The organism is Pseudomonas sp. LjRoot277 (genome assembly GCF_964253845.1).
GTDB lineage: Bacteria > Pseudomonadota > Gammaproteobacteria > Pseudomonadales > Pseudomonadaceae > Aquipseudomonas.
The window spans coordinates 2489328-2602835 of sequence record NZ_CAXURI020000001.1 but is presented as its reverse complement, the minus strand read 5'-3'; the positions used below and the strand labels follow the sequence as shown (position 1 = coordinate 2602835).

Annotated in this window: 107 protein-coding genes and 1 pseudogene (1 of these 108 cut by a window edge); 49 read left to right on the top strand and 59 right to left on the bottom strand. The window is 59.9% G+C overall.

Annotated elements, in window-relative coordinates; all coding sequences use genetic code 11:
* Positions 1 to 60 precede the first annotated feature (60 nt).
* From ACSQ87_RS12320 to ACSQ87_RS12290, 7 genes are all read right to left on the bottom strand, one after another.
* The gene (locus tag ACSQ87_RS12320; protein ID WP_223431512.1) at positions 61 to 1473 is read right to left on the bottom strand and encodes an aldehyde dehydrogenase family protein; all 1413 of its coding nucleotides are present in this window, start codon (positions 1471 to 1473) and stop codon (positions 61 to 63) included.
* A 4-nt stretch (positions 1474 to 1477) separates the two neighbouring features.
* Positions 1478 to 2527, bottom strand: coding sequence for a homoserine dehydrogenase (locus ACSQ87_RS12315; protein ID WP_223431511.1), 1050 nt, complete (start codon positions 2525 to 2527; stop codon positions 1478 to 1480).
* 176 nt (positions 2528 to 2703) lie between these two features.
* Entirely contained in the window at positions 2704 to 3141 is a 438-nt protein-coding gene (locus tag ACSQ87_RS12310; RefSeq protein ID WP_223431510.1) for an Lrp/AsnC family transcriptional regulator, read from the bottom strand.
* 22 nt (positions 3142 to 3163) lie between these two features.
* Complete coding sequence (gene thrC, locus ACSQ87_RS12305; RefSeq protein ID WP_223431509.1) at positions 3164 to 4543, bottom strand: threonine synthase; 1380 nt, start codon at positions 4541 to 4543, stop codon at positions 3164 to 3166.
* A gap of 16 nt (positions 4544 to 4559) precedes the next feature.
* The gene (locus ACSQ87_RS12300) at positions 4560 to 5450 is read right to left on the bottom strand and encodes a LysR substrate-binding domain-containing protein (protein ID WP_223431508.1); all 891 of its coding nucleotides are present in this window, start codon (positions 5448 to 5450) and stop codon (positions 4560 to 4562) included.
* A gap of 60 nt (positions 5451 to 5510) precedes the next feature.
* Positions 5511 to 6941, bottom strand: coding sequence for an amino acid permease (locus tag ACSQ87_RS12295; RefSeq protein ID WP_223431507.1), 1431 nt, complete (start codon positions 6939 to 6941; stop codon positions 5511 to 5513).
* A 150-nt stretch (positions 6942 to 7091) separates the two neighbouring features.
* Entirely contained in the window at positions 7092 to 8369 is a 1278-nt protein-coding gene (locus ACSQ87_RS12290) for a cystathionine gamma-synthase family protein (protein ID WP_223431506.1), read from the bottom strand.
* Positions 8370 to 8684: 315 nt separating this feature from the next.
* Here ACSQ87_RS12290 and gabP point away from each other — a divergent pair, with 315 nt between their 5' ends.
* The 5 genes from gabP to ACSQ87_RS12265 all read left to right on the top strand — a co-directional run bounded on the left by gabP (position 8685) and on the right by ACSQ87_RS12265 (position 14319).
* Positions 8685 to 10085: a GABA permease gene (gabP, locus tag ACSQ87_RS12285; RefSeq protein ID WP_223431505.1), complete on the top strand. Its 1401-nt coding sequence runs from the start codon at positions 8685 to 8687 to the stop codon at positions 10083 to 10085.
* Between the two features lie 110 nt (positions 10086 to 10195).
* Positions 10196 to 11308, top strand: coding sequence for a GlxA family transcriptional regulator (locus ACSQ87_RS12280; RefSeq protein WP_411741498.1), 1113 nt, complete (start codon positions 10196 to 10198; stop codon positions 11306 to 11308).
* 72 nt (positions 11309 to 11380) lie between these two features.
* Positions 11381 to 12502, top strand: a complete 1122-nt coding sequence (locus ACSQ87_RS12275) for a Re/Si-specific NAD(P)(+) transhydrogenase subunit alpha (RefSeq protein WP_223431503.1) — start codon at positions 11381 to 11383, stop codon at positions 12500 to 12502.
* 15 nt (positions 12503 to 12517) lie between these two features.
* Positions 12518 to 12871 (top strand): NAD(P) transhydrogenase subunit alpha, encoded by a 354-nt coding sequence (locus ACSQ87_RS12270; protein ID WP_223431502.1) that lies wholly within the window; start codon positions 12518 to 12520, stop codon positions 12869 to 12871.
* On the top strand, positions 12868 to 14319 hold the full coding sequence (locus ACSQ87_RS12265; protein ID WP_223431501.1) for an NAD(P)(+) transhydrogenase (Re/Si-specific) subunit beta: 1452 nt from the start codon (positions 12868 to 12870) through the stop codon (positions 14317 to 14319). Before ACSQ87_RS12270 ends, ACSQ87_RS12265 begins: the two co-directional genes overlap by 4 nt.
* A 96-nt stretch (positions 14320 to 14415) precedes the next feature.
* Here ACSQ87_RS12265 and ACSQ87_RS12260 read toward each other — a convergent pair whose 3' ends face one another.
* The 7 genes from ACSQ87_RS12260 to ACSQ87_RS12230 all read right to left on the bottom strand — a co-directional run bounded on the left by ACSQ87_RS12260 (position 14416) and on the right by ACSQ87_RS12230 (position 25721).
* Positions 14416 to 16059: a fatty acid--CoA ligase gene (locus tag ACSQ87_RS12260; protein WP_223431500.1), complete on the bottom strand. Its 1644-nt coding sequence runs from the start codon at positions 16057 to 16059 to the stop codon at positions 14416 to 14418.
* Positions 16060 to 16083: 24 nt separating this feature from the next.
* On the bottom strand, positions 16084 to 17862 hold the full coding sequence (locus tag ACSQ87_RS12255; protein ID WP_223431499.1) for an acyl-CoA dehydrogenase C-terminal domain-containing protein: 1779 nt from the start codon (positions 17860 to 17862) through the stop codon (positions 16084 to 16086).
* A 7-nt stretch (positions 17863 to 17869) separates the two neighbouring features.
* The gene (locus tag ACSQ87_RS12250) at positions 17870 to 20386 is read right to left on the bottom strand and encodes an efflux RND transporter permease subunit (protein WP_223431498.1); all 2517 of its coding nucleotides are present in this window, start codon (positions 20384 to 20386) and stop codon (positions 17870 to 17872) included.
* A 31-nt stretch (positions 20387 to 20417) separates the two neighbouring features.
* On the bottom strand, positions 20418 to 21491 hold the full coding sequence (locus tag ACSQ87_RS12245; RefSeq protein WP_223431497.1) for a WD40/YVTN/BNR-like repeat-containing protein: 1074 nt from the start codon (positions 21489 to 21491) through the stop codon (positions 20418 to 20420).
* A gap of 123 nt (positions 21492 to 21614) precedes the next feature.
* Complete coding sequence (locus ACSQ87_RS12240; protein ID WP_223431496.1) at positions 21615 to 22973, bottom strand: DUF1329 domain-containing protein; 1359 nt, start codon at positions 22971 to 22973, stop codon at positions 21615 to 21617.
* Between the two features lie 41 nt (positions 22974 to 23014).
* A complete protein-coding gene (locus tag ACSQ87_RS12235) occupies positions 23015 to 25027 on the bottom strand; it encodes a DUF1302 domain-containing protein (protein WP_223431495.1) in 2013 nt (670 codons plus the stop codon).
* Positions 25028 to 25154: 127 nt separating this feature from the next.
* Positions 25155 to 25721 (bottom strand): RBBP9/YdeN family alpha/beta hydrolase, encoded by a 567-nt coding sequence (locus ACSQ87_RS12230; RefSeq protein WP_223431494.1) that lies wholly within the window; start codon positions 25719 to 25721, stop codon positions 25155 to 25157.
* Between the two features lie 355 nt (positions 25722 to 26076).
* On the opposite strand from ACSQ87_RS12230, the gene ACSQ87_RS12225 reads away from it, so the two are divergent.
* A complete protein-coding gene (locus tag ACSQ87_RS12225) occupies positions 26077 to 27126 on the top strand; it encodes an AraC family transcriptional regulator (protein ID WP_223431493.1) in 1050 nt (349 codons plus the stop codon).
* A 278-nt stretch (positions 27127 to 27404) separates the two neighbouring features.
* On the opposite strand, the gene ACSQ87_RS12220 is transcribed toward ACSQ87_RS12225, so the two are convergent.
* The 8 genes from ACSQ87_RS12220 to ACSQ87_RS12185 all read right to left on the bottom strand — a co-directional run bounded on the left by ACSQ87_RS12220 (position 27405) and on the right by ACSQ87_RS12185 (position 35083).
* On the bottom strand, positions 27405 to 28415 hold the full coding sequence (locus ACSQ87_RS12220) for a YeiH family protein (RefSeq protein ID WP_436273606.1): 1011 nt from the start codon (positions 28413 to 28415) through the stop codon (positions 27405 to 27407).
* Positions 28412 to 28738: a Rieske (2Fe-2S) protein gene (locus ACSQ87_RS12215; RefSeq protein ID WP_150655558.1), complete on the bottom strand. Its 327-nt coding sequence runs from the start codon at positions 28736 to 28738 to the stop codon at positions 28412 to 28414. Before ACSQ87_RS12215 ends, ACSQ87_RS12220 begins: the two co-directional genes overlap by 4 nt.
* Positions 28735 to 29397, bottom strand: coding sequence for a DsbA family oxidoreductase (locus ACSQ87_RS12210; RefSeq protein ID WP_223431491.1), 663 nt, complete (start codon positions 29395 to 29397; stop codon positions 28735 to 28737). Before ACSQ87_RS12210 ends, ACSQ87_RS12215 begins: the two co-directional genes overlap by 4 nt.
* A complete protein-coding gene (locus ACSQ87_RS12205) occupies positions 29394 to 30722 on the bottom strand; it encodes an MFS transporter (protein WP_223431490.1) in 1329 nt (442 codons plus the stop codon). The genes ACSQ87_RS12210 and ACSQ87_RS12205 overlap by 4 nt, the downstream gene beginning before the upstream one ends.
* Positions 30723 to 30814: 92 nt before the next feature.
* Positions 30815 to 31867 (bottom strand): 3-keto-5-aminohexanoate cleavage protein, encoded by a 1053-nt coding sequence (locus ACSQ87_RS12200; protein WP_095129703.1) that lies wholly within the window; start codon positions 31865 to 31867, stop codon positions 30815 to 30817.
* Positions 31868 to 31954: 87 nt separating this feature from the next.
* Entirely contained in the window at positions 31955 to 32803 is an 849-nt protein-coding gene (locus ACSQ87_RS12195) for a TauD/TfdA dioxygenase family protein (RefSeq protein ID WP_223431489.1), read from the bottom strand.
* A gap of 14 nt (positions 32804 to 32817) precedes the next feature.
* On the bottom strand, positions 32818 to 33798 hold the full coding sequence (locus ACSQ87_RS12190; protein WP_223431488.1) for a quinone oxidoreductase family protein: 981 nt from the start codon (positions 33796 to 33798) through the stop codon (positions 32818 to 32820).
* Between the two features lie 883 nt (positions 33799 to 34681).
* Entirely contained in the window at positions 34682 to 35083 is a 402-nt protein-coding gene (locus tag ACSQ87_RS12185; protein ID WP_223431568.1) for a DUF5329 domain-containing protein, read from the bottom strand.
* Between the two features lie 519 nt (positions 35084 to 35602).
* On the opposite strand from ACSQ87_RS12185, the gene ACSQ87_RS12180 reads away from it, so the two are divergent.
* Positions 35603 to 35806, top strand: a complete 204-nt coding sequence (locus ACSQ87_RS12180) for a hypothetical protein (RefSeq protein WP_140682326.1) — start codon at positions 35603 to 35605, stop codon at positions 35804 to 35806.
* A gap of 130 nt (positions 35807 to 35936) precedes the next feature.
* Entirely contained in the window at positions 35937 to 36650 is a 714-nt protein-coding gene (locus ACSQ87_RS12175) for a metallophosphoesterase (protein WP_223431487.1), read from the top strand.
* 100 nt (positions 36651 to 36750) lie between these two features.
* Here the strand turns inward: ACSQ87_RS12175 and ACSQ87_RS12170 are convergent, their stop codons facing one another.
* On the bottom strand, positions 36751 to 36948 hold the full coding sequence (locus ACSQ87_RS12170) for a YbdD/YjiX family protein (RefSeq protein ID WP_007900300.1): 198 nt from the start codon (positions 36946 to 36948) through the stop codon (positions 36751 to 36753).
* 14 nt (positions 36949 to 36962) lie between these two features.
* Positions 36963 to 39020, bottom strand: coding sequence for a carbon starvation CstA family protein (locus tag ACSQ87_RS12165; protein WP_134418055.1), 2058 nt, complete (start codon positions 39018 to 39020; stop codon positions 36963 to 36965).
* A gap of 626 nt (positions 39021 to 39646) precedes the next feature.
* On the opposite strand from ACSQ87_RS12165, the gene ACSQ87_RS12160 reads away from it, so the two are divergent.
* The 9 genes from ACSQ87_RS12160 (at position 39647) to ACSQ87_RS12120 (ending at position 47242) form a co-directional block, all read left to right on the top strand.
* Complete coding sequence (locus ACSQ87_RS12160; RefSeq protein ID WP_223431486.1) at positions 39647 to 41014, top strand: cache domain-containing protein; 1368 nt, start codon at positions 39647 to 39649, stop codon at positions 41012 to 41014.
* Between the two features lie 33 nt (positions 41015 to 41047).
* Complete coding sequence (locus ACSQ87_RS12155; protein ID WP_033057767.1) at positions 41048 to 41680, top strand: response regulator; 633 nt, start codon at positions 41048 to 41050, stop codon at positions 41678 to 41680.
* A 189-nt stretch (positions 41681 to 41869) separates the two neighbouring features.
* Positions 41870 to 42460, top strand: a complete 591-nt coding sequence (locus ACSQ87_RS12150; RefSeq protein ID WP_223431485.1) for an amino acid synthesis family protein — start codon at positions 41870 to 41872, stop codon at positions 42458 to 42460.
* Between the two features lie 43 nt (positions 42461 to 42503).
* The gene (locus ACSQ87_RS12145) at positions 42504 to 43337 is read left to right on the top strand and encodes an alpha/beta fold hydrolase (protein ID WP_046049786.1); all 834 of its coding nucleotides are present in this window, start codon (positions 42504 to 42506) and stop codon (positions 43335 to 43337) included.
* Entirely contained in the window at positions 43334 to 44815 is a 1482-nt protein-coding gene (locus tag ACSQ87_RS12140; RefSeq protein ID WP_033057762.1) for an aldehyde dehydrogenase, read from the top strand. The genes ACSQ87_RS12145 and ACSQ87_RS12140 overlap by 4 nt, the downstream gene beginning before the upstream one ends.
* Before the next feature lie 12 nt (positions 44816 to 44827).
* Positions 44828 to 45313, top strand: a complete 486-nt coding sequence (locus ACSQ87_RS12135; protein WP_033057760.1) for a flavin reductase family protein — start codon at positions 44828 to 44830, stop codon at positions 45311 to 45313.
* 132 nt (positions 45314 to 45445) lie between these two features.
* A complete protein-coding gene (locus ACSQ87_RS12130; protein WP_134417102.1) occupies positions 45446 to 45835 on the top strand; it encodes a carboxymuconolactone decarboxylase family protein in 390 nt (129 codons plus the stop codon).
* 88 nt (positions 45836 to 45923) lie between these two features.
* Positions 45924 to 46676, top strand: a complete 753-nt coding sequence (locus ACSQ87_RS12125) for a GntR family transcriptional regulator (RefSeq protein ID WP_046049782.1) — start codon at positions 45924 to 45926, stop codon at positions 46674 to 46676.
* A gap of 2 nt (positions 46677 to 46678) precedes the next feature.
* A complete protein-coding gene (locus ACSQ87_RS12120; protein ID WP_223431484.1) occupies positions 46679 to 47242 on the top strand; it encodes an NUDIX hydrolase in 564 nt (187 codons plus the stop codon).
* Positions 47243 to 47248: 6 nt separating this feature from the next.
* Here ACSQ87_RS12120 and ACSQ87_RS12115 read toward each other — a convergent pair whose 3' ends face one another.
* On the bottom strand, positions 47249 to 47542 hold the full coding sequence (locus ACSQ87_RS12115) for a DUF1330 domain-containing protein (RefSeq protein ID WP_046049780.1): 294 nt from the start codon (positions 47540 to 47542) through the stop codon (positions 47249 to 47251).
* 71 nt (positions 47543 to 47613) lie between these two features.
* Between ACSQ87_RS12115 and ribBA the strand changes: the two genes are divergently transcribed.
* The 5 genes from ribBA (at position 47614) to ACSQ87_RS12090 (ending at position 52901) form a co-directional block, all read left to right on the top strand.
* Complete coding sequence (gene ribBA / locus ACSQ87_RS12110; protein ID WP_223431483.1) at positions 47614 to 48723, top strand: bifunctional 3,4-dihydroxy-2-butanone-4-phosphate synthase/GTP cyclohydrolase II; 1110 nt, start codon at positions 47614 to 47616, stop codon at positions 48721 to 48723.
* A 226-nt stretch (positions 48724 to 48949) separates the two neighbouring features.
* Positions 48950 to 49975 carry an ABC transporter substrate-binding protein gene (locus ACSQ87_RS12105; protein WP_046049778.1) on the top strand — a complete coding sequence of 342 codons (1026 nt, stop codon included), beginning with the start codon at positions 48950 to 48952 and terminating at the stop codon, positions 49973 to 49975.
* Positions 49972 to 50916, top strand: a complete 945-nt coding sequence (locus ACSQ87_RS12100) for an ABC transporter permease (RefSeq protein ID WP_223431482.1) — start codon at positions 49972 to 49974, stop codon at positions 50914 to 50916. The genes ACSQ87_RS12105 and ACSQ87_RS12100 overlap by 4 nt, the downstream gene beginning before the upstream one ends.
* 6 nt (positions 50917 to 50922) lie before the next feature.
* Positions 50923 to 51732, top strand: coding sequence for an ABC transporter permease (locus ACSQ87_RS12095; protein WP_056740508.1), 810 nt, complete (start codon positions 50923 to 50925; stop codon positions 51730 to 51732).
* Positions 51733 to 51749: 17 nt separating this feature from the next.
* On the top strand, positions 51750 to 52901 hold the full coding sequence (locus ACSQ87_RS12090) for an ABC transporter ATP-binding protein (RefSeq protein WP_223431481.1): 1152 nt from the start codon (positions 51750 to 51752) through the stop codon (positions 52899 to 52901).
* Positions 52902 to 53726: 825 nt separating this feature from the next.
* Here ACSQ87_RS12090 and ACSQ87_RS12085 read toward each other — a convergent pair.
* On the bottom strand, positions 53727 to 55133 hold the full coding sequence (locus ACSQ87_RS12085) for a purine-cytosine permease family protein (RefSeq protein WP_223432214.1): 1407 nt from the start codon (positions 55131 to 55133) through the stop codon (positions 53727 to 53729).
* Between the two features lie 325 nt (positions 55134 to 55458).
* On the opposite strand from ACSQ87_RS12085, the gene ACSQ87_RS12080 reads away from it, so the two are divergent.
* The 5 genes from ACSQ87_RS12080 (at position 55459) to ACSQ87_RS12060 (ending at position 59446) form a co-directional block, all read left to right on the top strand.
* A complete protein-coding gene (locus ACSQ87_RS12080) occupies positions 55459 to 55944 on the top strand; it encodes a flavin reductase family protein (protein ID WP_056740501.1) in 486 nt (161 codons plus the stop codon).
* 102 nt (positions 55945 to 56046) lie between these two features.
* Complete coding sequence (locus ACSQ87_RS12075; RefSeq protein WP_123722584.1) at positions 56047 to 57090, top strand: LLM class flavin-dependent oxidoreductase; 1044 nt, start codon at positions 56047 to 56049, stop codon at positions 57088 to 57090.
* Positions 57091 to 57153: 63 nt separating this feature from the next.
* Complete coding sequence (locus ACSQ87_RS12070; RefSeq protein WP_177338838.1) at positions 57154 to 57306, top strand: hypothetical protein; 153 nt, start codon at positions 57154 to 57156, stop codon at positions 57304 to 57306.
* Positions 57307 to 57398: 92 nt separating this feature from the next.
* A complete protein-coding gene (locus ACSQ87_RS12065) occupies positions 57399 to 58076 on the top strand; it encodes a cysteine hydrolase family protein (RefSeq protein ID WP_223432213.1) in 678 nt (225 codons plus the stop codon).
* 5 nt (positions 58077 to 58081) lie between these two features.
* Positions 58082 to 59446 (top strand): purine-cytosine permease family protein, encoded by a 1365-nt coding sequence (locus tag ACSQ87_RS12060; protein ID WP_223432212.1) that lies wholly within the window; start codon positions 58082 to 58084, stop codon positions 59444 to 59446.
* 259 nt (positions 59447 to 59705) lie between these two features.
* On the opposite strand, the gene ACSQ87_RS12055 is transcribed toward ACSQ87_RS12060, so the two are convergent.
* From ACSQ87_RS12055 to ACSQ87_RS12040, 4 genes are all read right to left on the bottom strand, one after another.
* The gene (locus tag ACSQ87_RS12055; RefSeq protein ID WP_223432211.1) at positions 59706 to 61052 is read right to left on the bottom strand and encodes a glutamine synthetase family protein; all 1347 of its coding nucleotides are present in this window, start codon (positions 61050 to 61052) and stop codon (positions 59706 to 59708) included.
* A 24-nt stretch (positions 61053 to 61076) separates the two neighbouring features.
* Entirely contained in the window at positions 61077 to 61631 is a 555-nt protein-coding gene (locus ACSQ87_RS12050; RefSeq protein ID WP_008154577.1) for a helix-turn-helix domain-containing protein, read from the bottom strand.
* Between the two features lie 25 nt (positions 61632 to 61656).
* On the bottom strand, positions 61657 to 62946 hold the full coding sequence (locus ACSQ87_RS12045) for an NAD(P)/FAD-dependent oxidoreductase (RefSeq protein WP_223432210.1): 1290 nt from the start codon (positions 62944 to 62946) through the stop codon (positions 61657 to 61659).
* Positions 62947 to 63105: 159 nt separating this feature from the next.
* Positions 63106 to 64308 (bottom strand): NAD(P)/FAD-dependent oxidoreductase, encoded by a 1203-nt coding sequence (locus tag ACSQ87_RS12040; protein ID WP_223432209.1) that lies wholly within the window; start codon positions 64306 to 64308, stop codon positions 63106 to 63108.
* A gap of 282 nt (positions 64309 to 64590) precedes the next feature.
* Between ACSQ87_RS12040 and ACSQ87_RS12035 the strand changes: the two genes are divergently transcribed.
* Positions 64591 to 65160 carry an RrF2 family transcriptional regulator gene (locus tag ACSQ87_RS12035; protein ID WP_223432208.1) on the top strand — a complete coding sequence of 190 codons (570 nt, stop codon included), beginning with the start codon at positions 64591 to 64593 and terminating at the stop codon, positions 65158 to 65160.
* Between the two features lie 3 nt (positions 65161 to 65163).
* Here ACSQ87_RS12035 and ACSQ87_RS12030 read toward each other — a convergent pair whose 3' ends face one another.
* The gene (locus ACSQ87_RS12030) at positions 65164 to 65499 is read right to left on the bottom strand and encodes a hypothetical protein (protein ID WP_223432207.1); all 336 of its coding nucleotides are present in this window, start codon (positions 65497 to 65499) and stop codon (positions 65164 to 65166) included.
* Between the two features lie 70 nt (positions 65500 to 65569).
* Positions 65570 to 65788: a hypothetical protein gene (locus ACSQ87_RS12025; RefSeq protein WP_223432206.1), complete on the bottom strand. Its 219-nt coding sequence runs from the start codon at positions 65786 to 65788 to the stop codon at positions 65570 to 65572.
* 170 nt (positions 65789 to 65958) lie between these two features.
* On the opposite strand from ACSQ87_RS12025, the gene ACSQ87_RS12020 reads away from it, so the two are divergent.
* Positions 65959 to 66198, top strand: a complete 240-nt coding sequence (locus ACSQ87_RS12020) for a hypothetical protein (protein ID WP_223432205.1) — start codon at positions 65959 to 65961, stop codon at positions 66196 to 66198.
* Between the two features lie 13 nt (positions 66199 to 66211).
* Positions 66212 to 66565, top strand: a complete 354-nt coding sequence (gene osmE / locus ACSQ87_RS12015) for an osmotically-inducible lipoprotein OsmE (RefSeq protein WP_223432204.1) — start codon at positions 66212 to 66214, stop codon at positions 66563 to 66565.
* Positions 66566 to 66622: 57 nt separating this feature from the next.
* On the opposite strand, the gene ACSQ87_RS12010 is transcribed toward osmE, so the two are convergent.
* A complete protein-coding gene (locus ACSQ87_RS12010) occupies positions 66623 to 66826 on the bottom strand; it encodes a hypothetical protein (RefSeq protein ID WP_056740478.1) in 204 nt (67 codons plus the stop codon).
* Positions 66827 to 67037: 211 nt separating this feature from the next.
* Here ACSQ87_RS12010 and ACSQ87_RS12005 point away from each other — a divergent pair, with 211 nt between their 5' ends.
* Positions 67038 to 67400: an NUDIX hydrolase gene (locus ACSQ87_RS12005; RefSeq protein WP_223432203.1), complete on the top strand. Its 363-nt coding sequence runs from the start codon at positions 67038 to 67040 to the stop codon at positions 67398 to 67400.
* Positions 67401 to 67406: 6 nt separating this feature from the next.
* On the opposite strand, the gene ACSQ87_RS12000 is transcribed toward ACSQ87_RS12005, so the two are convergent.
* The 9 genes from ACSQ87_RS12000 to ACSQ87_RS11960 all read right to left on the bottom strand — a co-directional run bounded on the left by ACSQ87_RS12000 (position 67407) and on the right by ACSQ87_RS11960 (position 75791).
* Entirely contained in the window at positions 67407 to 68105 is a 699-nt protein-coding gene (locus ACSQ87_RS12000) for an alpha/beta hydrolase (RefSeq protein ID WP_223432202.1), read from the bottom strand.
* A 42-nt stretch (positions 68106 to 68147) separates the two neighbouring features.
* Positions 68148 to 68921, bottom strand: coding sequence for a 1,6-dihydroxycyclohexa-2,4-diene-1-carboxylate dehydrogenase (locus ACSQ87_RS11995; RefSeq protein ID WP_008154556.1), 774 nt, complete (start codon positions 68919 to 68921; stop codon positions 68148 to 68150).
* A gap of 213 nt (positions 68922 to 69134) precedes the next feature.
* Positions 69135 to 70148 carry a benzoate 1,2-dioxygenase electron transfer component BenC gene (benC, locus tag ACSQ87_RS11990; protein WP_223432201.1) on the bottom strand — a complete coding sequence of 338 codons (1014 nt, stop codon included), beginning with the start codon at positions 70146 to 70148 and terminating at the stop codon, positions 69135 to 69137.
* 10 nt (positions 70149 to 70158) lie between these two features.
* A complete protein-coding gene (gene benB, locus ACSQ87_RS11985; protein ID WP_095129739.1) occupies positions 70159 to 70647 on the bottom strand; it encodes a benzoate 1,2-dioxygenase small subunit in 489 nt (162 codons plus the stop codon).
* Entirely contained in the window at positions 70644 to 72008 is a 1365-nt protein-coding gene (gene benA, locus ACSQ87_RS11980) for a benzoate 1,2-dioxygenase large subunit (protein WP_095129741.1), read from the bottom strand. Before benA ends, benB begins: the two co-directional genes overlap by 4 nt.
* 273 nt (positions 72009 to 72281) lie before the next feature.
* Positions 72282 to 73241, bottom strand: coding sequence for an AraC family transcriptional regulator (locus tag ACSQ87_RS11975; RefSeq protein WP_317851624.1), 960 nt, complete (start codon positions 73239 to 73241; stop codon positions 72282 to 72284).
* A 115-nt stretch (positions 73242 to 73356) separates the two neighbouring features.
* Positions 73357 to 74286: a catechol 1,2-dioxygenase gene (catA, locus tag ACSQ87_RS11970; RefSeq protein ID WP_223432200.1), complete on the bottom strand. Its 930-nt coding sequence runs from the start codon at positions 74284 to 74286 to the stop codon at positions 73357 to 73359.
* Positions 74287 to 74341: 55 nt separating this feature from the next.
* Positions 74342 to 74632: a muconolactone Delta-isomerase gene (gene catC, locus ACSQ87_RS11965; RefSeq protein WP_046047438.1), complete on the bottom strand. Its 291-nt coding sequence runs from the start codon at positions 74630 to 74632 to the stop codon at positions 74342 to 74344.
* A gap of 10 nt (positions 74633 to 74642) precedes the next feature.
* Entirely contained in the window at positions 74643 to 75791 is a 1149-nt protein-coding gene (locus ACSQ87_RS11960; RefSeq protein WP_223432199.1) for a muconate cycloisomerase family protein, read from the bottom strand.
* 127 nt (positions 75792 to 75918) lie between these two features.
* Here ACSQ87_RS11960 and ACSQ87_RS11955 point away from each other — a divergent pair, with 127 nt between their 5' ends.
* On the top strand, positions 75919 to 76803 hold the full coding sequence (locus tag ACSQ87_RS11955) for a LysR family transcriptional regulator (RefSeq protein WP_223432198.1): 885 nt from the start codon (positions 75919 to 75921) through the stop codon (positions 76801 to 76803).
* Positions 76804 to 76971: 168 nt separating this feature from the next.
* On the opposite strand, the gene ACSQ87_RS11950 is transcribed toward ACSQ87_RS11955, so the two are convergent.
* From ACSQ87_RS11950 to ACSQ87_RS11930, 5 genes and pseudogenes are all read right to left on the bottom strand, one after another.
* Positions 76972 to 77214: a DUF1652 domain-containing protein gene (locus ACSQ87_RS11950; protein ID WP_046047441.1), complete on the bottom strand. Its 243-nt coding sequence runs from the start codon at positions 77212 to 77214 to the stop codon at positions 76972 to 76974.
* Between the two features lie 119 nt (positions 77215 to 77333).
* A pseudogene (locus tag ACSQ87_RS11945) lies at positions 77334 to 77460 on the bottom strand (polysaccharide deacetylase family protein); the annotation flags it as partial.
* A 53-nt stretch (positions 77461 to 77513) separates the two neighbouring features.
* A complete protein-coding gene (locus ACSQ87_RS11940; RefSeq protein WP_436273605.1) occupies positions 77514 to 83351 on the bottom strand; it encodes a calcium-binding protein in 5838 nt (1945 codons plus the stop codon).
* A gap of 260 nt (positions 83352 to 83611) precedes the next feature.
* Positions 83612 to 84511: a polysaccharide deacetylase family protein gene (locus ACSQ87_RS11935; RefSeq protein ID WP_223432196.1), complete on the bottom strand. Its 900-nt coding sequence runs from the start codon at positions 84509 to 84511 to the stop codon at positions 83612 to 83614.
* Positions 84512 to 84611: 100 nt separating this feature from the next.
* Positions 84612 to 85559, bottom strand: a complete 948-nt coding sequence (locus ACSQ87_RS11930; protein WP_008157325.1) for an ABC transporter substrate-binding protein — start codon at positions 85557 to 85559, stop codon at positions 84612 to 84614.
* 296 nt (positions 85560 to 85855) lie between these two features.
* On the opposite strand from ACSQ87_RS11930, the gene ACSQ87_RS11925 reads away from it, so the two are divergent.
* The 4 genes from ACSQ87_RS11925 to ACSQ87_RS11910 are packed head-to-tail and all read left to right on the top strand — an operon-like array spanning position 85856 to position 89189.
* Entirely contained in the window at positions 85856 to 86854 is a 999-nt protein-coding gene (locus ACSQ87_RS11925) for an aliphatic sulfonate ABC transporter substrate-binding protein (protein WP_223432195.1), read from the top strand.
* A 49-nt stretch (positions 86855 to 86903) separates the two neighbouring features.
* Positions 86904 to 87740 (top strand): ABC transporter permease, encoded by an 837-nt coding sequence (locus ACSQ87_RS11920; protein ID WP_223432194.1) that lies wholly within the window; start codon positions 86904 to 86906, stop codon positions 87738 to 87740.
* 3 nt (positions 87741 to 87743) lie between these two features.
* The gene (locus tag ACSQ87_RS11915) at positions 87744 to 88457 is read left to right on the top strand and encodes an ABC transporter ATP-binding protein (protein WP_223432193.1); all 714 of its coding nucleotides are present in this window, start codon (positions 87744 to 87746) and stop codon (positions 88455 to 88457) included.
* A 51-nt stretch (positions 88458 to 88508) separates the two neighbouring features.
* Positions 88509 to 89189, top strand: coding sequence for an SOS response-associated peptidase (locus ACSQ87_RS11910; protein ID WP_436273604.1), 681 nt, complete (start codon positions 88509 to 88511; stop codon positions 89187 to 89189).
* 59 nt (positions 89190 to 89248) lie between these two features.
* Here the strand turns inward: ACSQ87_RS11910 and ACSQ87_RS11905 are convergent, their stop codons facing one another.
* Genes ACSQ87_RS11905 through ACSQ87_RS11895 form a run of 3 tightly spaced genes read right to left on the bottom strand, consistent with a single transcriptional unit; the run spans position 89249 to position 90480 of the window.
* Positions 89249 to 89410, bottom strand: coding sequence for a hypothetical protein (locus tag ACSQ87_RS11905; protein ID WP_223432191.1), 162 nt, complete (start codon positions 89408 to 89410; stop codon positions 89249 to 89251).
* A gap of 60 nt (positions 89411 to 89470) precedes the next feature.
* On the bottom strand, positions 89471 to 89782 hold the full coding sequence (locus tag ACSQ87_RS11900; protein ID WP_165353329.1) for an AzlD domain-containing protein: 312 nt from the start codon (positions 89780 to 89782) through the stop codon (positions 89471 to 89473).
* Positions 89782 to 90480: an AzlC family ABC transporter permease gene (locus ACSQ87_RS11895; RefSeq protein ID WP_008157336.1), complete on the bottom strand. Its 699-nt coding sequence runs from the start codon at positions 90478 to 90480 to the stop codon at positions 89782 to 89784. Before ACSQ87_RS11895 ends, ACSQ87_RS11900 begins: the two co-directional genes overlap by 1 nt.
* A gap of 417 nt (positions 90481 to 90897) precedes the next feature.
* Here ACSQ87_RS11895 and dapA point away from each other — a divergent pair, with 417 nt between their 5' ends.
* From dapA to ACSQ87_RS11880, 3 genes are read left to right on the top strand one after another with little or no spacing between them, the layout of a single operon-like run.
* The gene (gene dapA, locus ACSQ87_RS11890; protein ID WP_223432190.1) at positions 90898 to 91773 is read left to right on the top strand and encodes a 4-hydroxy-tetrahydrodipicolinate synthase; all 876 of its coding nucleotides are present in this window, start codon (positions 90898 to 90900) and stop codon (positions 91771 to 91773) included.
* Between the two features lie 60 nt (positions 91774 to 91833).
* On the top strand, positions 91834 to 92208 hold the full coding sequence (locus tag ACSQ87_RS11885; protein WP_223432189.1) for a DUF2784 domain-containing protein: 375 nt from the start codon (positions 91834 to 91836) through the stop codon (positions 92206 to 92208).
* 23 nt (positions 92209 to 92231) lie between these two features.
* Positions 92232 to 93149 carry a LysR family transcriptional regulator gene (locus ACSQ87_RS11880; RefSeq protein WP_223432188.1) on the top strand — a complete coding sequence of 306 codons (918 nt, stop codon included), beginning with the start codon at positions 92232 to 92234 and terminating at the stop codon, positions 93147 to 93149.
* A 2-nt stretch (positions 93150 to 93151) separates the two neighbouring features.
* Here the strand turns inward: ACSQ87_RS11880 and ACSQ87_RS11875 are convergent, their stop codons facing one another.
* Both ACSQ87_RS11875 and ACSQ87_RS11870 read right to left on the bottom strand, forming a co-directional pair.
* Positions 93152 to 94729 carry a sensor domain-containing diguanylate cyclase gene (locus tag ACSQ87_RS11875; protein WP_223432187.1) on the bottom strand — a complete coding sequence of 526 codons (1578 nt, stop codon included), beginning with the start codon at positions 94727 to 94729 and terminating at the stop codon, positions 93152 to 93154.
* A gap of 325 nt (positions 94730 to 95054) precedes the next feature.
* Positions 95055 to 95582 (bottom strand): DUF3087 domain-containing protein, encoded by a 528-nt coding sequence (locus ACSQ87_RS11870; protein WP_223432186.1) that lies wholly within the window; start codon positions 95580 to 95582, stop codon positions 95055 to 95057.
* 212 nt (positions 95583 to 95794) lie between these two features.
* Between ACSQ87_RS11870 and ppnN the strand changes: the two genes are divergently transcribed.
* Entirely contained in the window at positions 95795 to 97168 is a 1374-nt protein-coding gene (gene ppnN, locus ACSQ87_RS11865) for a nucleotide 5'-monophosphate nucleosidase PpnN (protein WP_134099533.1), read from the top strand.
* A 116-nt stretch (positions 97169 to 97284) separates the two neighbouring features.
* On the opposite strand, the gene ACSQ87_RS11860 is transcribed toward ppnN, so the two are convergent.
* Both ACSQ87_RS11860 and ACSQ87_RS11855 read right to left on the bottom strand, forming a co-directional pair.
* Entirely contained in the window at positions 97285 to 98346 is a 1062-nt protein-coding gene (locus ACSQ87_RS11860; protein ID WP_223432185.1) for an alpha/beta fold hydrolase, read from the bottom strand.
* Positions 98347 to 98463: 117 nt separating this feature from the next.
* A complete protein-coding gene (locus tag ACSQ87_RS11855) occupies positions 98464 to 98727 on the bottom strand; it encodes a DUF2790 domain-containing protein (protein WP_223432184.1) in 264 nt (87 codons plus the stop codon).
* Between the two features lie 184 nt (positions 98728 to 98911).
* Here ACSQ87_RS11855 and ACSQ87_RS11850 point away from each other — a divergent pair, with 184 nt between their 5' ends.
* From ACSQ87_RS11850 to ACSQ87_RS11835, 4 genes are all read left to right on the top strand, one after another.
* Positions 98912 to 99652 (top strand): response regulator, encoded by a 741-nt coding sequence (locus ACSQ87_RS11850; protein WP_008151724.1) that lies wholly within the window; start codon positions 98912 to 98914, stop codon positions 99650 to 99652.
* Between the two features lie 197 nt (positions 99653 to 99849).
* On the top strand, positions 99850 to 100152 hold the full coding sequence (locus ACSQ87_RS11845; RefSeq protein WP_223432183.1) for a phage infection protein: 303 nt from the start codon (positions 99850 to 99852) through the stop codon (positions 100150 to 100152).
* A gap of 132 nt (positions 100153 to 100284) precedes the next feature.
* A complete protein-coding gene (locus tag ACSQ87_RS11840) occupies positions 100285 to 101016 on the top strand; it encodes a substrate-binding periplasmic protein (RefSeq protein WP_223432182.1) in 732 nt (243 codons plus the stop codon).
* A 107-nt stretch (positions 101017 to 101123) separates the two neighbouring features.
* The gene (locus tag ACSQ87_RS11835) at positions 101124 to 101348 is read left to right on the top strand and encodes a hypothetical protein (protein ID WP_223432181.1); all 225 of its coding nucleotides are present in this window, start codon (positions 101124 to 101126) and stop codon (positions 101346 to 101348) included.
* Positions 101349 to 101524: 176 nt separating this feature from the next.
* Here the strand turns inward: ACSQ87_RS11835 and ACSQ87_RS11830 are convergent, their stop codons facing one another.
* The 5 genes from ACSQ87_RS11830 to ACSQ87_RS11810 all read right to left on the bottom strand — a co-directional run bounded on the left by ACSQ87_RS11830 (position 101525) and on the right by ACSQ87_RS11810 (position 106852).
* Positions 101525 to 102952, bottom strand: coding sequence for an FAD/NAD(P)-binding protein (locus tag ACSQ87_RS11830; protein ID WP_223432180.1), 1428 nt, complete (start codon positions 102950 to 102952; stop codon positions 101525 to 101527).
* A 124-nt stretch (positions 102953 to 103076) separates the two neighbouring features.
* Entirely contained in the window at positions 103077 to 104483 is a 1407-nt protein-coding gene (locus ACSQ87_RS11825) for an LLM class flavin-dependent oxidoreductase (protein WP_436273603.1), read from the bottom strand.
* On the bottom strand, positions 104483 to 104920 hold the full coding sequence (locus ACSQ87_RS11820) for an acyl-CoA dehydrogenase (protein ID WP_223432178.1): 438 nt from the start codon (positions 104918 to 104920) through the stop codon (positions 104483 to 104485). The genes ACSQ87_RS11825 and ACSQ87_RS11820 overlap by 1 nt, the downstream gene beginning before the upstream one ends.
* A gap of 10 nt (positions 104921 to 104930) precedes the next feature.
* Positions 104931 to 106133, bottom strand: coding sequence for an SfnB family sulfur acquisition oxidoreductase (locus ACSQ87_RS11815; protein WP_223432177.1), 1203 nt, complete (start codon positions 106131 to 106133; stop codon positions 104931 to 104933).
* Positions 106134 to 106288: 155 nt separating this feature from the next.
* Positions 106289 to 106852 (bottom strand): helix-turn-helix domain-containing protein, encoded by a 564-nt coding sequence (locus tag ACSQ87_RS11810; RefSeq protein WP_223432176.1) that lies wholly within the window; start codon positions 106850 to 106852, stop codon positions 106289 to 106291.
* Here ACSQ87_RS11810 and ACSQ87_RS11805 point away from each other — a divergent pair.
* The 5 genes from ACSQ87_RS11805 to ACSQ87_RS11785 form a co-directional block, all read left to right on the top strand.
* On the top strand, positions 106847 to 107872 hold the full coding sequence (locus ACSQ87_RS11805) for a DMT family transporter (RefSeq protein WP_223432175.1): 1026 nt from the start codon (positions 106847 to 106849) through the stop codon (positions 107870 to 107872). The two genes, ACSQ87_RS11810 and ACSQ87_RS11805, sit on opposite strands and share 6 nt — an antisense overlap.
* Before the next feature lie 273 nt (positions 107873 to 108145).
* Positions 108146 to 111064 (top strand): monovalent cation/H+ antiporter subunit A, encoded by a 2919-nt coding sequence (locus tag ACSQ87_RS11800; protein ID WP_223432174.1) that lies wholly within the window; start codon positions 108146 to 108148, stop codon positions 111062 to 111064.
* Positions 111064 to 111408 carry a Na+/H+ antiporter subunit C gene (locus ACSQ87_RS11795; RefSeq protein WP_007986256.1) on the top strand — a complete coding sequence of 115 codons (345 nt, stop codon included), beginning with the start codon at positions 111064 to 111066 and terminating at the stop codon, positions 111406 to 111408. Before ACSQ87_RS11800 ends, ACSQ87_RS11795 begins: the two co-directional genes overlap by 1 nt.
* On the top strand, positions 111405 to 113087 hold the full coding sequence (locus tag ACSQ87_RS11790) for a monovalent cation/H+ antiporter subunit D (protein ID WP_223432173.1): 1683 nt from the start codon (positions 111405 to 111407) through the stop codon (positions 113085 to 113087). The genes ACSQ87_RS11795 and ACSQ87_RS11790 overlap by 4 nt, the downstream gene beginning before the upstream one ends.
* A protein-coding gene (locus ACSQ87_RS11785; protein ID WP_223432172.1) for a Na+/H+ antiporter subunit E crosses the window boundary here: on the top strand, positions 113084 to 113508 show its 5' portion. Its footprint extends 64 nt past the window's final position; the window shows 425 of its 489 coding nt (coding positions 1–425); its start codon is at positions 113084 to 113086; its stop codon lies off the right edge, out of view. Before ACSQ87_RS11790 ends, ACSQ87_RS11785 begins: the two co-directional genes overlap by 4 nt.

Genomic DNA, 113508 nt, shown 5'->3' with positions numbered 1-113508 from the left:
GCAAAACGCATTGGGCCGGTGACCAAACCGACCCAATGCCATCCATTTACCGCGAATCGACTAACCCAACGTGTTAAGGCACACCACCTTGGGCTGGGTCATTTCCTCGTAGGCAAAACGCACTCCTTCCCGACCCAGGCTACCGTACTTGGAACCGCCAAACGGCATCGCATCGAAGCGGTAGTCGGAAGAGTCGTTGATCATCACTCCCCCGGCTTCGATCCTCCGTGCCGCGCTCATCGCGGTTGCCAGATCATTGGTGAAAATCCCTGCATGCAGGCTGTATTCGGGCTCATTGGCCAACGCGATGGCTTCATCGAAACTCTCGAAGCATTGCAGTACCACCACCGGAGCGAAGACTTCATTGCGCCAGAGTCGACTGGCGTGATCGACGCTTTCCAACACGGTGGCGGCATAGCACGATCCTTCACGCCGATGGCCGCAGAGCAACGTGGCGCCCTCTTGCAAGGCCTCGTTCACCACTTGCTCGGCATTCTGCGCGGCTTGCGCAGTAATCATGGGGCCGATATCGGTAACGGCCAGTAATGGATCGCCGACCACAAGCGCACGGGCCTGACTGACAAAACGCTCTCGGAACGCTTCATAAATCGACGCCTGAATCAGCAAGCGCTGAGTGCCTACGCAGTTCTGCCCCGCTGCCCAAAAGGCTCCGGATACGCAACTCTCGACAGCGGCCTCAAGGCGGCAGTCGCCCATGACGATTACCGGCGCATTGCCGCCCAGGTCCATGGCCAGTTTCTTCAACCCGGCCGTGCGGGCAATCTGCTCTGCGGTGACGAAACCGCCGGTGAAGGAAATCATCCGCACATCACGGGCGGCGACCAACGCCTTGCCCAGTTCCGCGCCGCCGGTGGCGACTGTGACCACTGATTCAGGCAAGCCTGCAGCGACCAGATAAGACACCAGTTTAATGGCCGACAATGGCGCGAGCTCGGAGGGTTTGAGAATCACCGCGTTACCGCCCGCAATGGCCGGACCGAGCTTGTGCGCCACCAGGTTCAACGGATCGTTGTACGGCGTGATCGCAACGATCAGGCCCAGCGGTTCACGGGAAAACCAGCCCTGACGCGATTCGGAGCCTTCATAAGCGTCAAAAGGCACCACCTCCCCGGCATTGCGCCTGGCCTCCTCGGCCGATAGCTTGAGGGTGTTGACGCAGCGTTTGACCTCCTTTTCCGCCTGTTTGAGGGTCTTCCCGGCCTCGTCGACGATCAGCCTGGCAAACACACCGGCATCACGTTCGATGTTGATTGCGGCTTGCTCAAGAATGCGAGCCCGACGATGACGCGCCAACGCGGCGCACGCCAGTGCACCACTGCGTCCCGTCTCCAACAACTTCGGAACTTGCGACGCACAGACATTCGTTACGCTGCCAATGACGGAACCATCATAGGCGTTAAAGACTTCAATGGGCGGCTCCACGACATCCAGAACCAGGCGCGATAATTTCACAGGCTTACTCCTGGTTACGTGCAATGGATTGATGGATGCTGATGATGTCCGAGAGCAGCGCAAACGCTGTTTCCGTGCGCCCGGCTCCCGGCCCCGAAACTGTTACCGCACCGAGCAGTTGCGAGGTAAACGACACCGCATTGGTCGCGCCGCCAACACTGGCTAGCGGATGGTCGTTGTTCAACAGCCGCGGTTCGACACTGGCACTGATCGAGCCGTCGGCATGGCGCATCGCCGACCCGATCAGCTTCCAGCGAGCGCCGCTCTGCCGGGCTTTTTCGATGTCGCCAAGGCTGAGGGACGAAATGCCGCTGCACGTGACGTCGCTGACCGTAAGCTTCGCGTCCAGCAGTTCATTCGCCAGGATCACCACCTTCAGGCGTACGTCATGACCCTCGACATCTGCCGTCGGGTCGGCTTCGGCGTAACCCAGCTCCTGAGCCTTGCTGACAGCCTCGGCAAACCCCAGGCCGCCTTCCATGCTGGTCAGCACGAAGTTGGACGTGCCGTTGAGAATTCCTTCAAAGCCGACAATGGAGCTGCCCGCCAGCGCCTGCCTGGCCAGGCGAATCACCGGCGTGCCGCTCATGACCGAGCCTTCATATTCAAAGGCGACATGCTTGCGTCGAGCCAGTGCCTTGAGCTCGGCGCCGTGCAAGGCGATGGGGCCTTTGTTGGTGGTGACGACATGCTTGCCGCCCTCCAGCGCCCAACGGCAGAACGAAGTCGCCGGTTCACCGTCCACCGGGTTGGTAAACGTGGCTTCAACAATAATGTCCGCGCCAGAACCCTTGATCACCGCTTCATTGAGGGCTGTGACGTCGCCACCCGACAGTTGCGCCAAAGCACCTTTGACGGCCGGCAATTGGGCGAGAACATTGGCGTCCAGCCCTTCGCGGCCAATCACCGAACCGAGAAACAAGTCAGTCACGCCGACGATTTTCAGGGTGAAACCCAGCTCTGTTTTCCACTGTTCGTTACGTTCGGCAATCAGCTGAGCCAATGCCCGGTTAACGCCACCAAAGCCAACCAGCGCCAATTTGTATTCAGTCATTTTGTTATGCCCTCGATCCGGGTGATGGGTTGTTGGGCACTAGGTTAGGGCTGGGCCCAGGGCAGTGAAATAGGCCAATTTGCTCTATTTTATGGGCGTTTTGACCAGTGTCAGGACAAAGCTTCAGGCATAAAAAAAGCCAACACACGTTGGCTTTTAGCGGTACGGAAAATGGGCTATACGACAGACGACAGCACGAAGGAGGTCACGGTGTTTTCCACCCCGGGCAACGCGGCAATTTCAGTCCAGACCTTATGCACCCGCTGTGGGCTCGCAGCACCCACGCGCAGCATCAGGTCGAACTCGCCGCTCATGACATCGCACTGGATGACTTCCGGAATTGCCCGCAGCGCTTGCAACACTTCCGCTCCCCGCATCCGGTCGTAGCGGTAAACGAAAATCACCGCGTTGATGTTCGACGTGGCTTGTCGCCCCTCCCCCGTGCGTACCGTATATCCCTGTATTACCCCGTCGCGTTCAAGTCTTTCTATCCGCTGGCGCACCGCATTGCGTGACAGATTGACCTTGGCCGCCAGCTCGGCGTGTGCAGCCCTGCCATTGAGCTGTAATTCCGCGATGATGTGTTCATCGAGAGGGTCCAGAATTCGCTTCACGTGGCCTCCTGTTGGCGTGCCTTTACAGCGCGCCGAGCAGCTCATGGATGGTGTCGAGATCGTCCGGTTGAATCCGGTAAACCTGCGCCTGTCCTTGCGTCGCGACCGCAGGTTGCAGCCCCGCCACACTGATGCCCAACTCGCCAAGCAGTGCCGCCGACTTGACCGGTGAGATTTCCCCCAGGGTCACCATTGGCGCCACCAGGCTTCGCCGATACAACCTGGCGGCCAGCACGCCAGTGGCCGTGTGCGGATCGATGACGTAACCGGTGTCGTGATACAACGAGGTGATTTCCGTCAGCGTCTGCTCATCACTGACTGCGTAGGAGTCGATGATCATCCGCGCCTGCAACCAGAACTCGTTGGCGATGACCATCTCGCCGCTGGACTCGAACCCCTCCATCAGGGCACACACCGCTTGGGCGTCACGCCCGTAGAGCTCCCAAAGGAACCGTTCCAGATTGGAAAAGATCGACAGGTCCATGGCAGGCGAAAGCGTCTTGTTGGCTCGTGACCTGCTGTAGTGGTTCTTCTGAAACAACTGATGCAAGGCGTCATTCTGGTTGGTTGCAACAATCATCTGGGTAATCGGCAGGCCCATTTTTTGCGCGATGTAGCCTGCATACACTTCGGCAAAACTCGCCGCCGGTACGCTGAAACCAATCGGTCGCTGGCCGCCTCCCAGTTGCAACACGGCGTGGAAGTAAAACACCAGTTGCGCCAACACACTGACCCAGTTACTGGAGTTGAAACTGATCACCTCGTAATGCGCATACGGCCATTGTCGGAACAGCCGGGTGACGATGGTCTGGCACTCGTCGAAGCTGCCGTTGACCGCGAACTGATGAACCCTTGGGTGCGCCGCTGCTTGCAGATGCTGGAGTTGGTCCTGAGGCACGCCCGCCTCCGGGTAAAACACCACCACGAGCGTTTCCTCGCAGTGCTTGAACGCCTCGACGGCCGCCAGCCCGGTATCGCCGTTGGTGGCGCCGATCACCACCCCGCGACGCCCGCGCTTGCGCAGAAAATACGGCACCAGCCGTGCCTGCAATTGCGCGGCAAAATCCTTCGAGGAGCGAGTCGGCCCGTGGAACAGCTCCAGCACCCACTCGTTACGATCGACCTGATGCAAGGGCGCCAGGGAACGATGGCTGAATTGACTGCCGGCCTCTTTAAGCATGCGCTTGAGGTCTGTCTCGGGGATCGCCTCTCCCACAAACGGACTGATCACCCTGTAGGCCAGTTCGTCATAGGGCAAGGTCGACCAGTTGGCGATGTCCTGCGATTCGAACAGCGGCAGTTCGAGCGGTACGAACAGCCCACCGTCCTCGGCAATGCCTGACAATACGACCTGTTCGAAGTCGACCTGCACGGCCGAATTTCGGGTACTCACATAACGCATGGTTGGCTCCGGCCATTCATTTGAAACGATGTGCCTGCTCGACCAGCCAGGTGGAAAACATCACTGCGTCGGGGTGTTGCTCGGCCCCGGAACCGCGCACAAGGTAAAAAGACTCGCTGGCTTCGATACGCTGGGTAAAGGGTTCGACCAGCCGTCCATCCTGAAGCATCTCCTCCACCATCGAGGACCGCGCCAAGGCGATCCCCTGCCCTAACTCGGCCATGCGCAAAGTCGAGATCAATGTGTCGAACTGCATGCCGGTCGAGAAGTCGACGGTGTCCGCACCGACCATGTTCAACCAGTAACCCCAACCCTCTTCGTAGCCCAGAACATGCAACAGCGGATGGTGCGACACGTCCGCGGGGACCGTCAGCGGCGACCTTGCCATCAGGTCCGGCGAGCAGACCGGGAACAGCGTGTCCCAGGTCAGGCGCTGCGACACCAGTCCAGGCCATTGACCGTGGCCCCAGCGAATCTCCATGTCATCCTCACCGTCCAGCTCCTTTACCCAGATATTGCTGATGTAGCGGATATCGACATGCGGATGCGCCTGGCTAAACCCCGCCAGTTTGGGCGCCAGCCAATGCACGAAGAACGCCAGGCTGCCACGCACCTTGATCGGCCGACGTTTGTGCTGACCAAAAATCTCGTTGGTCCCCACGGCCAGTCGCGTGATCGCATCCTGCACCACCGGCAGATATGCCTGGCCTTCCTCGGTCAGTCCCAGGCCACGGGGCAAACGCTTGAACAGTGCCACCCCAAGATGGCTTTCCAGTTGGCGGATCTGCTGACTGACTGCCCCCTGGGTCAAAAACAGTTCTTCGGCAGCATGGGTGAAGTTCAAACAGCGGGCAGACACCTCGAATGCCCGCAGCCAGTTCAATGGGGGTAGCGTCTTTTGCTTCATGGCTTGAACCTCTTGGACGCCCCCTCCACCGAGCACACTTGCCCATCCCGTCGACGCTGACTAGAACGCGTCGGACGGTTGTGCCAAGGGGGCAACCGACAAGCGTCGCTCGCGGCTTTTGCGGGTAATGTAATACACGAAATAGCACCAGGCGATGAAAGGCAAACCGAAGTACAACGCCACCCGCTGCTCCGGATCGAATGCAATCCCGACACACGCCAGACTGCAGCAGACCAGCGCTCCCAACGGCACCCATGGATAACCCCGGACACGGAATTTCAAGTCACGGATGTCACCGCCGTTGGCCACATAGTGACGGCGGAAAGCAATCTGGCTTGCGGCGATGCTCATCCATACCACCACGACCGCCAATCCGGAGATCGACACCAGCGCCAGATAGATGGTGTCGGCGGCAAACACGCTGCTGAGCAACGAGGCAGCCCCACCCGCCATGCTGATGATAATCGCGTTGAGCGGCGTGCCCATACGCGTCAGTGCCGAGAATCGCTTGGGCAGGTGACCCTGGTCACTGAGTGTCCAGATCATCCGTGACGCGGCATACAAACCGGAGTTGGCGGCCGACAGCAAGGCACTGATGATCACGAAGTTCATGATGTCCGCGGAGTACGGAATCCCGATGTAGGTGAACACGGTGACGAATGGACTCTCTACGAGCCCGGCCTGTTCACGGGGTAACAAGGTAGCCAGGACGAAAATGGTCCCTACGAAAAAGACCGCCAGGCGCAGCACCGTCGTGCGAATGGCACGCGGCACGTTGCTTTGCGGGTCCTTGGTTTCACCTGCGGCGATTCCGATCAGTTCAGTACCGGAGAACGCAAAGGAGACCGCCAGTAACGTCATGGCAATCGGCATAAAACCGGTAGGAAAAAGCCCCTCGCGAGTGAAGTTGCTCAGCCCGATACTGTGAGCCTGATCAATATGCAGCAGGCCGAGAATCGCGCCACCGCCAATCATCAAAAACACTATGACGGTCACCACTTTAACCAGAGACAACCAGAACTCGGTCTCAGCGAACAAGCGCACCGAAATCACATTGGTCAGAAACACCAGACCTGCAAATAACGCACTCCAGATCCATACCGGTGTATCCGGGAACCAACGCGCCATCAGAATCCCGGCGGCGGTAAATTCAGAACCGATGGCCACCGTCCAGGTCAGCCAATACAGCCAAGCGACGGTATACCCGGTACCAGGCCCCAGAAAGCGGGTGGCATAAGTGCTGAATGAACCGGTTTCCGGCATCTGTACCGCCAGTTCTCCCAAGCACATCATCACCATGTAAACCATGAGTGCGCCGATGATGTAAGCGATCACCGCCCCCATGGGACCGGCCTGGTTAACCGTGTACCCGGACGTGAGAAACAGTCCGGTACCGATGACGCCGCCTAATGCCAACATGACGATATGCCGTGTTTGCATTTCCTGTTTAAAACCGGAACGCGAATGAAGTTGTTCTTCTTTTATGGACATGGTTGTTCTCATGAAAGTTATTAGGGCACGAATTAACGTCTGCGATGATTGACCGGGCAGAGAAAAAACAGATCGCCACTAAGTTTTATTATTATTCCACTTCATGAACGCCCCACTCACATCCTTGCAGTGAGGTTTAACGCTAACGCCTCAGTTTGCAACTTCGGCGCACTTTTCATTGATTGAAAGCTGCGTGTTTGATTGTGCGGGATCGTTGTCCGCCCCCCTGACAAATGCGAACGCCTGCTTCAAATCGTCGAGCAGATCGTCAGTGTCTTCAATGCCGACCGAGACCCGCACCAGTCCTTCGGAGATACCCAGAGCCAGGCGTTCCTCCAGCGTGTTCTCGACATGGCTGGTGGTTCGCGCCGGACCGTAGATGGTTTCCACCGCACCCAGATTACCCGCGCAGTGGGCGAATCGCAGTCGTGGCAAGAGCACCTTGACCGTGTCCATGCCGCCCGCCACGACAAAGCTGACGATTGCACCGAAGCCGGACATTTGCGCGCACGCCACCGCATGATTCGGATGGCTGGGCAGACCGGGATAATTGACCGACTCAACCAACGGTTCGACACAGAGGTACTCGGCCAGTGCGCGGGCACTGCGTTGCTGCTGGCGCATGCGCAGCACCAACGTTTTCATGCCGCGAATGATCATGTAGGCGGAGAACGGGTCGAGCGTCGCACCGTTGATTTCCCGGTAATGACGCACCTTGGCCATCAGTGATTCACTACCGCACACCAGGCCGCCAAGCACGTCGCCGTGGCCGCTGAGAAATTTGGTGGCACTGTGAATGACCACGTCCACACCCAACGCCAGCGGGTTCTGATTCAATGGCGTGGCGAAGGTGTTATCTGCCACCACAATGGCACCGACACGCTTGGCCGCAGCCACCAGACGCTCGATATCGAGTATTTTCAGCGTCGGGTTGGTCGGCGTTTCCAGATACACCAACTGGCAACCTTTGGCGATTTCGCGTTCGATTTCTTCGTGATCGAACGTCTCGCACAACGTCACGTTCACACCGGTGCGCGGCAGGAACTCTTCGAAAATCTTGTTGGTGCCGCCATAGCTGTCCTTGGTCGACACCACCCGATCACCATGGGCCAGGAAGGTGTAAAGCACGCTGCTGATCGCCGCCATCCCGCTGCTGAACGCCACGGCGGATTCGGCCAGCTCCAACTCGCAAATTTTTGCCTCGAGGATCTCGACTGTCGGGTTGCTCATGCGGCTGTAAATAAAGCCTGGCGCCTTGCCCAACGCTACGTCGTACCAGACGTCGATATCGTCGTAACCATAGGCGGCACTGACCACGATGGGCGTTTGAGTGGCATTGTAGGGATGCCTGACTTGCTCCCCGCCCCACACTGCCCGGGTCCCCGAACCCGCATTAACAAACCCTGCGCTGCCTGGTTTTTTATTCATAAAGACTACTCGCACTGAGGGTGGCGAATGTTGAGTCACTCACCGGATCTGGCGGCCAATATAGTGAAAAGCAGCACCGCCGAGAAACGATGTTATCGGTGCCAAAGGGCCGCTTTTTTTAATGGCTGTGATTGCTTGGAGATACACCGATAACGTGAGTTTTTCCTTGATCGCGCGCGACGGCCAAAACCCCGGCATCAACGGCGAGCGCAAAGTTTTCCCTTGTCGATATCGGGCACGGAGGTGGCGCGATCAGGCTACTGGATTGTCGGACAATCCGGGTAAGGTGGCGCAACTTTTCACTGCGGTGGCCACATGATTAGCCCGAGCTCCAAGGATTCGAATGGCCAATTGGCCCAGGGCTTCAAGCCTCGTCACGTCACAATGCTTTCCATTGCCGGCATCATCGGCGCGGGATTGTTCGTCGGGTCAGGGCATGCCATCGCGGCTGCGGGCCCAGCCGTCCTGCTGGCCTATCTCTTCTCCGGCCTGCTGGTCGTTCTGGTCATGCGCATGCTCGGTGAAATGGCGGTGGCCAACCCGGACACCGGCTCGTTCTCCACCTATGCCGACCAGGCCATCGGACGTTGGGCGGGCTTTACCATCGGCTGGCTCTACTGGTGGTTCTGGGTGCTGGTGATTCCCATCGAGGCACTGGCGGCCGGCCATGTGTTGAACCAGTGGTTTCCCCAGATCGATGCCTGGCTGTTCGCCTTGGTGTCGATCATTGCACTGGTGGTGACCAATCTGTTCAGCGTGTCCAAGTACGGCGAATTCGAGTTCTGGTTCGCCATGGCCAAGGTCGTGGCGATCATCGGTTTCATCGGCGTGGGTTTTGCCGTGTTGATGGGCTGGGTGCCCGAACGGGAGGTCAGCGGATTGAGCGGCCTGATGGCTGAGCACGGCGGATTTGCTCCCAACGGTTTGTCAGCAGTAGTCGGCGCCTTCATCACCATCATGTTCAGCTTCATCGGCACCGAGGCAGTGACCATCGCCGCCGCCGAATCCGACAACCCGTCGCAGAATATTGCCAAGGCCACGCGTTCGGTGATCTGGCGCATCGGCGTGTTCTACCTGCTGTCTATTTTCGTGGTCATCTCCGTGGTGCCCTGGAATGATCCGCTGTTGGCCTCGGTAGGCTCTTACCAGCGGGCATTGGAAATCATGAACATTCCCCACGCCAAGTTCATGGTGGACGTGGTGGTGCTGATCGCCGTGGCCAGCTGCATGAACTCCTCGATCTACATTGCCTCGCGCATGCTGTACTCGCTGGGCCGTCGTGGCGATGCGCCGAAGGCGCTGAAGGTGACCTCCTCCGAAGGCGTGCCGCGGGCAGCAGTGATCGCCAGCACCGTGTTGGGCGCAGCGATCACCGTGTGGAGCTACTTCATGCCCGCCGGGCTGTTTGACTTCCTGCTCGCCAGCTCCGGTGCGATTGCCTTGCTGGTGTACCTGGCCATTGCGGTGTCGCAGCTGCGTATGCGCCGGATGCTACGTCGGCAGAATGTCGAACTGGCCTTTCGTATGTGGCTATTCCCGTGGCTCACATGGCTGGTGATCGCGTTCATTTGCGCAGCGTTGGCAGTCATGATGATCACCCCAGAGCACCGTAGCGAAGTGAGCTCGACCATTGGCCTGGCGCTGGCGATTTCCTTTATCGGTCTTGTGACATCGCGTCAGCCTGCGCGGGATGCAAGGGCGACGTCGGTGGGATAAAACCAGGGAGGTATTTGCGCCAAACCTGATACTCCCTACGCCAAGGCTGGGGGGTATTACAAGCTCCTGTGTCTCAGGCCGTAATCGCTCTTTGTGAGGACATGACCACGATGTCATCGAACTCCACCGTGTCCGACGGTACGACTCAATCCGTTGGTTTTCTGCTGTTGGATAAATTCACACTCATTTCCCTGGCGTCCGCCGTAGAGCCACTGCGCATGGCCAATCAGTTGTCGGGGCGAGAGCTGTATCGCTGGCATACGTTCAGCCCCGGTGGAGAGCCTGTCTGGGCCAGTGACGGCGTGCCGATCACTCCGGATGCTTCGTGGAACAATCCATTAGTGGCGGACACTGTAATCGTGTGCGGTGGTGTTGGAATCCAGAGCGTGATTACCCGCGAGCACATTACCTGGCTGCAAGCCTTGGCGCGTCAATCCAGACGGTTGGGAGGTGTGTGCACCGGTAGCTGGGCGCTCGCAAAAGCCGGGCTGCTCGACGGCTACGAGTGCAGCGTGCATTGGGAATTTTTGGCCGCCATGCAGGAGGCTTTCCCACGAGTCAGCATCAGCGCGAGCCTCTTCACCCTGGACCGAAACCGCTTCACAAGCTCCGGGGGAACAGCGCCGCTGGACATGATGCTGCACCTGATTGGTCGCGATCATGGTCGTGAATTATCCGCAGCCATCTCTGAGATGTTTGTTTACGAGCGCATACGCAACGAACAGGACCATCAGCGCGTTCCGCTCAGGCATGTGTTGGGAACTCATCAGCCCAAGTTGCAGGAGATCGTTGCGTTGATGGAAGCCAATCTCGAGGAACCGATCGACCTGGATAGCCTTGCAGAATACGTTGATCTGTCACGTCGACAGCTAGAACGGCTATTTCAGAAATACCTTCACTGTACGCCGTCACGCTACTACTTAAGGTTACGTCTTATTCGAGCGCGACAACTGCTTAAGCAAACATCATTGTCGATCATTGAGTTGGCGTATGTATGCGGTTTCGTGTCCACACCACACTTTTCCAAATGCTATCGCGAGTACTTTGGTGTTCCACCCAGCGACGAGCGTTCCGGCTCTGAAATGAGTCGCAAACCGGCAACGCTTGCGACTACCCAGCACTCATCGACCAGACCGCTGACAGCGCTCGACCAGGCACGAAACGAATCGACTTTTGCCAGTGTTCGAATGATTGATCGTTCCGATTTGGCGCAATCGTGCTGATCGGCCGTCCCTGCCGCCCCATTCATCCGTAATGCCTGGGTTTACTCAATAAGATCACGCAGGAGATTTGACGTGCACATTGGTGTTCCTCTCGAAACCCAGACCGGTGAAACACGGGTTGCTGCAACCCCGGAAACCATCAAGAAGCTGATCGGCCAGGGGCATAAGGTCACTGTGCAAAGCGGCGCCGGCATTAACGCCAGCGTTGTCGACAGTGCCTATGAAGCGGCAGGCGCAATTATTGGCAGCGCCAACGATGCGTTGGGTGCCGAGCTGATTCTCAAGGTGGTCGCTCCCAGCGACAGCGAACTGACGCTGATTAAAAGCGGCACCGTTGTGGTGGGCATGCTCAACCCGTTCAGCAATGAAACCATTGCCAAGCTGGCTGAGTGCGGCATTACCGCTTTCGCATTGGAGGCCGCGCCGCGCACCTCCCGCGCTCAGAGCCTGGATGTGCTGTCTTCTCAAGCCAACATCGCCGGTTATAAAGCCGTGTTGCTGGCCGCTCACCACTATCCACGCTTCATGCCGATGCTGATGACCGCTGCGGGTACCGTGAAAGCGGCGCGCGTGCTGATTCTCGGTGCTGGCGTGGCTGGTTTGCAGGCGATCGCTACGGCGAAACGTCTGGGTGCAGTGATCGAAGCGTCTGACGTGCGTCCTGCGGTCAAAGAGCAGATCGAATCCCTCGGCGCCAAGTTCGTCGACGTGCCTTACGAAACTGATGAAGAGCGCGAATGCGCCGTGGGTGTCGGCGGTTACGCGCGCCCAATGCCCGCCAGCTGGATGCAACGTCAGGCCCTGGCCGTGCACGAACGCGCCAAGCAGGCTGACATTGTCATCACCACCGCCCTGATTCCCGGCCGCAAGGCACCGACGCTGTTGAGTGCGGAAACCGTGGCGCAGATGAAGCCGGGCTCGGTGGTCATCGACCTCGCGGCAGCCCAGGGCGGCAACTGCCCACTGACCGTGGCCGATCAGGTCGTCGTCGAGAATGGCGTGATCATTTGCGGCCCGACCAACCTGGCCGGCGCCGTCGCGGCAGACGCTTCGGCACTGTACGCGCGCAACCTGCTGGACTTCCTGAAGCTGGTCTTCAACAAAGAAGGCCAGTTCGAGATCAACCTCGAAGACGACATTGTCGCCGCGTGCCTGATGTGCCGCGACGGCCAAGTCATCCGCAAAAACGCCTAAGCAGGGATTCAGACGATGGAAGAGCTTATCTCCCCCGGTATCTACAACCTGATCATCTTCGTGCTGGCGATTTATGTCGGTTATCACGTGGTCTGGAACGTTACACCTGCACTGCACACGCCTTTGATGGCGGTGACCAACGCCATTTCGGCGATCGTGATCGTCGGCGCCATGCTGGCGGCGGCGTTGACCGTCACACCTCTGGGCAAAACCATGGGCACCCTGGCCGTGGCGCTGGCGGCGGTGAACGTATTTGGTGGCTTCCTGGTGACCCGGCGCATGCTGGAAATGTTCAAGAAAAAAGCGGCTCCGGCAAAAGCTTCGGCAGCCAAAGCCGCAGCAGCCAAGGCTGAGGTGCAGCAAGCATGAGCATGAACCTGGTTACTTCTCTGTATTTGATCGCCTCGGTCTGCTTCATCCAGGCGCTCAAGGGCCTGTCGCACCCGACCACGTCGCGCCGCGGCAACCTGTTCGGCATGCTCGGCATGGGCTTGGCGATCCTCACCACGGTCGGCCTGATCTACAAGTTGGGCACGCTCTCTTTTGCACAAGGCGGGGCCCAGGTCGGTATCGTCTACGTAATCGTCGGCCTGCTGATCGGCGGCACGGCCGGGTCGATCATGGCCAAACGCGTTGAAATGACCAAGATGCCGGAACTGGTCGCCTTCATGCACAGCATGATCGGTCTGGCCGCAGTGTTCATTGCCATCGCTGCTGTCGTCGAACCGCAATCGCTGGGCATCGTCAAGCAACTGGGTGATTCCATTCCTGCCGGTAACCGCCTGGAGCTGTTCCTCGGCGCGGCCATCGGTGCAATCACCTTCTCTGGTTCGGTGATCGCGTTCGGCAAGCTGTCGGGCAAGTACAAGTTCCGTCTGTTCCAGGGTGCACCCGTGCAGTTCGGCGGCCAGCACAAGCTGAACCTGCTGCTGGGCCTGGCGACACTGGGCCTCGGCGTGACCTTCATGCTGACCGGTAACCTGAATGCCTTCGCCCTGATGCTGGCCTTGGCCTTCGTGCTGGGCGTGCTGATCATCATCCCGATCGGCGGTGCCGATATGCCGGTGGTGGTGTCGATGCTCAACAGCTATTCCGGTTGGGCGGCGGCGGGTATCGGCTTCTCGCTGAACAACTCGATGCTGATCATCGCCGGGTCGCTGGTGGGTTCGTCCGGTGCAATCCTCTCGTACATCATGTGCAAAGCGATGAACCGCTCGTTCTTCAACGTACTGCTCGGTGGTTTCGGCAACACCGCGGATGCAGCCGGCCCTGCTGGCTCGAAAGAAGCCCGCCCGGTGAAATCCGGTTCGGCTGACGACGCGACCTTCCTGCTGACCAACGCCGACACCGTGATCATCGTGCCGGGCTACGGCCTGGCGGTAGCGCGGGCACAGCATGCGCTGAAGGAACTGACCGAGAAGCTGACTCACCGTGGCGTGACCGTGAAGTACGCGATCCACCCGGTCGCCGGTCGTATGCCTGGCCACATGAACGTCTTGCTGGCCGAGGCCGAAGTGCCTTACGACCAGGTGTTCGAGATGGAAGACATCAACTCCGAGTTTGGCCAAGCCGACGTGGTGCTGGTGCTGGGCGCCAACGACGTGGTCAACCCGGCCGCGAAGAACGATCCGAAATCGCCAATTGCCGGCATGCCGATTCTCGAAGCGTTCAAGGCCAAGACCATCATCGTCAACAAGCGCTCGATGGCCAGCGGCTATGCCGGCCTGGACAACGAGCTGTTCTACCTGGACAAGACCATGATGGTCTTCGGCGACGCGAAGAAGGTCATCGAAGACATGGTCAAAGCCGTCGAGTAAGCATCAAACCAAAGTGACGGCGCCGCAGACTAAAGGGACTCTGCGGTTTTCAATCACTCCATCAACCAGAGTTGACGTAGCCCCCCCGCACCATTTTCAGCCCAATTCACTTTCCCGGATGAGCTTCTTGTTAATCTTCCCAACGCTGGTTTTAGGAATCTCGGCGACGAACTTGAACTGCTTGGGAATCGCCCATTTATTGATCCGGCCATGCTCGACAAACCCTTGAAGGTGCGTCTCCAGGATCTTGCGGTCGAGATACTGCCCAGGCTCGCACACCACCAGCGCCATCGGCCGTTCGCCCCATTGCTCATCGGCGATACCCACCACCGCGACCGACATCACGGCTGGGTGTTCGCTGATCAGGCTCTCCAGTTCCAGGGAGCTGATCCACTCCCCGCCCGTCTTGATCACATCCTTGATGCGATCCTTGATTTCCACTCCACCCAACGCGTCGATAGAGGCCATGTCGCCGGTGTGCAGCCAGCCGTTGTGCCACAACTCGGCGCCCTTTTCGGGCTCCTTCAAATAGCCTTGGGTCAGCCAGGGTGCGCGCACCACAATCTCGCCCATGGACTCGCCGTCATGAGCAACGTCATTGCCATTGGCATCGATGATTTTCAGGTCGACCATCGGCACAGGCGTGCCCGTCTTGATGCGGGTGGCCAGTTGGGTTTGCGTGGATTGATCGAGGTCTTCGTCGCGCAGGTAAGTCAGGCACAGCAACGGGCAGGTTTCCGACATGCCGTAACCGCTGTGCACCTGAATCCCTTTGGCGCTCGCTTCGCTGGCAATACCTAATGTCAGCGAGCTGCCGCCCAGGAGCATTTTCCAGCCATCGAAACGAGTCCGTTGCGCTTCCTCGCAGTTCAGGATCATTTGCAGAATGGTCGGCACACAATGGGAGAACGTAACTTTCTCCTCTCGATACAACCTGACCAGGCTGTTGGATTCGTAGCGTCCGGGGTACACCTGCTTGATCCCCATCAGGGTGGCGACGTAGGGCACACCCCAGGCATGCACGTGAAACATCGGTGTGATCGGCATGTAGACATCATCGGAGCGCAGCAGCGGCAACCCCTGATAGACGCCCAACGTGCCGACGGCATTCAAGGTGTGCAAGACCAATTGGCGGTGGGTGAAATACACGCCTTTAGGGGCGCCAGTGGTACCCGTGGTGTAGAAAAGGGTCGCGACGGAGTTTTCATCGAAATCGGGAAAGTCGTACTGGTCGGCCGACCCCACCAACAGGTTTTCATATTCCCCCAGCACCGGTAGCGACGTGTGAGTGGCTGTGTCGTCCGTAAGCTGCAGGTAACCTTTGACGGTTTTGAGCTGCCCCTGAATCTGTTCAACCAGAGGCAGAAAATCGTCATGCACCAGCACCAGGTCGTCCTCGGCGTGGTTCATGGTGTAGAGCACCTGATCCGGCGAAAGACGGATGTTCACGGTGTGCAGCACCGCGCCGATCATCGGTACGGCAAAGAAGCATTCCAGGTAGCGATGGCTGTCCCAGTCGAGCAGGGCCACCGTATCCCCGGCCTTGACGCCGGCAGCGGTCAAGGCGTTGGCCAGCCGGCGGATCCGCTGGTTGAGCGTCTGGTAGCTGTAGCGCAGTTTGTCGGCATACACGATTTCCCGGCCCGGCTCGTAGCGCACGCCGGACAGCAACAATTGCTTGATCAGCAAGGGATAGGCGTAGGCGCCGTCAGCGGGCGGAATTATTTTTGTCGCCATCATGGTTGGGAGTCCTTGTTCTTTCGATCAGAAGTGCGCTGCGTCCAGTTCGTAGAGGCATTCGCTGCCAGCCTTGGCCGACGCGCTTAACGAATGGATACGCGGCAGCAGACGGGCGAAGTAGAAGCGCGCGGTGGCCAGTTTGCTGGCGTAGAAATCGTCTTTTGAATGCGTGCTCATGGCGGCCTTGGCCATTCGCGCCCACATGTAGGCGTACGCGGTGTAGCCGAACACGTGCAGGTACTCGACCGAAGCCGCGCCGATTTCATTCGGGTTGTTCTGGGCTCGGTCCATCAGCCATGCGGTCAGTTCGTCGAGGGTGTCGACGGCGGCGTTCAACGGTTTGGTGAACTCGCCGAGGTCAGCGCAGGCATTGGCGGTAAAGTTGCGGATTTCCGAAGCGAACAGCCGGAACAGCGCCCCGCCGCTGCCGACGATTTTGCGCCCGGCCAGGTCCAGTGACTGGATGCCGTTGGTGCCTTCGTAGATCTGGGTGATGCGCACGTCGCGAACCAATTGCTCCTGGCCCCATTCGCGGATATAACCATGGCCGCCGAAGATCTGCTGGCCATGCACCGTGGTTTCCAGCCCCATGTCGGTGAGGAACGCCTTGGCCACCGGGGTCAGCAGCGACACCAGCTCCTGGGCGCGGGTGCGGGTTGCCGCGTCATCGCTGTACTTGGCGGTATCCAGTTGCAGGGCGACGTAGCTGGAGAACGCCCGCCCGCCTTCGTTCAAGGCCTTCATGGTCAACAGCATCCGCCGTACATCCGGGTGAACGATGATCGGATCGGCTGCTTTTTCCTTGTTCTGTGCGCCCGTCGGCGAACGGCTTTGCAGGCGATCACGGGCATATTCGACGGCGTTCTGGTACGAACGCTCACCCAGCGCCAGGCCCTGGATACCCACGCCCAGACGTTCGTAGTTCATCATGGTGAACATCGCCGCCAGCCCCTTGTTCGGCGCATCGATGATCCAGCCGGTCGCCCCGTCAAAGTTCATCACGCACGTGGCGGAGGCCTTGATGCCCATCTTGTGCTCGATGGAACCGCAGGACAGCGCGTTGTGCTCACCCAGCGAGCCATCGTCATTGACCAGCACCTTGGGCACCAGAAACAACGAAATCCCCTTGGGTCCGGCGGGTGCATCCGGTAACCGCGCCAGTACCAGATGGATAATGTTTTCAGTCAGGTCGTGCTCGCCGCCGGTGATGAAAATCTTGCTGCCGCTGATCTTGAAACTGCCGTCGGCCTGAGGTTCGGCTCGGGTGCGAATCAGGCCCAGGTCCGTGCCGGCATGCGCCTCGGTCAGGCACATTGAGCCGGTCCAGGCGCCAGCGTACATGTTCGGCAGATAGCGTTCCTTGAGTTCCTGACTGGCGTGGGCATTGATCGACAGGCACGCACCGGCGGTCAGCATCGGGTACAGGCCGAACGATAGACTGGCCGAGTTGACCATCTCCTCGACCTGAGCCGAAATGGCCTTGGGCATGCCCATGCCACCGAACTGCGGATCACCGCCAACACCCACCCAACCACCTTCGGCGAAGGCCTGATAAGCCGCGACAAAACCGTCCGGTGCCTGGACCGCGCCGTTGCTCCAGGTGCAGCCTTGTTCATCACTGCTGCGGTTCAGCGTTGCGATAACTTCGCCACTGATTTTGCCAGCCTCTTCAAGGATCGCGGCGGCCGTTTCTTCATCGATCACTTCGGCCAGGCCAGGCAATTGGGCCCATAGCCGGGACACCTGGAAGACTTCGTTGAGTACGAAGCGCATATCGCGCAAAGGAGCTTTGTAATCAGACATCGTTGGCTTACTCGGAAGTGGTCAGGGCATGCGGCATGCCCTGGCGTTGGGATGTGCCGGTTGCACCGGCTTGTGCCACGTGGGCTTGCGAAACGGGGTGACGCAGCAGGAAGTAAGACAGGGCAGGAATCAGCACCAGCGCGCCGAGCATGTTCCACAGGAACATGAAGGTCAGCAGGATGCCCATGTCAGCCTGGAACTTGATCGGCGACCAGACCCAGCACACCACGCCGGCCGCCAGGGTGATGCCCACCAGGCCCACGACCCGGCCGGTAAACGACACGGCGTTGCGGTAAGCCTGAGACAGCGGCAGGCCCTGGCGCTGGTAATGCAACTGCACGCTGAGCAGGTACAACGCGTAATCCACGCCGATGCCCACGCCCAATGCGATCACCGGCAGGGTCGCGACTTTCACGCCAATACCCATGACCACCATCAACGCTTCGCAGAGGATCGACGTCAGCACCAGTGGCAGCAGGGCGACCAGCGTCGCGCGCCAACTGCGGAAGGTGATCAGGCAGAACAACGTCACCGCCGCATAGACGTACAACAGCATCGTGCGATTGGCCTCGCGCACCACAATGTTGGTCGCCGCCTCAATCCCGGCCGACCCGGCCGCCAGCAGAAACTGTCGATCTTCGCTGTTGTTCTCCCGGGCGAATTTTTCGGCGATGCCCACCACGGCATCCAGCGTCTCGGCCTTGTGGTCCTTGAGAAAAGTGATCACCGGCATCAGCGAACAATCGGTGTTGAACAACTCCGGGGAGTTGACCGAGGCTTGCTGCGCGGCATAGTTCAGCACGTCCTGATTGCGCTGGATGCTGTTGAGCTTGGGGTTGCCTTCATAGGTGCCGGCGGTGATTTGGCGCACCGCGTTGACCAACGAAGCCGTCGCCTGTACGCCCGGATACTGCTGCAGCTCCCAGGCCAAACGGTCGGCGAGGACCAGCGTCTTGTAGTTCAAGCAGCCTTCCGGTGCGGTCTTGATCATCACCGCGAACAGGTCGCTGGACAGCGCGTAGTGGCTGGTGATGTAGGCGTTGTCACGGTTATAGCGAGAGTCGGCACGCAACTCCGGCGCGCCACTTTCCAGGTCGCCGATCTTCAGTTGCAGGCTGACCATGAAGCCGCCGATGCCCATCAATACCGCGACCAATACCGCCCCCATGGCCCATTTGGCCGTGGTGAAGCGGTCGAGCAAGTCCCACAGTTTGCCGAAGCCTTTGTGCCCTTCTGCGCGCGTGTCGATTTTCAGCGCACGCTCGGCAGCCTTGGCCCCGACGCCGACATAGGACAGCGCCACCGGCATCAGTAATAGCGAGGTAAAAATCAGCACCGCCACACCGATGCTGGCGGTGATCGCCAGGTCTCGAATCACCGGAATATCGATCAGCATCAGCACCGCGAATCCGACGGCGTCGGCCAGCAGCGCGGTGACACCGGCAATGAACAGACGGCGGAAGGTGTAGCGTGCGGCGATGAGTTTGTGGGTGCCGCGGGCGATGTCTTGCATGATCCCGTTCATCTTCTGCGCCGCATGGGACACACCGATGGCGAAAATCAGAAAAGGCACCAGCACCGAGTACGGGTCGATTGCATAGCCGAGCCAGGCGACGATGCCGAGTTGCCAGACCACCGCGATCAACGAGCAACCGACTACCAGCAAGGTGCTGCGAACGCATCGGGTGTAGGCGTAAATGATGATCAGCGAAGTGACCACCGCCAGGCCGAAGAACATCATCACCTGAATCAGCCCGTCGATCAGGTCGCCCATCAGCTTGGCGAAACCAATCACCCGGACTTTGTACTGGCCCTTGCCCTCCTCCCCGGCCTTGCGTGCAGCGCTGTCGTCGGCGAATTCGATCTTGTCGCGCAACTGCTCTTCGAGCATCTGCGAAAAGGCGTGGTAGTCGATGCGCTGACCGCTGGCCGTGGCCTTGTCCAGCAGCGGCACGATCAGCATGCTCGATTTGTAGTCGCTGGCCACCAGACTGCCGACGATACCAGCGCGGGAAATGTTCTGGCGCAGCTGTTCTATTTGCTCAGGCTTGCCCTCATAGGTATCGGGCATCACCGGGCCACCCTGGAAACCTTCCTCGGTGACTTCGGTCCAGCGCACCGCCGGGCTCCACAACGACTTCATCCAGGCGCGGTCGACGCCTTCGGTGAGGAACAATTTGTCATTGACCTGCTTGAGCACGTCCAGGTAGCTGGGGTCGAAAATATCGCCCTGAGTGTTCTCCACCACCACCCGCACCGAGTTGCCCAAACCGCGCAACGACTGGCGGTTTTCCAGGAAGTTCTGGATGTACGGCTGACTCTGCGGAATCATTTTCTCGAAGCTGGGACGCAGCTCCAGGCGCGTCGCGGCCATGTAGCCCAACACCACGGTGGCCAGCGCCATCAGCAGCATGAACAGCGGACGGTAGTTGAACACCAGCCGCTCCAGCCGATTGCCGGATTGGCGGTCGAAGTCCCGCAGATCGCGGATCACCGGCATGGTTTCTTGTTTGATATGGCCCATGTCTGGGTTCTCGCTCTAAGGGTTCGAGGGCTTATTCAACGGACAACGTCCGTGCACCACGGCTGCCAACCACCACCAGCGCACCGTCGGCGGCGCGCGTGACGCCCGTCACCGGGACCGGCTCGGCTTGCTGCACCCAGTGCATTTGCGCACCGGCGCCCTGGCTCACCAGCATCTGCCCGCCCTGAGTAAACAAGCGGTAATCACCCTGCGCATCGACGATGCCGGCGGTGATGCTGACGTGCAGGCCACTTTTCTGCGGGGTCCAGCTGAGACCGCCATCGGTGCTGCGTAGCACATTGCCGCGCAAGCCGTAGACGAGCGCTTCCCCAGGTTTGCCGAGCACACCGAAAAAACTGCCCTGATAAGGTGTCTGCACGGCGGCGAAGCGCTGTTTTGCGTCATCCCATTTGAGCAACAGGCCCTGCTCGCCGGCGATGTACAGCGCATCACCGGTGGAGGCGATGGCGTTGAGGTGATAGCCCTGCGGGTTGTCGGTGCGGTCCTGGAACGGCGTCCAGCTCTGGCCGCCATCCTCGGTGCGCAGGATCAGGTTAAACACCCCGACCACATAGCCGAGGCGGTCGTTGGCGAACCAGACATCGAGCAAGGGTTTATCGGCACCCTGCGCCACCAGGCGCTCCCCTTCGGCGACCAGCAGCGGCCATTGTTCGTTGCCAGGTTCTGCACGGGCCAACGCCTGGTAATGCTTGACCAGCAAGGCCCCGATCTCGCGGCCGTCCAGTTGCTTGCGCCAGGTCGCACCCGCATCGTTGCTGTGCAACACCACGCCATCGTTACCCACCGCCCAGCCCTGGGTGGTGGTCGGAAAACTCACCGCAGTAAGGTCGGCACTGGCCGGCACAGCGGCCTGCTGCCAGTGCTGACCGGAATCATCGGAAAACAGAATATGGCCACGCTGACCGACGGCGATCACGCGCTCACCGGCGCGGCCCATACCGGACAACGGACTGTTGACGGCCAAAGTGCTGACCCTGACAGGCAGGTCCAGCACATCGACGTAGTCGGCTGCGTGGGTGATGCCCTGCAACACGCCAAGCACAACGCCAAACGCCAGCTGCAAACAATTTTTATACGAACACATACCGCGTCCTCTTCGGAAAACCGCGCCGGGACACACGTCCGTGTGCCTGACGTTGAAACCTCGCGCCCGCTCGCTCCCACCGCCTCGTGAGCAGTGAGTCGAGCGAGCGTTTTTGCGGTTGGCTCAGCGAATACCGGCGCCGGCCAGGGACTCCGACGACCACTGCGCCTTGGAGAGCGGGTCGATGTACTTGATGCCGCCGTAAGGGCCGACCACACCGTTAATGTTGTAGGTGCCGCCGACCAGGTCGTAGATCATGAACGGCGTGGAGTCCGGCACCTGCTTGTCATAGCTCTGGCTGAGGAAGGCGAAGGAACCGCGATAGAGCTGGCCACGGGCGTCGTATTGATCCGAAGCCAGAGCGGTCCAACTGTCTTCGTCGAGGTAGAAGCGGCGCTTGGCGTAGATGTGGCGAGCACCGGACTTGAGGGTGCCTTCGACGACCCACACGCGGTGTTTTTCCCAGCGCACGAAGTCCGGCGCGAGGTGATTGGCGGTGGTCAGCGACTTCGGATCCTGGACGTAGGTCAGCTTGTAGGTGTTGTAAGGCACGATCATTTCCTGCTTGCCCACCAGCTTCCAGTCATAGCGATCCAGCGCCCCGTTGAACACGAACACGTCATCGTAGGTGCCCGCGCCGGCGGTGCCAGGGTTCGGCGTGTCGTAGGCCAGGTTTGGCGCCAGTTTCACCCGGCGCTGGCCCGGCAAGTACTGCCAGGCGCGACGCGGTTGCTGCAACGGGTTGGCGGCGTCCTTGAGCATGATCGCTTCACCGGCCCGGCGCGCTGGGCCGGTGTAAGAGAGCTTCATCTGGTAGTACACATCGGCGCTGCTGATCGGCTGCGTCAGGTTTTCGTAGATCGGATAGGAAATGAACGCCTGCCCGGTGATCGCCAGGCTCGCAATACCAGCGGAATCGACGTTCCACGAGTCGTACTTGGTGTTGATGCTCACGCCCTGATAACGCAACAGGAAGTTCCACATCGCTTCGTTGCCCGACTGCGGGATCGGGAACGGTGCGCCCGGCAGCACGTTGTCGATGGCCAGTCCACCTTCGAGCGACTTGGCGCCGCTGGCGTTCTTCACACCGTTATCCAAGATGGCTTGGGGCAGCGAGACGGTGCGGTGAGTCGGGAACACATCGACACGGAAAGTCGGGAAGCGCTTGGCCAGTTCGACCGTGGTGGCGCTGAGCATATTCTTGTACTTATCGACGTTTTTGCCGTCGATCACCAGCAGCGGTTTTTCGTTGGCGAACGGGTCCGGACGCATGCTGTCGCCGGCTTTGAAACTGGCCGGTGCCGTGGTCAGGCCACCGTTGTAGGCGGGGATGGAACCATCAGCGTTCCCGGCCTTTTCGGCGCCCACCAAGGTCAGGCTGCTGCCGAGTTTCGCAACGTCCTGGGGTGAAACAGCGGCCTGTGCCTGGGCGGCAAGGACCATGGCCAGTGAAGCGGCCAACACGGTTTTGGCGAATTTCATCTTGTTATTCTCCTGCTTGCATTGAGCAAATCAGTGGTGAATCAAAAAGTGGTTTTCATCGTCAGGTATACGGCGCCACGGTCCTCAGTCGTTGCACCACCACCGGAGAAGGCCGAGTAGCCACCGGCGTAACAGGCGTAGTTTTCATTGCCGCTAAAGGCATTGGGTGTGGAGCCGTCGCCGCTGCCGGCATTGGCCGCGCCGGTACTCAGACCGCTGGCGTCGCACTTGTCGGTCTTGCCGAAGGAGTCCACGTACTTCAGATCAACGAAGTATTTGTTGTACACAACGGCGCCGAGGCCGATGGCGTAGTTACCGGTGTCTTTGGCACCGCCACCGGACACCGGTGAGACGCCGTCGAGACCGACGTTGATGGACATCGGCGCGTTGAGGTCGACACCGGGAAACACCTGGTACCAGGTCGGTGTGAAGTTGACCGCGATGCCCCAGTTGTCCCGGGTCGGCTGGTCGATGCCGCGATAGGTGTCCTTGCCCTTGTAGAGCGCCTCGTTCTTGCTATCGAGCTTGAGCAGGTTGCTGTAATACAGCTCGCCAAGCAGGGTTGCCGAATCGAACACAGGCGTTTTGGCAATGGTCATCAGACCGTTGAGCGTCCAGTGCAAGGTGTCGCCGGTGGCGGCCATGCTGTCGCCCTTTTGCGGGGTGTCGTAGACCACACCGGTGGCGGCCGTGCGGGCCGGCAACAGACCGAGGCCGGCGCCCAAACCCAGCGGACTGTTAGTGCTGACAATCGCCGGAATACTGGCCAGCGGCATGTTGTGGCGAATGTTCAGGTCCGAACCCACACTCACCCCGCCAACGTCCTTGGACAGGCTCAGGCCAACGATCTTGATGTTGTCGGCATAGGCCATTTGATAGGTGGCGGTGCTCAGCGAGTTGAGCGTATTGACCACTGCAGGCACTTGCCCTGCCGGCGGGGTGCCGTTGGGGTTGGCCGAACTCAGGCCTCTGGCATCCAGCCAGGCTTGCGGCAGGATTTCCGAGGTTTCGCGGTAGTAAACGCCGAGGGTGCCATCCAGCCAGGCCGGCGACCACTTGGCCATAACGCCCCAGTCACCGCGCTTGTCCGGCGTCAGGTCATGCCCACGACGCACGTTGGTCAAGCCGTTGCACGGCGCCAGGCCACAACCCAGCGGACTGCCAGGCACCACGCCATTGGTGTTGCCCAGCAGGAACGACTGCGCACCGAAACCGACCAGATCGGAACCACCGTAATAAGTGCCGGCTTCCGGCAGGCGCGCGGCGTCCCAATCGAGGAAATACTGGGCGCCCACGGTCAGTTCGGGATTGACCGTGAATGACATCGACAGCTGATTACGCGGAACGAACAGTTCCTTCGCTTCAGTGCCCGGCGAGGCGGCCAGTTTGGCCAGGTCCAGTCCGGATTGGCCGTAACTGATCGAGTGCACCGGGTTGAGAATGGTCTCGCCCCAGAACACGTTGTGCTGTCCGGCCTTGACGCTCAGCAGCGACTCCTCGCCCACTTCGGTGCTGTAGAACACGAAGGCATCGAGGATTTCACCGGAAGGACCGGTGTAGTAACGCTGGGCATAGTTGCTCAGGTGCGGGCTACCGTTGCCGACATTGTCGCCGGTGACCCCGGCCAGTCGTGGGTCGTTGGCGACCAGCCCCGACCTTGCGTCGTTGCCATTGACGAACGGGTTGGAATTGGAACCAGTGTTCTCGTAGGCCTTGTCGTACCAACTGGCGGCGCTGACACGAAAACCCATGTGGTTCTGGTAGACCACATCCATCTCGGTCAACAGGTCAACACGGTTGGTGATGTTGGTCCCGGCCTTGCGGAAGTTGTAGTCGCCGTCGTTGTTGTTCGGCGTTGCCAGCATGCGTTTGTCGGCGCTTTCGGTGCGTACGCCGTAGTTGTACTTCACGGTGTTATCAAGACGCACGGTCCAGTCAGGGTTACCTGTGGCGAGCTCGACCGCCTGCGCGACCGGCACGGCTGCGGCCAGAATGGCCGAGGCCAACAAGGTGTAACGCGAGGGTGCGAACCCGTGACTCTTATTGTTGTGCATTGCGTTGTCTCCGCCTTTTTGTATTTGTTTTAAGCGCAGCCGCCCTCGCGCAACCCCTTGTTCCAGGGGTTTACGTTTTCAGGAGTGAGGGCAAATGCCGGATGGCGCGGGCCAACCGGCGCCTGAACTAGCGATCCAGCTCGAGGATGAGTGCTTCGGCGTGTGGCCAGCGCCCATACCCGGCAGCAGGATTGAGATGACCGACTTCACCGAGATTGAGCAGTTCGCTGCCCCAGCCTTCGGCCATGCGCGTGGCGGCGTCCAGGCTGGCGAGGTGGTCGTTGGTACTGGCGGCCACCAGGCTGCGGAACGGCAACCGGCCTTTGGGTAGAGGGTCCCAACCCTGGGTACGCAGGGTTTCAGCGCAGGGGTAGCCTTGCGGCCATTGGGCATCAAGGTCCGGCGGAGCGGCCAGCAGCGCGCCTTTGATCGGCCGACTGTGCCGCGCAGCCCAGTGCGCAACCATCAACACGCCGGCGCTGTGAGCGACCAGAATCACCGGCCCGTCGATCTGTTCCAATTCATGCTGAATCGCTTCGACCCGCTTGCTGCAATCGAGTTTGTCGGTGTCCAGCGGCGGCACACTGCGCACTTTGCACAGCCTGGTTTCCAGCAACGTTTGCCAATGTTCGGCAACGTGCTCGCGCAGACCCGGTACGATCAGAACGGTTGCGGCAGTTTGCAGTTTGTCCACGTCAACACCTTCGCTTTCTCGATGACTCGACTGGCTCTATTCGCCAGGGGCTTTTTGTAGGACTGACATTAAAGAGCGCTCGCCCGAGGCGCTTTTCATTGGACGTCAGGCACTTTTCTTTTCATGACAAATTTCCAGGTGTTGGCGCGCAGCGACCATTGGTCGAATATCCCCGCAGGTTCTCTACAGCTCACTGTAATCAATGGGTGAGCGTCGATTGCTGCACAACGACGGTGTGATTTTGGACAGCATTGGGCGAGCGCCCTCGACAACGTCACAACTGTTCAATTGTTGATGTGCTGGATATAGTCGCCACGCAAATTTGAATCGCATCCGGCCCAGGAAAGACCTTCGCATGCCCAAGCTTGTTCGCGCCGCCGTCTTGACCAACTACCTGGAGGTCACTCAGTACCTGGGGTTCAACCCGCGCGATGTACTGGCCGGCGTCGGTTTGAGCAAAGCCAAGCTGCAAGCCCCTGAACATCGCATTCCCATCGATGCCGCCGTGCGTCTGCTGGAGGATTCAGCCGTCGCCAGTGGCTGCCAGAGTTTCGGCCTGAGCATGGCCGAGTCGCGCCAGCTCTCGGACTTCGGCGTGGTCAGTCTGCTGCTCAGCCACCAGCGTACGCTGCGTGATACGTTGCAAGTGCTGGTGCACTACCGGCATCTGATGAACGATTCGCTGGCCCTCTTCATCGAGGAGGCTGGCAAGATGGTGATCATTCGCGAAGAGGTGGTCACCGAGTCGCCGATGCCCTGCCGACAAGCCAATGAACTGGCCATCGGCGTGATGTTCCGCCTGTGCGCCGCCCTGCTCGGCGCACACTGGCATCCCTACAGTGTCAACTTCACGCACCAGCCTCCCGACAACCTGCAACTGCATCGCCGTCTGTTCGGCTGCAAACTGGAGTTCGGCAGCGAGTTCAATGGCATTGTCTGTCCCAATGCCAGCCTCGACATGACCAACCCGCATGCCGACCCGGCCATGGCGCGCTACGCCCAGAGTTACCTCGACTCGCTGCTGAACCACGAAGGCCCTTCGATGCTGTTCGAGGTGCGCAAAGCCATTTACCTGTTGTTGCCGATGGGACGCGCCACCATCGAGCAGATCGCCCAGACCCAGGGCATGAACGTTCGGACCCTGCAACGACGCCTCAAAGACGACGGCTGCGCCTTCAACGACCTGATCAACGACGTGCGCCGCGACCTGGTGTTGCGCTACCTGGAAAACCCGAATTACTCGTTGGGCCGGATCGCTGACATGCTCGGCTACTCCATGGCGAGTTCCTTCACACGCTGGTTCATCACCCAGTTCGGTATGCCGCCGGCGGCTTGGCGCAGCGCGCAAAAACAACCCAAGGCACCCAGCGAACCGAGCACCCTGCCCGGCTCCTCGGCCCCCTGAATCGACTGAAAGGGACGCAAAAAAAATGGCGACTGCTGGTACAGTCGCCGCAAAAAAACCGGTGTTTATAGCACCGGCCGAGGAGTCAACCGCAGTGCGGCCCTGTAGCAGCTGCCGAGCCCGCGAGGCTGCGTTCGGCTGCGTAGCAGTCGTAAAAACAAGATGCACGGGTTTCCTGATGCACCCTTATCGTTTGAATTCACGACCGCTGCGCGGCCGAACGCAGGCTTCGCCAGCTGCTACAAAAGATGCGTCGCAGCCAATATTTTTTAACGGTCTTAGAGACCCCAGCGCAGCATTAACAGCACCAGCACGACAAGGAACACCGTCTCCCCCACCATCAACAGGATCGGCTTGATGCCGACAGCGGCCAACTCCTTGAGCTGGGTTTTCATGCCCAGGGCGCTGATGGAAACCACCAGGCACCAGCGCGACAATTCATTGACCGATCCCTGCACCACCGGGACTACCCAGCCGGTGCTGTTGATACAGGCCAGAATCAGAAAACCAACGGCGAACCATGGCAGCAGCGGCGGTCGTTTGCCGGTCGGGTCGGCGCCCTGCATGCGGGTAATCATGGCGGCGCAGACAATCACCGGCAGCAGCATGGCGACCCGCATCAGCTTGACCACCGTGGCGGTATCACCGGTCTCGGTCGACATGCTGTAACCGGCACCGACGACCTGGGCGACATCGTGGATGGTCGCCCCCAGGAACACGCCCGCCACCTGTGGCGACAACGACAGCCAGTTGGCAATCATCGGGTACACGATCATCGCCAGGGTCGACAGCGCCGACACCCCGATCACCGTGAATAACGTCGCGCGTTCTTTCTGCGGATGGTTCGGCAATGCCGCCGCCAGCGCCAATGCCGCCGATGCACCACAAATCGCAGTGGCCCCACCGGTGAGCATGCCGAACAAACGCTGAAAGCCCAGCGCCTTGGCCGCGATCACTGAAACGCCGATGGTCACCACCACCAGAATCACCACCAGGGCCACAGGCTTCCAGCCCAGCGCGGCAATCTGTTCGAGGGTGATGCGCATGCCCAGCAAGGCCACGCCGATGCGCAACACCGTGCGCGCAGTGAACTCGATACCAGCCTTGCAGGCACCGTCACCGGCCAGAAAGTTCAGCGCCATACCCAGCAACAAAGCGAACAACATCACCGGCGCACCGTAGTGCTCGGACAAAAAGGACGCTGCGGCAGCAACGATCAAGCTGACGACAAAACCTGGCGCCAATTCGCGCGTTCGGCTGTGGATACGGGTGAGAGCGATGGCGCTCATGGCGCGGCCTCCTCGGGAACGATGACGATGAACGCCTGGCCGTCGATGATCTCGACCGGGTAGTTGGCGACTTTGACAGCAGTGGAATTGAGCAAGTAACCGCTGCGCAGATCGAAGCGCAGGCCGTGGGCGCAGCATTGAATCACCCGCCCCTCAAGGCGCCCGCCACACAGCGAGGCGCCTTGGTGGGGGCAACTGTCGTCGATGGCAAACACGTCACCTTCGACGTTGAATAACGCCAGGCTTTTGTCATCGAATTCGAACAGTGCACGACCGCCCGCCTGCGGGAGTTTTCCGGCAGGCACGGGGATACGAAGGCTCATGCCGGTTGCCGCTCGTAATCACTTTTCTTGAGTGATTCGTTCATGGCCCCGAGCAGCGCCTGAGCAGGTTGTGCACCGATCACCGTCATGCGGCGGTCGAACTGAAAGCTCGGCACGCCACTGGTCGCGCCGGGGAAGCCATCGAATGGCGTGGCGTCGCCCTTCAGGCAATCGAGCACCGCGTCTGTATCGACGCCGCAGGAGCGGGCAATGGCGAGCAAGGTCTCGCTGCACCCCAGGTTTTCGCGTTTGCGGAAATAAGCGGCGAACAGCCGTTCGAGCAACATTTCACGCTGAGTAGCATTGCCCAGTACGCTGACTCGTTCGAACAAACGGTGGGCGTCTGCGGTGTTGGGCATCGTCTCGATGTGGCTGAGGTCGATGGTCAGTCCAACCGCCGCGGCAGCCTGCTGTACCTGGGCTTGGCGCATGGTCATAGCGTCGGCGTTGCCCAGACGTTTGCGGTAGAAATCGGCGAAGGGCTCACCTTGTACCGGCAACTGAGGCAGCAACTGCACGCCATGCCACACCGTGGTGATCTGCACATCCGGGTGGCGACTGCGAAACTGTACCTGCGCATGCTCCAGTTGACGCTTGCCGATCAGGCACCAGGGGCAGATGAAATCGAAGAACACATCAATACGTAAACGACCACTCACAACTTCACCTCTAACACCGCTTTGCTCATCGAATCGTGGACTTGCTCGCCCTTAAGCCGGGCAATGTCCTTGTGGTAATGACACTTGGCATAAAAGAACACGGCCGCTGCCGCGAGGCTGACCAGTGGCACTAATTGAAAAGCAGCCTGCAAGCCGATGAGGTCGGACACCTTGCCGGTGATGAACGGCCCAGGCGCCAGCCCCAACATGTTGTTGGCCAGGGTCAGCGTGGCGAAGGCCGTGCCATGGACCGAGTAATGGGTCAGGTTGGCAACCATCGCTCCGCAAGGGCCGGTCGTGCCGGCGGCAATCAACATGCCCAGGCAGATCAGCACCAATTGCACAGGCCCTGCCGGCAGTGCGAACGCCGCCGACAACAGCAGGCAACTGCCCAGGCAATAGGCGATGGCCAAGGCGACTTTGCGCTCCGGCGAATGGCGCGACAGTCGATCGCTGAGCATGCCGCACAGGATCATCCCCGCACCGCTGCACAGCACGATGATCGCCGCGACACCGCCCGCCTTGTCCGTGGCCATGTCGTAATAACGATTGAGGTAACTGGGCATCCACACAATGACGGTGCCGCCGACGAACAGTTGCAAGCCACTGCCGATGTAGGCAGCGATGACCGAGCGGCTGGAAAACAGCGTACGCAACGGACGCTTGACCGCTGCAGCCGCCTTGTTCGCCGCCAGGGAGGCACGTTGCGGCGCAATGCGCGCTTCCTTGACGATGACTGGGTAAAGCACTGCCAGCAGCAGGCCGAACAGCGCCATACCGGCAAACGACCAGCGCCAGCCAAGCTTGGCGGCGATTGCACCGCCCAGCGCCATGCCTAATACCGAACCGAACATGCCACCCGCCATGAAGGCACTGGTCAGCGTTGCACGCAGGTGTTTGGGAAACACCGAAATCACCACCGCGATGCCGACGCTGCCGTACGCCGCTTCGCCGACGCCGACCATGAACCGTGCAATGAACATCTGCTGATAGTCCTGCGCCACGGCGCAGCCCAGCGTCGCCAGGCTCCACAGCAAGGCCATCAGAGCCAGGCTCTTGACCCGGCCGAAGCGATCCGCGAGCAATGACAGGGGAAATGTCAGCAGGCCCACCATCAGGGCGACAATGCCACTGAGCAGACCGAGCTGGCCGTCGCTCAAGGCCCATTCGCCCTTGAGCATCGGGAACACTGCGTTCAGCACCTGGCGCGACATGTAATCGGAAATCAACAGCCCGAACGTCAGTGCGAAGACGATCCAGGCATACGGACGCGCAACACCGACAGCACAGTCGTCATCGTCTGCGGCGATTGGTAGAAAGGCCATGCAGCCTCCTCAAAGCTTTGTTTTATTGTTGTTATCAAGCGTGTTGCAGTGCAGACAGCGGGAGGTCATTGATCTCCCGCTTCGTCTGCCGATCAGCCGCGTTGCGGCACACCTTTCTGCCCGGCCTTGCGGTTGGGGGCCATACCGTTGGCCAGCAGCGTTTCTTCGATGCTCTGGTACTGCACGCCGATGCGGTAGATCTCACGGGCTTCTTTGCCGGTGGCGATTTCGCGACCCAGTTCATGAGCGATGCGCACGGTCTGCTTGATCTGCGCAACTGAGCCGAAACGATCGCCCTTGTGATCAATGATAGTGTCTTCATTGCCCACACGCGGGTGCATCCCCATGGCCATCGACATGGTGTTGAACGGCATGACGTTCTTGAGCAGCGACTCGGAGGTCAGGGTGCAACCGTCTGGCGCGCGGTGGATGAAGTTGAAGAAGTTGAACGGATTTGGGCCATCGAAACCGCCGCCGATGCCGATCCAGGTCAGGTTCAACGGGCCCTTGTAGACGCCCTTGCGCACCAGACGCTCGAGGGTTTCCATCGCGTGCATGCCAGTCAGCTGGAAGTGCGGCTGGATACCGTTGTCCATCAGACGCTTGAGGTGTTCGGCGACCCAGGCCGGGCCTGCCGGCACGGTCATTTCGCTGTAGGCGGCCTGATACAGGGGATTGGCCAGGGACGTGCCTTCCAGGTATTCCGGATACAGCAGTTCCATGATGTTCATCTGGGTGGTGTTGATGGCCACCGTGACCTGATCCGGCTTTGGCGTCAGCTCGGCCAGCATGTGGCGCGTATCGTCAGACAGCCACTTGGCGGCTTCGCCATCGCTTTCCGGCGCGAAGGAAATCGAACCACCGACCTGGATGATCATGTCCGGCACGGCTTCACGCACACCGGCGATCAACTCATTGAACTTGGACAGGCGCTTGGAGCCCTTGCCGTCCAGTTCGCGCACATGCAGGTGCAGAACCGTGGCACCGGCCTCATAACATTCGACCGCTTTTTGCACCTGTTCGTCCATGGTCAGCGGGATGTCTTCGGGGAAGTCTTCCGGCATCCATTCCGGGCCGTACGGGGCCACGGTGATGACCACCTTTTCCATGTTTTCCGGGTGCAGGGAATCGTCGAAGAATTGCATGAGTTACTCCTGTTTTTATGATTGTCGCGCCCACCCGGGATCGTGCCGGGCAGACGTCTTTACGAGTGCGAATGCAGAAGGGGTCGATCAGTAAGTCTTGTCGCCGATGATCCCGGCGCGGTCCATCTTGCGATGGCACGGCGGGTAATCCATGACGGCGTAATGCTGGGTACTGCGGTTGTCCCAGATGGCGATGCTGTTGGGCTTCCAGCGCCAGCGCACTTGATACTCGGGGATGTACGCCTGGCTGATCAGGTAGCGCAGCAACTCGCTCGCGCCAGGGTTGGCGTCCTGGCCGAAACGCACCCGCTCGGGGGTGTGGTAATTGCTCAAGTGCGTCGTGAAGGCGTTGACGAACAGCACCTTCTCGCCGGTTTCCGGGTGCGTGCGCACCACCGGGTGCTCGGCATCCGGGAATCTCTCCCTGAGTGCCAGGCGTTTTTCGATCGGCATGGCCGCACCGAAGCTGGCTTCGATACTGTGGCGGGCGCGCAGGTCGGCAATCTTCACCTTCACGTCTTCCGGCAAGCGCGCGTAGGCCTCGACCATGTTGGCCCACATCGTGTCGCCGCCCACCGGTGGGCACTCCACGCAGCGCAGCACGCAGCCCATCGGCGGGGCCTCACGCCAGGTGGCATCGCTGTGCCAGGAGTTTTCATAGCGGTCCGCCGGCTGGTCCGGGTTCTTGTAGATGCGCACCAGCCCCGGATGATCCGGGTCGCTGCCCGCCACCGGGTGATCTTCCAGCTCGCCGAAGCGACGGGCGAAGGCCAAGTGCTCGGCGCGGGTGATGTCCTGGTCGCGCAGGAACACCACGCGATGCTTGAGCAATTGCGCACGAATCTCGGCAAACAGGCCATCGTCATGCACCGCGTCGGCAAGGTTGACGCCAATCAGTTCGGCGCCAATGCTGCAGGTCAATTGTTCGACTTTCATGGCAGACGACTCCCTTAAATGACGAAAATCGACGAGCCCGTGGTCTTGCGTGATTCCAGGTCGCGATGGGCCTGGACGGCATCCTGCAAAGCATAGTGCTGGTTGATCTCGATCTTGATCCGACCGCTGCCGACATGGTCGAACAACTCGCCCGCCAACACGGCTTTTTCCGCCGGATCGGCGATGTAATCGGCCAGGGCCGGGCGGGTCATGAACAGCGAGCCTTTCATCGCCAGCATCACCGGGTCAAAGGCCGGGATCGGACCGGATGCCGTGCCGACGCACACCATCAGGCCACGACGCTTGAGCGAATCCAGCGAACCCATGAAGGTGTTTTTGCCGACGCTGTCGAACACCACATTGACACCGACGCCATCAGTCAACTCGCGAACGCGCTGGGCGACGTCTTCATGGCTGTAGTTGATGACATGCTCGCAGCCATGGGCACGAGCGATTTCACCCTTGGCCTCGGTGGACACAGTGCCAATGACGTTCAGGCCGAGCAGCTTGGCCCACTGCGAAACGATCAGGCCCACACCACCAGCGGCGGCGTGCAACAGAATGCTGTCGCCGGCCTTGAAATCGTAAATGCGCCGCATCAGGTACGACGACGTCAGGCCGCGCATGGTCATGGCCGCGGCGGTCTCGAAACTGATGGTTTCCGGCAGTTTGATCAGCGGCGCGGCCGGGATCAGTCGTTCGGTACTGTAGGCACCCAATGTATTGAGAAAACCGGTGTAGGTGACGCGATCACCCACGCGGACATTGGTAACCCCCTCGCCGATGGCCTGGACCACACCGGAGGCTTCAACCCCCATGCCATTGGGCATCGGGATCGGGTAAGTGCCATTGCGAAAGTAAGTGTCGGCATAGTTCAGGCCGACCGCCACATGACGAAGACGAACCTGGCCTGGACCGGGATCGCCAACTTCGACCTCCTCATAACGAAGGACTTCGGGACCACCGGTTTCGTAGAAGCGTACGGCTTTGGCCATTTTTTCTTATTCTCCAATCTGCAAGATGGGCGTGCTGCGTCGAATTGCGCTGATTGGACTGTAGGACGCCGTCTGGCGAGTCGCTTCTCATCAGACGACAATGGCTTTTCATTTCATGACAACTACTTGGCTGTACGAATCCCGGAAACGAGAAAGCCCCGGCAAGTGGGGCTGATGCTGTTCACTTAAGGTTGGGGTACATATCCGTTTCTGCGGTGATGGCGGCTTATGGTTCCGCTCTTACAGCGGGTCACTTTCGAAAAGCGCGAAAGTAACCAAAGCGCTTCTGCCCCTGACGTTCGGTGCCTCGCCTAGGCTCGGCATGCCCTCGCTCCGGTCCTGCTCCGTGGGCCCGCCGCCATCGGCCATCCATGGCCGGGGGCGGCTAACCCGGCATCCATGCCGGGTTGCCCACTGCGCAGAACCTCCACTCGGCCTCTCGAGGGGGCGGTGAATCAAGATCAAAGGCTGCAGGCGAGCTAACGCTCGGCCTGTTGAGTGGTGAGGAGCGAAAGTTGTACGCCGATCTGCTTAATGTGGGAGCGGGCTTGCTCGCGAAGCTGTTGATCTTGCCGTTGCCGTTGCCGTTGCTTTTGATTTTGATCTATTGCCCCTTTCCCAGAGGCCGAACGCAGGCGTTGCGCAGGGGGCACCGCGGCAAGGATGCCACGGTAGCCGCCCCCGGCCATGGATGGCCGATGGCGGCGGGCCCCCGGAGCAATGCCGGAGTGAGGGCATGCCGAGCCTTAGCGAGGCACCGAATGGAGGGGCAAAGCCTTTTGCTTCCTTTTGGGCGTCTGCAAAAGGGAGTCGCTGTAAAGCGAAACCGCCAGCAGCCATCACCGCAGAAACGGATATGTACCCGGTTTCGGGGGGGCTAGGCTCAATGGTGCTGACGTTGTCTCTGTAGCTCTGTCTTCAGCCAGGTGCTCGTCGGCTGGACGCCTGTCGAGCAACGCACTTCATAGGCTTTGCCACTCATGCTGCTTTTAGTGGCAGCGAGATCGATGAAGTCTTCTGCGCTACTCACCAGGTTCTTGCCTTCGAGATAATTCAGCTTCTTTTCGAGGTGTGCCCGAGCCTGGGGCCCAGGGTATTCACTGCCGTTGCGCACGAACTTACACTCACTGCGCTCCACAAAATCCAGCAAGCCCTTTATCTCCTGGTTCGCCTGTGGAGAGGTTTGAGCCTGTGCACCGCCCGCCACCGCAAAAAGGCCGATAGAAGCAGTGATCAACCATTGGCGGAAAATGGGCCGAGTCGCTGCTACTTTCAAAATCCACATGGTTCTTCCTTGTCCAAAAAGGTAACTGTAGCGCGACGTCACCCGAGCAACCAGCAGAACGCTGTGCGATGTGGTTCGTTCGAAAGGATCAACCTGTGGAAGAGAAAGGGGATCAATGAGCCCAATGCCTCTGTGCGCGAGCAGTTGGCCAAAGTCGCAGTTACTTATCCCTGTATCGGCATCAGACTCATTGATCATTGCCCAGCTCAATGTTGGGCGATTTCCATCTAACTGAATGGAGATGCATTGGCGCGTCATTAGCGGCCATGCACTGTTTTTTTAACAAAACAACTTCGGCACGTCTAATCACCTTTTTCCCCGACCTTATATGCTCCGGATATATCGGCACCACCATTCGTCGCATCAAAAACGCTGCGCGATTTTTTTGACTATTGCTGGCTTAAGGTTTGCAGAAGATGCTCGTAGCAGCCCCAGAACGACGTAATTCTGACGCGGCAGCACTTTAATTAACGCTTAGGACGCCAGCGATGCGCTTGGTCAGTCACCGGGAGAAGTAACGTGTCAACTCTCAATGAAATCGCAGCGAACCACGCGAGAATGGCCAAGGCTCTTGTCGAAGAGTCGACCGGGCTGAATGAGCGCCACACCCAGATTGTGGACAGTTTCGAAGTTCCATCCATGGATGCGCAACACATGCCTCTGCACCTTATCGCCGGAGTGCAGGACAACCATTTCGGGCAAGCAACGGCCTACTTGCTCTGACGGTGTTTGATCCGGGCAGCCGTTGGGCAGGCGGTAATGGTCTGCCTGCCGGCGCGGTGAGGTCGAGTACCACTTCTTGGCCTAAACTCAACTGACTAGCCCGTTGGGGAGCTGCCGGAGTGGCATTCCCATGCTCGAAACTTTAGAGATGTCGCGCGTCAAGCGCTTCGCCGCAAACGTTGCCGGTCGAGATTTCGCGGTCGGTGACATTCATGGCCATTTCACTCGGTTGCAGGATGCTCTGGATGCAGCGGGGTTCAACCACTTGCGAGATCGCCTGTTCAGTGTTGGCGATCTGATTGACCGTGGGCCCGAGTGCCTAGATGCGCTCGATTGGCTGGACAAGGCATGGTTCCACCCGGTGCGAGGCAACCATGACGACTACGTGGTGTGTTTCGATACCTGCGATGTCGACAGCTGGATCGACAACGGTGGTTCATGGTTCGTGGACCTGCCGCTGTTCGAGAAGCAAGCATTTGCGGCGCAGTTCGCCAAGCTCCCTATCGCGATCGAAGTCGAAACAGCATTCGGCCTGATCGGCATCGTGCACGCCGATTGTCCGTTTCCATCATGGCAGCAACTGCGAAAGGAACTGGAGTCGCCGGAAAGCAACAGGCGTCTGCAGGAGGTGCAGCACTACTGCATGTGGTCACGAAGGCGGATCGATCAGCAGGAGACACATGGCGTTGAAGGCCTGCGCGCACTGGTCGTAGGGCATACGCCGCTTTATATGCCCGTCAGCCTTGGCAATGTGATTCACATTGATACGGGTGGCTGGAGGCCGGACCGTGGTTATTTCACCCTGCTGGATCTCGAAACGCTCGAAACCATCCCCGCAAGCTGACTCAACACCGATCGGCCAACGCCATTCACTCAAAAAAAACCCGGCCACATCAGCCGGGTTCTTTATTTACAGATTCAGGTGGCATCACTGCCACCGACCATCAACAGCACTTCGGTCCAGCCTTGCTTCCGTAACGAGCTTCCTGGCGTTCCCGAAAGAACACCTCATAACTCATCACCGGTTTGTCCGGGTGCTTGGTTTGCATGTGCTCGACGTAGGTGTCGTAGTCGGGCATGCCGACCATCAGGCGCGCGGCCTGACCGAGGTATTTACCGAGGCGACTCAAGTCATTGAACATGCTGCAATCCTCGATCAAGCGTCCGGCAATGCCTGGAATGGCGCTTCTTTATCCGTACGTTCTTTGGTGCCCCAGGCGGCGATACCGACCTTGAGTGCAAAGAACAGGATGCTGAAGACCACCAGCAAGAACAGCGCGGTCAGCGTTGCGTTGGTGTACGCGTTGTAGATCACGTGCTGCATCTGGTCGATGCTCTTCGCCGGGGCGAGGATCTGACCGTTGGCCAGCGCATCGCTGTACTTCTTGGCCAAGGCCAGGAAACCGATCGCCGGGTTGGCATCGAACAGCTTGATGAAGCCGGCGGTGGTGGTACAGATCAGCAGCCACACGGCGGGCAACATGGTGACCCACACATAGCGCTGGCGTTTCATTTTGATCAGCACAACGGTCGCCAACATCAGCGCGATACCGGCCAGCATCTGGTTGGAGATACCGAACAACGGCCACAGGGTGTTGATGCCGCCCAGCGGATCGATCACGCCCTGGTACAGCAGATAACCCCACATCGCCACACAACCGGCGGTCGCGATCAGGTTGGCGGTCCAGGATTCGGTGCGTTTCAGCGCCGGCACGAAGGAACCGAGCAAGTCCTGCAGCATGAAACGTCCGGCACGGGTACCGGCATCGACGGCCGTCAGGATGAACAGCGCTTCGAACAGGATCGCGAAGTGGTACCAGAACGCCATGGTGTTTTCACCCGGCAGAAGGTGGTGCAGGATCTGCGCGATACCGACTGCCAGGGTCGGCGCACCGCCGGCACGGGCCAGGATGGTGGTTTCACCGATGTCCTTGGCCACTGCTTGCAGCGCTTCCGGGGTAATCGCAAAGCCCCAGCTGCTGACGGTCTGAGCAACCGAAACAGCATCAGAGCCGACAAGCGCCGCCGGGCTGTTCATGGCGAAGTACACGCCTGGTTCGATCACCGACGCAGCCACCATCGCCATGATGGCCACGAAGGATTCCATCAGCATGCCGCCGTAACCGATGTAACGGGCATGGCCTTCGCTGGCCAACAACTTCGGCGTGGTGCCGGAAGCAATCAGCGCGTGGAAACCCGAGACCGCGCCACAGGCAATCGTGATGAACAGGAACGGGAACAAACCGCCCTTCCATACCGGCCCGGTACCGTCGACGAACTGGGTGAGTGCCGGCATTTTCAAGTCGGGCATGGTGATCAGAATGCCAATCGCCAAGGCCACGATGGTGCCGATTTTCAGGAAGGTCGACAGGTAGTCCCGCGGCGCCAGAATCAGCCACACCGGCAATACCGCCGCAACAAAACCGTAGCCGATCAGCATCCAGGTGATCTGGATCCCGGTGAAGGTAAAGGCCTTGGCCCAGACCGGATCAGCGGCAATCTGCCCACCCAGCCAGATCGAACCGAGCAGCAGCAACACGCCGACAACGGAGATTTCACCGATGCGACCCGGACGGATGTAGCGCATGTAAATGCCCATGAACATCGCGATCGGGATGGTCGCCATCACCGTGAAAATACCCCACGGGCTTTCGGCCAGGGCCTTCACAACGATCAACGCCAGCACCGCGAGGATGATGATCATGATCAGGAAGCAGCCAAACAGCGCGATGGTCCCGGGGATGCGGCCCATTTCTTCACGGACCATGTCGCCCAGGGAACGACCGTTGCGGCGAGTGGACATGAACAGGACCATGAAGTCCTGAACGGCACCGGCCAGCACCACGCCGGCAATCAGCCACAGCGTACCGGGCAAATAGCCCATCTGCGCCGCCAGGACCGGACCGACCAGCGGCCCCGCGCCAGCGATGGCTGCGAAGTGGTGACCGAAGAGTACGTGTTTGTTGGTCGGCACGTAGTCCAGACCATCGTTATTAACGACAGCCGGCGTGGCACGATTGGGATCGAGTTGCATCACCTTGGTGGCGATGAACAGGCTGTAGTAGCGGTATGCGACGAGATAAATAGCGACTGCTGCGACTACGATCCAGAGGGCATTGATCGCTTCGCCGCGGCGCAGGGCCACGACACTTAGCGCAAACGCTCCCAGGACAGCCACGGCAAACCAGGCGAGGTGTTTAGCCAGACGGGGCATAGCGTGTCTCCTGCCGACAGCCAGTGGACTGCGGCGGTAATTTTTATAATTGTGTCCGCTGTGCGGAGCTGGCCCAATATCCCCGCATGCCGTCTACAAATAAATCCGCGTTACTACGTACGTGTCGTCTACGTAGTTCTACGTAGACGCCGCTCCCACAGGGGAATGGTCTACACCTGCGAGTAATTGGTCGGCTGTCAGGCCGCCATCGCGAGCAGGCTCGCTCCCACAGTGGATCGGGTAAGCCTTTTGCCCCTCACCACTCAACAGGCCGAGCGTTAGCTCGCCTGCAACTTTTGATCTTGATCCACCCGCCCCATCGGGAGGCTGAGTGGAGGTGTTCATCCGGGGAGTGGCGCGCAGCGCCGTTCGACGCAGTCGAACACGCTGCATGTAGGTCGTCGCGAAGCAGACCGGAGGGCAGTGTCCCCGGATGGATACCGGAGCGAAGGAACGCCGAGCCCAAGCGAGGGGCCGGACGCTCGGGGCGAAACCCTAAGTGGCCGTTACTGCAGAAATGGATATGTTCACCTGAGGTCATTCCGTCCAGCACCGCTACTGGACGCGCGTATCTTTGACATATGATGCCGGGCCTTAGCATCCCCTCAGCCCGGTCAGGAGCCAAGATGCAGCTCAAACACAAAATCGTCGCGCTCGGGATTCTTCCGCTGGTGTTGGCCATCGCCGTCATCTGCGCGCTGGTGATCTCCATGAACCGGCAACTGGGTGAACAACAGGCGCAACTGATCGAAGACAGCATTCTGGCCAGCAAGCGCGCAGAACTTAAGAACTACGTCGAAATGGCGCAAAGCCTGATCGAGCCGCTGTACGACGACGGCCACGGTGATGAACACGCACAACAAAAAGTGCTGGAAGAACTGCGCAAGCTCAGCTTTGGCATCAATGGCTACTTCTTCGTCTACGACCACGAGGGTCGCAGCCTGATGCACGCGCGCCAGTCCGAGCTGGTGGGCAAATACCTGTGGGACATGAAGGACCCTCACGGTTTGCCGGTGATCCAGGCGTTGCTCAAAAGTGCGCAATCGGGCGAAGGCTTTCAACGCTATGCCTGGAACAAACCCTCTTCCGGCCAAGTGACCGACAAGCTCGCTTATGTGGTGATGCTGGATCGTTGGGGCTGGATGCTCGGCACCGGCATCTACCTTGAAGACGTTGAGCGCGCGACCCAGCAAGCGCGTGACGAAGTGGCCCAGGGCATTCGTAAAACCATGCTGGCGATTGCCGCGGTGGCCCTCGTGGCGGTGTTGTTTGTCTTCGCCAGCGGCATGACGCTGAACGTCAGCGAACATCGTCTGGCCGACAAAAAACTTCAGCGCCTGACTCAGCGTATCGTCAGCTTGCAAGAGGAAGAGCGCTCACGGGTTTCCCGTGAACTACACGACGGCATCAGCCAGCTACTGGTCTCCATCAAGTTTCAGTTCGAGCTGGCCAACCATCTGCTCGAGAATGGGCAAGCACACGACAAGGGTTTGAGTACGCTGAGGGACGCCACGGAACGCCTGGGGGAAGCGATTGGCGAGGTTCGCAGCCTCTCCCACGACCTGCGTTCCTCGCTGCTCGACACCCTGGGGCTGCCGGCGGCGATCGGTCAACTCGCCGCGGAATTCGAGCAACGCAGCGGCCTGGTGGTGACTTACAACGACAACGAATTCGACTGTCACTTGGTCGATGGGGCAGCGGTCTCGCTGTTTCGCATCGTGCAAGAAGGCCTGACTAATATTGAACGACATGCACAGGCTAAAAACGTCTCCATTACCCTGCACGGGTCTGAAGATTCCATACGGTTGACGGTGGTCGATGACGGTATCGGTTTCAACGTCGCCCAGGTCGAACGTCGTCATGCGGGCATTGGCCTGCGTAATATCCGTGAGCGTGTCGAGCATTTTGGTGGACGATTCGACCTGATCTCGATGCCGGGACGAAGCGAGCTGGACGTTTGGCTGCCAATGAAAATGCCCGGTGCAACACACTGACTCGCCCCCTGACAACAAGAGTGAATACCCGCGATGAACCTGCCCTACCCGATCCGCGTCGCCCTGGTCGACGATCACGCCCTGGTCCGCGACGGGATCAAAGCGCTGCTGGCGGTCATGGCCCCCCTGGAAGTGGTGGGCGAAGCCGAGAGTGGCGCGGATGCCATTGAAATGGTCGGACGCTGCCAGCCGGACCTGTTGCTGGTCGACATCAGCCTGCGGGACATGAACGGGCTCGAGCTGACCCGGGTGTTACGCAGCCAGTACCCGTCGCTCAAGGTGCTGGTGCTCAGCATGTACGACAATAATGAATACGTGAGTGAGTCCGTTCGCGCGGGGGCCAGCGGCTATGTACTGAAGAATTCACCGTCGCGGGAAATCATCGCGGCGATCGAAGCCATCGCCAGTGGCGGCACGTTCTACAGCGCCGAGATCGCCCAGCGGCTCATCGCCGATAAAAATACCGACAACGAGCTGACACCGCGCGAGAGCCAGGTGTTGTACAAGATGGCTCAAGGGCTGAACAACAAGGAGATGGCCCGCGAACTGGACATCAGCGTTCGCACGGTAGAAACCCATCGCCTGAGCATCCGGCGCAAACTCAACATCGACAAACCGGCGGCCCTGGTCAAATACGCGATCGATCACGGGATCATCTCTCGGTAGCAGGCATTAATACTCAATGGAAAACCCGGCCTCATCAGCCGGGTTTTTTTTGGTTTTTTATTGGTAACAGCCATCCCCTCCACCCTTTTCACCACCGTCCGACCAGAAACTCATTTCAGGGACTTGCGCTAACGGTATTATGGTATACCATCAGACGCACAGACACTCTCACCCTACACGGAGCAGCTCATGAGTTTCGAAATCCGCAAGATCGTCAGCTATGTCGAAGAAACCTTTATCGAAGGCGGCAAGGCCACCGATAAACCAGTGACCATGGTCGGCCTGGCCGTCGTGATGAAAAACCCTTGGCTGGGTCGCGGCTTTGTCGAAGACCTGAAGCCGGAAATTCGCGCCAACTGCTCCGACCTCGGTGCGCTGATGGTCGAGCGACTGGTCGGCATCATCGGCGGTGCCGAGAAGATCGAGGCTTATGGCAAGGCCGCTGTCGTGGGCGCCGACGGTGAAATCGAACACGCCTCCGCCGTCATTCACACCCTGCGCTTCGGTAACCATTACCGTGAAGCGGTGAAAGCCAAGAGCTACCTGAGCTTTACCAACAAGCGCGGCGGCCCGGGCACTTCGATCCAGATTCCGATGATGCACAAAGACGATGAAGGCCTGCGTTCGCACTACATCACCCTGGAAATGAAAATTGAAGATGCACCGCGTGCCGACGAAATCGTGGTGGTACTGGGTTGCGCCGATGGCGGCCGCCTGCACCCTCGCATCGGCAACCGTTACATCGACCTGGAAGAGCTGGCCGCTGAAAACGCCCAGTAATCAAGGTTGGTAAGAACAACAAAAAGGCATGCAGGAGCGCTCCATGATTCGGCTCACCGCTGAACTCACCCCGGCTGGCACCAGTTACCTGGCGACCGGCCAAGGCCAGCCCGTGGTTTTGATCCACGGCGTGGGCCTGAACAAAGAAATGTGGGGCGGCCAGGTCGTTGGCCTGGCCACGAAGTACCGCGTGATTGCCTACGACATGCTGGGCCATGGCGCCAGCCCGCGCCCGGAAAGCGGCACCCCCCTGCTCGGCTATGCCGACCAGTTGCTGGAGCTGCTCGATCACCTGCAATTGCCCCAGGCGACGGTGATCGGTTTTTCCATGGGCGGGCTGGTCGCGCGGGCATTTGCCTTGCATTACCCGCAACGCCTGCAAGGCCTGGTGGTGCTCAATAGCGTGTTCAATCGCAGCCCCGAACAGCGTGCCGGCGTCATCGCCCGTACCGCTCAAGCGGCCGAGCACGGACCGGATGCCAACGCCGAAGCCGCCCTGTCGCGCTGGTTCAGCCGCGAATATCAGGCGGCCAATCCGGCGCAGATCGCGGCCTTGCGCCAAACCCTGGCAGACAATGACCCGCAGGGTTACCTGACCACCTATGAACTGTTCGCGACCCAGGACATGTACCGCGCTGACGACCTGGGCAGCATTCAGGTGCCGACACTGATCGCCACCGGTGAACTGGACCCTGGTTCGACACCGGAAATGGCCGAGCAATTGGCCGCACGTATTCCCGGCGCGACAGTTGCCGTGCTCGCCGAGCAGCGGCATATGATGCCCGTAGAATCACCGCGCCTGGTCAACCAGCTGCTGCTGGAATTTCTCGACACCGCGCACTCCCGACAAAACCAAATAAAGGGGATCGTTGCATGACACTCGCACGCTTCCAGATGTGCATCGGCGGTGAATGGGTCGATGCCCTGTCCGGCAAGACTTTTGAAAGCCTGAACCCGGCGCTGGCCCAAGCCTGGGCCGAACTGCCCGATGCCGACGAAGCCGACGTCGAGCGCGCCGTACAAGCGGCGCAGACGGCTTTCGACAGCCCGGCCTGGCGCGGTTTGACCGCCACCGCCCGCGGCAAACTGCTGCGGCGCCTGGGCGATCTGATCGCCGAAAACAAGGAACACCTGGCGCAGCTGGAAAGCCGTGACAACGGCAAGCTGATCCGCGAAACCCGTGGTCAGGTCAGCTACTTGCCGGAGTTCTTCCACTACACCGCGGGCCTGGCCGACAAACTTGAAGGCGGCACCCTGCCCCTCGATAAGCCGGACCTGTTTGCCTACACCGTGCACGAAGCCATGGGCGTGGTCGCGGCGATCATTCCCTGGAACAGTCCGCTGTACCTGACCGCGATCAAACTGGCCCCGGCCCTGGCGGCGGGCAACACCATCGTGATCAAACCGTCGGAGCACGCCTCCGCAACCATTCTCGAACTGGCGCGTCTGGCGTTGGAAGCCGGCATCCCGCCGGGTGTGGTCAACGTCGTCACCGGCTACGGCCCAAGCACTGGCGCGGCACTCACCCGCCATCCGCTGATCCGCAAAATCGCCTTCACCGGCGGCGCTGCGACGGCACGGCATGTGGTGCGCAGCAGCGCCGAGAACTTCGCCAAGCTGTCGCTGGAACTGGGCGGCAAATCGCCGAACATTATCTTCGCCGACGCCGACCTCGACAGCGCGATCAACGGCGCGATTGCCGGGATCTACGCGGCCTCCGGTCAGAGTTGCGTCTCCGGTTCGCGATTGTTGGTGCAGGACGAAATCTACGATGAGTTCGTCGATCGTTTGGTCGAACGCGCCAAACGCATTCGCATCGGTAACCCGCAGGAAGACAGCAGCGAAATGGGCCCGATGGCCACCGCGCAGCAACTGGCGGTGGTCGAAGGCCTCGTCGCCGATGCCATCGCCGAAGGTGCGCGCCTGCGCCTGGGCGGCAAGCGTCCGCAGAACCTGGGCGATGGCTGGTTCTACGAGCCAACCTTGTTCGAATGCGACCGCAACTCGATGAAGATCATGCAGGAAGAAGTCTTCGGTCCAGTGGCCTCGGTGATTCGTTTCAAGGATGAAGCCGAAGCGTTGGCGATTGCCAACGACTCGCAGTTCGGCCTCGCCGCCGGCATCTGGACTCGCGATCTGGGCCGCGCTCATCGCCTGGCCCGGGATGTGCGATCCGGGATCATCTGGGTCAACACCTACCGCGCCGTGTCGGCCATGGCACCGATCGGCGGCTTCAAGAACAGCGGCTATGGACGCGAGAGCGGCATCGATTCGGTGCTGGCCTACACCGAGCTGAAAACGGTGTGGATCAACCTCTCCCAGGCACCGATGCCTGACCCCTTCGTGATGCGCTAGGAGATTGACGAAATGATCGAACCCGGCATTTACAAAGACGTCATGAGCTCGTTCCCATCCGGGGTCACGGTGGTCACCACCCTGGACCCGGACGGCGGCATCGTCGGTATTACCGCCAGCGCTTTCAGTGCGCTGTCGATCGATCCGGCACTGGTACTGTTTTGCCCCAACTATGCCTCTGACACCTACCCGATCCTGCGCGACAGCAAGCAGTTCGCGATTCACTTGCTGTCCGCCGACCAGACCGCCGAAGCCTATGCGTTTGCCGGCAAAGGCAAGGACAAGGCCAATGGCATCGACTGGCACTTGAGCGCGCTGGGTAATCCGCTGCTGGGTAACGCCACGGCGATCATCGAGTGCGAACTGTGGCGCGAATACGACGGCGGTGACCACGCGATCATCGTCGGCGCGGTGAAGAACCTGATTCTGCCCGAGCAACCGGTGACGCCGATGATCTATCACAAAGGCAAGCTGGGCCCTTTGCCCGCCCTGGCCTGACGGGTTTACTCAAAACCCTGTGGGAGCGGGCTTGCTCGCGAATTCGGTCGCACATTCAACATTGATGCAGACTGACACACCGCTTTCGCGAGCAAGCCAGCTCCCACAAGGGACTGCGGTGAGAGGATGATGATGAACAATGAAAAGTACGAAAAAGGCCTGAAAATCCGCACCCAGGTGCTGGGCGAAGCCTACGTGAAACGCTCCATCGAGAACGCCGACGACTTCACTCGGCCGCTGCAGGAAATGGTCACCGAGTACTGCTGGGGCCATGTCTGGGGCCGTGAGGGTTTGTCGCTTAAAGAGCGCAGCATGATAAACTTGGCCATGATTTCGGCCCTCAATCGGCCTCACGAACTCAAGCTGCATGTACGTGGCGCCTTGCGTAACGGACTGACTCGTGAACAAATACGCGAAATTCTGCTTCAGGTCGGTATTTATTGCGGTGTCCCCGCTGCCGTAGACAGTTTCCGGCTCGCCCGTGAAGCGTTCGCCGAAGCCGATGCCGAGGCCTCCAGTTAACCCTTGGCTGTTTGATCTGACCGAGCACGGAGATTCTTGCGATCGAAGTGCTCTTTTTGCATGGACAGCCACACTCAGAGCGGACCCCATGAAACGCCTGCCACTCGACGACAGCTTCAAGGTCAATCGCAACCCCGTTACCCTGCGCGAAATCGTGCTGGATAAACTGCGAAGCGCCATCATGAACTTCCAGCTCCTGCCGGGAGACCGTCTGGTCGAGCGCGATCTGTGCGATCGCCTGGGCGTCAGCCGCACGTCCGTACGCGAAGCCTTGCGTCACCTGGAATCCGAAGGCCTGGTGGAATTCGCCGACGCCAAGGGCCCTCGGGTCGCCATCATTACCCTCTCTGACGCCGGTGATATCTACGAGCTGCGTTGCGTGCTCGAAGGCCTGATCGTCCAGCTGTTCACCCTGCGCGCCAAGGCCAAGGACATCAAGGCCCTGGAAAAAGCCCTCGAGGAAAACCGCAAGGCCCTCAAGGACGGCGAGCTGCAACAGGTGATCGATTCGGTTCAGGGCTTCTACGATGTGCTGCTCGAAGGCTCCGGCAACCATGTCGCGGCCACTCAGTTGCGTCAGTTGCAGGCACGAATCAGCTACCTGCGGGCGACGTCGGTGTCCCAGGAAAACCGGCGCGGCGCGAGCAATCAGGAAATGGAACGCATGGTCGAGGCAATCAAGAGTGGCGACCCCCTCGCCGCCCACCAGGCTTGCGTCGACCACGTGCGCGCCGCCGCAACCGTCGCCCTCGATTACCTCAAGCGCAAACAGGAAGAGACCGGGAAAATTCCTGAGATCACCCTGCCGATCGCGCTTAAAGAACCGCGCATAGGTCGCTAAAGATGTTCAGCCCGAGCTTTTGCCCAAAGTGCGGCGGCAGTGACCTCGGTCACCAGCTGCCGCCAGGCGATACGCACGAGCGCCTGATGTGCCGCGGCTGCGGCTACATCCATTACGTCAATCCGAAAATCATTGCCGGCTGCATCATCGAGCAGGACGGCAAGTATTTGTTGTGTCAGCGCGCCATCCCGCCGCGCCCTGGTACCTGGACGCTGCCGGCCGGCTTCATGGAAGGCGGCGAGACCACCGAACAAGCAGCGTTGCGCGAAGTCTGGGAAGAGAGCGGCGTGCGCGCGGAAATTCTTTCGCCCTACTCGATCTTCAGCGTGCCGAAGATCAGCGAGGTGTACATCATCTTCCGCGCCATCGCCCTGGAGATCACCGGCCAGTATGGGCCGGAAACCCTCGACTACAAATTCTTCGCACCCGAGGACATCCCTTGGGACAGCATCTACTACCCGGCGATCCGGCAGATCCTCGAGCGCTATATCGAGGAACGCCAGGCCGGGGTCTATGGCATTTACATCGGCAACGACGATATCGGCAAGATTCACTTCATCCGCTGACAGCCCTCAGGGCGCCACGCCCTCGACAATGATGATCTCGGCCCGGGCCACGCCCTCACGGTGCCGTTTCGCTTCCTGATATTCCTCCGATTGGTAGCAGGCCAGCGCCTGTTCGTACGAGTCGAATTCAATCACCACGTTGCGCTGCGGCGTGGGCCCGCCTTCCAGTGCTTCGCTGCGCCCGCCCCGGGCCAACATCCGTCCGCCATACAACGCGAAGGCCGCCGGCGCCCGCTGGGTGTATTGGCTGTATTGATCGGGGTCGGTGACATCTACATGAGCAATCCAGTACGCCTTCATAGTGACCTCTCGGTTTATTTTGTATTATGGTATACCACAAAATATTTCCATCAAACACTGAGAATCCCAACATGGCCTTCAACAGCATCGAAGAAATCATCGAAGACTATCGACAAGGCAAGATGGTGCTCCTGGTCGATGACGAGGACCGGGAAAACGAAGGCGACCTGCTGCTGGCCGCCGATTGCTGCACGGCCGAGGCCATCAGCTTCATGGCCCGGGAAGCGCGCGGCCTGATCTGCCTGACCCTGACCGACGACCACTGCCAGCGCCTCGGGCTGGAGCAGATGGTGCCGAGCAACGGCAGCGTGTTCAGCACGGCGTTCACCGTTTCCATCGAGGCCGCCGTGGGCGTGACCACCGGCATCTCCGCCGCCGACCGGGCGCGTACCGTGGCAGCCGCCGTCGCCGTTAATGCCGGGCCCGCCGACCTCGTGCAACCCGGTCATATTTTCCCGCTGCGCGCCAAGGAAGGCGGTGTACTGACTCGCGCCGGTCATACGGAGGCCGGTTGCGACCTGGCACGCCTGGCCGGCTTCACGCCCGCCTCGGTGATCGTCGAAGTGATGAACGATGACGGCACCATGGCCCGCCGCCCGGACCTGGAAGTGTTCGCGCGCAAGCACGGGATCAAGATCGGCACCATCGCCGACCTGATCCACTATCGCCTCAGCACCGAAAGCACTGTCGTGCGTATCGGTGAACGTGAACTGCCCACGGTGCATGGCACTTTCCAGCTGATCACTTTTGAAGACCGCATCGAAGGCGGCGTCCACATGGCAATGGTCATGGGCAAGTTGCACCGGGACGAACCGACGCTGGTGCGCGTGCACGTGATCGATCCGCTGCGCGATCTGGTGGGCGCCGAATACAGCGGCCCGTCCAACTGGACGTTGTGGGCGGCGCTGCAGCGAGTCGCCGAGGAAGGTCGTGGCGTGGTGGTGGTGCTGGCCAATCATGAGTCGTCGCAAGCGCTGCTGGAGCGTGTGCCGCAGCTGACCCAGCCACCACGGCAGTTCAGTCGTTCGCAGTCGCGCATCTATTCTGAAGTGGGTACCGGGGCGCAGATTCTGCAGGATCTTGGCGTGGGCAAGCTGCGTCATCTTGGTCCTCCGCTGAAGTACGCGGGTTTGACCGGTTACAACCTGGAAGTGGTGGAAAGCATCCCCTTCACCGAATGATTTCGGGCTTTTCTCCATAAACGTACGGGCCACTGCCCGGTGGCCTGACGGTAAAAAAAGCACTTTTGGCTGATAGCCGGTAAGGCAAAGTGCTTGCACAATGTTTGGAATACCATAATATGATATTCCATAGACCGGACGACCGTAACAGGCCAGATGGACCTACTGCTCCCGATCGGCGGGCACTAAAAGCCCCGCTCATAAACACAACAATGAGGGCGTGAAAATGGTGTTGAACAAACGTGCAACCGCAATACTTTTTGCGGGACTGCTGAGCGTGACCAGCCAGGCATTGATGGCGGCCGAAAGCGTCAACTTCGTCAGCTGGGGCGGTAGCACCCAGGATGCGCAGAAGCAGGCCTGGGCCGACCCGTTCAGCAAAGCCAGCGGCATCACCGTGGTCCAGGATGGCCCAACCGACTACGGCAAACTCAAAGCCATGGTCGAAAGCGGCAATGTGCAGTGGGACGTGGTCGATGTCGAAGCCGATTTCGCCCTGCGCGCCGCCGCCGAAGGCCTCCTCGAACCCCTCGATTTCACGGTCATCCAGCGCGATAAAATCGACCCACGGTTTGTCTCCGATCACGGCGTTGGCTCGTTCTTCTTCTCCTTCGTCCTCGGCTACAACGAAGGCAAGCTCGGCGCCAGCAAACCTCAGGACTGGTCCGCGCTGTTCGACACCAAGACCTATCCCGGCAAACGCGCCCTCTACAAATGGCCAAGCCCGGGTGTGCTTGAACTGGCGCTGCTGGCCGATGGCGTAGCCGCCGACAAGCTCTATCCGCTGGACCTGGATCGCGCCTTCAAGAAACTCGACACCATCAAGAAAGACATCGTCTGGTGGGGCGGCGGTGCCCAATCGCAACAGTTGCTCGCCTCGGGCGAAGCCAGCATGGGGCAGTTCTGGAACGGCCGGATCCACGCCCTGCAAGAGGACGGCGCGCCAGTGGGCGTGAGCTGGAAACAGAACCTGGTCATGGCCGACATTCTGGTCGTGCCCAAAGGGACAAAAAACAAGGCCGCAGCCATGAAGTTCCTGGCCAACGCCAGCAGCGCCAAAGGACAAGCTGACTTCTCCAACCTGACCGCCTATGCGCCGGTCAACGTCGACAGCGTGGCGCGCCTGGATTCGGTGCTGGCCCCTAACCTGCCGACTGCCTACGCTAAGGATCAGATCACTCTTGATTTCGCGTACTGGGCCAAAAACGGTCCGGCCATCGCGACACGGTGGAACGAATGGCTGGTCAAATGAAAATGACGGTAACCGCGTCCCGTCAACCCACGCAGGTCGGGAGCGCCACTGGCGCTGCCGGCTCGGCACTCGGCAAGGCGGCTGCGATGAACCAATCCCCTTCCATGGCACAGCGCTGGCGCGGTTCAAGCAACCTGATCCCCGCCTTGGTGTTCCTCGGCCTGTTCTTTCTGGCGCCGCTGATCGGGCTGCTGCTGCGTGGCGTGCTGGAGCCGGTACCGGGGCTGGGCAACTACGAGCAGTTGTTCGCCAACTCGGCCTATGCACGGGTCTTGCTCAACACCTTCTCGGTGGCCGGACTGGTGACATTGTTCAGCCTGCTGCTCGGTTTCCCACTGGCCTGGGCCATCACCCTGGTGCCCCGTGGCTGGGGTCGCTGGATCCTCAACATCGTGTTGCTGTCGATGTGGACCAGCCTCCTCGCCCGGACCTATTCCTGGCTCGTGTTGCTGCAAGCCTCCGGGGTGATCAACAAGGCGCTGATGGCGATGGGCATCATCGATCAGCCGCTGGAGATGGTGCATAACCTCACCGGCGTGGTGATCGGCATGAGCTACATCATGATCCCGTTCATCGTGCTGCCGCTGCAGGCGACCATGCAGGCCATCGATCCGATGATCCTGCAAGCTGGTTCGATCTGCGGCGCGAGCCCCTGGACCAACTTCTTCCGGGTGTTCCTGCCGCTGTGCCGGCCTGGGTTGTTCTCCGGTGGCCTGATGGTGTTCGTGATGTCGCTTGGGTACTACGTCACCCCGGCGCTGCTGGGTGGAGCGCAGAACATGATGCTGCCCGAGTTCATCATTCAGCAGGTGCAGTCGTTCCTCAACTGGGGCCTGGCCAGCGCCGGTGCCGCGTTGCTGATCGTCATTACGCTGGTGTTGTTCTACTTCTACCTGAAGCTCCAGCCGGAATCCCCGGTTGGCGCCAGCAACGCGAGGTAAGCCGTCATGCTCCTGACCCCCAATGCCATGAGCCGGCGCATGCGCTTCGGCCTGTACTTCACGACCGGATTGATCGCGTTGTTCCTGTTGCTGCCGATCGTATTCATCGTGCTGCTGTCCTTCGGTTCCTCCCAGTGGCTGGTGTTCCCGCCACCGGGATGGACGCTGAAATGGTACGGCCAGTTCTTCTCCAACGCTGACTGGATGAACGCGGCGGTGGCCAGCCTCAAGGTCGCGGTACTGACCACGTTCTTCGCCGTGGCGCTGGGCCTGCCGACCGCTTTTGCACTGGTGCGCGGGCGCTTCCCGGGCCGTGAAATGCTCTACGGTCTGTTCACCCTGCCGATGATCGTGCCGCTGGTGATCATCGCGGTGGCGGTGTACGCACTGTTCCTCAAACTCGGTTACACCGGGACGATGTTCGCCTTTGTAGTCAGCCACGTGATTGTTGCGTTGCCGTTCACCATCATCTCGATCATCAACTCGCTGAAGCTGTTCGATCAGTCGATCGAGGATGCCGCCGTGATCTGCGGCGCCTCACGCCTGCAAGCGGTGTTCAAGGTGACCTTTCCGGCGATTCGTCCGGGCATGGTGGCCGGTGCGCTGTTTGCGTTTCTGGTGTCCTGGGATGAAGTGGTGCTGAGCGTGATGATGGCCAGCCCGACCCTGCAAACCCTTCCCGTGAAAATGTGGACCACCCTGCGCCAGGACCTGACACCCGTGATCGCCGTCGCCTCGACGCTGCTGATCGGCCTCTCGGTATTGGTCATGGTGATCGCCGCCGCCCTTCGCCGGCGCAATGAAATCAGCGCCTGAGCGCCCAGGAGTACGACATGAGTGCAGTGATCAAAGATTCCGCGCAGAGCGACCAACCGCTGGTAAGCCTGCGCAACCTGAACAAGTACTACGGCGATTTTGCCGCCGTGGACGACATCTCGCTGGACATCAAGGACGGTGAATTCCTCACGTTCCTCGGCTCCAGCGGCTCTGGTAAAAGTACAACGCTGTCGATGCTCGCCGGCTTCGAAACCCCGAGCAGCGGCGAGATCCTGGTCAATGGCCAATCGCTGGTCAACGTGCCGCCGCACAAGCGCGACATCGGCATGGTGTTTCAGCGTTATTCGCTGTTCCCGCACCTGTCGGTACGCGACAACATCGCGTTCCCATTGGCCATTCGCAAACTGGCCACCGCCGAGCGCGAGCGTCGGGTCGACGCCATGCTAAAACTGGTGCAACTGGAACAATTCGCCCATCGCCGCCCTTCGCAACTGTCCGGCGGCCAGCAGCAACGTGTGGCGATTGCTCGGGCGCTGGTTTATGAACCACGCATCCTGCTGATGGACGAACCGCTCGGCGCCCTCGACAAGAAATTGCGTGAAGACTTGCAGGATGAACTGCGCCAGCTGCACCGGCGTCTGGGCATCACCATTGTTTACGTGACCCACGACCAGGAAGAAGCGATGCGCCTGTCCCAGCGCATCGCGATTTTCAGCCACGGCAAGATCGTCGGGTTGGGCAGCGGTTACGACCTCTACCAGAATCCGCCGAATGCCTTTGTAGCTTCGTTCCTTGGTAACTCGAACTTCCTCAAGCTCAAGGCTCAGGGCAATGCGGTCGCTACGTTTGAAGGGCAATCGTTGTCGATTCGACTGACCGCAGGATTGCAAACCAATCAGGATGTGCTGCTGATGGTTCGCCCTGAAAAGGCTTTGGCATTGAGCGTTGAGCAAGCTCATCAGGAACCGCTGGCGGCAGGCTGGAATGAAGTGTCGGCGATTGTCGGTGAGGTGCTGTTCCTTGGTGAAAGCCAGACCTGCACTGTGATGACTTCCGGCGGTACCTCGATGACCGTCAAGGCACTCTCTGCCGCTGGCATGCCGATGAAGACTGGCGATCCGGTTCGGGTGCGTTGGGCCACTGCGGATGCTTGCGTTTATACCGAATGGGCTGAGAGTGATCTGAACAAGGCTGCCGGGGCGCACTAACCTTTTGACGACTCATGCCAGTGGGCCGGATTAAATAGAGTCACCCTCGGGTCGCTGCAACGTCGGGTTGTGGCGGCCTTTTTTTTGCGCTTTGGTTTGTGGGCATATCCGTTTTTTTGGTAGCGGCGGCTATTGGTTTCGCTTTTACAGCGAGTCACTTGGAAAAGCCCCAAGTAACCAAGGGCTCCTGCCCCGCCATTCGGTGCCTCGCCTAGGCTCGGCATGCCCTCACTCCGGCATTGCTCCGGGGGCCCGCCGCCATCGGCCATCCATGGCCGGGGGCGGCTACCGCGGCATCCTTGCCGCGGTGCCCCCTGCGCAACGCCTGCGTTCGGCCTCTGGGAAAGGGGCAGTAGATCAAAATCAAAAGCCACAGCCACAGAAAGATCAAAAGATCGCAGCCTCGTTTCACTCGACAGCTCCTACAGGGGAAAGGGTGTACGCACGCTCATCACCACTCAACAGGCCGAGCGTTAGCTCGCCTGCAGCCTTTGATCCTGATGCACCGCCCCCTCGAGAGGCCGAGTGAAGGTTCTGCGCAGTGGGCAACCCGGCATGGATGCCGGGTTAGCCGCCCCCGGCCATGGATGGCCGATGGCGGCGGGCCCACGGAGCAGGACCGGAGCGAGGGCATGCCGAGCCTAAGCGAGGCACCGAACGAAAGGGGCAAGAGCCCTTTGGTTACTTTGGGGCTTTTCCAAAGTGACTCGCTGTAAAAGCGAAACCGTAATCAGCCATTACCGAAGAAACGGATACACACACAACCTGGCGCAAACAAAAATGCCCGGCAGAAGCCGGGCATTCCAGACGAACTCAAGTCAGACGCTAGCTTGTGTAACCCAGTTTCGCGGCCTTGCTCTCTTGCCCCTGCCCACGCGTAGCCAGGCAGTAATACAACGGACAAGTCACCACCAACCCCACCAGCCACGACAGATCAGCCCCGTCCACCAGATTGGCATACGGCCCGACATACAACGACGTATTGGCAAACGGCAGCTGCACAATAATCCCGATGAAATACGCAACAATCGCATGCAGATTGAAACGCCCATAAATCCCGCCATCCGCACGGAAGATCGAGGCAATGTCATAGCTGCCACACTTGATCAGGTAGAAATCAATCAGATTGATCGACGCCCAAGGCACCAGCACCAGCAACAGCGCCAAAATCAACCCGATGAACTGCGAGATGAAATCCGCCGAAGCGCCCAATGCGACAAAACAGCACCCCGCCAGCACAACACTCGACAACACCACGCGCACTTTGATGCTCGGCGTCCACTGGCTGGCGAACGTCTGGATCGAGGTGATGATCGACAGCACCGCGCCATACAGATTCAAGGCGTTGTGGCTGATGATGTTGAGCAGAAACAGCACCATCAAAATCGGTCCCAGCCAGCCGGTGGACTGCTTCACTGCAACCATCGCTTCGGTGCCTTCCGGAGTGGCCAACACCGCCACTGCACCGAAAGTGAACGACAGAATGGTGCCCAGGGTCGCGCCCAGATACGTGGCGAAAAACGGTCGGGCAATCCCGATATCCGCCGGCAGGTAACGCGAGTAGTCCGACACATAAGGCGAGAAGCTGATCTGCCAGATGATCCCCAACGATACCGTGGCCAACCAGCCCGACAGGTTGAAACCGCCGCGGGTGAAGAAGTCCGCCGGCAGGTCATGGGCGAAGATGTAAAGGAAACCGGCGAGCAAGGCACTGCCCATGACCCAGGTCCCGATGCGATTGAGGGTGTGAATGAAGCGGTAACCGATCACCCCGATCGCGGAGGCGCTCAAGGCGCCGATGAGGATGCTCGCCGGCACCGGAACCGAAGGCGCGATGCCGACAATGGACTTTCCGGCCAGCACGATATTGGAGATGAAAAAGCCGATGTAGATGATCGCCGCAAAGAACACGATCAGCAGCGCACCGTAACGGCCGAACTGGCCGCGGCTCTGCACCATCTGCGGAATCCCCATGCGCGGACCTTGCGCCGACGCCAGGGCAATCACCAGACCGCCGACCATATGTCCGAGCGCAATCGCCAACAGCCCCCAGAACAGGTCAAGGTGGAACACTTGAACCACCATGGCGCCGGTCACGATGGGCAGCGGTGCAATGTTCGTACTGAACCATAAAGTGAAAAGGTCGCGGGCCTTCCCGTGGCGTTCCGCGAGTGGGACGTAATCGACCGTGTGATTCTCGATCAGGGGGTCTTGCCGGGACATCTGGGACATGTGCATGAACTCTAGTTTGTCTGATCTTATAGTTGTACGAAGCCAAACCGGGGGAGCTCTTTGGCCGCCCCTCAGATGCCGGTCATATTATGGTATTCCATCTTTTAAACAAGACTGATCCGGTCTTTGAGTGCCCATCTGATCCGCTATCCTGCCGCATAAACGCGCCCCCTGACCAACGAAAAGCCCCGTAAACATTGACCTTAAGACGGTAGGCATACGTTTATCGGGTCAAAAAAAAAGCCCTTGCAAACTATGTATTACGGTATACCATCAGACCTACAAACACATAAAAACCCGCATTACACCGCCAGAGGACCGTCCCATGATCGATGCCGCCATCTACAAACAAGTGATGGGTTCGTTTCCTTCCGGGGTGACTGTGATCACCACGCTGGATGACGATGGCCAAATCGTCGGCCTGACCGCCAGCGCCTTCAGCTCGCTGTCCATGGACCCGGCCCTGGTGCTGTTCTGCCCCAACTACAGCTCCGATTCCTATCCGGTACTGATCAAGAACAAACGCTTTGCCATTCACGTCCTGTCCGGCGGCCAGCAGAGCGAAGCCTATGCTTTCGCGCGCAAAGGCAAAGACAAGGCGCAAGGCATCGAATGGACCTTGAGCGAACTGGGTAACCCGATTCTGGCTAACGCCACGGCGGTGATCGAATGCGAGTTGTGGCGCGAATACGAAGGGGGCGACCACGCGATCATGGTTGGCGCGGTGAAGAACCTGATCGTGCCCCAGCAGAACGCCGGGCCACTGGTGTATTGCCACGGCAAAATGGGCGCCCTGCCCGTGCTGGCCTGATCCAGAAAATATTTTGCGCATAGTGCGAATTTCGATACTCCAATAATCAGCCAGCCGACTCCCGATCGACAGGCCAACAATAAAAGATCCGAGGTAAGCGTCATGAAGTTTTCCCTGTTCGTGCACATGGAACGTTGGGACGAAAGCGTCAGCCACCGTCAGCTGTTCGAAGACTTGACCGAACTGACCCTGATGGCCGAAGCCGGCGGTTTCAGCACCGTCTGGATCGGCGAACACCACGCCATGGAATACACCATCTCACCGAGCCCGATGCCGCTGCTGGCCTACCTGGCCGCCAAAACCACCACCATTCACCTCGGCGCCGGCACCATCATTGCCCCGTTCTGGCACCCGTTGCGGGTCGCCGGCGAATGCGCACTGCTGGACGTGATCAGTAACGGTCGCATGGAAGTCGGTCTGGCCCGTGGTGCCTATCAGGTGGAGTTCGACCGCATGGCCGGCGGCATGCCCGCCTCCTCCGGTGGTCAAGCGCTGCGCGAGATGGTTCCGGTGGTGCGCGCCCTGTGGCAAGGCGATTACGCCCACGATGGCGATATCTGGAAGTTCCCGACGTCCACCAGCGTGCCGAAGCCGATCCAGAAGCCTAACCCGCCGATGTGGATCGCCGCTCGCGACCCGGATTCGCACAACTTCGCTGTGGCCAATGGCTGCAACGTCATGGTCACGCCGCTGATGAAGGGCGACGAAGAAGTCCTCGACCTGAAGAACAAATTCCAGGCTGCCCTGGACAACAACCCGGACGTACCACGTCCGCAACTGATGGTGCTGCGTCACACCCACGTCCACGCGGTCGATGACCCCGAGGGCTGGAAAGTCGGGGCCAAGGCGATCTCCAGGTTCTATCGCACCTTCGATGCCTGGTTCGGCAACAAGGAAGTGCCGGTCAACGGCTTCCTGGCGCCGAGCCCGGAAGAGAAGTTCGCCGAGCGCCCGGAGTTCAAACTGGAGAGCCTGCACAAGACCGCCATGATCGGCACCCCGGAAGAAATCATCCCGCGCATCAAGTACTACCAGGAACTGGGGGTCGACGAATTCAGCTTCTGGTGCGATAACAGCCTGCCCCACGCGGAGAAGAAAAAATCCCTGGAGCTGTTCATCAAACACGTGGTCCCGGCGTTCCGCTGAGTCCACCACCCTGCCCCTCGGACGCGAAGCCGGGGGGCTGACTGACGTGTAGGGTCGATTCCAATGATCAATGATCGCCGCCCATCACTCGCCCTTCCCTCCGGCGCCGAGCAGGCTTACCTGCGCGGCGAATGGACCGCTTCGCATCTCCATTTCAAGCGCCTGCGCGCCAGCGTTACCGCCAAGCAGAACGGTTTCTGGCAACCCGTTCACTGAGCCCACCCGAACTGGAATTCACGCACCCACGTCTCGTCATCGCTGAGGCGTACCCGGTGCTTTGTGCTTCGGCCCATGATCAGGTTTGCTCAATGAACAATAAAAACGCGCTGTTGATCATCGACATGCAGCAGGAGGACGGTTTCGTCCTGGAAAACCTCGACACGGTGGTGACCCACACCGCCGCCCTGCTCGAGACCGCCCGCCATCAACGGGTGCCTGTCATCTATACCCGCCACATCAATCAGGCCGACGGCAGTGATTTGCCGCGCGGCGAACCGCGAGCGGCCGACGGCGGTCCCAGCAGTTATCGCGCCGACACCCGGCAGGTGGAAATCATCGAACATCTGGCGCCGCAGCCTGATGAACTCATTATCGACAAGGGCCGTTACAGCGCCTTCCATCGCACCGACCTGGATGCCCGACTCAAGGCGCTCGGGGTCGACACCCTGATCGTCTGCGGCGTGTTGACCGATGTCTGTGTGCTCAGCACGGTGTTCGATGCCTTCGCCCTGGGTTATCACATTCGGCTGGTCAGCGATGCCTGCACCACGACCACACTGGCAGGACATTACTCGGCGTTGCTGATCATGGCCAACTGGGTCTACGCCCTGGAAATCCTGACCTGCGCCGAATGCCTGCGAGCCCTGGAGAACCGCGATTATCTAAGCCTGATTCCCGAGCGCCCGGACCTGTTCGCCCACCAGCCCCATGAGCTGGAAAGCACCATCGCCCGCTTGCAAACCCACCTCGCCCGGACTCAGGAGTAATCGCCATGCAAGTCGAAAAAAGAAGCATCGATTTCATCCCTGAAACCGAACGCCATGGCCAACCGGGCTCGCTGTTTTTCATCTGGTTCGGCGCCAACATGAACATCACGACCATCGCGTCCGGCGTGTTGCCGGTGGTGATGGGGTTGAATCTGTTCTGGAGCGCACTGGCGATCATCATCGGCTCGCTCCTGGGGGCGATTTTCATGGCCTCCCATTCTGCCCAGGGGCCAAAACTCGGCATCCCGCAAATGATCCAGAGCAGGGCCCAGTTCGGCGTGCTGGGAGCGGTGTTGCCGCTGCTGTTCGTGATGCTGATCTACCTCGGGTTCTTCGTCAGCAACACCTTGCTCGCCGCCCAGGCATTGGAGTCCGTCAGCCCGTTGCCGGCCACCGGCAACATCTACCTGATCGGGGCGTTGTGCTTTGTCGTCGCGCTCTACGGTTATCGCCTGATCCATCGCCTGCAGAAAGTGCTGTCGCTGCTTTCGTTGTTGGTGTTCATCGCCGCTACGGTGCTCGCTTTGCAGCTGCCGATCCCGGCCGAACAATGGCTGGCAACGGGTTTCTCGTTGTCGAAGTTTCTGGTGGCGGTGAGCATTGCCGTGACCTGGCAACTGTCCTATGCGCCGTATGTGGCCGACTACTCGCGTTACCTGCCGAGCAGCACGCCGACCGCCAAAGTGTTCTGGTACAGCTACGCCGGCACGGTCAGCGGCGGTGCCTGGATGATGATTCTCGGGGCGATCCTCAGCGTCGGCATCAGCGACTTTTCAAGCAACGTCGGCGGCCATGTCGCCGGGCTGTTTGGTGGTGGTGCGCTGCTGCTGTTCGCCTTCATCGTCTATGGCCAGGTATCGATCAATGTGTTCAACCTGTACGGCGCCTTCATGTCGACCATTACCGTGATCGAACCCTTTGCCCGGCTCAAGGTGACGCCTCGGGTACGCGGCCTGTTCATGCTGGTGATCAGCCTGGTGGCCACCGCCTTGTGCACCATCAGTCAGGACGACTTCATCACCTTCTTCCTCAACTTCATTTTCTTCATGAGCTATTTCCTGATCCCTTGGACAGCGATCAATCTGGTGGACTACTACTGCCTGCGCAAAGGCCAGTACCGGATCGATGACATCTTCGACAAGGACGGGATCTACGGGCGCATCAACTGGATCGCCTGCGGCAGTTTCGTGTTGGCAATCGCCCTGGAAATCCCCTTCATGAACACCACGTTGTATGTCGGCCCGGTGGCCAACGCTCTGGATGGCGTAGACCTGGCCTGGATCGTCGGGTTGCTGGTGCCCGCCCTCAGCTACTACTGGCTGATGAAACTCGCCAAGCGTGCTCCGATGGTGGGTCAAGCGTCGCAGTAAATCGCTGAGCACAACGCCGGCCACGGTCGGCGTTGTGTCGCTCGAATCAATAAAGCCGAATTTCAGGCAAAAAAAATCCCAGGCAGCTGATGGACGCCTGGGACTCAAAATGCATAAACCGTGGTGGTGAACGCGGGGCGAATATTACTTAATATTTCTGCCTGTAACAATATGTTTTTATTCACTATCCAGTTACTAAATCTTCTAACTCATTAAATATCCACACATTTTTTATGGCAGAACACCGACAGGGACCGATTTAGAGGTACCAGCGATACTCCCGCGCACTGATGTCCTGCAGGAATGCCAAATGGTCCTGGCGCTTGTTTTCGCAGTAGACATCTACAAACTCCGCCCCCAAACCCTCGCGCAGCTGCGCGTTGTTTTGCATCGAACGCACGGCCTCCAGCATCTCCAGCGGGAAGTCGATTCCGCTGCCACGATCTTCGTTGAGGGGTGCAATCGGTTCACGCCCCACTTCCAGCCCTTGCTCCAGCCCTACCAGAATCGCCGCCAACACGAGATAAGGATTGGCATCCGCGCCCGCCAGGCGATGTTCGATGCGCAGATTCTTAGCGTCCGACTCAGGCACCCGCAGGCAGGCGTCACGATCTTCAAAGCCCCAACTGGCGCGCGTCGCGACATTCACCGTGCCGCTCAAGCGACGCATTGCGTTGTGATTCGGTGCAAAGATCGGCATGCAATGCGGCAACACTTCAAGGCAGCCGGCCACTGCATGGCGCAGTGCCTGCTGATCGTTAGCCGCCAACAAGTTGGTTCCCGCCTCGTCGTAAAGGCTCACATGCACATGCATGCCGCTACCGGGGTGCTGCAAGTAGGGTTTGGCCATGAAGCTGGCGCGGTGGTTGTGCTTGAGGGCCACCCCCCGTGTGCTGCGGCAGAACAGGGCCGCCCAGTCGGCCGCACGCAGGCCGTCGTCAAGGTGACCGAAATTGATCTCGAACTGGCCCGGGCCCAACTCCGCAGTGATCACCGTGGCATCGATGCCTTGCGCCCGCGCCGTTTCGACCATGTCATCGAGTACCGGTGAAAATCTCGACAGCCGTTCGATGTGCATATTCGGCTGATCATCGGCATCGTCCGTCAGCTGATCGCGAGGGAACTGTGGCAAGCCGTCACGTAGCTGGCGATCGAACAGATAGAACTCCAGTTCGAACGCGACCACGGGGAAAATCCCTTTTCGGCCAAGGCGCTCAAGCACCTGCGCCAACACTTCGCGCGGCTCGAAGACGATTGGCTTTTCAGTACCGCTGGAGGTAATCAGCATCTGCCCCAGCAGTTGTTTTTCCCAACTCACCGGCTTGAGCGTACCGGGCACCAGGCGGCGTGGAGCATCCGGGTCGCCGTCGTTGAAACAGTAGTCGCCGATTTTGAACAGACCGCCCTGCGTACCCAGCAACACACAGTTTTGTGGCAGCTTGAGCACGCTGCCTGCGGCAACTTTCTCGAGCATGTCTATCGGGTAGCGCTTACCGTAAAAATGCCCGGGGATGTCCAGGGAAATCAGGTCAACGTAACGCACCTGCGGGAAGCGCTGACGAAACGCGCGAACCTCAGCAACCAGATCAGAGCAGACAGCATCCATCGTTAGTGTTCCTTGTTGTTTTTATCAGGTGTAAACCCAAAGCACCCGGGCGAGCTGATCCGAGAGGTTGCCGTAGCGGCAATGCGTATGACTGGCCAGCTGAAAACTGTCGCCGGTGCGCAATGTCACCGGCTTATCGTCATCCAGCCACAGCGTCAGTTCACCCTCGAGGACATAGCCACCCTGCTCCGAGCTGTCGTTCATGTGCCGATCACCACTGCTGGCGCCGGGCTCCAGTTGGCTTTCAAGCATTGAAAAGGACGCCCTCATCTTCGGAGAGACGAGGATGTCGGTAATCCCGTCGGCGTAGTACAGCGTGCGTCGCTCATCCGGGCGGGTCACCCAAGGCAATGCCATGGGCTTGGGCAAGCTATAGAAATAGGTGGTCGGCACGCCGAGGGTTTCGCTGATGGCGGTCAAGTCCGCCACCGTGGGACGTGACAACCCCCGCTCGACTTGCGAGAGAAAGCCGACCGAACGACCGATTTTGTCCGCCAGCTCTTTGAGCGTGTACTTTTTGTGTTTGCGCAGGTCCTGGATCAGGATCGCCAGCGCCGAGATTTCTTCTTGCATGTCCATCTAAAGGCTTCCAGAAATTGATGTTTCAAAGGCTGTCGCGCAGCCGATACCAGGCCTTGCCGATGGCTTCCAATGGCGCTGCCAAATACTTTCCACCGGGAAAACTGCCGTTGATCAAACCCTGGTACAACGCCAGCTCATCCGGCTGGCCAAGTATCGCGTCGGACACGGCACGCGCCCCGGCCAATGTCGGCAGCACGCCATGTCCGGAGTAACCCTGTAGCCAGTAGAGATCGCCACGTCGACCGATATCAGGCGTGCGTTTGAGGGTCAGATCGATGTGTCCTCCCCAGGCAAAGTCCAGTTCGACGCCCTTGAGCTGGGGAAACACGCGCTCCAGATAGGGCCGCGTGGCGGCGGCGATGTCCTTCGGCATGCCGCCCAAATAGGTGCAACCACCGCCGAACAGCAGGCGGTTGTCCGGTGTACGGCGGAAATAATCGAGGACAAACTGGTTGTCGGTGACGCACACATTGCCGGGTAGCAGCGCGGTCGCCTGTTGCGCTGAAAGTGGCGCGGTGGCCACCTGATAAGTGCCAACCGGTAATACGCAACTCGACAGCTTCGGATCAAGCCGATCGAGGTAGGCATTGCACGCCAGCACCAGCACGTCAGCGCGAATGCGACCGCGCTCAGTGGTGACCACGTAACGATCGCCATCTTCGCGATAACTCAACGCCTTGCTCTGTTCATAAATGCGTCCACCGGACTGTTCAATCGCAGCGGCCAGGCCGAGCGCCAGTTTCAGCGGATTCAAATGCCCGCCTTCAGGATCGAACAGGCCCGCCTGGTAGCGCTCACTGGCGACCCAATCAGGCAACGCCTCGCGCGAAATGAACTGCAAACCATCGTGGCCCCACTTGTGGCTGGCCTCGTGTTGCCATTCTGTCAGCAGACTCACCCGACGCGGCATCACCGACGTCCAGAGGTGGCCGGGCCGATAGTCACAATCAAAATCATGGCGCGCGGGCAAATCTCGCAACTCCCGTGCCGCCCAGCGCATGCTGTCCCATAACCGGCGCGCTCGCTCATAACCCAGCGCCGCCTCCAACGGCGGCATGTCACACGACCAACCGAGAATGGCCTGACCGCCATTTCGACCGGAGGCGGCCCAGGCCACCCGACTGGCTTCCAGCAACGTCACGCGCTTGCCGGCCAGTGCCAGACGCAACGCAGTATGCAACCCACTGAAGCCGGCCCCGATGATCAACACTTCGGTGTCCTGCTCGCCCTCAAGAACAGCTCGATCCACCAAGCGATCCGCGCAGGTGTGGGCGTAATAGCTGGCGACGTGCTGGGTAGATTGCTGAAACATGCGGGCCTCGTGAATTTTTATACTTATAATTTCATGAAAAAGTACATGTTAAATTTCACGATCGCAACCTCTCAAGACGCAAAAAAAATCCCGCCCAAGGGAACCCGGGCGGGATTTTTTCTAAGCAGGCAGCGTTATCGAAGCACCACTGCCGACGTTTCAGGCGACAGGAATCATCGGATCCGCTGAAGCCAGCGCAGTGACACGGTCAGCCGCGGGCGGGTAGATCCACATCGTGTTGATCTGGGTTTTCAGCGCTTTGGCTTCCTCTTTGACCAACTTCACCTGGCGGTCCCAACCCTCGGTGTAGACCGCGCCCCAGGCCCCCAGATCCAGACAGGTCACGTATTTGGGCTGGCTGTACGGGGTCGGGTCCACGCCCAGAATCTGTGCGGCAACGTTGTTACCGGCATGACGACCCAGCGAGATGGCGTGCTGACAGGTCATCAATGCGAAGTTGCCAATGTCATCGCTGGCGGCGTAGGCCACGTCGCCGGTGGCGAAGATGTCTTCCTGGCCAATGACTTTCAAATGAGCGTCGACGTGCAGACGACCCAGGTGATCGCGTTCGGCCGGAATCTGCTCGGTCAACGAACTGGCGCGCACACCGGTGGTCCAGACGACGGTTTTGGCATCGATGCGCTGACCATCGGCCAGGGTCACACCATTTTCATCGACGGCGACGACCGACGATTTCAAGCGCCATTTCACGCCCGTTTCAATGCTGGCTTCAGCGATTGATTCGGCGATCTCGGCGCCCATGGACCCGCCAACTTTCTCGCCACGATCAACGATGATCACTTCTATGTCGGCACGATCACCCAGGATGGCACGCAGACGCGCAGGCATTTCAGTCGCGGTTTCGATCCCGGTGAAGCCACCGCCGGCCACCACTACGGTGTTGCGGGCGTTGCTTTCTGGCAGGTTGACCAAGGACTTGAGGTGATTTTCCAGGCGTACGGCCTGCTCGATCTGATCCACGTCGAAGGCGTGTTCCGCCACACCTGGCGTGTTCGGCAGTGCCAGACGGCTGCCAGTTGCCAGAACGAGTTTGTCGTAGCTGCACACTTGCTGGTTGCCGGATGCATCGAGGTAGCCGACACGTTTTTGCGCAACATCGATGGTCTCGGCAGAGCCCTTGATGAAACGGACGCCGACCGCATCGAACAGTTCGCCGATCGGTGCGGCCAGTTGGTGAGCATTCGGCTCGTAGAAGCGCGGACGGACTCGCAGCTCGGCCTGAGGGGCCAGAACGGTCACTTCAACGTCGTTGTGGCCATGAATGTCGAACAGACGCGTGGCGCTCAAAGCCGTCCACATGCCACCGAAACCTGCGCCGATAACCAGGATGTGCTGTTTCATTTTTAACTCCGGGGAGAAGACCAAGTGATGAGTTCGTTAAAGGTCACGCTCTTCGGTAGCGACTGCTTACCACTGCTGACCGGACAACGGCGACTATATTTATCCTAGTTACTTGGCACAAAACGAAATTACTGATGGTTAGTATCGAAAGTTTTGATTAGTCCAAAAAGGCTTATACACAGCAACTCCTGCCGCACAACGAGCAGTGGATACGCGACCGGATGCGTTGCTCGGTTCGCTTTCCGCTGTTAACATTTACGACAACTTTAGTCGGAGATCGACATGTCTCTTTACAGCGCAGGCGTTGAGTACGGCATTCATTGCCTGATTTTTTTGGTGGGCAATTGCGGCGACACCCGCGAGGCGAGCGTGCGCGACCTTGCTGAGCTGCAAGGCGTACCACAGGACTATCTGGCAAAAATCTTCACCAAACTGGCCAAGGCAAAACTGGTGGTCGCCACTGAAGGCGTGCGCGGCGGGTTCAAGCTGGCCCGGCCTTCTGACGAAATCAGCATTCTGGATATCGTCAATGCCATCGACGGCCAGAAGCTCATCTTCGATTGCCGGGAGATTCGTGGGCGTTGCGCCTTGTTCGAAGGTTCCGCGCCGGCGTGGGCGCTGGCAGGTCCCTGCGCAGTTCATGCCGCCATGATGACCGCGCAGAAACGCATGGAAGACGCCCTCGCCCAGCAGACCATTCTTGATCTCGCGAGGAAGGTCGGACGAAAAGCGCCAGCGCAATTCAATGCCCAGGTGGACAACTGGATGAATGATCGTCGGGAAAAGAAAATCAGTGCGAGCACTCAGGCAAGCGACGACCCGATCATCCAGGTGACCGATATCACCGACTAAACCTTACAGACAATCACGCACGGCCTGACGCAACGCCCCGGATTTCGCCCAGGGCGGCCCCTGATAAAGCGATACGTGGCTGCCATCCTTCGATTTCACGATATCCACAATCTCGTCGGCCGTGATGATGCTTGGCGCAGTGACCCTGTAGCCATTGGAAATCGCCGATTGGCTCGTGTTGGGTATCTCCCGCTGCCACGCCGGCAGCACGCACGCGGCATAGTCTTTCGGCGCCTTGTTGCTGTACTTGCTGAGATTGGGCTCACCTGGCACCAGGGACGCGGGTAACGAACAGCCCGCCAGCAACGCCAACCCTACTCCCCCAATCAATTTGCGCATGACGCTTCCTTATCCCGAAAAAGGGGAATGTAGCGTGTCGCTGTCCAGACATCCATCCTTTGCACTGACCTCAGCAAGGGGCGCTGTGCTCGCCGGGATCCGGATACGACCTCTCGTTCAGATAAGTCATCCATCTTTCATACGCTTCATGCTGCCATTGAGTGACCCGCTCCCATTCCGGGCCGCTCATCTGATGGGCAGAAATCAGTTTCATCATTTCCGTGGTGGCCGCGTCCAGATCAACGATCAGCTCATGGGCATGAAATCTAAAGTCATCAGTAGCCGTCATTTGAAGTTGCCTCGCCCTAGCAAAAGTTCACTACTTTCCTACGACATCAGATCTGCGGGTTCGCGTTCATTTTCCCGACAAAAGGCTGCACCAACGGTCCAGACGAACAAAACGCCCTGACCTGGGAAATGGGACTAAAATTTCGTAGCGGAGATTGGCAGGAGGTCATCATGTGGCTTAACGAATCTGAAAACGAACTTCGGCGTGACCTGCAAGGCCTTGCGTCGGATTTAAGATGGTCAGCGGTAGAGCTTTTGCGCATCGCAGAGCAACTACGCCTGGCCGGCAATGACGTGGATGCGCAAGCAATCCTGAAGCTGTGTGAGTTGTTTCAGGGAGATGAAGAACGACTGAAGGGTTATGCCGAGGAAGTCAAAGCCAAGATTATCACTCGAACGAAAGCTCAATAGCAGGAGCACTGCCATGCACAAGCCTCTATGCGCGCTGGTCGTTGTACTGGCCGCGTCAGGTGGCTGCAGCACCGAATCGCGTGTCTATCGCGATCAACCGCTGGTCGCAAAGGTCGAGACCGGCATGAGCAAGGATCAAGTCCAGCAGATTGGCGGCCAGCCTTTATCCATAACGGATCGCACCGTTGAGCCCGGCACTTGCTTTGACTACAAGCTGACGCAGGCCGGCCATCAGCAAACGTACAACGTCAGTTTCGATGGCAGGGGCAAGGTCGACCATAAAAGTTTCATGACCTGCGCGGAATGGAGTAACGCGCAGCAAAAAGCCCGAGAGCCTTCCCGCAGCACCGGTGGTGGTGGTTATTAGCTCAAGACCTCAGCGCCAGCCAAAGAAAAGCCCCGGCGAACCGGGGCTGAAAGTGCGCTATTTATCTGACTTCTGGCTGCGTGCAGGCCGACTGGCTCTGGCCTTGTAGCCGGGAAGAGCGGCGGCAAAGGCCAGTGCTTCCTCTTTACTGCCAAAGGCTCCAAGCCGGTCACCTTTGGTGCACACCCGCCATGGGCCGTTGTTCACGCTGAGTACGTCATAACCGTTCATGTGCATTTTGGTCAGCATCGGAACGCTCATAGTCACCTCCATTTCGGCAGTGATGATCCTGGATTCACTTGAATACCTTACACCCGACCTTCGATGAAGTGCCAACCAGACGTCGCGCCAGGATTCCGACATCCGGTTGCACTTTCAACCTCGTCCATCACTCCAACCTTTGAGACAGACGCCTCGGCTCGAATATTGCACTTTTATGACTGATTAATGACAAGCGGTAATCAGGTAATACATGAAAGTACGCGCGACGGTCATTTGCGAGCAGGACCGGCACATTCTCCTGGTGCGCAAGCCGAGGAGTCGCTGGATGCTGCCCGGCGGAAAGGTTGAGCGTGGTGAAGCCATTGCCGACGCCGCCACACGAGAGCTTCAGGAAGAGACAGGGCTTGGGGTCGACGGGATGCTGTACCTGATGGAGTTGCAAACGGCCAGCACCCGACACCATGTGTACGAGGCTTTTGTGACGAACCCGGGTGAGGCCCGCCCGCAAAACGAAATTTTCGATTGCATCTGGTATCCGCTGGACGCGGTCCAGAACCTCAACACAAGCGACGCCACGCTCAAAATCATCAAAGCGTTTCAGCGTCGCCTGTAAGGCTCTCTATCCCGCGGCCAACGCCATCGCGGCCTTATCGATGAACGCTGCAATCTCGACCGGCATCGACGCCAGGGACGCATGGCTGGCATTCAGGGTCAGGATCTCCCTGGTGTTCAGCCGCCCCGCCATCCATTGCTGATTGTCTGGCGAGATCATCCTGTCATCCATAGAAACCTGATACCACGACGGCTTCTTCTTCCACGCCACCGTGGTAATGGTGTCGCCGAAGGTGCTGGCCAGCGGCGCTTTCTGGGTGATGCCCATCACCAACCCTTCGGTCTTGGGCAGGTCCTGGCAGAAGCTTTCGTGATAGAGCTCGGGTTTGACCCACAGATAACCGTCGCTGTCGGGAGCCAGGTTGGCCGCCGCTGCGGGTGGATGCCGTTGCGTGATGCCGCCGGGACTTTCACCGGCGTCCGGCGCGAAGGCAGCGATGTACACCAGCCCCACCACATTCGGTTGATCGCCGGCCTCGGTAATCACCGCGCCGCCATAGGAATGCCCCACCAGCAACACGGGCCCAGGCACTTGGGCGACCATCTTGCGCGTGCGCTCTGCATCGTCGGCCAATGAAGTCAGCGGCATCTCCACCGCGCGGATGTTCGTAATGCCCTTGTGAATCAACTCGGCGATGACCTTGTTCCAGTGGGCAGCACCGCCCCAAAAACCATGGACCAGCACGATTGTGGGTTTGTCGCTCATCACGATGACTCCGATTGAGGATGGGGTTATTGGCGAGTCGCGTCAGCCCTGGTCGCCGCCACCGACCGGCATGATCATGCCGGTGATATAGGACGCTTCGTCGCTGGCCAGAAACAGAATAGCGCTTGCCTGCTCATCCAGCGTGCCATAGCGCTTCATCAAACTGCTGTCGAGCGTCTGGTCGACAATCTGCTGATACCAGACCTTCTCTTGCTCGCTCTGATCGGCGCTGTTGCGCGGAATGACCCGCGGCGGCGCTTCGGTGCCACCGGGCGCGGTGGCATTGACCCGAATCCCGCGACCGGCGGTTTCGAAGGCCAGGCAAGCGGTCAGCGCATTGACCCCACCCTTCGCTGCACCGTACGGCACGCGATTGACACTGCGCGTGGCGATGGACGAAACGTTGACGATGGCACCGCTCCCCTGCTCAAGCATGAACGGCAGCGCGGCATGACAGCACCACAGCGTCGGGAACAGCGAACGGCGCACTTCGGCCTCGATCTGCGACGCTTCGTAATGCTCAAAAGGCTTAGTCCAGATCGTCCCGCCCACATTATTGACCAGCACATCCAGACGCCCGAAACGCTCGACGGCGGTTTGCATGACGCGGCTGCATTCGCTGTATTGCTCAAGATCGGCGGTCAGCGCGAGCACCTGGCTGCCCTGCCCCAATTGCTGCTGAACCTCGAACACCAGCTCGGAGCGATCGACCAGAATCAACCGCGCCCCTTCCGCCGCCATGCGTTCGGCAACACGCCGACCGATGCCTTGGGCAGCGCCGGTGATCAGCGCGACTTTTTCGTGGAATCTGTTCATACATACCTCGTGGCGAAGATCAATTTCGCAGGGAATCGGCTATCTGTAGCAGCTGCCGAGCCTGCGAGGCTGCGTTCGGCTGCGAAGCAGTCGTGAGATCAGTGCATGCGGTGCATCAGGAAGACCGTGCACTCAAGTTTCACGACTGCTTCGCAGCCGAACGCAGCCTCGCAGGCTCGGCAGCTGCTACAAAGACGGTGTCGTTGCTGATACTTACGCCGCGCTGGCGGCAAATTTCTCGTAGTAAAAGTTTGTCGGCGCGATGCCTTTTTCACGGATGAACTGGCTGACGGCCTCGACCATCGGCGGCGGGCCGCACAGGTAGACATCGACGTCGCCTTCGTTCAAATGCTGCGGCTCGATGTGTTGGGTCACGTAGCCCTTGAGCGGATGCTGGCTGTCGGGGTTGGCGACGCAGGCGCTGAAGCTGAAGTTCGGGATTCGCGCGGCAAAGGCTTCGAGTCGATCCATTTCCACCAGATCGAAATCGTTGGTCACGCCGTAGATCAAATGCAGCGGATGCTCACTGCCCTGCTCGGCGATTTTTTCCAGCATCGCCGTGAACGGCGCCAGCCCCGTACCACCGGCCAGCAGCAACAACGGACGGCGAATGTCGCGCAAGTAGAAACTGCCCAACGGCCCGGCCAGGCTCATGCTGTCGCCCGCCTTGGCCATACCGGTGAGAAAGCTGCTCATCAAGCCGCCGGGCACGTTGCGGATCAGGAAACTGACTTCGCCGTCGCGCTGCAACGAGCTGAACGAATAGGCTCGGGTCTGCTCGCTGCCGGGAATCCCGAGGTTCACGTATTGCCCCGGCAGGAACGCCAGTTTGCTCAGGGCTTCGCCCTTGACCGACAGCGCGATGGTGCTGTCGGACAACTGGCGCACGGCGCTGATGGTCGCGTCGTAACTGGCCTGACGGGTGCGGCACACTTCGGAAGAGGTCGGCACGCGCACCACGCAATCGCTCTGGGCGCGCATCTGGCAGGTCAGGACGAAACCTTGCTCGGCCTCTTCCGCGCTGAGTGCGTCTTCGATGTACTCCTCGCCCAAATCATAACGGCCGGCCTCGGCGAAGCATTTGCAGGTACCGCAGGCGCCGTCGCGGCAATCCAGTGGAATATTGATGCCTTGGCGATACGCGGCATCGGCCACGGTTTCGCCGACATTGGCGTCGATGAATCGGGTGACGCCGTCTTCAAAATTGAATGCAATGGAATGAGTCATGACCGCTGCCTCACAGGTGGTAGACATCGATGACCTGGCGAACGTAGTCGTTCTTCAGGATCACTTTCTTGGCCTTGATCAGCGGGTTTTCACCGCGCACATCGAGGGTGTAGAAACTGCTGCCGAAATAGCTGTCGACGGTCTTGTAGCGAAAGCTCAGGGTGTGCCAGTTGAAGCGCACTTTGCAGAACCCGTCGGCCTGTTCGAGCAGCTCGATGTTGCTGATGTTGTGCGAGGTGCGGGTGTCCGGCATGGTGGCGCTGGAACGCTCGGTCTTGATGCGGAAAACGCGGTCTTCCAGGCCGGTGCGGTTGCCGTACCAGATCAGCGAGATTTCTCGTTGCGGGTCTTCAGTCAACTCGTCGTTGTCGTCCCAGGACGGCATCCAGAACGTCGCGTCCGGGGCGTACAGCTCCAGCCATTCGTCCCATTGCCGGTCATCGAGGTAGCGCGCTTCGCGGTAGAGAAAATCGCGCACGGTGTCATAGGTGATGGTCATTGCACGGCCTCCACAGGAATCAGTTCGGACTGCTCGGCGGCCAGGGCCTTGAGCATGGTCTGCTGCCAATACTTGTGTTGCAGTACGAACAGGCCTTCGTCTTCGGTGCGCACGCCGCTGAGCAGCGGATGCAGGTCGATTTCCTTGGCCGCGTCATCGGCGCCTTCGATCCAGTGTTCGGCGCCACGGGACATGTCGTTCCAGGCAGTCACGCTGCCCTGATAACTGGTCTGGCAGGAACGAAATTCTTCCAGATCATCCGGGGTAGCCATGCCGCTAACGTTGAAGAAGTCTTCGTACTGACGAATCCGGCTCGAACGGGCGTGGTCGCTTTCGCCTTTGGGGGCGATGCAGTAAATGGTGATTTCCGTGCGGTCGACCGAGATCGGTCGGGCGATTCGAATCTGCGAACTGAACTGGTCCATCAGGTACACGTTCGGGTACAGGCACAGGTTGCGCGAGTTCTCGATCATCCAGTCGGCGCGAGCCTTGCCGAAATCCTGGGCCAGCTCATCGCGACGCTCGTACAGCGGACGGTCTTCGGGGTTGGACCAACGGGTCCAGAGCAGCATGTGGCCCTTGTCGAAGGAATAGAAACCGCCGCCCTGCTTGGCCCAACTGCCGGCGCTCATGGTCGGATTGCAATCGCCGGCCTCGCGCTGCTTGCGCTGGTTCTGGGTGGCGGCGTAGTTCCAGTGCACGGAGCTGACGTGATAGCCGTCGGCGCCGTTTTCGGCGGTGAGTTTCCAGTTGCCTTCGTAGATGTAGCTGGAGGAACCGCGCAACACTTCCAGGCCATCGGCGGACTGGTCGACGATCATGTCGATGATCTTCGCCGACTCGCCCAGGTGTTCAACCAGCGGCACGACATCAGCCTTGAGGCTGCCAAACAGGAAGCCGCGATACGACTCGAAACGCGCGACTTTGGTCAGGTCGTGGGAGCCTTCGCAGTTGAAGCTCGCCGGGTAGCCCGCTTCGGCCGGATCCTTGACCTTGAGCAGTTTGCCGGAGTTGTTGAAGGTCCAGCCATGGAATGGGCAGGTGTACGAACTTTTGTTGCCGGACTTGTGCCGGCACAGCGTCGCGCCGCGATGGCTGCAGGCGTTGAGGAACGCATTGAGTTCACCGTCCTTGTTGCGGGCGATGAAGATCGACTGGCGCCCCATGGTGGTGGTGTAGAAGTCGTTTTTGTTGGGGATCTGGCTTTCGTGGGCCAGGTACAGCCAGTTGCCTTCGAAGATGTGCTGCATCTCGAGATCGAACAGCCGCGGGTCGGTGAACATCTCGCGCTTGCAGCGATAGATGCCCTGTTCTTTGTCATCTTCGAGCAGGGAGTGAAGGTATTCGGGTCGCAGGGTCATGGCCGCCGCCTCCATTGTTTTTATTCAGGCAGGGCCATGCTAGGACGGGGGGAAGTGGCGGACTATCCGCAGGGTGCAGACCTGTATCCGTTTACTGCAAACGGCCCACTTCCTGTAGCAGCTGCCGAGCCTGCGAGGCTGCGTTCGAGTGCGAAGCGCTCGCCAAGGAACAATGCGGTCTGCCTGAAATACCGTGCGGGCCATTTTGCGAGCGCTGCGCACTCGAACGCAGCCTCGCAGGCTCGACAGCTGCTACAGGTGCTTTGCGGTGTTTCAGTGACGACGTTTGAGGGTGTCCGATGGCAACTCGCCGAACTGTTTGCGGTAGTTGTCGGAGAACCGGCCCAGGTGCAGGAAGCCGTAATCCATCGCCACTTCCGTAACGTTGCGCACGTTGCAGGTCGGGTCGCTCAGACAGGCGTTGATGCGCTCAAGGCGTTTTTGCCGGATGTAGTTTTTCGGCGTGGTGCCAGCGTTGCGTTCAAACAATCCGTACAACGAGCGCAGACTCATCCGCGCCTGGCGTGCCAGTTCTTCGCTGTCGATGTCCTGTTTGAGATGCCCCGCGATGTAGTCGGCAATCACCTCGAATGTGGCCGTCTGTGAGCCGAGACTGATCCGGCTGACATTGGTCTTCATCAGGCTGAGCATCTTGCTGACGATGATCTGTGCGTAGTGCTCCTGCACTTTGGGAATCTGCTCGGTGGCCTCGGCCTCCTGGCAAATCATCGCCAGCAGCCCGACAAAGCCTTCCAGTTCATCGAGCTGATAACGGTTCTCCAGAAACCGCACGCCCTGCCCCGGATAGCGCCAGCGCTGCTCATCGCACACGGATTCCAGCAACGGGGTGGGGACTTTGAGGATGAATTTTTCGCAATCGTCGGAATATGTCAGGTCCACCGGATCGTCGGGATTGATCAGCAGCAACTCGCCAGGGGCGAAGTAGTGTTCCTGGCCGTGGCCGCGCCACAGGCAGTTGCCGCGCAGTAGCACTTGCAGGTGATAGATGCTTTCCAGCGCACCGGAGGTGACCCGTACGCTGCCGCCATAGCTGATGCGGCACAGGTCGAGGCTGGCAAACTTGCGGTGATTGAGGCTGGCCAGCGGTCGCCCGGCCCGGGGCATCAGAATGCAATGGTTACCGACATGCTGATTGACGTAGCCCGACACCGCGTAAGGGTCGGCGTGGTCGAATACGGTGCTGCGCTGACTCAACAGTTGCGCTTGCATCATCGGGTCACTCTCATTGTTGTTATAGGTTGCGTCGGGCCATTCCAGGGTTGAAACGCCGAAGACCACGAGATAAACAGTCAATTATCTCGTGGCCCGGTTCCGCTGTTCGAGGATATCAGTCCTCGAGTGCGCGGACCCGCTCGTGGCGTTGCTGCTCGTCGGGTTGCGCGGAGGTCTGCAAGGTGAAATCGAAGTCGATTTCGGCAAAACGACCGCTCACACCATGGGCCGCCGCACGTTGCGGATCGTCGCTGAAGGTGATCTTGGCGATCAGCTCGTCCCGAGTGGCATAGGCGAAATCGTCGTGCAGGTACTGATCGCCATCGAGGTTGATCTGGGTGGTCAGGTGACGATGATCCGGCGCGGAGATGAAGAAGTGAATGTGCGCCGGCCGTTGCCCATGGCGACCCAGTTGATCGAGCAGTTGCTGGGTCGGACCGTCCGGCGGGCAGCCATAGCCCGACGGCACGATGCTGCGAAAGCGATAGCGACCCTCGGCATCGGTGACGATACGACGACGCAGGTTGAACTCCGACTGGGTGGTATCGAAGTAGGAGTAAGTGCCGCCGGTGTTGGCGTGCCAGACATCCACCACCGCGCTGGCCAACGGTTCGCCAGCGGTGTTCTTGACCTGGCCCTGCATGAACAGCACCACACCCGGATCGACGCCGTCATCCAGTCGCGCTTCGCCTTCCGACAGCGGCGCACCCGCCACGTACAGCGGGCCTTCGATGGTCCGCGGCGTGCCGCCGGCCTTGCCGGCCTGCTCGTCTTCGGCGTCCATCAGCAGGTCGAGGTAATGCTCCAGACCGAGCCCGGCCACCACCAACCCGGCCTCTTGACGCGCACCCAGCACGTTGAGGTAGTTGACGGCTTTCCAGAACTCTTCCGGCGTCACGGCCAGGTCTTCGATGATGTTCACCGAATCACGCAGAATGCGGTAAACCAGGGCCTTGACCCGCGGGTCGCCCGCGTCGTTGAGTAGACCGCTGGCCTCTTCGAGAAATTTCTGGACTTCGGCAGTGTGGGAAATCTTGACGTTCATTTTGGTGGGTTCCTCATCTTGTAATTATTAGCGTAGCGAACTGAACAGGCTGGGTTCAGCGGTCATCCTCGCGGATGGAAGAAGGATGCCGGCACATCGCGTCGACCTCGATCGCCATGTACGGAAACAGCGGCAATTGCATGAGCAGGTCGTGCAGTTCCTGCACGCTGTCGACGTCGAAAACGCTGTAATTGGCATAGTGTCCGGCGATGCGCCACAGGTGACGCCACTTGCCTTGCTCTTGCAGGCGCTGGGCCAGGGCTTTTTCGTCAGCCTTCAGCTTCGCGGCAGCTTCGGGATTCATATCGACCGGCAGGTTCACGGTCATTTTTACGTGGAACAGCATAATGCTCTCCTCAGGCTTGATGAATGGCAGTAGACGTTTTGTCACGACGGAAGAACGCCAGACGTTCTTCATCGAGGCTCAGGCCCAGCCCCGGTGTTTTCGGCACGTGCAACTCAAAATCGCGATAGACCAGCGGTTCGCTGAGAATGTCTTCAGTCAGCAGCAATGGGCCGAACAGCTCGGTGTCCCACGCCAGCTTGTTCAGCGTGACAAAGGCATGCGCCGAGGCCAGGGTGCCGATGCCACCTTCGAGCATGGTGCCGCCATACAGGCCGATACCGGCCGCTTCGGCAATCGCAGCGGTTCGCAGTACGGCGCGCGGGCCGCCGTTCTTGGCGATCTTCAAGGCAAACACCGAGGCCGCGCCTTCACGGGCCAGGTTGAAGGCATCTTCCACGCACTCGATGGATTCGTCGGCCATGATCGGCGCCGGGCTCATGGCATTCAGGCGCGCCATGCCGGCGCGGTTGTTGCGCGAGATCGGCTGTTCGATCAGGTCGATGCCGTTGGTTCCCAGGATCCGGCAGGCGCGCAGCGCGACCGCTTCATCCCAGGCCTGATTGACATCGACCCGCACGCTGGCACGATCACCCAGGGCTTTCTTGATCGCAATGACGTGGGCCAGGTCGCGATTGACCTCACCAGCACCGATTTTCAGTTTGAAGATCCGATGGCGGCGCAGGTCGAGCATTTTTTCCGCTTCGGCGATGTCCTTGTCGGTGTCGCCACTGGCCAGGGTCCACGCCACTGGCAGGGCATCGCGAACGCGGCCGCCCAGCAGTTCGCTGACCGGCAGCCCAAGGCGTTTGCCCTGAGCGTCGAGCAAGGCGGTTTCGATACCTGATTTAGCGAAGGTGTTGCCACGGATGCTGCGCTCCAGGCGCAACATCGCGGCGTTCACGTTGGCACTGTCCTGGCCCAGCAGCAGCGGCGCGAAGTGTCGGTCGATGTTGGTCTTGATGCTGTCAGGGCTTTCGTTGCCGTAGGCCAGGCCACCGATAGTGGTGGATTCGCCAATACCTTCAATGCCGTCGGCGCAGCGCACGCGAATGATCACCAGGGTCTGGTTCTGCATGGTGTGCATCGCCAGCTTGTGCGGGCGGATGGTCGGCAGATCGACGATGATCGTCTCGATCGATTCAATGGCTGTTGCAAGCATGTCGATACCCGTCAGGTTCTTAAAGTTCTGGAACCGATTCTGGTACGGCTTTTTTCGGGAAGCCAATATAGAATTGGTCTGACTTGATACCTTTAAGGTATGCAACTGACTTGCGTCTGGAGGCTCCATGGAACTGCGTCACCTGCGGTATTTTCAGGTGTTGGCTCAAACCCTCAATTTCACCCGTGCCGCCGAGCTTCTGCATATTGCCCAACCGCCCCTGAGCCGGCAGATGCAGCAGCTGGAGGACGAGCTCGGGGTGTTGTTGCTGGAACGCGGGCGGCCGCTGAAGCTGACCGATGCCGGGCGTTTTTTCCATGAGCACTCCACCGCCCTGCTCGAGCAACTGGGCAAGGTGTGCGACAACACGCGACGGATCGGTCTGGGCGAGAAGACCTGGCTGGGCATCGGTTTTGCCCCATCGACGCTCTACGGCGTGCTGCCGGAACTGATTCGCCGTTTGCGCAGCGGCGAGCCCCTGGAGCTTGAACTGGGGCTTTCGGAAATGACCACGCTGCAACAGGTGCAGGCGCTCAAGGCCGGGCGCATCGATATCGGCTTCGGCCGAATTCGCATCGACGACCCGGCGATCATCCAGACTGTGTTGACCGAAGACCGACTGGTCGCCGCCCTGCCCGCCGGTCACCCATTACTGGCCGGGCCGATCAGCCTTCGCGAACTGGCGAAAGAACCCTTCGTGCTGTACCCCGGCAACCCGCGTCCCAGCTACGCCGACCATGTGATTGCGTTATTCGAATCCTATGGCGTGAGCATCCACGTGGCGCAATGGACCAACGAGCTGCAAACAGCCATCGGTCTGGTGGGAGCGGGAATCGGGGTCACCCTGGTGCCGGCCTCGGTGCAATTGTTGCACCGCGACGACATTGGTTTCACGCCGCTGCTGGAAGACAACGCGACCTCGCCGATCATTCTCAGCAGGCGCGTGGGCGACGTATCGCCGGGGTTGAATCATTGCTTGCAGATAATTGATGAGCTGCAACCGCGGGCATGACCCGAATGCCAGCTGCAATGCGATCCGTAGCAGCTGGCGTAGCCTGCGTTCGGCTGCGCAGCAGTCGTAAAACTGGTATCCACGGTCCACCTGAAACACCGCAGTGCCTGATTTCACGACTGCTTCGCAGCCGAACGCAGGCTACGCCAGCTGCTACATAGATCCACTTCAGCCGGCAAACGCCCGACGACCGGCGCGCATCTCGATGCGCAACTCGCCAATCAGGTTGGAGATATCGCGAACGGTGGTCAGCCGTGCTGGCGATACTCTGGTGATCAACAAAAGAATTCGCCCGGTGGCAGGTTCGTAGACTTTGATCCGTAACGTTCCGTCCGGATTCACCGTGCAGGCACAGGAACGCGGCTGAAAACCGGACTCAACAATGCGGCAAAGCTCAGGAACTGAAACCATGACTGGCGCCTCCGTGGCAGGTAATCGGATCCAACTTTCTCAGCATAGATGCGCTTTCCCGATCCTGCGCCCGCCAATGCTGAAAATAAGTGTTAGCTGTTTCTCACTTTGGCGACCTTTCAGTGAGAATCCCCATCCCAGATCCAATTCCAGAGCCCCGGTAACGTAACCGGCTGTGAACTGTCGCGAACGGTACGGTTTTTCTGCGGTTTTCACACCGGTAGCCTGTGCACTGTCGAGCGGAATAAAGCGATCCGGGGCAAGCACTGAAGGCTCGCCCCGGATCATGGCGCTGCAACTCAGACGAAGTCGGACTGCGTCAAAGTGGCAACCCCGGTGAGCTTGATGGCGAAATCTGCGTCAGCTCCGATATTGGTCGTCCCATACAGCACACCATCGCTCAGTTTCAATTGCCCGGCATCCGTAAAGGCCGTATTACTGTCGAGCAGTTGGAAGGTGCCCAACCCCGTCAGATCAATATGATCGGTACCCGATGTGAAATCGGTGACGACGTCCCAGTTTGCACTGGTCAGGCCCAACTGGCCCAGATTGGTGAACGTGAACGTGTCGCTACCCAATCCCCCGGTGAACACGTTCTGCGACGTATTGCCCGTCAGCACGTTGTCCAGAGCGTTGCCGAGCAGATTGAGCTTGACGTTAGCTTCGGTATTGCTGAGGTCGAGGTTTTCCAGGTTTGCCCCCAGGGTGATGGTGGCCACGTTGAGACCCGCGACACCCCCAAAAACCACAACGGTGTCGTTGCCCTCGCTGGCCACTTCGACCAGTTTGTCCTGCAACGCATTCGTGCTGGTCAGATCGACATTGTACTGATCGTTGCCAGCTCCCCCCACCAACGTATCGACGCCCTCCAAGCCATCGAGTTTGTTGTTGCCGCTGTTACCGGTCAGGATGTTGGCCAGCTTGTTGCCATCAGCATCGATGTCAGCTGTGCCGGTCAGCGTGAGGTTCTCGACGCCGTTCTCATTCAGGTCGTAACTGATGCTGGACAGGACGGTATCCACCCCGGCGCTGTCAACAATTCCGTCACCGATATTGTCGACGATATAGGTGTCGTTACCGGCGCCACCGATCATGTGGTCGGCCCCCGCTCCACCGTCGATACGGTTGTTCGCCGCGTTACCCGTCAAGGTGTTGTTCAGGTCATTACCGGTCAGGTCGAACGCTACGGTGTTGACTAGCGTTGCATACTCCACGTTGGCGCTCAGGTTGTAGGTCCCCCCTGCGGTGGCTATGGCTACCCTGACCAGGTCGGTACCCTCAGCAGCGTTTTCCGTCACGCTGTCGCCCAGGTTGTCGACCGTGTAGATATCGTCACCCAGCCCACCGATCAGGATGTCGCTGCCAATCCCACCATTGAGTGTGTCGTTGCCCGCACCGCCGTTGAGCGTATCGTTGCCGGCACCGCCGTCGAGGGTGTTGTTCGCGCCATTGCCGATCAGTTCGTTGTTCAGCGCGTTACCCGTGAGGTTGAGCAGCTTGGTGCCGGTCAAGCTGGCGTCGAGGTTTTCCAGATTGGCGCCCAGGGTCAGCAAGCTCGAAGACGCCAGTACCGCGCCGCCCTGCAAGCGGACGGTATCGACCCCCTCGCTGGCGTTCTCGGTCAGGGTATCTTCCAACTGGTTCGTGGCATTCAAATCAACCAGATACAGGTCATCGCCCGTGCCGCCCTTGAGGATGTCGACACCCAGGCCACCGTAAAGCTGGTTGTTGCCGGCGTTGCCGATCAATGTGTTGTTCAGGACATTGCCCGTAGCATTGATGTTGCCAGTGCCGGTGAGCGTGAGGTTTTCGACGTTGGCGCCCAGCGTGTAGGTCTGGTCCGACTTGACCAGGTCGATCCCGCCGTTCAGGCCTTCGACCACCGTGTCATCCTCACCGACGATGTAGGTGTCGTTGCCGGCCAGGCCGGTCAGCTCGTTGGCCGCACTGTTTTGCGAGCCGTCCAGAATGTTGGCCAACGCGTTACCGGTGGCATTGACGGCGGCACTGCCGGTCAGCGTGAGGTTTTCCAGCGTCGCACCCAGGGTGTAGCTCACCGCGGATTCGACCGTATCGATGCCGGCACTGTCGATGATGGTTTCACCGACGGTATCGACCACATAGGTATCGTTGCCCGCGCCCCCGTTCATGACATCGACACCGGCGCCGCCGTCGATACGGTTGGCTGCCGCGTTACCGGTCAGGGTGTTGACCAGTTCGTTGCCGGTCAGGTTGAAGGCCACGGTGTTGGTCAGCGTGGCATTTTCCAGGTTTTCACCCAGGGTGTAGGTGCCGCCCGCCAGGGCGATGGCCACGTTGACGGTGTCGGTCCCGGCGTCGGCATTCTCGGTGACGGTGTCACCGACGTTGTCGACGACGTAGGTGTCGTCACCCAGGTCGCCGATCAGGGTATCGGCGCCAAGCCCCCCATTGAGGGTGTTTTTGCCGGCATTGCCCAGGATGAGGTTGGCCGAGGCGTTGCCAGTGAGGTTCAGCGACAGCGTGCCGGTATCCCGGGCATCGACGTTTTCCAGGTTGGCGTCCAGGACCAGGGTGGTGACCGTGGCGTTAACAAACGAACTGGCCAGCGTCAGGGTATCGATGCCCTCACCGGCGATCTCGATCACCTTGTCCTCCAGCAGGTTGGTGGCGGTCAGGTCGACGACATACTGGTCATTGCCCTCGCCGCCGATCAGCGTATCCACGCCCCCCACACCGTCGAGTTTATTGTTGCCGTCGTTACCGGTGATGAGGTTGGCCAGTCCATTACCCTTGCCATCGATGTTGCCAGTGCCGGTGAGCGTGAGGTTTTCGACGTTGGCGCCCAGCGTGTAGGTCTGATCCGACTTGACCAGGTCGATCCCGCCGTTCAGGCCTTCGACCACCGTGTCATCCTCACCGACGATGTAGGTGTCGTTGCCGGCCAGGCCGGTCAGCTCGTTGGCCGCACTGTTTTGCGAGCCGTCCAGAATGTTGGCCAACGCGTTACCCGTGGCATTGACGGCGGCACTGCCGGTCAGCGTGAGGTTTTCCAGCGTCGCTCCCAGGGTGTAGCTCACCGCGGATTCGACCGTATCGATGCCGGCACTGTCGATGATGGTTTCACCGACGGTATCGACCACATAGGTATCGTTGCCCGCGCCCCCGTTCATGACATCGGCACCGGCGCCGCCGTCGATACGGTTGGCCGCCGCGTTACCGGTCAGGGTGTTGACCAGTTCGTTGCCGGTCAGGTTGAAGGCCACGGTGTTGGTCAGCGTGGCATTTTCCAGGTTCTCGCCCAGGGTGTAGGTGCCGCCCGCCAGGGCGATGGCCACGTTGACGGTGTCGGTCCCGGCGTCGGCATTCTCGGTGACGGTGTCACCGACGTTGTCGACGACGTAGGTGTCGTCATCCAGGTCGCCGATCAGGGTATCGGCGCCAAGTCCCCCATTGAGGGTGTTTTTGCCGGCATTGCCCAGGATGAGGTTGGCCGAGGCGTTGCCAGTGAGGTTCAGCGACAGCGTGCCGGTATCCCGGGCATCGACGTTTTCCAGGTTGGCGTCCAGGACCAGGGTGGTGACCGTGGCGTTAACAAACGAACTGGCCAGCGTCAGGGTATCGATGCCCTCACCGGCGATCTCGATCACCTTGTCCTCCAGCAGGTTGGTGGCGGTCAGGTCGACGACATACTGGTCATTGCCCTCGCCGCCGATCAGCGTATCCACGCCCCCCACACCGTCGAGTTTATTGTTGCCGTCGTTACCGGTGATGAGGTTGGCCAGTCCATTACCCTTGCCATCGATGTTGCCAGTGCCGGTGAGCGTGAGGTTTTCGACGTTGGCGCCCAGCGTGTAGGTCTGGTCCGACTTGACCAGGTCGATCCCGCCGTTCAGGCCTTCGACCACCGTGTCATCCTCACCGACGATGTAGGTGTCGTTGCCGGCCAGGCCGGTCAGCTCGTTGGCCGCACTGTTTTGCGAGCCGTCCAGAATGTTGGCCAACGCGTTACCGGTGGCATTGACGGCGGCACTGCCGGTCAGCGTGAGGTTTTCCAGCGTCGCACCCAGGGTGTAGCTCACCGCGGATTCGACCGTATCGATGCCGGCACTGTCGATGATGGTTTCACCGACGGTATCGACCACATAGGTATCGTTGCCCGCGCCCCCGTTCATGACATCGACACCGGCGCCGCCGTCGATACGGTTGGCTGCCGCGTTACCGGTCAGGGTGTTGACCAGTTCGTTGCCGGTCAGGTTGAAGGCCACGGTGTTGGTCAGCGTGGCATTTTCCAGGTTTTCACCCAGGGTGTAGGTGCCGCCCGCCAGGGCGATGGCCACGTTGACGGTGTCGGTCCCGGCGTCGGCATTCTCGGTGACGGTGTCACCGACGTTGTCGACGACGTAGGTGTCGTCACCCAGGTCGCCGATCAGGGTATCGGCGCCAAGCCCCCCATTGAGGGTGTTTTTGCCGGCATTGCCCAGGATGAGGTTGGCCGAGGCGTTGCCAGTGAGGTTCAGCGACAGCGTGCCGGTATCCCGGGCATCGACGTTTTCCAGGTTGGCGTCCAGGACCAGGGTGGTGACCGTGGCGTTAACAAACGAACTGGCCAGCGTCAGGGTATCGATGCCCTCACCGGCGATCTCGATCACCTTGTCCTCCAGCAGGTTGGTGGCGGTCAGGTCGACGACATACTGGTCATTGCCCTCGCCGCCGATCAGCGTATCCACGCCCCCCACACCGTCGAGTTTATTGTTGCCGTCGTTACCGGTGATGAGGTTGGCCAGTCCATTACCCTTGCCATCGATGTTGCCAGTGCCGGTGAGCGTGAGGTTTTCGACGTTGGCGCCCAGCGTGTAGGTCTGGTCCGACTTGACCAGGTCGATCCCGCCGTTCAGGCCTTCGACCACCGTGTCATCCGCATCGACGATGTAGGTGTCGTTGCCCAGCCCCCCTTGCAAGGTGTCAGCGCCGGCAGCGCCGTCCAGCACGTTGGCGGCGGCATTACCGATCAGCACGTTACTGAGCGAGTTACCGGTGAGGTTGAACGCAACGGTATTGATAAGCGTGGCGTTCTCAAGGTTGTCACCCAAGATGTAGGTACCGCCGGCCGTCGGGATGGCGACCTTGACGGTATCGGTCCCTTGATCGACCCCTTCGTTGATCACATCGGCGATGCTGTCGACGATATAGGTGTCGTCACCTGCCCCTCCGCTCAGAATGTCGGCGCCAGCGCCACCATCCAGGGTATTGGCTGCGTCGTTACCGATGATGTTGTTGGCCAGTGCGTTACCCGTGATGTTTATCAGAGCACCACTGTTGCTGAAACTGGCATCGGCCTCTTCAAGGTTCGCGGCCATGGTGATGTTGACAGTTCCCAGGCTAGCGTCCCCACCCCAGATCTCGACAAAATCGTAACCTTCGCCGGCCTTCTCGATAATGACGTCGACCACTTTGTTGTCGTCGGTCAACTCGATGACATAGCCATCGTCACCCACGCCGCCCTGATAGGTATCCGCGCCGCCGAAGCCGTCAAAAAAGTTATTGGCAGTATTGCCGATCATCAGGTTATCAAGGGCATTGCCCTTGGCCTTGACCTTGTCGGTGCCGGTAAAAATCAGGTTTTCAATGTTGTCCCCGAGCCGGATAGTGACCGACGACTTGACGGTATCGATCCCCCCCGCTGCACCCTCGCCGGTTTCACTGACGACATCGCCCAGGTTATCGACAATATAAGTGTCGTTGCCAGCGCCACCATCAAGCGTGTCGGCGCCTGCCCCGCCATCGAGCAGGTCATTGCCGGCATAGCCCAACAGGGTGTCATTGCCCGAACTGCCGGTGATGGTGTCATTGCCACTCAAGATATAGGCATAGGTTGCCTGGGTATCGCCCGGCGTTAGTGCAAACTCGGCCAGCTGTGCCGCACTCTTGGAGATTCCGGTGAGGGTGTAGATGGGGACCCCGTCTTCGCTGTAGGTGCTGCCGGTCACGGTACCGGCGACGACGCCTGGGGAGGGGTATGTGAAGTTACCCGTAAATACTTGTGTATGAACCCCGTCAGTGATTGTCAGCGAGGTACTGGTAGTGTTGGTGACGCTCCATTCCCAATCCTGATCCGCCAGAAAACTGAAGCTGTTCGATAAGGTTAAAGCCGCCATGGTTAGTCACCTGATAATCAGCAAAATTCTTTTAATGGGGGATGCCGGAAAGGCTCTGACATGGCGCAGTGCCAGTAGAGAGCCGTCACCAGCATAGTTGGATCCATAAAAAAGAAACGCCAGAAGCGACTTATTCGGTGCTTTCCCGCCGAGCGGTTGGAAAAAGGGTGAATCGGGGTCGAAAAACGCGTAACGATGCAAAACTGACGCCAATTAAACGGCTTTCAATGCTTTTTCAGGGGTGTCATGGGAGCGATCTTTCAGTGGGAATCCCCATTCCAGATCCAGTTCCAGATCCCCGGCAATTTAACCGCCTCTGAACCGTCGCGAACAGTACGCGCCATGGCGGCCCGTTGCAGCGCTGCCGTGTCGTCGTAAAACGGCTTTTCTGCGGTTTTCACACCGGTAGCCTGTGCGCTGTCGAGGAGAATTTGCAGGTACTCGCGAGTATGCCGGGCGGTATAGCGATTGAGGTCGTGGAAGGTCACCACCACCGGAATCACCCCGTCCACCACCGGCAACTCTCCAAGGGCGATGCGCTCGCGCACTTCGGACATTGTGCGCAAGAAGTGGGCCCGCCGCCGGGGGCTGGCGTTGAAACCCCAGATCTTGCCGTCATTGGCGCTCAGATCGGTGAGCAATACATGCATGCCGTGCTGCTGATAGGCGGCGAAGACCCGTTTGTCATAGTTCCAGAATGGCGGGCGCACCAGGGTCGGTGGCGCACCGGTGATTGCGGCGATGTCGGCGCTGCCGTTGGTGAGAGATTGTTCCAGTTCTTGCGGATCCAGGGAGCGATGATTGGTGTGCCCGGGCGTGGCCGTGTGAAAGCCCAGGATCTGACCTTCGGCCTGTTCGCGATGCATGACCTGGCGCCCTATTTCACTGCCGCCCGCTCGTGATGCGCGGGTCTGCACGAAAAACACCGCTTTGAGGTTCGGCTGCACCGGGTTTGTGGCCAGACTGTCGAGCACCGTCATCGTCGGATTCCAGAAACTCGAAGCGCTGGGACCGTCGTCGAAGGTCAGCAGAAAACGGATCGGCGGTTGCGCGCTCAGACGCTGTTCGGTCTGCGGCGTCATTTCGATGGGAGAAGCGATGCACCCAACCAGCCCGGTGGCGATGATGAGTGCAGATAGAACCTTGAACAGCTGTTTCATGTTTTGCCCATTTATCCCTTCGTCGGCCCGCAGGTCGCTACAGGCCGAGGTTGGATAAGGGTACACAGTGTTTGGTTCCAGTGCTGCCCGGCATCGTGGGTTACTGGGCAAACGCCTGCTGAAACGAGCTGTCGATAATCGGCGCAGTCGCCAACGCAGCCGGCAGCGCTTTTACCTTGAACAGGAAGTCCGCGGTGCTTTGCAGATCCTTTGCCGCCTGCGCATCCACCGGGCCGACGGTCATGTGGGCCTGGCGCAACCAATGACGCGAGACGTTCTGGTCAAGGTTGGCTTTCTTCGCCCAGAGATCGGCGTACTCGTCGGTGTGGTTGTCGACCCAGGCCCGGGCCTTTTTCAGGCGCACCAGAAAGTCGGCAATGGCTTCGCGCTTGCTGTCGATCGAAGGTGTCGAGGCGGCGATGGCGCTCAGGCCGGGCATCAGGTTCTTGGCGGTGAGGATCGGCCGGGCGCCGGAGAACAGAATCTGCTGGGAGATGTAAGGTTCCCAGACCGGGAACGCGTCGATGCTGCCCTGAGGCAACGCGGCGGCAGCATCGATCGGCATCAGTTTGATGAAGTCGACATAGTCTTCCGGCAGGTCGGCTTTTTCCAGGGCGCGCAGGGTCAGTTGCTGGCTCCAGGCACCGGGCCAATAAGCGACTTTCTTACCCTTCAGGTCGGCGATGGTTTTGACCGGCGAATCCTTGGGCACCAGCAAGGCGATGGTGTCGGGGTTCTGCCGCGACACGCCGATCAGTTTCACCGGCGCCTGCTTGGCGGCGAGGAACAGAAAACCCGAATCGCCGAGAAAACCCAGATCCAGTGCGCCGGTGTTCAGCGCTTCGGCCAGCGGCGCAGCGGCCTGGAAGTGCTTCCAGTCGACGGTATATGGCGCGTCTTTCAGTACGCCAGACGCCTCCACCGAAGCGCGAACGTTGTAGTAGTTCTGATCACCGACGTGCAGGACGACGGGCTCGGCGGCGTAAGCCAGCGGTGCGGCGAACAGTGCGCTGGTCAGCAGACTGCGCACGAATCGGGACAGGTTCATCGGGGGCTCCTTGAGGGTTATTGCGATAGACCATAACGCTCTTACCAGAAGCTTTTAAAATTCGATTAATGCATAAGCTCATGACCAGCAGCGAACAGTGTTTGCCCAGCAACAGCGACTAAACAGACTGTTTTCCCTTGAACATTTCTCTGCCGCCGCTTCAGCGCCAAGACCTTGAAAACACTCGTCACGTAAAACATGGCACAGAGCCTGCAATATTCCTTTTATGCAGGAAGCATTTATAAAAAATGATTTTTTGGAAATAAGAATCTCGCCGCCTTGCCCGGAGCTGTCCCATGAAAACCACCTTCCGTTTTCCCCACGTCAGGTCTCTGCTCATCGCCTGCGCCCTGGCGCTGAGCCTGCAACCGCTTGCCCAGGCCGCTGAAGCGCCACCGGCCGAAGTGCATCTGGATTACGCCTATTACTCGCCCGTGAGCCTGGTGCTCAAACACTTCGGTTTTCTGGAAAAAGCCCTGCCACAGACCAAGGTCAGCTGGGTGCTGAGCCAGGGCAGCAACCGCTCGCTGGAATACCTCAACAGCGGCGGCGTCGACTTCGCCTCCTCCGCCAGCCTCGCCGCCGTGCTGAGCCGTGCCAATGGCAGCCCGATCAAATCGGTTTACGTCTACAGCCGCGCCGAATGGACGGCGTTGGTGGTGCGCAAGGATTCGCCTTACAAGACCGTGGCCGATCTGAAAGGCAAAAAAATCGCCGCCACCAAGGGCACCGATCCGTACCTGTTTACCCTGCGCAGCCTGCAACAGGCAGGCTTGAGCAAAGACGATGTGGAACTGGTGCATTTGCAGCACCCGGACGGTCGCACCGCGCTGGAAAAAGGTGACGTCGACGCCTGGGCCGGACTCGATCCGCACATGGCCGCGAGCCAGGTTCAGGCCGGTTCGCGGTTGCTCTATCGCAACACCAACTTCAACAGCTACGGCGTGATCAGCGTCACCGACAGCTATGCCAAAGAACACCCGCAGACCATCGAAACCGTACTGAATGCCTACGAGCAAGCTCGCGAGTGGGCGGTAAAAAATCCCGAGGAACTGGCGAAGCTGCTCGCTGGCGAATCCGGCCTGCCGCTGGAAGTGGCCAAGCTGCAATTGTCGCGCACCGACCTGAGCAGCCCGCAATTGACCGCCAAGGACGTGATCGCCTCCAAGGCTGCCGCACCGATTCTGGTTTCCGAAGAACTGGTTCGTCGTGGGGTGAATGTCGATCAAGTGATCGACCAACTGATCGACACCGGCTTCAAAGAAACCGTGGCTCGTGTAGGAGCTGTCGAGTGAAACGAGGCTGCGATCTCTTGATCTTGATTCGTCGTGACCGGAGAACCCAATGACCAGCAAAAGCAAACACCTGTCCGCCCCGCTGGCATTGCCCGCACTCCGACGCCTCAACAACGCCTGGAAACTCCGCCTCAAGGCCCTCGCCCTACCGGTGCTGATCATCCTCGTGCTGGAATTCGTCGTACGCATTGGCTGGTTGCCGTCCTACCAAATGCCGGCCCCCAGCGAGATCGCGCTAACCTTGAGAGACCTCGCCGAAGGCGCGCTGTGGAAGCACATCAGCGCCAGCCTGTTGCGGGTACTGCTGGGGTTCGCCATCGGCGCCGGTCTGGCCTTGGTATTCGCCGCGTGGGTCGGTTTGAGCCGCGAAGCCGAAGCCTGGCTGGAGCCGACATTCGCCGGCCTGCGCTCGATTCCGAGCCTGGCCTGGGTGCCACTGTTACTGCTGTGGCTGGGCATCGACGAGACCTCGAAAATCGTCCTGATCGCCATCGGCGCCTTCTTCCCGGTGTACCTCAATGGCGTCGCGGCGATCCGCGACATCGACCGCAAACTGGTGGAAGTCGGGCAGATGTACGGTTTCAGCCGGCCGCGACTGGTGCGCCGCATTCTGCTGCCCGCCGCCCTGCCCGGCCTGTTCACCGGGTTGCGCAGCGGCATGAGCCTGGCCTGGATGTTTTTGGTCGCCGCCGAACTGATCGCCGCGACCAAAGGTTTGGGGTATCTGCTTAGCGACGGCCGCGAGACTTCACGCCCCGACATCGTGCTGGCGGCAATCATCGTGCTGGCGCTGCTGGGCAAACTCAGCGACGGCATCCTCGCTGGCCTGGAGAAGCGTTTCCTCGCCTGGCGCGACACCTTCAACGGCCAAAACGCAGAGGATTGAGCCATGACCAACCACCTGCTGGACATTCGCGTCGAGCGCAAAACCTTCGCCGCCACCACCGTGCTCAAGAATATCCATTTGCAATTGCAACCGCGGGAAGCCATCAGCCTGCTGGGGCCCAGCGGCTGCGGAAAAAGCACATTGCTGCGGATCATCGCCGGCCTGGAAAAGGACTTCGAGGGCGAACTGCGCAGCAACGCCGGGGAAGTCGCTTTCGTGTTCCAGGAGCCGCGACTGATGCCATGGCTGACAGTCGAACAGAACATCGGTTTCAGCGCCGACAACCATTACGACAAAGCCTGGGTCGCGCAACTGATCGACGAAGTCGGCCTCGGCGGTTTTGCTCAAGCCCTGCCCAAAGCGCTGTCGGGCGGCATGGCGCAGCGGGTGGCGATCGCTCGCGGCCTCTACTCGCGACCGCACGTGCTGTTGCTGGATGAACCCTTCAGCGCGGTGGACGCCTTCACCCGAATGAAACTGCAGGACTTGCTGCTGCAACTGGCCGAACGTCACGCCATCGCCCTGCTGCTGGTGACCCACGACGTGGATGAAGCGCTGTACCTCAGTGATCGGGTGCTGGTGATGGACAATCGTCCCGGCAGCATTCGTCAGGAGCTCGCGGTGCAACTGGCCCATCCCCGTGACCGGCGCGACCCTTTGCTCGCGCGCCTCAAGGCTTTGTCGTTGACCGAGTTGCAGCGCGCCCATGTGATCTGAGCAACTAAGCTGAAATCTCCAGTCAGCGCGCTTCAATCAGAGAATCAACCTATGTGCGGACGCCTGTCGCAGTACCGTGGCATTCACGATTTTGTCGCGGTGCTGAGCATCCCCGACGCGTTGATCAACCACGTCGGTGATGAACCGCTGGCCCGCTACAACGCAGCGCCCACCACGCAACTCGCCCTCCTGCATCTGGAAAGCAACGGGCTGCACGCCGATTTTCAGCGCTGGGGATGGCGGCCGCACTGGGCGAAAAACCGGGCGGCACCGATCAATGCACGGGTCGAAAAAGTCGCCCATGGCCCGTTCTTCCGGTCGATCTGGCCGCACCGCGCGATAGTGCCAATCGACAACTGGTTCGAATGGGTCGACGCCGGGGATTCGACGAGGCAACCGTGGCTCATCCGCCGACGGGACCGGGCGCCGGTTTTATGCGCGGCAATCGGACAGTTTCCCCGCGCGGGTGATGAGCCGCGGGCCGACGACGGCTTTGTGATCATCACCGCCGACAGCGCGGGCGGCATGCTCGACATTCATGACCGCCGCCCCGTGGTGTTGTCTGCGCCGCTGGCGCGGGAATGGCTTGACCCGGCCACCCCCAAAGAACGCACGGAGCAGATGGCGCTGTTGCAGGGCGAAGTCAGCGAGGTTTTCGAGTGGTACAAGGTGGACAAAGCGGTGGGCAATTCAAGAAATCAAGGCGCAGCATTGATTGATGAAATTCCATAATAATCGCCCAATGAAAAGCCCCGTTTTGATAACGGGGCTTTTTTGTATATGCAGCGAGGTCAAGGCTTCAGCGGACGCTCCTGGTCGCGGTCTGACAGTTCTTTACCGTCGTCGGGGTGCTTCCAGTCCGGCGTCGAACGCCTCTGCCGCTCAATCTCTTCTTCCGTGGGTTCGTCATCCACCTCTTCATCCGGGGCCGGACGCTTTGGATCATTAGCCATGCTCACCTCTCTTCCTGTAGGGGTCCCCTTTAAGCGTAGAACAATTTCGACGGGAACGACTTAGAGCCACCAACGCAGCAAAAAGAAGAACCCCATGCTCAACAACATACTGAGCAAGGTATTGCGGGTGTAAAGCACCAGCCCCACCGCCACCAGCGAACTGATCAGGTACGGGTTGTCCCACTGCAGATTCAGCTGCTTGTCCGGCATGAACACGATCGGCCCGCAGATTGCCGTCAACATGCCCGGCACCGCAAAACCCAGGAACTGCCGCGCATTGCTGCTCAAGCGCACGGGCAGCCGCGGCTCCAGAAACACATAGCGGTTGAGGAACACCAATAGCCCCATGCCGAAAATCACCGCCCAGACCATCATGTGCGTCCACCGTAGAATTTGTTGCAGATAAAACCTGCGGTCATGCCCGCCAACCCTGACAGCACCAGCGCCGAGCCCCATTGCCAGTAGCTGAACAGCACCGAGCAGAACAACGACACCGCCACGCACACCACGGTCGGCACGTTCCGCACCACCGGGGTGATCAGGGCGATAAAGGTCGCCGCGATGGAGAAGTCCAGTCCCAGGTGTTCCAGCCCCGGAATACTGCTGCCCAGCACGATTCCCGCCAGGGTGAAGAGGTTCCAGGCGATGTAAAACGTCAGGCCGACACCCAACGCGTACCAGCGATTGAACTGTTGTTTGTCATGCGCACTGGTCAGGGCGAACAGTTCGTCGGTAAGCAAAAAGCCCAACCCCACACGCCAGCGGCCCGGTAACGGCGAAATCACCGAACGCATGCTCATCCCGTAGAGCAAATGCTGGGAGGTCAGCAGCAGCGTGGTCAGCAGAATCGAAAAGATTCCGGCACCGCCCTTGAGCATGCCGATCGCCACCAGTTGCGCCGCCCCGGCAAACACGATGCTCGATAACCCCTGGCCTTGCAGGGGCGTGAGATTGGCCTCGATGGCCATGGAGCCGGCCAGCAGCCCCCAGGGCGCGGTGGCCAGGGACAACGGCATGATCGCCGCAGCGCCGCGAAGAAAGGCACTGCGCGGCATGAGTGAATTGGACATAACGCTCTACAACCAGGGAAAGACCTCAGACTGTGCCAGCAGTCGCGGCCGAAGGCTTGAACAATCTTGCGCACTTGGTCCGCGCCAGGCACAGCGGCAGAATGCGTGCGGAGCTTGCTGATTTTCGCGATTGACAAAAATCGCGCCGGCTTTTAAAACTGAGCACCTCATTCAGGGTGTAAGCAAGTATGTCCGCAACCTTCAACCTCAACACTGTCGTCATTGGCTTGAATGCCAAGGCGCAAGGTTGCGTTGCGCACGCCCTCAAATCGAAGAAACAGTCGCTCATGTGACCGGGGCGCGCTGTCCCGTCAGATGAGCTGACAGGACATTGAGCGCGACGGACACCCTCCCCTTGCTTTCTGCCTTCTACGCTTCTGACGGTGACGAAATCGGTCAACCTTCAGGAGTAAGTGCATGTCATCGTTTCAAGGTATCTGGGTCCCTCTCGTTACACCGTTTCGCAACGGTGCGATCGATTTCGTCGGCTTGCGACGGCTGGTCAATCATCTGCTGGAAAAAGGCGTCGATGGCGTTGCGGTCTGCGGCACCACGGCAGAAGCGGCGGCACTGAGCAAACACGAGCAACTGGCGGTACTCGATGTGGTGCTGGAGCAGGTGCCGGCGGAACGGGTGGTCATGGGCCTGGCCGGCAACAACATGACCGAGCTGCTGCAATTTCAGAACGAAATCCTGAAACGTCCGCTGGCCGGTTTACTGGTACCGCCGCCGTATTACATCCGTCCGTCCCAGGCGGGGCTCGAAGCGTTTTACCAAACCGTCGCCGATGCCTCCAGCGTTCCGCTCATTCTTTACGACATCCCTTACCGCACCGGCGTGGCGTTCGAGCAGGCAACCCTGCTCAACATCGTCGCCCATGAGCGAATCGTCGCGATCAAGGATTGCGGCGGCAATCAGGCCAACACCCTGGCGCTGCTAGGCAGTGGCAAGGTCGACGTGCTGTGCGGCGAAGATAACCAGATCTTCAGCGCTTTGTGTCTGGGCGCCAAAGGCGCCATTGCCGCTTCGGCGCATGTTCATCCGGAGCTGTTCGTGGCGCTGTATCAACAGATCCGCGACAACCAATTAGCGGCTGGTCGAGCGACATTCTTCCAACTGCTGCCGCTGATTCACAGCCTGTTCATCGAGCCCAATCCCGCCCCGGTGAAAACCGCCCTGGCCCTTGAAGGCTTGATCGACGACGAACTGCGCGCGCCCATGCAACGCAGCAGCGAAACCATGGCGGTGCGTCTGAAGGAAGTGCTGGCGACGTTGAACAGCAACAATCGATAGAGCGCCAGCAACCAGCCCGAGTACCATGGAGCCATTCGCATAACGCGTCAGGGAGTCGACATGCTTTACCGAATCGCCGCCGACGGGCTGGTCCTGTTTCATCTGTTGTTCATTCTGTTCGTGCTGTTCGGCGGGCTGCTGGTGCTCAAATGGCGCCCCCTGATCTGGTGGCACCTGCCCACGGCTGTGTGGGGCGTGTCGGTAGAAGTCTTCCACCTGACCTGCCCGCTGACCGAGTGGGAAAACCTCATGCGCGACGCGGCCGGGCAAACCGGTTATAGCGGCGGTTTCATCGAACATTACGTGTGGCCGGTCATTTACCCGGCGGGCCTGACACCGGCAATTCAGCTGGGACTGGGCAGCGTGGTGCTGGCGATCAACGTGCTGGTCTACTTTAGATTGATCAGGCTGTGGAAGTTACGTCGGGCCACCTGACACCAAGATCAAGGATTCCGCCCATGTTGTCGATTGAAGATCTCACGCTGCTCGAAGCCATCCGGGAAACCGGCAGCCTGTCCCGGGCCGCGGCCCACTTGGGCAAGGCGCCCTCGACGGTGTCCTACGCGGCGCGGCAACTGGAGGAACGCTTTGACGCCTTGCTGTTCGACCGCCGTCGCTACCGCCTGCAGTTGACCCCGGCGGGTGAATTGCTGGTGAACGAGGCAGCGCGACTGATGCAAGACGTCTCGCGGCTGACCCAGCGGGTGCAGCAAGTGGCCAATGGCTGGGAGAGCCGGCTATGGATCGTCACCGATGAGTTGCTTGAATTCGAAGCGTTGATCCCGGTGATTCACGAGTTCGATGCGCTAGAGTCCGGCGTGCCGTTGCGCATCACTCAGGAAGTACTGAAAGGTGTTTGGGAAGCCCTGCGTGAAGGCCGCGCGGACTTGATCATCGGTGCCACCAACGAACCACCGGCCATCCCTTCCTTGCGCTGGATGCAACTGGGGGAAATGGAATGGGTGTTCGCGGTGTCGCCCAAGCATCCGCTGGCCAGGGCCCAAGAGCCGATTTCACGCGCCATGGTTGCGCAGCACCGGGCGATTGTCGTGGCCGATTCGTCCAGGATTACCGAGGGCAGCACCTACGGCGTCTCCGGCGGCCAACCGGTGCTCGCCGTGCCGACCATGCGCGCCAAGATCCTCGCCCAGTGCGACGGGTTGGGCGTGGGTTGGTTGCCGAAGCATCGGGTCGGCTCGTTACTGAAAAACGGCACGCTGGTTGAAAAACAGATGGCCGATCCGCGTGAGCCGAATATTTTGTATGCCGGCTGGCGTGGCGATCACGACGGCCGCGCCCTGGGCTGGTGGCTGGAAAAACTCAAGCAATCGTACCTGTCCACCAAACTGGTTCAGGGCAGTGACCGGTTTATTTGAGGTCAGTTGGCAATGACACTCATGTTCCGGCCGCTGGCCTTGGCCACGTAAAGCGCCTTGTCGGCGGCCCCCACCAGGTCGCTGGGCTGGGATTGTGACACCGGATCGTAAGCGGCGACCCCCAGGCTGACTGTCACCGTGCCTTCAGCCCCTTCTCTGTGCTCGATGCCGGCCAGTTGAACCGCGCGACGGATTTTTTCCGCCACCATAAACGCTCCCACGTAGTCGGTCCCGGGCAGTACTACCGCAAACTCTTCGCCGCCATAGCGGGCAGCCAGGTCGCCGGGGCGCTTGATGTTGTCCCTGATGATCGTGCTGATGTTGCGCAAACACTCATCACCGGCCACATGGCCGTAAAGATCATTGAAGCTCTTGAAGTGATCGACATCGATCATCAGCAGCGCGAGGTGGGTCTGGTTACGCCTGGCGCGGCCCATTTCGGCGAGGATGAACAGATCGAACTGACGCCGGTTGGACAGCCCGGTCAGTGCGTCCTCCAGCGCGAGCAACTCAAGGCTGCGGTTGACCTCGATGAGTTTTTCCTGCGCATCCAGCAATACGCCCTGCACGTGATTCTGCTGCTTCATGAGGCGAATGAGGCGATAACCGAGGACGCCCAGAAACCCCAGGAATAACGAGACGATCCCGGCACTCAGCAGTACCTCCTTGCGCCAGGCGGCCAGGACTTCATCTTTATTCAGCGCCGCAAAGATGATCAGCGGATAACCGTCGACCCTGCGAAATCCGACCACCCGCTCGACCCCGTCCACATACGACGGGACTGTTGCCGTGCCTGAATTGCCCTTGGGCAATAGCTGCGTGAACAGCGGCCCCTTGGCGACGCTGATGCCGACTTCAGTTTCTTTGAACGGTCGGCGAACGACGATGCTGGCGTCGTCGGCGATCAGATTGATCACGCCGTTACGGCCCATGTCGATGCTGTCGTAGAGCGCAAGGAAGTGGCTGAGATAGATGCTTGCCAGCGCCACGCCGGCAAAGCTGCCATCCGGATGATTGATTCGGCGGGACACCGTCATGACCCATTCACCGCTCGAACGGCTCTTGATCGACGGGCCAATGTGAGGCCCTCGATCGGGATGATCACGATGAAAAATGAAATACTCTCGGTCGGAATTGTTGGCATTGGGGAGGACGGCGCCGTTGGAATTGGCAATCCAGCGCCCATCTTCGTCATAGATAAACAAGCCATGGATCTGACTCAGCTCACTGCGCTGGGCACTGAGCAAACGCTCCAATCGGGGTACCCGGGCCTGGTCAATGCCGTCGATTTCGAGGCGATCCACCAGGGTCAACAGCAACGTATCGGCTTGCTTGATCGACGCCTGCGCTTGCGAGGCCAGGGTCTGGGCAAGGTTGGACATCGCCACTTCTTTGTCGTGCAGATGGTACTGGCGCGAATTCCAGGATTCCCAAATCACGATAGCCGTCATGGACAGGCACACCGCGACCAGCAGAATCACCGCAGAGCGAACCTTGAGGGTTACCCCGGCTTGCTCGGCGACCCAAGGCACGTCATGGCGGGATTGTTCAATTCGATTGTTGACGGACGGATGACCCATGACGCTCCCTGAATACTGATCACAGGGCGAATCTTCCCGATCGCCCTTTTTATGACCCCTGACGGGTATGTGCTGCCTGGTGCCAGGCGACTATGCCTTATCAAACACCCGATAGGTGAATTGCGCGAGAACTATTCTCACCATCGGTTCGCCCTAAAGCCGCGATCCGTAGCAGCTGGCGAAGCCTGCGTTCGGCTGCGCAGCAGTCGTAAAGTCAGACAATGCGGTGCCTCAGACCCACCGGGTACTCAGGGTTTACGACTGCTGCGCAGCCGAACGCAGGCTTCGCCAGCTGCTACAAGGTTTGCATTGCGGCTGAAATGGCTTACCGAGACGTCTGCTTCACGGCCTCGATCCAGGCGGGATTCAATTGTGTCTGATGAGTCTCGATGCCCAGCGCTTCCAATCGCGCCTTGTGCTGATCCATCTCGCGGGTCAATTGGCTGTGATCGCTGGAGTTGCCGTCCAGCTCGTGCATCTGGCTCAACCCCAGATGGTAGAAACGCAGCAACTTCATGGCCGTCGGATCCTCCTTCTCCACCGCCGCCGTCACCTGGTGCATGACGTTGGTGATGCTCATCAGGCTGCGCTTGAGCTGCCAGCCGTAAACCGCCGGGGCCATCCACGGCTGGGTCCAGAACATGCCGCGCATCAGCGCTGCCATCAGCAGCACGGCCACGAACACGCCGCCGACGTTAAATCGCAGATTGTCGCCACCGGGTTCACCGAACAGCGCCACTGCCGTGGTGGACAACACCATCGCCAGGGCCAGGAAAATCAAGGCTATGATTATCGTGCTGCGTCGCGTCTGGCTTCGATAGCGTTCGGGGTTCTGCGGCTGGATTTCGAACATCGCGACGGGGTTCCTTGAGGGCATGGGTAAAAAGGCTGCGGGGCATTATCGCCTCTGCAGGGGATTTAGCTATGCTGAGGCTCCTTTTCATCTTTTCATCGTCAAACGGGGAAATGGCGATACAGCGCAGTTCGTGCCATCTTCTTTCATGGATACATACTATTCGGATGCCATTTGTCTGTATGAAATGGCATCGTTTTAAGGATCATTGAATGACCCAACGACAAGTAATCAACGCCTCGGTCAGCCCAAAAGGCAGCCTGGAAACCCTTTCTCAACGTGAAGTACAGCAACTGAGCGAAGCCGGATCCGGCAGCACCTACACCTTGTTCCGCCAGTGCGCCCTGGCCATTCTCAATACCGGCGCCCATGTCGATAACGCCAAAACCATCCTTGAAGCCTACAAGGACTTCGAAATCCGCATTCACCAGCAGGACCGCGGCGTACGCCTGGAACTGCTGAACGCCCCGGCCGACGCCTTCGTCGATGGCGAAATGATCGCCAGCACCCGGGAAATGCTCTTCAGCGCCCTGCGCGACATCGTCTACACCGAAAACGAACTCGACGCCCAACGCATCGACCTGAGCACCTCCCAAGGCATCAGCGACTACGTGTTCCACCTGCTGCGCAACGCCCGCACCCTGCGCCCCGGCGTCGAGCCGAAGATCGTGGTGTGCTGGGGCGGCCACTCGATCAACACCGAAGAATACAAATACACCAAGAAAGTCGGCCACGAACTGGGCCTGCGCAGCCTCGACATCTGCACCGGTTGCGGTCCCGGCGTGATGAAAGGCCCGATGAAAGGCGCGACCATCGCCCACGCCAAGCAGCGTATCCACGGCGGCCGCTACCTCGGATTGACCGAGCCGGGCATCATCGCCGCCGAAGCGCCGAACCCGATCGTCAACGAACTGGTGATCCTGCCGGACATCGAAAAACGTCTGGAAGCCTTCGTCCGCGTCGGCCACGGCATCATCATTTTTCCGGGCGGCGCCGGCACGGCCGAAGAGTTCCTGTACCTGCTCGGCATCCTGATGCACCCGGACAACGCCGGCCTGCCCTTCCCCGTGGTTCTCACGGGACCGAGACATGCCGCACCGTATCTGGAGCAACTGGACGCGTTTGTCGGAGCTACGCTGGGTGAAGCCGCGAAGCAACACTACGAGATCATCATCGACGACCCGGCTGAAGTCGCGCGTCAAATGACTCAAGGCCTCAAGGCGGTCAAACAGTTCCGCCGCGAACGCAATGACGCGTTCCATTTCAACTGGCTGCTGAAGATCGACGAAGGCTTCCAGCGCCCGTTCGATCCGACCCACGAAAACATGGCCAACCTGAAACTGAGCCGCAACCTGCCGGCCCACGAACTGGCCGCCAACCTGCGCCGCGCGTTCTCCGGTATCGTCGCCGGCAACGTCAAGGACAAGGGCATCCGCCTGATCGAAGAGCACGGGCCATACCAGATCCGTGGCGACGCGGCGGTGATGCAACCGCTGGATCAACTGCTCAAGGCCTTCGTCGCCCAGCACCGGATGAAACTGCCCGGCGGCGCGGCGTATGTGCCGTGTTATCAAGTGGTTGCGTAACAGGCACCATCAAACAACCCTGTGGGAGCGAGCCTGCTCGCGATAGCTGTGTGTCATTCAACCATGATGTTGACTGACACTCCGCCATTCGCGAGCAGGCTCGCTCCCACAGTGGTTTATAGGTGATCCGCGTCGATCACTGCCTTGGCAAAGGCCTGCGGATCTTCCTGCGGCAAGTTGTGGCCGATACCCCCGCTAATGAGTCGGTACTCATATTTGCCGGTGAAGCGCTTGGCATAATCCTCGGCAGCCGGATGTGGCGCCCCGTTGGCGTCACCTTCCATGGTGATGGTCGGCACCGTAATGACCGGGGCCTTGGCCAGCCGCTGCTCCAGCGCTTCATATTGAGGTTCGCCCTGAATCATGCCCAACCGCCAGCGATAGTTGAAGATCGTAATAGCCACATGATCGGGGTTGTCCAGGGCCACCGCGCTGCGGTCGAAAGTCGCGTCGTCGAAAGTCCATTTCGGGGAGGCCAGCTCCCAGATCAACTTGGCGAAGTCGTGGCGATTTTTTTCGTATCCGGCCTGGCCGCGCTCCGTGGCGAAGTAGAACTGGTACCACCATTGCAGCTCGGCCTTGGGCGGCAACGGATTCTTGCCGGCGGCCTGATTGCCGATGAGGTAGCCGCTCACCGAGACCAGCGCCTCCACCCGCTCCGGCCAGAGCGCCGAAACGATGTCCGCCGAGCGCGCGCCCCAGTCGTAGCCACCGAGCACGGCCTTCTTGATCTTGAGTGCATCCATAAAGTCGATGACATCACTGGCCAACGCGGCGGGCTGACCGTTGCGAACAGTCTTGTCGGACAGGAAATGCGTGTCGCCGTAGCCCCGAGCATACGGGATCAGCACCCGGTAACCCTTGGCCGCCAACAAGGGCGCCACTTCGCTATAGCTGTGAATGTCGTAGGGCCAGCCGTGCAGAAGAATCACCACCGGACCATCGGCGGGGCCGACTTCGGCGTAAGCCACATTCAGCAACCCGGCGTTGACATGCTTCAGAGGGCCGAACGAGTCCGCCTTGAGGGTGCCAGCGCTGGCCACCACTGGCTCTGGCGTCGCGATTTGCGCATTGGCAGCACCAAGGGCACCTAACTGCATCAGCGCGAAAGCGAGGACCGATGGGCCAAAGAAACGACGACGTGAGTCGTTTTTTTTGCTCAACACATTCATCTTCATGGTGATTTCCCTGGAAGTCATTGACCTGGTGTTCTGGACGACGTGAGTCCGCCATCGCGGGTTGATGAGCAGACTGCGCGTTCGTCGGTTTCGACAGCGATGAGCGTAGTGGAAGGATCAGCCGCCCTGATTGCCGCACTCTGCGAATTTGCTGTAATCGAGGACTTTCTGCGTGCCGCTGGAATCGAGGTAGGTCAGGCGGGCATCGACAATGCCGCAATTGCCGCCGCCGTTGTCGACGACCGAAACCACTTTCTTGATATCCAGGTGGGTGCCGTGAGAAGTTGTCTGCGACGGCGCTTGAACATCGGCATGCGCCGAAAACGCTGCAACGTTCAGGACCGCGAAGAAGCTGGCGGCAATCAGTGTGTTCCAGTTCATGGTGATTTCCTCAGGGTTGCAATGGGCGGTGGTTGTGAGGTAAGTCGTCTTGTCTCGATGGAACCCATTTAATCGGCCCGAGGTATCTGCCATGTGTCGTAAAACCGGAATTAATAAGGCGTAAGGTGTCTGCGGGGGCACCCGATACAGTGCGATACAAAGCGAACAACAAGAGGCTTGAGCGATGGAACATGTGAACCACATCCTGATCGTCGACGACGACCGGGAGATTCGCGAGTTGGTCGGCAATTACCTGAAAAAGAACGGCCTGCGTACCACCGTCGTCGCCGATGGCCGGCAGATGCGCAGCTTTCTGGAAGCCAATCAGGTGGACCTGATCGTGCTGGACATCATGATGCCCGGCGATGACGGCCTGCTGCTGTGCCGCGAATTGCGCTCGGGCAAACACAAAGCCACGCCGATCCTGATGCTCACCGCACGCAACGACGAAACCGATCGCATCCTCGGCCTGGAAATGGGCGCCGACGATTACCTGACCAAACCCTTCGCCGCCCGCGAACTGCTGGCGCGGATCAACGCCGTGTTGCGCCGCACCCGGATGCTGCCGCCCAACCTGTTGATCACCGAAACCGGCCGATTGCTGGGTTTCGGCCGCTGGCGCCTGGACACCACCGCCCGGCACTTGCTCGACGAAGACGGCACGATGGTGGCCCTCAGTGGTGCCGAATACCGTCTGCTGCGGGTGTTCCTCGATCACCCGCAACGGGTGCTCAGCCGTGACCAGTTGCTCAACCTGACCCAGGGTCGCGACGCCGACCTGTTCGACCGCTCGATTGATTTGCTGGTGAGCCGTCTGCGCCAGCGATTGATGGATGACTCACGGGACTCGACCTACATCAAAACCGTGCGCAGCGAAGGCTACGTGTTCTCCTACCCGGTGGAATTGCTCGGTGCAGAATCATGAAGCTCTCCCCCGGCAGAACCTGAGGAGCGTTTTTCATAAGGTTTTGTATCCGTCTGTATAAGAACCTGCGACAGATACGCAGACACCGATTTCGGCTTGTTCGAGCACACATCACCGATACACCCGAGCGTTTAACTGTGATCACCGGATAGCAGCAGCTACCGACCCACTCAAACTAAACGCACGGAGAATCACCCATGTTCAACTTCTCGCAAGTCTCGTCCCTGGCACTCGGTCTGGCACTGATTGGTGGTCTCGGCCTGTCGAGCCTGGCGTCGGCCCACACCGGCAATGCGGCGTCCCCTGGCCAGGTTCAACAACTGCTGGTGGAAGGCGGTTCCGATCGTCTGATCGAGAATCGCGTGGCCGAAGGCGGTGCCGACCGTCTGCAAGAACTGCGCGAACGTGTGGCCTCTATCAACCCAAGCAACGCCCTGCGCGGTGGTGTGGTTGTCGCGGAAAACCGCGCCGAGTTTGGTTCGAAGTATCAGCGGTATTGATTGCCCGGGCTTTTTGCTGAGCTCGCCAATCCCCATAAGTCCTGAGATCTGACGCAAAAGCCCCGACAATTCCTCGGGACAGTTGGAGCACGCCCGTCTAAGATTTGCGCTTCACTTCATCAAGGACGATTCATGAAGCGCATTGCCGGTTGCCTGTTGTCTTTCCTGACTTTTACAGCGGTCGCGGCGGATCTGAACCTGCTCACCGACAACCATCCGCCCCTGCATTTTCAGCAAGGTAATCAACTGGTGGGGTTTGGCGTGGATGTGGTGCAGGCCCTGGCCGAACGCACCGGCGACCAGGTGCACTTGCAACAAGTCCCTTTGCTGCGCGCCCTGCGCGTTGCCACGACCGAGCCTGCCACCGGGGTGTTTACCGTGTTGCGCACCGCCGAGCGCGAGAGCCAGTACCAGTGGGTCGGTCCGCTGATGGACGTGGAAACAGCGCTGTATTCCGCGAACACCCAGCAACCGGTGCACTGTTTGCAGGACGCCAGCACCCAGGGCCGTATCGCCGTCCCGCGAAAATGGCTGGCTTACGACTACTTGCGCAAGCAGGGTCTGAACAATCTGTACGGCGTGGAAACGCCCGAACAAATGATGCGTCTGGCACGACTGGGGCGCATCGAATTTGTGGTGGCCGACACCCTCTCCATCGCCACCCTGGCCCGGGAAGAAGGCTTGGCGCCCAGCCAGTTGCATTATCAGATGCCGCTGATGAAGCAAGGCACCTACATCGCGTTTTCCCCGCAAACCGATGCGCGCCAGGTCGCGCGCTGGCAACAGGCGCTCGACGAGATGAACCGCGATGGGCGTCTGGAACAACTCAAGCAGCGCTGGCTCAGCGACAACACACCCCGCTGACAATGGATCAACGCTCTCGATAACAACTATGCGTCAGGGTGTTTTTTTATCGCGACGCTCCAGCACTACAGTGGGCCCATCTTCTCCCCACGCTCTGGAGCACCCTCATGAAAAGCATCATCGGTCTTGGTTTCGCCCTTTCGGTTCTTGGCGCTACCTCCGCCATCGCCGCCCCACACTCCGCCTCGCCAGTCGTTGCCGCGGCCAAAGTCAGCCAACCGGCCACACTGAACGTGAACACCGTCGGTGTTGATCACAAAGACAGCCAGGCGAGCAAACTCTACGTCGCTGAAAACCGCCCTGAGTTCGGTTCGAAGTATCAGCGTTATTGATCAACGACCTGTGGCGAGGGGGCTTGCCCCCGTTGGGTTGCGAAGCGGCCCCCAGCATTCGTTCTGACAGACCGAGCTGCGTGAATTTACGACTGCTTCGCAGCCGAACGGGGGCAAGCCCCCTCGCCACAATGTCGGTGTGCATGAAGCACCGCGCTTGAATGAACAGCGTTCAATCAGCCCGCCAACCGAGCGGCGAGCGCCTTGGCCTGGCTTGCGACGTCGGTCACTGCGGTGCTTTCCCACCAAATGCCGCGCAACGGTGGGCCCATGGCGAACAGACGGTTGGCGGCGTGTTCATCGGCGCCCAACACCGCGCCATCGACTGCCGCCGCGATCCCCAGCGCCAACGGCCCCGGCCGGACAAGTCCGCGCGCCAGCAGTTGCTGTGGCAACGGTCGAGCGACCCGTCGCCAGTCATATTCGATGCCGCTGGAGTTGATCAACGCCGCGCCGCTGACAACGGTAGTTTCTGATTCACCACGACGCCGAATGCGGATGCTCACTGCGCCGTCCGCTGAGGGCTCCAGCCCTTTGAACGACGCGGCCTGAATCCGCAACCGCCCTTCCTTGTGCAACCGTTCCACCAGTTCGGCACTCAACGGCGGCGAGCGGTGGTGATGGCTTTCCCACCACGGCCGCACATGTCGCACAAACTGCCGACGCTGCACGTCCGTCGCCTGATTCCACAAGCGGCCAATGTGTGCCCGCACGGTGTCGAGCGGCGCCTGCCAGTCGATGCCCTGAGCGATGGCGTTCCGGCAATGCCGACGCAGTTCGCGCACCAGCTGTCGCGGTGTACGAATGCTCTGGTCCTCGGCGAGAAAATCTGCCCAGGCCGGAGGTTGCCGACGCACATGAGGCAGCAAGCCATGCCGCGAAAACACTTCGATCGGCCCGCGATGCCCGGCCTGTTCCAACGACACCACGGCATCGACCATGGTCAGGCCCGAACCGATGATCAGCACGGTCGACTGCGGATCGAGTTGCTGCATGGCCGCGACGTCCCACGGATCAAGCGCCGCCGCGTTCAAGCCGCTGGACTCGGTCTGTGGCGTACGCGCAGCGGGAAACATCCCCGTGGCCAACACCGCATAAGCGCCGTGCAAGCGTTGCCCGTCACTCAACGTCAGCAACACGGAATCATCCGTCATTTGCAGGTCAATCACCTCGGCCCGCACATGCTCGACCATTGAACCGTTCACCGCCCCCACCGCCTGCGCTTCGGCCAGGCGCTGCTGCACGTACAGGCCGAAAATCCCCCGGGGCGGGAACAACTCGCTGACCGGCACATGTTGCTCATCAGACTCCGGCCAACCGCCGGCCTCGATGTACGCGGTCAGCCATTGGGTCAGGTCGTCGGCGTTGTCCGGATCGACGCTCATCCGCGCCGCATTACCGTTGAGCGTGTGGCCCAACTCAACCGCGCTGTACGCCTCGCCCCGTCCCAGTTCGGCGCGGGGTTCGATCACCAGCACCTGGCGTTTGCCCGGCAAGCGCAGCAACTGCGCCGCCAGCATTGCGCCGCTGAGGCCGCCGCCGACGATCAGGATGTCCGCATGGCGGATGACGTTGGTGGCCTGTCCGCTTTGGGTTTCAGTCATGGCGTTCTCACTGATCAATGTTTCATCTCGAAAATCTCCTGAACGATAATAGGCGCCAAACCCATGGAAGGTTCATCAAGCAGTACCAAAGTAGGCTTACCTCTGATCCTGATCGTTCCCACGATCAGCGTGGGAACGCGACTTTCTTCTCTTGCTGCCGCAACGCCGCCAGGTCTCGATAACCCGCACCCGGATGAATCTCCGGCAATCGCGGCCCTTCCCCAAACAACTTCTCGCGCAAGGTCCCCGGCGCGTATTCGGTTTTGTAGACCCCACGTTTCTGCAACTCCGGCACCAGCAGTTCCACGGCATCGATGAAGGTCTCGTGAGTCAATGCATAGGCCAGGTTAAAGCCGTCCACATCGGTCTCCTCGACCCATTCCTGCAACAAGTCGGCGACGGTCTCGGGGCTGCCGACAAACAACGGACCAAAACCGCCAATGCCCACCCAATCGGCCAATTCGTTCGGGGTCCAGACCTTGTTCGGTTCCGCCGTGGAGAACGCTTCCACCGCCGATTGAATGGCATTGGTGTGCACATGCTTGAGCGGCTCATCGGGTTTGAACTGGCTGAAATCGATCCCGGTCCAGCCAGAGATCAACGCCATCGCCCCTTCGTAACTGACCCAGGTTTTGTATTCCTCAAACTTGGCTTTGGCCTTGGCGTCGGTCTCGCCGAGGATCACCGTTTGCAGGTTAAAGATCAGAATCTTCGACGGATCGCGTCCGGCGTCGGCAGCACGACGACGAATGTCGGCAACGGTTTTCTTCAGCAGCACTTTCGATGGCGCAGCAACGAACACGCACTCGGCATGCTCGGCGGCAAACTGCTTGCCGCGACTCGATGCGCCAGCCTGATAGAGAACCGGCGTGCGTTGTGGCGAAGGTTCGCAGAGGTGAATGCCCGGCACCTGGAAGTGCTTACCGACGTGCCGGATTTCGTGGATTTTGCTCGGGTCGCTGAAGATCCGCCGCTCGCGATCCCGCAGAATCGCGCCCTCTTCCCAACTGCCCTCCCACAGTTTGTAGCAAACCTCCAAATACTCTTCGGCGAAGTCGTAACGGGCGTCGTGTTCGGTCTGGTTTTTCTGGCCGAGGTTCTTCGCACCGCTTTCCAGGTAAGAGGTGACGATGTTCCAGCCGGCACGGCCCTTGGTCAGATGGTCGAGCGTCGACAGGCGTCGGGCGAACGGATATGGGTGTTCGAAGGACAGCGAGGCGGTCAGGCCGAAACCCAGATGCTCGGTGACCAGCGCCATGGGCGGAATCAATTGCAGTGGATCGTTGACCGGCACCTGCGCCGCCTGGCGGATCGCCGCGTCACCATTGCCGTTGTAGACGTCGTAGATGCCCAACACGTCGGCGATGAACAAACCGTCGAACTTGCCGCGTTCGAGAATTTTCGCCAGATCGGTCCAGTACTCCAGATCCTTGTATTGCCAGGAGCGATCCCGCGGATGCGCCCACAACCCCGGCGACTGGTGACCAACGCAGTTCATGTCAAACGCGTTGAGACGAATTTCACGGGCCATCAAACCGCACTCCTAAAGATTGGGGGATGGATGCCGTTGAGGCGGAAGTTGCCGATGAGGTGGAGTTTCCAGCGCAACGGGTCATGCAACGATCCGGGCAACACGGTGCGTTGGCCGGTGAGTTCGAATTCAGCGTTGCTGACGGCATTTAGCGCGTCGGCGCTGGCCAAGTGCGACTCTGCGATGGCGACGCTGATTTCCGTGTCGTCATCAACGCTGTTCAGAAAGTCTTCGGCGCGTTCGAGCAGCGCGACGGCGACTTCAATGCGAATGTGCAAATCGCCGAAGCGGCTGATGACGTAAGGATCATCCGTGGCTTGGGCCTGCTGACGGACAAAACGCAACGTCGCATCGAGCAAGCTGCGAGCGTTGTGCAAATCATGCTGACTTTTGGCCAGGGGCTGCCCGGCAACAATCGGTTGAGTCAAAGCGTTCATGGTGGGCTCCTCAGTTCCAGGCGTGGCGCGCAGGCTTCACGCCGTTGAGCAGGTAGTTGCCGATCAGGTGGTATTTCCAGCGTGCCGGATCGTGCAGGGTGTGCGTCCGCGCGTTGCGCCAGTGGCGGTCGAGGTTGTATTTGCCGAGCACCGAGCGAGTACCGGCCAGTTCGAAGAGTTTGCTGCTGGCAAGCAAGGCGATCTCGGCGGACAGCACTTTGGCCTGGGCAACCACCACCGAAGCGCGGGCCACCGTGTCTTCATTGGGGTTGAGCAAGGCATGGTCAATGGCGCGGCCGGCCTTTTTGAGGATCGCTTCGGTGCCGTGGACGCGCCATTCGAGGTCGCCGATCGCAGCGATACTGAACGGGTCCTGCCAGCCGTGATCGTTGCCGCTGTCGATCCACGGGCGGGATTCGCGGGCGTAACGTTTGGTTTCTTCCAGGGCGCCGACGGCAATGCCGGTGTCCACGGCAGCCTGAATGATTTGCGAGATCGGGCCGTCGGCGGTGGGTTCGTCGAACGCTTTATGAGCCGGGATGACCGCGCTGAGCGGGACTTTCACGGCGTTCAAAGTGACGCCGCCACTGGCCGTGGTGCGCTGGCCGAAACCATCCCAGCTGTCGATAACGGTCAAGCCGGGAGTGTCGCGTTCGATGAAGGCGATGAAGGCCTTGCTCTCTTCATCGACCGCCACCGCTGGCACGATGTGCGCGAACAAGGCGCCGGTGCAGTAGAACTTTTCGCCGTCGATCTGCGCGGTGTCTTTATCGAAACGGATTCGGGTTTCGAAGGCCCCGGCATTTTTGCTTTTGGATTCAGAGAACGCGTTGCCGAAACGGTAGCCTTGCAGGACTTTGCCGAAGTAGTAACGCTTCTGCTCTTCGGTGGCGGTTTGCAGCAGGATGTCGAGTACGCCGAGATGGTTTTGCGGGAGCTGGCCGAGGGATGAGTCGGCAGCGGAAATGATCTTGATCACCTCAGCGACGGTCACGTAGGAAACGCCGGCGCCACCGTATTCCTTGGGAATGGTGATGCCCCAAAGGCCGCTGGCGGAAAACTCGTCGAGCTCGGCGACCGGCAGGCGTCGCTCGCGATCCCGCACGCTGGCCTCGATGGCAAAGCGTGCGGAGAGCTTGTGGGCGACGGCAATCGCCTCGGCGTCCGAGCAAATCACATGGGCGGTGCGAGGGGGTTGGGCAGAGGCTGTCATGGGCCGACTCCGGGATCTGGTGAATGCACCAAAGCTTTTGCAGGAGTCGTGCCTAAAACTAAATCACTTAATTTTCAATAGGTTAAAGAATCATCCGAGAAAGGCTCGCAGCTTTAAAACAGCAAAGTGTCTATCCAGTGTTGATCAGCAAACAGTTAGATCACCACATTTCGCACAAACCGCGCCGCCACCGGCCCATCGTTGCGATAGGCGTGGGGCTGGTGGCTGGCGAACATGTAGAACTCGCCGGCAGCGATCTCATGAGGTGTATCGCCCAGCATCAGCGTCAGGCAGCCTTCGAACACGTAGATCTGCTCACTCCAGCCTTCGGCATCCTGTTGCGACGGATAAATCTCCCCTGGTTGCAGACACCATTCCCACTGTTCCACCTCGCGGGCAGCCGTGGCTTTGGACAGTAAAACGGCTTTGCTGCCAGGAATCGTCCCGGCCCAGGCCACTTCGTTGATGCGACTCGGATCGCGTGCATCCGGGGCCTGGATCAGGTCGCTGAATGCGACGTTCAGCGCTTCGGCCACGCGGTCGAGGGTGGTCAGGCTGACGTTCTTCTCGCCGGCCTCGATCGCCACCAGCATCCGGCGGCTGACCCCGGATTTTTCCGCCAGCGTCGCCTGGCTCATGTCCGCGGCGTGGCGCAAGCGTCGAACGTTCTGGCTGACGTGCTGAAGTACCGAAGTCCGTTGCGTGGAATCTTTGTGCACTATATTGCTCACTTGGTGGGGTTGGGCAGTATACTGCGCAACATTCGGCGCATTGTGCGTCCCCCTCAGGTAGCGCGCAAGGTCATGACGTCGGTGAATACCCCTCACACTTCCTCCCGTTTCTCGCGGTTCAGCAAGGCCGAGTGCGTGCTGGTGCTGATCACCATGGTCTGGGGCGGCACCTTCTTGCTGGTGCAGCATGCGATGACCGTCAGCGGGCCGATGTTCTTCGTCGGTCTGCGTTTTGCAGCGGCGGCGATCATTGTTGCGCTGTTTTCCTGGCGTCACCTGCGGGAACTGAACCTGTTCGAATTGAAGGCCGGGGCCTTTATCGGCGTGGCGATCATGCTCGGTTATGGTTTGCAGACCGTTGGGTTGCAGAGCATTCCCAGCAGTCAGTCGGCGTTTATTACCGCGTTGTACGTGCCCTTCGTGCCGTTGCTGCAATGGCTAGTGCTGGGGCGACGTCCGGGGTTGATGCCGAGCATCGGGATCATGTTGGCGTTTACCGGGTTGATGTTGCTGTCGGGACCGGCCGGCGCTTCATTCAATTTCAGCCCTGGTGAAATCGCCACGTTGATCAGCGCCGTGGCGATTGCGGCGGAGATCATTCTGATCAGTACGTATGCCGGCCAGGTCGATGTGCGACGGGTGACGGTGGTGCAATTGGCGGTCACCTCGGCGCTGGCGTTCTTGATGGTGGTGCCGACTCAGGAAAGGATTCCGGACTTCTCCTGGCTGCTGTTATGCAGCGCGTTGGGCTTGGGCGCGGCCAGTGCGGCGATTCAAGTGGCGATGAACTGGGCGCAGAAGAGCGTTTCACCGACCCGGGCGACGTTGATTTATGCAGGCGAGCCGGTGTGGGCCGGGATTGTCGGAAGGATTGCCGGGGAGCGGTTGCCGGCGATTGCGCTGGTGGGTGCGGGGTTGATTGTGGCGGCGGTGATCGTCAGTGAGTTGAAGACCAAGGGTAAGGCTGTTTCGCCTGAAGAGGAGTTGGAGCAGGAAACACAAGGTTAAGGCGCAATACTTGCGTTGTTTGGCAGATAGCTTTCGCGAGCAAGCCCGCTCCCACACTTAATCTCCGTCGTACACACACTCTGTGTTCACTAAAGATTTAATGTGGGAGCGGGCTTGCTCGCGAAGAGGCCGGGACGGTTGAAACCAGTCTCTGGAAACAATGTGAATCAGGAATTTTCCGTCTACCTTGTAGGATTCTGCGACAGCTTGGCGTTTGGTGATCCGGGAGCTGGCACGTATGATGCTTCACAAACTTCCGCAGATTAGAAGCCTATGTCCCTGATAGTTCTACTGCTTCTGCCTTTTATCGGCAGCTGTCTGGCAGCCTTGCTGCCGCACAACGCGCGTAACACCGAATCTTTGTTGGCTGGTCTGGTTGCCTTGATAGGCACCGTTCAGGTCGCCCTCCTGTACCCGCAAATCGCCGATGGCGGCGTGATCCGCGAAGAATTTTTCTGGTTGCCCAGCCTGGGCCTGAACTTCGTCCTGCGCATGGACGGCTTCGCCTGGCTGTTCTCGATGCTGGTGCTGGGCATCGGCACGCTGGTTTCGTTGTACGCCCGCTACTACATGTCGCCGGACGATCCGGTGCCACGGTTCTTCGCGTTTTTCCTGGCGTTCATGGGCGCCATGCTCGGGCTGGTGATCTCCGGCAACCTGATCCAGATCGTGTTTTTCTGGGAGCTGACCAGCCTCTTTTCATTCCTGTTGATCGGCTACTGGCACCACCGCGCCGATGCGCGACGCGGTGCTTATATGGCGCTGATGGTCACCGGCGCAGGCGGTTTGTGTCTGCTGGCGGGGGTCATGCTGCTCGGCCATGTGGTCGGCAGCTATGACCTGGACAAGGTCCTGGCCGCCGGCGATCTGATTCGCGCACACGCCCTCTACCCTGTTCTGCTACCCCTGATCCTGATCGGCGCCCTGAGCAAAAGCGCGCAATTCCCCTTCCACTTCTGGCTGCCCCACGCCATGGCGGCGCCGACACCGGTTTCGGCCTATCTGCACTCGGCGACCATGGTCAAGGCCGGGGTGTTTCTCCTTGCACGACTGTGGCCGTCGCTGTCCGGCAGCGAAGAATGGTTCTACATCGTCAGCGGCGCCGGCGCCTGCACCCTGTTGCTCGGCGCGTACTGCGCGATGTTCCAGAACGACCTCAAGGGGTTGCTGGCCTACTCGACCATCAGCCACCTGGGCCTGATCACCCTGCTGCTGGGCCTGAACAGTCCGCTGGCCGCTGTGGCCGCGGTGTTTCACATTCTCAACCACGCCACGTTCAAGGCTTCGCTGTTCATGGCCGCCGGGATCATCGACCATGAAAGCGGCACCCGGGACATTCGCAAGCTCAGCGGCCTGATCAAGCTGATCCCGTTCACCGCCACCCTGGCCATGGTCGCCAGCGCCTCAATGGCCGGCGTGCCGCTGCTCAACGGCTTCCTGTCGAAAGAAATGTTCTTCGCCGAAACCGTGTTCATCAATGCCACGGCCTGGATCGAGATGACGCTGCCCATCGTCGCGACCATCGCCGGCACCTTCAGCGTCGCCTACTCGCTGCGCTTTACCGCCGACGTGTTCTTCGGCCCGACCGCCACCGACTTGCCGCACACGCCGCACGAGCCGCCTCGCTGGATGCGCGCGCCGGTGGAGTTGTTGGTATTCGCCTGCCTGGTCGTGGGGATTTTCCCGGCACAGGTGGTCGGCCCGTTGCTGGCTGCGGCTGCCCTGCCGGTGGTGGGCGGCATCTTGCCTGAATACAGCCTGGCGATCTGGCACGGCTGGAACGCGCCGATGATCATGAGCCTGATCGCCATGTCCTGCGGCATCGTGCTTTATCTGCTGCTGCGCAATCAGCTCAAACACGGGCGTTTCAAGTACCCGCCGATCATTGGCCGGTTCAACGGCAAGCGCCTGTTCGAACGCAGCCTGGTGATCATGATGCGCCTGGCCCGTCGTCTGGAGCGGCGGATCAGCACCAAGCGCCTGCAAACCCAATTGTTCCTGGTGGTGCTCGCGGCCGTGTTGGCCGGGTTGATCCCGATGCTCCACAGCAGCCTGAGCTGGGGCGACCGACCGAAGATTCCGGGGTCGATCGTGTTCGTGACCCTCTGGCTGCTGGCGATTGCCTGCGCCCTCGGCGCGGCGTGGCAGGCCAAGTATCACCGGCTCGCGGCCCTGACCATGGTCAGCGTCTGCGGTCTGATGACCTGCATCACCTTCGTCTGGTTCTCGGCGCCGGACCTGGCGCTGACGCAATTGGCCGTGGAAGTGGTGACCACAGTGCTGATCCTCCTCGGTCTGCGCTGGCTACCTCGACGGATCGAAGAAGTGTCGCCGCTGCCGAGCAGCCTGCGCAAGGCACGCATCCGTCGTATCCGCGACTTGCTGCTGTCGAGTGTGGTCGGTGGCGGCATGGCGTTGCTGGCCTACGCGATGCTGACGCGCCAGACGCCGAACGACATTTCCTCGTTCTACCTCAGCCGTGCCTTGCCCGAAGGCGGCGGCAGCAACGTGGTCAACGTGATGCTGGTGGACTTCCGCGGCTTCGACACCCTCGGTGAAATCACCGTGCTGGTGGCCGTGGCCCTGACCGTCTTCGCCCTGCTGCGACGCTTCCGTCCGCCAAAAGAAAGCCTGCAGTTGCCGGCCCAGCAGCGTCTGCTGGCACCGGACGTGGTGACTGATCTGGTCAACCCGCGTCACGCCAGCGACACCGCACTCGGTTTCATGATGGTGCCGGCGGTGCTGGTGCGCCTGCTGCTGCCGATCGCCTTTGTGGTATCGGTCTACCTGTTCATGCGCGGCCACAATCAACCGGGCGGCGGTTTTGTCGCAGGTCTGGTGATGTCGGTGGCGTTCATCCTGCAATACATGGTCGCCGGCACCCAATGGGTCGAGGCGCAAATGAGCCTGCGACCGCTGCGCTGGATGGGCACCGGCCTGCTGTTTGCCACGGTCACCGGGCTCGGGGCGATGGCCGTCGGGTATCCGTTCCTGACCACCCACACCTGGCATTTCGGACTGCCGGTGTTCGGTGACATTCACATCGCCAGTGCGCTGTTCTTCGACATTGGCGTGTACGCCGTGGTGGTCGGTTCGACCCTGTTGATTCTCACCGCGCTCGCTCACCAATCGGTACGGGGTCACAAGACCGCTGCCCTGCCCAGATCCGTCGCCACGCAAGGAACCGTCTGATGGAAGAAGTCATCGCAATCGCCATCGGCGTGCTGGCCGCGTCGGGCGTCTGGTTGATCCTGCGGCCACGGACGTTTCAGGTGGTGATGGGCCTGTGCCTGCTGTCCTACGGCGTCAATCTGTTCATCTTCAGCATGGGCAGCCTGTTTATCGGCAAGGAGCCGATCATCAAGGACGGCGTGCCGCAGGACCTGTTGCACTACACCGACCCGCTGCCGCAAGCGCTGGTGCTGACCGCCATCGTGATCAGCTTCGCCATGACTGCGCTGTTTCTGGTGGTGCTGCTGGCCTCCCGGGGCCTGACCGGCACCGACCATGTGGATGGCCGGGAGCCTAAAGAATGAATCTGATGCCGCACCTGATCGCTGCACCGATTCTGCTGCCGCTGCTGACCGCCGCCGTGATGCTGATGCTGGGGGAGAAGCACCGTCCGCTGAAGGCCAAGATCAACCTGTTCTCCAGCCTGCTGGGGCTGGGCATTGCCGTACTGTTGCTGCAATGGACGCAAACCACCGGCGTCCCCGGCTCCATCGGCGTGTACCTGCCGGGCAACTGGCAGGTGCCGTTCGGGATCGTGCTGGTGGTCGATCGACTGTCGGCGCTGATGCTGGTGCTGACCGGGATCATCGGCGTCAGCGCCCTGCTGTTCGCCATGGCCCGTTGGGACGGTGCCGGTTCGAGCTTCCACGCGCTGTTCCAGATTCAGATGATGGGCCTGTACGGCGCATTCCTGACGGCGGACCTGTTCAACCTGTTTGTGTTTTTTGAAGTGTTGCTCGCGGCCTCTTATGGCCTGATGCTCCACGGGTCGGGCCGGTCGCGGGTGTCGTCAGGGCTGCATTACATCTCGATCAACCTGCTGGCCTCGTCGCTGTTTTTGATCGGCGCGGCGCTGATCTACGGCGTCACCGGTACCCTGAACATGGCCGACCTGGCGCTGAAAATTCCGCTGGTGCCGGAAGCCGATCGCGGCCTGCTGCATGCCGGCGCGGGCATTCTCGCGGTCGCGTTCCTGGCCAAGGCCGGAATGTGGCCGCTGAATTTCTGGCTGGTGCCGGCCTATTCCGCGGCCAGCGCACCGGTGGCGGCGATGTTCGCGATCATGACCAAGGTTGGCGTCTACACCTTGCTGCGCTTGTGGACCTTGCTGTTCTCCGGTCAGGCCGGCGCCTCGGCGTACTTTGGCGGCGACTGGCTGATCTACGGCGGCATGGCGACCATCGTCTGCGCCGCCGTGGCGATTCTCGCCGCACAACGACTGGAGCGCCTGGCCAGCCTGAGCATTCTGGTGTCGGCCGGGATTCTGCTGTCGGCCATCGGTTTTGCCCAACCCAACCTGATCGGCGCGGCACTGTTCTATCTGGTCAGCTCGACCCTGGCATTGAGCGCGCTGTTCCTGTTGGCCGAGTTGATCGAGCGTTCGCGTTCGGCCAATGAAATGCCGTTGTTCGATGACGGCGATCTGCCGCGACCGATGGAATCCTTGCAGCCGCCCAAAGGCATCAACCTCGATGACGAGCAGAAAGCCGTGGTCGGCCAGGTGATTCCCTGGACCATGGCGTTCCTCGGGTTGAGCTTCATTGCCTGCTCGCTGCTGATCATCGGCATGCCGCCGCTCTCGGGGTTCATTGGCAAACTCGGCCTGCTCAGCGCCCTGCTCAATCCGCTGGGCCTGGGCAATGGCACCGATGTGCCGATTTCTAACGCGGCGTGGGGCTTGCTGGCGTTGCTGATCCTCTCCGGACTGGCTTCGTTGATCGCCTTCTCGCGCTTGGGCATCCAGCGGTTCTGGACACCTGAGGAGCGGCCGTCACCGTTGCTGCGACGTTTCGAATGCGTGCCGATCATTGCGTTGCTGGGCCTGAGCATTGCGCTGACCTTCAAGGCCGAACCGCTGCTGCGCTACACCCAGGCGGCCGCCCAAGCCTTGAACAATCCGCAGCAATACGTGATGGCGGTGCTCGGTACTCGTGCGATTCCGAGCCCGGAAGCCAAAGCCGCGGTAGCGGAGGTCACACCATGAAGCGTGTGTTTCCTGCTCCCTGGTTGTCGCTGGCCCTGTGGTTGCTGTGGCTGGTGCTGAACCAGTCGATGAGCCCCGGCAATCTGCTACTGGGCGCGGTGCTGGGGTTCTGCGCACCGTTGATGATGCGCAAGCTGCGTCCGCTGCCGATCCGCATTCGTCGGCCGGGCGTAATTGTGCGTTTGTTCTTTCTGGTCGGTCGCGATGTGGTGGTGTCCAACCTCGCCGTGGCCTGGGGTGTGCTCAACGCCGGTCGCCGTCCACCACGTTCGTGCTTCATCAAGGTGCCGCTGGACCTGCGTGACGCCAACGGCCTGGCCGCGTTGTCGATGATCTGCACGGTGATTCCCGGCACCGTGTGGTCGGAACTGGCGCTGGATCGTAGCATTCTGTTGCTGCACGTCTTCGATCTGGATGACGA

Coding starts and splice junctions, on each gene's coding strand:
- ACSQ87_RS12315 (WP_223431511.1), bottom strand. CDS start 2,527: ATGACTGAATACAAATTGGCGCTGGTTGGCTTTGGTGGCGTTAACCGG.
- thrC (WP_223431509.1), bottom strand. CDS start 4,543: ATGCGTTATGTGAGTACCCGAAATTCGGCCGTGCAGGTCGACTTCGAA.
- ACSQ87_RS12300 (WP_223431508.1), bottom strand. CDS start 5,450: ATGAAGCAAAAGACGCTACCCCCATTGAACTGGCTGCGGGCATTCGAG.
- ACSQ87_RS12295 (WP_223431507.1), bottom strand. CDS start 6,941: ATGTCCATAAAAGAAGAACAACTTCATTCGCGTTCCGGTTTTAAACAG.
- ACSQ87_RS12290 (WP_223431506.1), bottom strand. CDS start 8,369: ATGAATAAAAAACCAGGCAGCGCAGGGTTTGTTAATGCGGGTTCGGGG.
- gabP (WP_223431505.1), top strand. CDS start 8,685: ATGATTAGCCCGAGCTCCAAGGATTCGAATGGCCAATTGGCCCAGGGC.
- ACSQ87_RS12280 (WP_411741498.1), top strand. CDS start 10,196: ATGTCATCGAACTCCACCGTGTCCGACGGTACGACTCAATCCGTTGGT.
- ACSQ87_RS12270 (WP_223431502.1), top strand. CDS start 12,518: ATGGAAGAGCTTATCTCCCCCGGTATCTACAACCTGATCATCTTCGTG.
- ACSQ87_RS12265 (WP_223431501.1), top strand. CDS start 12,868: ATGAGCATGAACCTGGTTACTTCTCTGTATTTGATCGCCTCGGTCTGC.
- ACSQ87_RS12260 (WP_223431500.1), bottom strand. CDS start 16,059: ATGATGGCGACAAAAATAATTCCGCCCGCTGACGGCGCCTACGCCTAT.
- ACSQ87_RS12255 (WP_223431499.1), bottom strand. CDS start 17,862: ATGTCTGATTACAAAGCTCCTTTGCGCGATATGCGCTTCGTACTCAAC.
- ACSQ87_RS12250 (WP_223431498.1), bottom strand. CDS start 20,386: ATGGGCCATATCAAACAAGAAACCATGCCGGTGATCCGCGATCTGCGG.
- ACSQ87_RS12245 (WP_223431497.1), bottom strand. CDS start 21,491: ATGTGTTCGTATAAAAATTGTTTGCAGCTGGCGTTTGGCGTTGTGCTT.
- ACSQ87_RS12240 (WP_223431496.1), bottom strand. CDS start 22,973: ATGAAATTCGCCAAAACCGTGTTGGCCGCTTCACTGGCCATGGTCCTT.
- ACSQ87_RS12235 (WP_223431495.1), bottom strand. CDS start 25,027: ATGCACAACAATAAGAGTCACGGGTTCGCACCCTCGCGTTACACCTTG.
- ACSQ87_RS12225 (WP_223431493.1), top strand. CDS start 26,077: ATGCCCAAGCTTGTTCGCGCCGCCGTCTTGACCAACTACCTGGAGGTC.
- ACSQ87_RS12220 (WP_436273606.1), bottom strand. CDS start 28,415: ATGAGCGCCATCGCTCTCACCCGTATCCACAGCCGAACGCGCGAATTG.
- ACSQ87_RS12215 (WP_150655558.1), bottom strand. CDS start 28,738: ATGAGCCTTCGTATCCCCGTGCCTGCCGGAAAACTCCCGCAGGCGGGC.
- ACSQ87_RS12205 (WP_223431490.1), bottom strand. CDS start 30,722: ATGGCCTTTCTACCAATCGCCGCAGACGATGACGACTGTGCTGTCGGT.
- ACSQ87_RS12200 (WP_095129703.1), bottom strand. CDS start 31,867: ATGCAATTCTTCGACGATTCCCTGCACCCGGAAAACATGGAAAAGGTG.
- ACSQ87_RS12195 (WP_223431489.1), bottom strand. CDS start 32,803: ATGAAAGTCGAACAATTGACCTGCAGCATTGGCGCCGAACTGATTGGC.
- ACSQ87_RS12190 (WP_223431488.1), bottom strand. CDS start 33,798: ATGGCCAAAGCCGTACGCTTCTACGAAACCGGTGGTCCCGAAGTCCTT.
- ACSQ87_RS12185 (WP_223431568.1), bottom strand. CDS start 35,083: ATGTGGATTTTGAAAGTAGCAGCGACTCGGCCCATTTTCCGCCAATGG.
- ACSQ87_RS12175 (WP_223431487.1), top strand. CDS start 35,937: ATGCTCGAAACTTTAGAGATGTCGCGCGTCAAGCGCTTCGCCGCAAAC.
- ACSQ87_RS12170 (WP_007900300.1), bottom strand. CDS start 36,948: ATGTTCAATGACTTGAGTCGCCTCGGTAAATACCTCGGTCAGGCCGCG.
- ACSQ87_RS12165 (WP_134418055.1), bottom strand. CDS start 39,020: ATGCCCCGTCTGGCTAAACACCTCGCCTGGTTTGCCGTGGCTGTCCTG.
- ACSQ87_RS12160 (WP_223431486.1), top strand. CDS start 39,647: ATGCAGCTCAAACACAAAATCGTCGCGCTCGGGATTCTTCCGCTGGTG.
- ACSQ87_RS12155 (WP_033057767.1), top strand. CDS start 41,048: ATGAACCTGCCCTACCCGATCCGCGTCGCCCTGGTCGACGATCACGCC.
- ACSQ87_RS12150 (WP_223431485.1), top strand. CDS start 41,870: ATGAGTTTCGAAATCCGCAAGATCGTCAGCTATGTCGAAGAAACCTTT.
- ACSQ87_RS12145 (WP_046049786.1), top strand. CDS start 42,504: ATGATTCGGCTCACCGCTGAACTCACCCCGGCTGGCACCAGTTACCTG.
- ACSQ87_RS12140 (WP_033057762.1), top strand. CDS start 43,334: ATGACACTCGCACGCTTCCAGATGTGCATCGGCGGTGAATGGGTCGAT.
- ACSQ87_RS12135 (WP_033057760.1), top strand. CDS start 44,828: ATGATCGAACCCGGCATTTACAAAGACGTCATGAGCTCGTTCCCATCC.
- ACSQ87_RS12130 (WP_134417102.1), top strand. CDS start 45,446: ATGAACAATGAAAAGTACGAAAAAGGCCTGAAAATCCGCACCCAGGTG.
- ACSQ87_RS12125 (WP_046049782.1), top strand. CDS start 45,924: ATGAAACGCCTGCCACTCGACGACAGCTTCAAGGTCAATCGCAACCCC.
- ACSQ87_RS12120 (WP_223431484.1), top strand. CDS start 46,679: ATGTTCAGCCCGAGCTTTTGCCCAAAGTGCGGCGGCAGTGACCTCGGT.
- ACSQ87_RS12115 (WP_046049780.1), bottom strand. CDS start 47,542: ATGAAGGCGTACTGGATTGCTCATGTAGATGTCACCGACCCCGATCAA.
- ribBA (WP_223431483.1), top strand. CDS start 47,614: ATGGCCTTCAACAGCATCGAAGAAATCATCGAAGACTATCGACAAGGC.
- ACSQ87_RS12105 (WP_046049778.1), top strand. CDS start 48,950: ATGGTGTTGAACAAACGTGCAACCGCAATACTTTTTGCGGGACTGCTG.
- ACSQ87_RS12100 (WP_223431482.1), top strand. CDS start 49,972: ATGAAAATGACGGTAACCGCGTCCCGTCAACCCACGCAGGTCGGGAGC.
- ACSQ87_RS12095 (WP_056740508.1), top strand. CDS start 50,923: ATGCTCCTGACCCCCAATGCCATGAGCCGGCGCATGCGCTTCGGCCTG.
- ACSQ87_RS12090 (WP_223431481.1), top strand. CDS start 51,750: ATGAGTGCAGTGATCAAAGATTCCGCGCAGAGCGACCAACCGCTGGTA.
- ACSQ87_RS12085 (WP_223432214.1), bottom strand. CDS start 55,133: ATGTCCCAGATGTCCCGGCAAGACCCCCTGATCGAGAATCACACGGTC.
- ACSQ87_RS12080 (WP_056740501.1), top strand. CDS start 55,459: ATGATCGATGCCGCCATCTACAAACAAGTGATGGGTTCGTTTCCTTCC.
- ACSQ87_RS12075 (WP_123722584.1), top strand. CDS start 56,047: ATGAAGTTTTCCCTGTTCGTGCACATGGAACGTTGGGACGAAAGCGTC.
- ACSQ87_RS12070 (WP_177338838.1), top strand. CDS start 57,154: ATGATCAATGATCGCCGCCCATCACTCGCCCTTCCCTCCGGCGCCGAG.
- ACSQ87_RS12065 (WP_223432213.1), top strand. CDS start 57,399: ATGAACAATAAAAACGCGCTGTTGATCATCGACATGCAGCAGGAGGAC.
- ACSQ87_RS12060 (WP_223432212.1), top strand. CDS start 58,082: ATGCAAGTCGAAAAAAGAAGCATCGATTTCATCCCTGAAACCGAACGC.
- ACSQ87_RS12055 (WP_223432211.1), bottom strand. CDS start 61,052: ATGGATGCTGTCTGCTCTGATCTGGTTGCTGAGGTTCGCGCGTTTCGT.
- ACSQ87_RS12050 (WP_008154577.1), bottom strand. CDS start 61,631: ATGGACATGCAAGAAGAAATCTCGGCGCTGGCGATCCTGATCCAGGAC.
- ACSQ87_RS12045 (WP_223432210.1), bottom strand. CDS start 62,946: ATGTTTCAGCAATCTACCCAGCACGTCGCCAGCTATTACGCCCACACC.
- ACSQ87_RS12040 (WP_223432209.1), bottom strand. CDS start 64,308: ATGAAACAGCACATCCTGGTTATCGGCGCAGGTTTCGGTGGCATGTGG.
- ACSQ87_RS12035 (WP_223432208.1), top strand. CDS start 64,591: ATGTCTCTTTACAGCGCAGGCGTTGAGTACGGCATTCATTGCCTGATT.
- ACSQ87_RS12030 (WP_223432207.1), bottom strand. CDS start 65,499: ATGCGCAAATTGATTGGGGGAGTAGGGTTGGCGTTGCTGGCGGGCTGT.
- ACSQ87_RS12025 (WP_223432206.1), bottom strand. CDS start 65,788: ATGACGGCTACTGATGACTTTAGATTTCATGCCCATGAGCTGATCGTT.
- ACSQ87_RS12020 (WP_223432205.1), top strand. CDS start 65,959: ATGTGGCTTAACGAATCTGAAAACGAACTTCGGCGTGACCTGCAAGGC.
- osmE (WP_223432204.1), top strand. CDS start 66,212: ATGCACAAGCCTCTATGCGCGCTGGTCGTTGTACTGGCCGCGTCAGGT.
- ACSQ87_RS12010 (WP_056740478.1), bottom strand. CDS start 66,826: ATGAGCGTTCCGATGCTGACCAAAATGCACATGAACGGTTATGACGTA.
- ACSQ87_RS12005 (WP_223432203.1), top strand. CDS start 67,038: ATGAAAGTACGCGCGACGGTCATTTGCGAGCAGGACCGGCACATTCTC.
- ACSQ87_RS12000 (WP_223432202.1), bottom strand. CDS start 68,105: ATGAGCGACAAACCCACAATCGTGCTGGTCCATGGTTTTTGGGGCGGT.
- ACSQ87_RS11995 (WP_008154556.1), bottom strand. CDS start 68,921: ATGAACAGATTCCACGAAAAAGTCGCGCTGATCACCGGCGCTGCCCAA.
- benC (WP_223432201.1), bottom strand. CDS start 70,148: ATGACTCATTCCATTGCATTCAATTTTGAAGACGGCGTCACCCGATTC.
- benB (WP_095129739.1), bottom strand. CDS start 70,647: ATGACCATCACCTATGACACCGTGCGCGATTTTCTCTACCGCGAAGCG.
- benA (WP_095129741.1), bottom strand. CDS start 72,008: ATGACCCTGCGACCCGAATACCTTCACTCCCTGCTCGAAGATGACAAA.
- ACSQ87_RS11975 (WP_317851624.1), bottom strand. CDS start 73,241: ATGATGCAAGCGCAACTGTTGAGTCAGCGCAGCACCGTATTCGACCAC.
- catA (WP_223432200.1), bottom strand. CDS start 74,286: ATGAACGTCAAGATTTCCCACACTGCCGAAGTCCAGAAATTTCTCGAA.
- catC (WP_046047438.1), bottom strand. CDS start 74,632: ATGCTGTTCCACGTAAAAATGACCGTGAACCTGCCGGTCGATATGAAT.
- ACSQ87_RS11960 (WP_223432199.1), bottom strand. CDS start 75,791: ATGCTTGCAACAGCCATTGAATCGATCGAGACGATCATCGTCGATCTG.
- ACSQ87_RS11955 (WP_223432198.1), top strand. CDS start 75,919: ATGGAACTGCGTCACCTGCGGTATTTTCAGGTGTTGGCTCAAACCCTC.
- ACSQ87_RS11950 (WP_046047441.1), bottom strand. CDS start 77,214: ATGGTTTCAGTTCCTGAGCTTTGCCGCATTGTTGAGTCCGGTTTTCAG.
- ACSQ87_RS11940 (WP_436273605.1), bottom strand. CDS start 83,351: ATGGCGGCTTTAACCTTATCGAACAGCTTCAGTTTTCTGGCGGATCAG.
- ACSQ87_RS11935 (WP_223432196.1), bottom strand. CDS start 84,511: ATGAAACAGCTGTTCAAGGTTCTATCTGCACTCATCATCGCCACCGGG.
- ACSQ87_RS11930 (WP_008157325.1), bottom strand. CDS start 85,559: ATGAACCTGTCCCGATTCGTGCGCAGTCTGCTGACCAGCGCACTGTTC.
- ACSQ87_RS11925 (WP_223432195.1), top strand. CDS start 85,856: ATGAAAACCACCTTCCGTTTTCCCCACGTCAGGTCTCTGCTCATCGCC.
- ACSQ87_RS11920 (WP_223432194.1), top strand. CDS start 86,904: ATGACCAGCAAAAGCAAACACCTGTCCGCCCCGCTGGCATTGCCCGCA.
- ACSQ87_RS11915 (WP_223432193.1), top strand. CDS start 87,744: ATGACCAACCACCTGCTGGACATTCGCGTCGAGCGCAAAACCTTCGCC.
- ACSQ87_RS11910 (WP_436273604.1), top strand. CDS start 88,509: ATGTGCGGACGCCTGTCGCAGTACCGTGGCATTCACGATTTTGTCGCG.
- ACSQ87_RS11905 (WP_223432191.1), bottom strand. CDS start 89,410: ATGGCTAATGATCCAAAGCGTCCGGCCCCGGATGAAGAGGTGGATGAC.
- ACSQ87_RS11900 (WP_165353329.1), bottom strand. CDS start 89,782: ATGGTCTGGGCGGTGATTTTCGGCATGGGGCTATTGGTGTTCCTCAAC.
- ACSQ87_RS11895 (WP_008157336.1), bottom strand. CDS start 90,480: ATGTCCAATTCACTCATGCCGCGCAGTGCCTTTCTTCGCGGCGCTGCG.
- dapA (WP_223432190.1), top strand. CDS start 90,898: ATGTCATCGTTTCAAGGTATCTGGGTCCCTCTCGTTACACCGTTTCGC.
- ACSQ87_RS11885 (WP_223432189.1), top strand. CDS start 91,834: ATGCTTTACCGAATCGCCGCCGACGGGCTGGTCCTGTTTCATCTGTTG.
- ACSQ87_RS11880 (WP_223432188.1), top strand. CDS start 92,232: ATGTTGTCGATTGAAGATCTCACGCTGCTCGAAGCCATCCGGGAAACC.
- ACSQ87_RS11875 (WP_223432187.1), bottom strand. CDS start 94,729: ATGGGTCATCCGTCCGTCAACAATCGAATTGAACAATCCCGCCATGAC.
- ACSQ87_RS11870 (WP_223432186.1), bottom strand. CDS start 95,582: ATGTTCGAAATCCAGCCGCAGAACCCCGAACGCTATCGAAGCCAGACG.
- ppnN (WP_134099533.1), top strand. CDS start 95,795: ATGACCCAACGACAAGTAATCAACGCCTCGGTCAGCCCAAAAGGCAGC.
- ACSQ87_RS11860 (WP_223432185.1), bottom strand. CDS start 98,346: ATGAAGATGAATGTGTTGAGCAAAAAAAACGACTCACGTCGTCGTTTC.
- ACSQ87_RS11855 (WP_223432184.1), bottom strand. CDS start 98,727: ATGAACTGGAACACACTGATTGCCGCCAGCTTCTTCGCGGTCCTGAAC.
- ACSQ87_RS11850 (WP_008151724.1), top strand. CDS start 98,912: ATGGAACATGTGAACCACATCCTGATCGTCGACGACGACCGGGAGATT.
- ACSQ87_RS11845 (WP_223432183.1), top strand. CDS start 99,850: ATGTTCAACTTCTCGCAAGTCTCGTCCCTGGCACTCGGTCTGGCACTG.
- ACSQ87_RS11840 (WP_223432182.1), top strand. CDS start 100,285: ATGAAGCGCATTGCCGGTTGCCTGTTGTCTTTCCTGACTTTTACAGCG.
- ACSQ87_RS11835 (WP_223432181.1), top strand. CDS start 101,124: ATGAAAAGCATCATCGGTCTTGGTTTCGCCCTTTCGGTTCTTGGCGCT.
- ACSQ87_RS11830 (WP_223432180.1), bottom strand. CDS start 102,952: ATGACTGAAACCCAAAGCGGACAGGCCACCAACGTCATCCGCCATGCG.
- ACSQ87_RS11825 (WP_436273603.1), bottom strand. CDS start 104,483: ATGGCCCGTGAAATTCGTCTCAACGCGTTTGACATGAACTGCGTTGGT.
- ACSQ87_RS11820 (WP_223432178.1), bottom strand. CDS start 104,920: ATGAACGCTTTGACTCAACCGATTGTTGCCGGGCAGCCCCTGGCCAAA.
- ACSQ87_RS11815 (WP_223432177.1), bottom strand. CDS start 106,133: ATGACAGCCTCTGCCCAACCCCCTCGCACCGCCCATGTGATTTGCTCG.
- ACSQ87_RS11800 (WP_223432174.1), top strand. CDS start 108,146: ATGTCCCTGATAGTTCTACTGCTTCTGCCTTTTATCGGCAGCTGTCTG.
- ACSQ87_RS11795 (WP_007986256.1), top strand. CDS start 111,064: ATGGAAGAAGTCATCGCAATCGCCATCGGCGTGCTGGCCGCGTCGGGC.
- ACSQ87_RS11790 (WP_223432173.1), top strand. CDS start 111,405: ATGAATCTGATGCCGCACCTGATCGCTGCACCGATTCTGCTGCCGCTG.